This is a genomic window from Pseudomonas sp. PLB05 (genome assembly GCF_021106615.1).
Classification (GTDB): domain Bacteria; phylum Pseudomonadota; class Gammaproteobacteria; order Pseudomonadales; family Pseudomonadaceae; genus Chryseomonas; species Chryseomonas benzopyrenica.
Genome location: NZ_JAJOHO010000004.1, coordinates 170,884 through 284,699, shown reverse-complemented (window position 1 = coordinate 284,699; position 113,816 = coordinate 170,884). Strand labels below are relative to the sequence as shown.

Annotated in this window: 101 protein-coding genes and 2 pseudogenes (2 of these 103 only partly in view); 48 read left to right on the top strand and 55 right to left on the bottom strand. The window is 66.8% G+C overall.

Annotated features, from left to right (window positions below; genetic code table 11):
• A protein-coding gene (gene secA, locus LRS53_RS19155) for a preprotein translocase subunit SecA (RefSeq protein WP_231356968.1) crosses the window boundary here: on the bottom strand, positions 1–1,536 show its 5' portion. The gene continues 1,206 nt to the left of window position 1, outside the view; only the first 1,536 of its 2,742 coding nucleotides appear in the window; the start codon lies at positions 1,534–1,536; the stop codon falls past the left edge of the window.
• Positions 1,537–1,770: 234 nt separating this feature from the next.
• Here secA and LRS53_RS19150 point away from each other — a divergent pair, with 234 nt between their 5' ends.
• Complete coding sequence (locus LRS53_RS19150; RefSeq protein ID WP_231356967.1) at positions 1,771–2,229, top strand: DciA family protein; 459 nt, start codon at positions 1,771–1,773, stop codon at positions 2,227–2,229.
• 3 nt (positions 2,230–2,232) lie between these two features.
• Here the strand turns inward: LRS53_RS19150 and yjiA are convergent, their stop codons facing one another.
• The 3 genes from yjiA to LRS53_RS19135 form a co-directional block, all read right to left on the bottom strand.
• On the bottom strand, positions 2,233–3,225 hold the full coding sequence (gene yjiA / locus LRS53_RS19145) for a GTPase (RefSeq protein ID WP_231356966.1): 993 nt from the start codon (positions 3,223–3,225) through the stop codon (positions 2,233–2,235).
• A gap of 200 nt (positions 3,226–3,425) precedes the next feature.
• On the bottom strand, positions 3,426–3,629 hold the full coding sequence (locus LRS53_RS19140) for a YbdD/YjiX family protein (protein ID WP_007162682.1): 204 nt from the start codon (positions 3,627–3,629) through the stop codon (positions 3,426–3,428).
• A gap of 12 nt (positions 3,630–3,641) precedes the next feature.
• Positions 3,642–5,699, bottom strand: coding sequence for a carbon starvation CstA family protein (locus tag LRS53_RS19135; RefSeq protein WP_026083612.1), 2,058 nt, complete (start codon positions 5,697–5,699; stop codon positions 3,642–3,644).
• Positions 5,700–5,864: 165 nt separating this feature from the next.
• Between LRS53_RS19135 and LRS53_RS19130 the strand changes: the two genes are divergently transcribed.
• From LRS53_RS19130 to LRS53_RS19120, 3 genes are all read left to right on the top strand, one after another.
• Complete coding sequence (locus LRS53_RS19130) at positions 5,865–7,238, top strand: cache domain-containing protein (protein ID WP_231356965.1); 1,374 nt, start codon at positions 5,865–5,867, stop codon at positions 7,236–7,238.
• Positions 7,235–7,873: a response regulator gene (locus tag LRS53_RS19125; protein ID WP_064307514.1), complete on the top strand. Its 639-nt coding sequence runs from the start codon at positions 7,235–7,237 to the stop codon at positions 7,871–7,873. The genes LRS53_RS19130 and LRS53_RS19125 overlap by 4 nt, the downstream gene beginning before the upstream one ends.
• 146 nt (positions 7,874–8,019) lie before the next feature.
• Positions 8,020–8,385, top strand: coding sequence for a PilZ domain-containing protein (locus LRS53_RS19120; protein ID WP_064307513.1), 366 nt, complete (start codon positions 8,020–8,022; stop codon positions 8,383–8,385).
• Between the two features lie 265 nt (positions 8,386–8,650).
• Here the strand turns inward: LRS53_RS19120 and LRS53_RS19115 are convergent, their stop codons facing one another.
• The 5 genes from LRS53_RS19115 to LRS53_RS19095 all read right to left on the bottom strand — a co-directional run bounded on the left by LRS53_RS19115 (position 8,651) and on the right by LRS53_RS19095 (position 11,889).
• Positions 8,651–9,361 (bottom strand): copper resistance protein B, encoded by a 711-nt coding sequence (locus LRS53_RS19115; RefSeq protein WP_017639096.1) that lies wholly within the window; start codon positions 9,359–9,361, stop codon positions 8,651–8,653.
• A gap of 86 nt (positions 9,362–9,447) precedes the next feature.
• Positions 9,448–10,809 (bottom strand): DNA repair protein RadA, encoded by a 1,362-nt coding sequence (gene radA / locus LRS53_RS19110; protein WP_017639095.1) that lies wholly within the window; start codon positions 10,807–10,809, stop codon positions 9,448–9,450.
• Positions 10,810–10,924: 115 nt separating this feature from the next.
• Entirely contained in the window at positions 10,925–11,194 is a 270-nt protein-coding gene (locus tag LRS53_RS19105; RefSeq protein WP_017639094.1) for a hypothetical protein, read from the bottom strand.
• Positions 11,195–11,344: 150 nt separating this feature from the next.
• Positions 11,345–11,554, bottom strand: a complete 210-nt coding sequence (locus LRS53_RS19100; protein ID WP_017639093.1) for a hypothetical protein — start codon at positions 11,552–11,554, stop codon at positions 11,345–11,347.
• Between the two features lie 95 nt (positions 11,555–11,649).
• The gene (locus tag LRS53_RS19095; RefSeq protein ID WP_007162691.1) at positions 11,650–11,889 is read right to left on the bottom strand and encodes a YdcH family protein; all 240 of its coding nucleotides are present in this window, start codon (positions 11,887–11,889) and stop codon (positions 11,650–11,652) included.
• A gap of 225 nt (positions 11,890–12,114) precedes the next feature.
• Here LRS53_RS19095 and mscL point away from each other — a divergent pair, with 225 nt between their 5' ends.
• Positions 12,115–12,564, top strand: a complete 450-nt coding sequence (gene mscL / locus LRS53_RS19090; RefSeq protein ID WP_017639092.1) for a large-conductance mechanosensitive channel protein MscL — start codon at positions 12,115–12,117, stop codon at positions 12,562–12,564.
• A 22-nt stretch (positions 12,565–12,586) separates the two neighbouring features.
• On the opposite strand, the gene LRS53_RS19085 is transcribed toward mscL, so the two are convergent.
• Entirely contained in the window at positions 12,587–14,140 is a 1,554-nt protein-coding gene (locus LRS53_RS19085; RefSeq protein WP_017639091.1) for a TerC family protein, read from the bottom strand.
• A 233-nt stretch (positions 14,141–14,373) separates the two neighbouring features.
• A complete protein-coding gene (locus tag LRS53_RS19080) occupies positions 14,374–15,150 on the bottom strand; it encodes a ferredoxin--NADP reductase (RefSeq protein ID WP_231356964.1) in 777 nt (258 codons plus the stop codon).
• A gap of 72 nt (positions 15,151–15,222) precedes the next feature.
• On the opposite strand from LRS53_RS19080, the gene LRS53_RS19075 reads away from it, so the two are divergent.
• The 3 genes from LRS53_RS19075 (at position 15,223) to LRS53_RS19065 (ending at position 18,791) form a co-directional block, all read left to right on the top strand.
• Entirely contained in the window at positions 15,223–16,353 is a 1,131-nt protein-coding gene (locus LRS53_RS19075; RefSeq protein WP_231356963.1) for a methyltransferase, read from the top strand.
• A gap of 28 nt (positions 16,354–16,381) precedes the next feature.
• On the top strand, positions 16,382–17,821 hold the full coding sequence (gene cls, locus LRS53_RS19070; RefSeq protein WP_231356962.1) for a cardiolipin synthase: 1,440 nt from the start codon (positions 16,382–16,384) through the stop codon (positions 17,819–17,821).
• 85 nt (positions 17,822–17,906) lie between these two features.
• Positions 17,907–18,791 carry a hypothetical protein gene (locus LRS53_RS19065; RefSeq protein ID WP_231356961.1) on the top strand — a complete coding sequence of 295 codons (885 nt, stop codon included), beginning with the start codon at positions 17,907–17,909 and terminating at the stop codon, positions 18,789–18,791.
• Here LRS53_RS19065 and glsB read toward each other — a convergent pair.
• From glsB to LRS53_RS19050, 3 genes are all read right to left on the bottom strand, one after another.
• Positions 18,788–19,702, bottom strand: coding sequence for a glutaminase B (gene glsB, locus LRS53_RS19060; RefSeq protein WP_218186729.1), 915 nt, complete (start codon positions 19,700–19,702; stop codon positions 18,788–18,790). The two genes, LRS53_RS19065 and glsB, sit on opposite strands and share 4 nt — an antisense overlap.
• Positions 19,703–19,778: 76 nt before the next feature.
• Positions 19,779–21,095, bottom strand: coding sequence for an ATP-binding protein (locus LRS53_RS19055; protein ID WP_231356959.1), 1,317 nt, complete (start codon positions 21,093–21,095; stop codon positions 19,779–19,781).
• On the bottom strand, positions 21,096–21,791 hold the full coding sequence (locus LRS53_RS19050) for a response regulator (protein WP_414205751.1): 696 nt from the start codon (positions 21,789–21,791) through the stop codon (positions 21,096–21,098).
• A gap of 150 nt (positions 21,792–21,941) precedes the next feature.
• Here LRS53_RS19050 and LRS53_RS19045 point away from each other — a divergent pair, with 150 nt between their 5' ends.
• Positions 21,942–23,093, top strand: a complete 1,152-nt coding sequence (locus LRS53_RS19045) for an efflux RND transporter periplasmic adaptor subunit (protein ID WP_231356958.1) — start codon at positions 21,942–21,944, stop codon at positions 23,091–23,093.
• Positions 23,093–26,203, top strand: coding sequence for a multidrug efflux RND transporter permease subunit (locus LRS53_RS19040; RefSeq protein ID WP_231356957.1), 3,111 nt, complete (start codon positions 23,093–23,095; stop codon positions 26,201–26,203). The genes LRS53_RS19045 and LRS53_RS19040 overlap by 1 nt, the downstream gene beginning before the upstream one ends.
• A gap of 126 nt (positions 26,204–26,329) precedes the next feature.
• Here the strand turns inward: LRS53_RS19040 and LRS53_RS19035 are convergent, their stop codons facing one another.
• Both LRS53_RS19035 and LRS53_RS19030 read right to left on the bottom strand, forming a co-directional pair.
• Entirely contained in the window at positions 26,330–26,800 is a 471-nt protein-coding gene (locus tag LRS53_RS19035) for a nuclear transport factor 2 family protein (RefSeq protein ID WP_231356956.1), read from the bottom strand.
• Between the two features lie 89 nt (positions 26,801–26,889).
• Entirely contained in the window at positions 26,890–27,654 is a 765-nt protein-coding gene (locus LRS53_RS19030) for a LuxR family transcriptional regulator (protein WP_068382936.1), read from the bottom strand.
• A gap of 154 nt (positions 27,655–27,808) precedes the next feature.
• Between LRS53_RS19030 and LRS53_RS19025 the strand changes: the two genes are divergently transcribed.
• Together LRS53_RS19025 and LRS53_RS19020 are read left to right on the top strand one after the other, a co-directional pair.
• Entirely contained in the window at positions 27,809–29,191 is a 1,383-nt protein-coding gene (locus LRS53_RS19025) for an APC family permease (protein ID WP_231356955.1), read from the top strand.
• 26 nt (positions 29,192–29,217) lie between these two features.
• Positions 29,218–30,150, top strand: a complete 933-nt coding sequence (locus tag LRS53_RS19020; RefSeq protein ID WP_231356954.1) for an acetamidase/formamidase family protein — start codon at positions 29,218–29,220, stop codon at positions 30,148–30,150.
• On the opposite strand, the gene LRS53_RS19015 is transcribed toward LRS53_RS19020, so the two are convergent.
• The gene (locus tag LRS53_RS19015) at positions 30,123–31,019 is read right to left on the bottom strand and encodes a DMT family transporter (protein ID WP_231356953.1); all 897 of its coding nucleotides are present in this window, start codon (positions 31,017–31,019) and stop codon (positions 30,123–30,125) included. The genes LRS53_RS19020 and LRS53_RS19015 overlap by 28 nt on opposite strands.
• Before the next feature lie 137 nt (positions 31,020–31,156).
• On the opposite strand from LRS53_RS19015, the gene LRS53_RS19010 reads away from it, so the two are divergent.
• Entirely contained in the window at positions 31,157–32,083 is a 927-nt protein-coding gene (locus tag LRS53_RS19010; RefSeq protein WP_231356952.1) for a LysR family transcriptional regulator, read from the top strand.
• 104 nt (positions 32,084–32,187) lie between these two features.
• Entirely contained in the window at positions 32,188–33,321 is a 1,134-nt protein-coding gene (locus tag LRS53_RS19005; RefSeq protein ID WP_231356951.1) for a Fic family protein, read from the top strand.
• Positions 33,322–33,399: 78 nt separating this feature from the next.
• Here LRS53_RS19005 and modC read toward each other — a convergent pair whose 3' ends face one another.
• The 4 genes from modC to ettA all read right to left on the bottom strand — a co-directional run bounded on the left by modC (position 33,400) and on the right by ettA (position 37,705).
• Complete coding sequence (gene modC, locus LRS53_RS19000) at positions 33,400–34,476, bottom strand: molybdenum ABC transporter ATP-binding protein (protein WP_231356950.1); 1,077 nt, start codon at positions 34,474–34,476, stop codon at positions 33,400–33,402.
• Positions 34,477–34,478: 2 nt separating this feature from the next.
• Positions 34,479–35,156 (bottom strand): molybdate ABC transporter permease subunit, encoded by a 678-nt coding sequence (gene modB, locus LRS53_RS18995; protein WP_093254087.1) that lies wholly within the window; start codon positions 35,154–35,156, stop codon positions 34,479–34,481.
• 4 nt (positions 35,157–35,160) lie between these two features.
• The gene (gene modA, locus LRS53_RS18990) at positions 35,161–35,916 is read right to left on the bottom strand and encodes a molybdate ABC transporter substrate-binding protein (RefSeq protein WP_231356949.1); all 756 of its coding nucleotides are present in this window, start codon (positions 35,914–35,916) and stop codon (positions 35,161–35,163) included.
• 124 nt (positions 35,917–36,040) lie between these two features.
• Positions 36,041–37,705, bottom strand: coding sequence for an energy-dependent translational throttle protein EttA (gene ettA, locus LRS53_RS18985; RefSeq protein ID WP_017639072.1), 1,665 nt, complete (start codon positions 37,703–37,705; stop codon positions 36,041–36,043).
• A gap of 211 nt (positions 37,706–37,916) precedes the next feature.
• Between ettA and LRS53_RS18980 the strand changes: the two genes are divergently transcribed.
• Positions 37,917–42,110, top strand: a complete 4,194-nt coding sequence (locus LRS53_RS18980) for an EAL domain-containing protein (RefSeq protein ID WP_231356948.1) — start codon at positions 37,917–37,919, stop codon at positions 42,108–42,110.
• A gap of 123 nt (positions 42,111–42,233) precedes the next feature.
• Complete coding sequence (gene glyA, locus LRS53_RS18975) at positions 42,234–43,487, top strand: serine hydroxymethyltransferase (protein WP_231356947.1); 1,254 nt, start codon at positions 42,234–42,236, stop codon at positions 43,485–43,487.
• A 212-nt stretch (positions 43,488–43,699) separates the two neighbouring features.
• Here the strand turns inward: glyA and trxB are convergent, their stop codons facing one another.
• Positions 43,700–44,674 carry a thioredoxin-disulfide reductase gene (trxB, locus tag LRS53_RS18970; protein ID WP_068382920.1) on the bottom strand — a complete coding sequence of 325 codons (975 nt, stop codon included), beginning with the start codon at positions 44,672–44,674 and terminating at the stop codon, positions 43,700–43,702.
• Between the two features lie 299 nt (positions 44,675–44,973).
• Between trxB and cysZ the strand changes: the two genes are divergently transcribed.
• The gene (gene cysZ, locus LRS53_RS18965) at positions 44,974–45,726 is read left to right on the top strand and encodes a sulfate transporter CysZ (protein ID WP_068382918.1); all 753 of its coding nucleotides are present in this window, start codon (positions 44,974–44,976) and stop codon (positions 45,724–45,726) included.
• Between the two features lie 360 nt (positions 45,727–46,086).
• On the opposite strand, the gene LRS53_RS18960 is transcribed toward cysZ, so the two are convergent.
• Complete coding sequence (locus LRS53_RS18960; protein WP_017639847.1) at positions 46,087–46,572, bottom strand: FKBP-type peptidyl-prolyl cis-trans isomerase; 486 nt, start codon at positions 46,570–46,572, stop codon at positions 46,087–46,089.
• Positions 46,573–46,797: 225 nt separating this feature from the next.
• Here LRS53_RS18960 and LRS53_RS18955 point away from each other — a divergent pair, with 225 nt between their 5' ends.
• Positions 46,798–47,526 carry a GNAT family N-acetyltransferase gene (locus LRS53_RS18955; RefSeq protein ID WP_160924067.1) on the top strand — a complete coding sequence of 243 codons (729 nt, stop codon included), beginning with the start codon at positions 46,798–46,800 and terminating at the stop codon, positions 47,524–47,526.
• On the top strand, positions 47,523–48,320 hold the full coding sequence (locus LRS53_RS18950) for a lysophospholipid acyltransferase family protein (protein ID WP_231356946.1): 798 nt from the start codon (positions 47,523–47,525) through the stop codon (positions 48,318–48,320). The genes LRS53_RS18955 and LRS53_RS18950 overlap by 4 nt, the downstream gene beginning before the upstream one ends.
• Here LRS53_RS18950 and LRS53_RS18945 read toward each other — a convergent pair.
• A complete protein-coding gene (locus LRS53_RS18945; protein ID WP_231356945.1) occupies positions 48,263–48,850 on the bottom strand; it encodes an acyl carrier protein phosphodiesterase in 588 nt (195 codons plus the stop codon). The two genes, LRS53_RS18950 and LRS53_RS18945, sit on opposite strands and share 58 nt — an antisense overlap.
• 94 nt (positions 48,851–48,944) lie before the next feature.
• Between LRS53_RS18945 and LRS53_RS18940 the strand changes: the two genes are divergently transcribed.
• Together LRS53_RS18940 and LRS53_RS18935 are read left to right on the top strand one after the other, a co-directional pair.
• A complete protein-coding gene (locus LRS53_RS18940) occupies positions 48,945–49,904 on the top strand; it encodes a 2-hydroxyacid dehydrogenase (RefSeq protein WP_231356944.1) in 960 nt (319 codons plus the stop codon).
• A 29-nt stretch (positions 49,905–49,933) separates the two neighbouring features.
• Positions 49,934–50,935, top strand: a complete 1,002-nt coding sequence (locus LRS53_RS18935; protein WP_231356943.1) for a class I SAM-dependent methyltransferase — start codon at positions 49,934–49,936, stop codon at positions 50,933–50,935.
• 130 nt (positions 50,936–51,065) lie between these two features.
• Here LRS53_RS18935 and LRS53_RS18930 read toward each other — a convergent pair whose 3' ends face one another.
• Positions 51,066–51,887: a M48 family metallopeptidase gene (locus LRS53_RS18930; RefSeq protein WP_231356942.1), complete on the bottom strand. Its 822-nt coding sequence runs from the start codon at positions 51,885–51,887 to the stop codon at positions 51,066–51,068.
• Between the two features lie 142 nt (positions 51,888–52,029).
• Here LRS53_RS18930 and LRS53_RS18925 point away from each other — a divergent pair, with 142 nt between their 5' ends.
• The 3 genes and pseudogenes from LRS53_RS18925 to LRS53_RS24030 form a co-directional block, all read left to right on the top strand.
• Positions 52,030–54,159 (top strand): methyl-accepting chemotaxis protein, encoded by a 2,130-nt coding sequence (locus LRS53_RS18925; protein WP_231356941.1) that lies wholly within the window; start codon positions 52,030–52,032, stop codon positions 54,157–54,159.
• 132 nt (positions 54,160–54,291) lie between these two features.
• A pseudogene (locus LRS53_RS24035) lies at positions 54,292–55,560 on the top strand (HAMP domain-containing protein); the annotation flags it as partial.
• 330 nt (positions 55,561–55,890) lie between these two features.
• Positions 55,891–56,418 (top strand): annotated as a pseudogene (locus LRS53_RS24030) (methyl-accepting chemotaxis protein); the annotation flags it as partial.
• 4 nt (positions 56,419–56,422) lie between these two features.
• Here LRS53_RS24030 and LRS53_RS18915 read toward each other — a convergent pair.
• Genes LRS53_RS18915 through LRS53_RS18905 form a run of 3 tightly spaced genes read right to left on the bottom strand, consistent with a single transcriptional unit; the run spans position 56,423 to position 57,492 of the window.
• Complete coding sequence (locus LRS53_RS18915; protein WP_068382902.1) at positions 56,423–57,040, bottom strand: SOS response-associated peptidase; 618 nt, start codon at positions 57,038–57,040, stop codon at positions 56,423–56,425.
• Between the two features lie 9 nt (positions 57,041–57,049).
• On the bottom strand, positions 57,050–57,310 hold the full coding sequence (locus tag LRS53_RS18910) for a putative signal transducing protein (RefSeq protein WP_017639857.1): 261 nt from the start codon (positions 57,308–57,310) through the stop codon (positions 57,050–57,052).
• Entirely contained in the window at positions 57,310–57,492 is a 183-nt protein-coding gene (locus LRS53_RS18905) for a CPXCG motif-containing cysteine-rich protein (RefSeq protein WP_017639858.1), read from the bottom strand. Before LRS53_RS18905 ends, LRS53_RS18910 begins: the two co-directional genes overlap by 1 nt.
• Positions 57,493–57,599: 107 nt before the next feature.
• Between LRS53_RS18905 and LRS53_RS18900 the strand changes: the two genes are divergently transcribed.
• The gene (locus LRS53_RS18900; protein WP_231356939.1) at positions 57,600–58,760 is read left to right on the top strand and encodes a 1-acyl-sn-glycerol-3-phosphate acyltransferase; all 1,161 of its coding nucleotides are present in this window, start codon (positions 57,600–57,602) and stop codon (positions 58,758–58,760) included.
• A gap of 60 nt (positions 58,761–58,820) precedes the next feature.
• Here the strand turns inward: LRS53_RS18900 and LRS53_RS18895 are convergent, their stop codons facing one another.
• The 7 genes from LRS53_RS18895 to LRS53_RS18865 form a co-directional block, all read right to left on the bottom strand.
• On the bottom strand, positions 58,821–59,408 hold the full coding sequence (locus LRS53_RS18895; RefSeq protein WP_231356938.1) for a YajG family lipoprotein: 588 nt from the start codon (positions 59,406–59,408) through the stop codon (positions 58,821–58,823).
• A 118-nt stretch (positions 59,409–59,526) separates the two neighbouring features.
• Complete coding sequence (gene adeC, locus LRS53_RS18890; protein WP_231356937.1) at positions 59,527–61,029, bottom strand: AdeC/AdeK/OprM family multidrug efflux complex outer membrane factor; 1,503 nt, start codon at positions 61,027–61,029, stop codon at positions 59,527–59,529.
• 1 nt (position 61,030) lies between these two features.
• Positions 61,031–64,168 (bottom strand): efflux RND transporter permease subunit, encoded by a 3,138-nt coding sequence (locus tag LRS53_RS18885; protein ID WP_231356936.1) that lies wholly within the window; start codon positions 64,166–64,168, stop codon positions 61,031–61,033.
• 12 nt (positions 64,169–64,180) lie between these two features.
• Entirely contained in the window at positions 64,181–65,374 is a 1,194-nt protein-coding gene (locus tag LRS53_RS18880) for an efflux RND transporter periplasmic adaptor subunit (RefSeq protein WP_160924077.1), read from the bottom strand.
• A gap of 345 nt (positions 65,375–65,719) precedes the next feature.
• Positions 65,720–66,298 (bottom strand): YceI family protein, encoded by a 579-nt coding sequence (locus tag LRS53_RS18875; RefSeq protein ID WP_017640964.1) that lies wholly within the window; start codon positions 66,296–66,298, stop codon positions 65,720–65,722.
• 35 nt (positions 66,299–66,333) lie between these two features.
• A complete protein-coding gene (locus tag LRS53_RS18870; RefSeq protein WP_064307485.1) occupies positions 66,334–66,888 on the bottom strand; it encodes a cytochrome b in 555 nt (184 codons plus the stop codon).
• Positions 66,889–67,061: 173 nt separating this feature from the next.
• Complete coding sequence (locus LRS53_RS18865; protein WP_231356935.1) at positions 67,062–68,639, bottom strand: flavin monoamine oxidase family protein; 1,578 nt, start codon at positions 68,637–68,639, stop codon at positions 67,062–67,064.
• Positions 68,640–68,812: 173 nt separating this feature from the next.
• Here LRS53_RS18865 and LRS53_RS18860 point away from each other — a divergent pair, with 173 nt between their 5' ends.
• The 3 genes from LRS53_RS18860 (at position 68,813) to LRS53_RS18850 (ending at position 71,680) form a co-directional block, all read left to right on the top strand.
• The gene (locus LRS53_RS18860) at positions 68,813–70,213 is read left to right on the top strand and encodes an adenosylmethionine--8-amino-7-oxononanoate transaminase (RefSeq protein ID WP_231356934.1); all 1,401 of its coding nucleotides are present in this window, start codon (positions 68,813–68,815) and stop codon (positions 70,211–70,213) included.
• Positions 70,214–70,226: 13 nt separating this feature from the next.
• Positions 70,227–70,955, top strand: coding sequence for a 16S rRNA (uracil(1498)-N(3))-methyltransferase (locus tag LRS53_RS18855; protein WP_017640968.1), 729 nt, complete (start codon positions 70,227–70,229; stop codon positions 70,953–70,955).
• Positions 70,956–71,020: 65 nt separating this feature from the next.
• Positions 71,021–71,680: an HAD-IA family hydrolase gene (locus tag LRS53_RS18850; protein WP_231356933.1), complete on the top strand. Its 660-nt coding sequence runs from the start codon at positions 71,021–71,023 to the stop codon at positions 71,678–71,680.
• Here LRS53_RS18850 and LRS53_RS18845 read toward each other — a convergent pair.
• The 8 genes from LRS53_RS18845 to pilG all read right to left on the bottom strand — a co-directional run bounded on the left by LRS53_RS18845 (position 71,677) and on the right by pilG (position 84,809).
• Positions 71,677–72,144, bottom strand: a complete 468-nt coding sequence (locus LRS53_RS18845) for a chemotaxis protein CheW (RefSeq protein ID WP_231356932.1) — start codon at positions 72,142–72,144, stop codon at positions 71,677–71,679. The two genes, LRS53_RS18850 and LRS53_RS18845, sit on opposite strands and share 4 nt — an antisense overlap.
• 11 nt (positions 72,145–72,155) lie before the next feature.
• On the bottom strand, positions 72,156–73,175 hold the full coding sequence (locus tag LRS53_RS18840) for a chemotaxis protein CheB (RefSeq protein ID WP_231356931.1): 1,020 nt from the start codon (positions 73,173–73,175) through the stop codon (positions 72,156–72,158).
• Complete coding sequence (locus LRS53_RS23665; RefSeq protein WP_269216786.1) at positions 73,168–80,295, bottom strand: Hpt domain-containing protein; 7,128 nt, start codon at positions 80,293–80,295, stop codon at positions 73,168–73,170. The genes LRS53_RS18840 and LRS53_RS23665 overlap by 8 nt, the downstream gene beginning before the upstream one ends.
• An 11-nt stretch (positions 80,296–80,306) precedes the next feature.
• Complete coding sequence (locus LRS53_RS18820; RefSeq protein ID WP_269216785.1) at positions 80,307–81,155, bottom strand: CheR family methyltransferase; 849 nt, start codon at positions 81,153–81,155, stop codon at positions 80,307–80,309.
• 62 nt (positions 81,156–81,217) lie between these two features.
• Positions 81,218–83,248: a methyl-accepting chemotaxis protein gene (locus LRS53_RS18815; protein ID WP_231356929.1), complete on the bottom strand. Its 2,031-nt coding sequence runs from the start codon at positions 83,246–83,248 to the stop codon at positions 81,218–81,220.
• 161 nt (positions 83,249–83,409) lie between these two features.
• The gene (locus LRS53_RS18810; RefSeq protein ID WP_231356928.1) at positions 83,410–83,946 is read right to left on the bottom strand and encodes a chemotaxis protein CheW; all 537 of its coding nucleotides are present in this window, start codon (positions 83,944–83,946) and stop codon (positions 83,410–83,412) included.
• 49 nt (positions 83,947–83,995) lie between these two features.
• Positions 83,996–84,361, bottom strand: a complete 366-nt coding sequence (pilH, locus tag LRS53_RS18805) for a twitching motility response regulator PilH (protein ID WP_007161680.1) — start codon at positions 84,359–84,361, stop codon at positions 83,996–83,998.
• Between the two features lie 40 nt (positions 84,362–84,401).
• Positions 84,402–84,809 carry a twitching motility response regulator PilG gene (pilG, locus tag LRS53_RS18800; RefSeq protein ID WP_007161679.1) on the bottom strand — a complete coding sequence of 136 codons (408 nt, stop codon included), beginning with the start codon at positions 84,807–84,809 and terminating at the stop codon, positions 84,402–84,404.
• A gap of 220 nt (positions 84,810–85,029) precedes the next feature.
• Here pilG and gshB point away from each other — a divergent pair, with 220 nt between their 5' ends.
• From gshB to LRS53_RS18765, 7 genes are all read left to right on the top strand, one after another.
• The gene (gshB, locus tag LRS53_RS18795) at positions 85,030–85,980 is read left to right on the top strand and encodes a glutathione synthase (RefSeq protein ID WP_231356927.1); all 951 of its coding nucleotides are present in this window, start codon (positions 85,030–85,032) and stop codon (positions 85,978–85,980) included.
• A gap of 103 nt (positions 85,981–86,083) precedes the next feature.
• Positions 86,084–86,962 (top strand): energy transducer TonB, encoded by an 879-nt coding sequence (locus LRS53_RS18790; RefSeq protein WP_231356926.1) that lies wholly within the window; start codon positions 86,084–86,086, stop codon positions 86,960–86,962.
• Positions 86,963–87,017: 55 nt separating this feature from the next.
• Entirely contained in the window at positions 87,018–87,587 is a 570-nt protein-coding gene (locus LRS53_RS18785; protein ID WP_231356925.1) for a YqgE/AlgH family protein, read from the top strand.
• A complete protein-coding gene (ruvX, locus tag LRS53_RS18780; protein WP_007161675.1) occupies positions 87,584–88,036 on the top strand; it encodes a Holliday junction resolvase RuvX in 453 nt (150 codons plus the stop codon). Before LRS53_RS18785 ends, ruvX begins: the two co-directional genes overlap by 4 nt.
• A gap of 2 nt (positions 88,037–88,038) precedes the next feature.
• The gene (pyrR, locus tag LRS53_RS18775; RefSeq protein WP_017640979.1) at positions 88,039–88,548 is read left to right on the top strand and encodes a bifunctional pyr operon transcriptional regulator/uracil phosphoribosyltransferase PyrR; all 510 of its coding nucleotides are present in this window, start codon (positions 88,039–88,041) and stop codon (positions 88,546–88,548) included.
• A 15-nt stretch (positions 88,549–88,563) separates the two neighbouring features.
• Complete coding sequence (locus tag LRS53_RS18770) at positions 88,564–89,562, top strand: aspartate carbamoyltransferase catalytic subunit (RefSeq protein WP_017640980.1); 999 nt, start codon at positions 88,564–88,566, stop codon at positions 89,560–89,562.
• Positions 89,559–90,836 (top strand): dihydroorotase, encoded by a 1,278-nt coding sequence (locus LRS53_RS18765; protein ID WP_184292040.1) that lies wholly within the window; start codon positions 89,559–89,561, stop codon positions 90,834–90,836. Before LRS53_RS18770 ends, LRS53_RS18765 begins: the two co-directional genes overlap by 4 nt.
• 62 nt (positions 90,837–90,898) lie before the next feature.
• Here LRS53_RS18765 and LRS53_RS18760 read toward each other — a convergent pair whose 3' ends face one another.
• The gene (locus LRS53_RS18760; protein WP_017640982.1) at positions 90,899–91,303 is read right to left on the bottom strand and encodes an NINE protein; all 405 of its coding nucleotides are present in this window, start codon (positions 91,301–91,303) and stop codon (positions 90,899–90,901) included.
• Between the two features lie 434 nt (positions 91,304–91,737).
• On the opposite strand from LRS53_RS18760, the gene LRS53_RS18755 reads away from it, so the two are divergent.
• The 3 genes from LRS53_RS18755 to LRS53_RS18745 all read left to right on the top strand — a co-directional run bounded on the left by LRS53_RS18755 (position 91,738) and on the right by LRS53_RS18745 (position 95,088).
• A complete protein-coding gene (locus tag LRS53_RS18755; RefSeq protein WP_017640983.1) occupies positions 91,738–92,295 on the top strand; it encodes a C40 family peptidase in 558 nt (185 codons plus the stop codon).
• 132 nt (positions 92,296–92,427) lie between these two features.
• Positions 92,428–93,639, top strand: a complete 1,212-nt coding sequence (locus LRS53_RS18750) for a putative DNA modification/repair radical SAM protein (RefSeq protein WP_231356924.1) — start codon at positions 92,428–92,430, stop codon at positions 93,637–93,639.
• The gene (locus LRS53_RS18745; protein WP_231356923.1) at positions 93,640–95,088 is read left to right on the top strand and encodes a UdgX family uracil-DNA binding protein; all 1,449 of its coding nucleotides are present in this window, start codon (positions 93,640–93,642) and stop codon (positions 95,086–95,088) included.
• Here the strand turns inward: LRS53_RS18745 and LRS53_RS18740 are convergent.
• A complete protein-coding gene (locus LRS53_RS18740; protein WP_017640986.1) occupies positions 95,085–96,227 on the bottom strand; it encodes a PilT/PilU family type 4a pilus ATPase in 1,143 nt (380 codons plus the stop codon). The two genes, LRS53_RS18745 and LRS53_RS18740, sit on opposite strands and share 4 nt — an antisense overlap.
• Positions 96,227–97,261, bottom strand: a complete 1,035-nt coding sequence (gene pilT / locus LRS53_RS18735; protein ID WP_007161666.1) for a type IV pilus twitching motility protein PilT — start codon at positions 97,259–97,261, stop codon at positions 96,227–96,229. The genes LRS53_RS18740 and pilT overlap by 1 nt, the downstream gene beginning before the upstream one ends.
• Positions 97,262–97,387: 126 nt before the next feature.
• On the opposite strand from pilT, the gene LRS53_RS18730 reads away from it, so the two are divergent.
• The 9 genes from LRS53_RS18730 (at position 97,388) to LRS53_RS18690 (ending at position 105,629) form a co-directional block, all read left to right on the top strand.
• Positions 97,388–98,083: a YggS family pyridoxal phosphate-dependent enzyme gene (locus tag LRS53_RS18730; protein ID WP_231356922.1), complete on the top strand. Its 696-nt coding sequence runs from the start codon at positions 97,388–97,390 to the stop codon at positions 98,081–98,083.
• A gap of 9 nt (positions 98,084–98,092) precedes the next feature.
• Entirely contained in the window at positions 98,093–98,911 is an 819-nt protein-coding gene (gene proC, locus LRS53_RS18725; RefSeq protein WP_231356921.1) for a pyrroline-5-carboxylate reductase, read from the top strand.
• Positions 98,912–98,920: 9 nt separating this feature from the next.
• On the top strand, positions 98,921–99,514 hold the full coding sequence (locus LRS53_RS18720; RefSeq protein WP_064309244.1) for a YggT family protein: 594 nt from the start codon (positions 98,921–98,923) through the stop codon (positions 99,512–99,514).
• Between the two features lie 117 nt (positions 99,515–99,631).
• Positions 99,632–101,590 (top strand): dynamin family protein, encoded by a 1,959-nt coding sequence (locus LRS53_RS18715; protein WP_231356920.1) that lies wholly within the window; start codon positions 99,632–99,634, stop codon positions 101,588–101,590.
• 107 nt (positions 101,591–101,697) lie between these two features.
• Positions 101,698–102,837, top strand: coding sequence for a homoserine O-succinyltransferase MetX (gene metX / locus LRS53_RS18710; protein WP_007161661.1), 1,140 nt, complete (start codon positions 101,698–101,700; stop codon positions 102,835–102,837).
• Positions 102,838–102,842: 5 nt separating this feature from the next.
• Positions 102,843–103,463 carry a methionine biosynthesis protein MetW gene (metW, locus tag LRS53_RS18705; RefSeq protein WP_017640992.1) on the top strand — a complete coding sequence of 207 codons (621 nt, stop codon included), beginning with the start codon at positions 102,843–102,845 and terminating at the stop codon, positions 103,461–103,463.
• Positions 103,464–103,546: 83 nt separating this feature from the next.
• Positions 103,547–104,140 carry an RdgB/HAM1 family non-canonical purine NTP pyrophosphatase gene (rdgB, locus tag LRS53_RS18700; protein ID WP_231356919.1) on the top strand — a complete coding sequence of 198 codons (594 nt, stop codon included), beginning with the start codon at positions 103,547–103,549 and terminating at the stop codon, positions 104,138–104,140.
• A complete protein-coding gene (hemW, locus tag LRS53_RS18695; RefSeq protein ID WP_231356918.1) occupies positions 104,137–105,288 on the top strand; it encodes a radical SAM family heme chaperone HemW in 1,152 nt (383 codons plus the stop codon). The genes rdgB and hemW overlap by 4 nt, the downstream gene beginning before the upstream one ends.
• Before the next feature lie 14 nt (positions 105,289–105,302).
• Entirely contained in the window at positions 105,303–105,629 is a 327-nt protein-coding gene (locus LRS53_RS18690) for a DUF3392 family protein (RefSeq protein ID WP_017640995.1), read from the top strand.
• Here LRS53_RS18690 and LRS53_RS18685 read toward each other — a convergent pair.
• From LRS53_RS18685 to LRS53_RS18665, 5 genes are all read right to left on the bottom strand, one after another.
• Positions 105,626–107,368, bottom strand: coding sequence for a putative bifunctional diguanylate cyclase/phosphodiesterase (locus tag LRS53_RS18685; protein WP_231356917.1), 1,743 nt, complete (start codon positions 107,366–107,368; stop codon positions 105,626–105,628). The genes LRS53_RS18690 and LRS53_RS18685 overlap by 4 nt on opposite strands.
• A 169-nt stretch (positions 107,369–107,537) precedes the next feature.
• Positions 107,538–108,248 (bottom strand): tRNA (guanosine(46)-N7)-methyltransferase TrmB, encoded by a 711-nt coding sequence (trmB, locus tag LRS53_RS18680; RefSeq protein ID WP_160924093.1) that lies wholly within the window; start codon positions 108,246–108,248, stop codon positions 107,538–107,540.
• Between the two features lie 67 nt (positions 108,249–108,315).
• Positions 108,316–109,098 carry a thiazole synthase gene (locus LRS53_RS18675; protein WP_017640998.1) on the bottom strand — a complete coding sequence of 261 codons (783 nt, stop codon included), beginning with the start codon at positions 109,096–109,098 and terminating at the stop codon, positions 108,316–108,318.
• 19 nt (positions 109,099–109,117) lie between these two features.
• The gene (gene thiS, locus LRS53_RS18670) at positions 109,118–109,318 is read right to left on the bottom strand and encodes a sulfur carrier protein ThiS (protein WP_007161653.1); all 201 of its coding nucleotides are present in this window, start codon (positions 109,316–109,318) and stop codon (positions 109,118–109,120) included.
• Between the two features lie 93 nt (positions 109,319–109,411).
• The gene (locus LRS53_RS18665; RefSeq protein WP_231356916.1) at positions 109,412–109,789 is read right to left on the bottom strand and encodes a DUF423 domain-containing protein; all 378 of its coding nucleotides are present in this window, start codon (positions 109,787–109,789) and stop codon (positions 109,412–109,414) included.
• Positions 109,790–109,856: 67 nt separating this feature from the next.
• On the opposite strand from LRS53_RS18665, the gene mtgA reads away from it, so the two are divergent.
• Complete coding sequence (gene mtgA, locus LRS53_RS18660) at positions 109,857–110,558, top strand: monofunctional biosynthetic peptidoglycan transglycosylase (protein ID WP_017641001.1); 702 nt, start codon at positions 109,857–109,859, stop codon at positions 110,556–110,558.
• A gap of 204 nt (positions 110,559–110,762) precedes the next feature.
• On the opposite strand, the gene rpoH is transcribed toward mtgA, so the two are convergent.
• From rpoH to ftsY, 4 genes are all read right to left on the bottom strand, one after another.
• Positions 110,763–111,617, bottom strand: a complete 855-nt coding sequence (gene rpoH / locus LRS53_RS18655; protein WP_007161649.1) for an RNA polymerase sigma factor RpoH — start codon at positions 111,615–111,617, stop codon at positions 110,763–110,765.
• A 161-nt stretch (positions 111,618–111,778) separates the two neighbouring features.
• Positions 111,779–112,789 (bottom strand): permease-like cell division protein FtsX, encoded by a 1,011-nt coding sequence (gene ftsX, locus LRS53_RS18650; RefSeq protein ID WP_231356915.1) that lies wholly within the window; start codon positions 112,787–112,789, stop codon positions 111,779–111,781.
• Positions 112,786–113,460 carry a cell division ATP-binding protein FtsE gene (gene ftsE, locus LRS53_RS18645; protein WP_007161647.1) on the bottom strand — a complete coding sequence of 225 codons (675 nt, stop codon included), beginning with the start codon at positions 113,458–113,460 and terminating at the stop codon, positions 112,786–112,788. The genes ftsX and ftsE overlap by 4 nt, the downstream gene beginning before the upstream one ends.
• Positions 113,457–113,816: the 3' portion of a signal recognition particle-docking protein FtsY gene (ftsY, locus tag LRS53_RS18640; protein WP_231356914.1), read on the bottom strand. The gene runs 1,092 nt beyond the window's last position; the window shows 360 of its 1,452 coding nt (coding positions 1,093–1,452); its start codon lies beyond the right edge, outside the window; the stop codon is at positions 113,457–113,459. Before ftsY ends, ftsE begins: the two co-directional genes overlap by 4 nt.

Genomic DNA, 113,816 nt, shown 5'->3' with positions numbered 1-113,816 from the left:
GTCGGTACCGCGACCGGCCATGTTGGTGGCGATGGTCACGGCGCCCGGACGACCGGCCTGGGCGATGATCTCAGCTTCCCGCTCGTGGTACTTGGCGTTGAGCACCTTGTGCTCGATGCCGGCCTGGGTCAGCAGCTGGTCGACGTACTCGGAGCTCTCGATGGAGGCGGTACCCACCAGCACCGGACGGCCTTCGGCCTGACACTGCTTCACGTCCTCGATGATCGCCTGGTACTTCTCGGCCTGGGTCAGGTAGACCAGGTCGTTGAAGTCCTTACGGGCGACCTCGCGGTGGGTCGGGATCACCAGCACGTCGAGGTTGTAGATCTGGCGGAACTCGAAGGCCTCGGTGTCGGCGGTACCAGTCATGCCACCGAGCTTGTTGTAGAGGCGGAAGTAGTTCTGGAAGGTGGTCGAGGCCAGGGTCTGGCTCTCGGGCTGGATCGGCAGTCCTTCCTTGGCCTCGATGGCCTGGTGCAGGCCTTCGGAAAGACGGCGACCCGGCATGGTCCGGCCGGTGTGCTCGTCGATCAGCAGTACCTGGTCCTGCTGGACGATGTACTCGACGTTGCGATGGAACAGGGTATGGGCGCGCAGGCCGGCGAACACGTGGGTCAGCAGGCCCAGGTTGTGCGCCGAATAGAGGCTCTCGCCCTCGGCCAGCAGGCCGACTTCGGTGAGCATCTCCTCGATGTACTGGTGACCCAGCTCGGTGATCTCCACCTGGCGGGTCTTTTCATCGATGGTGTAGTGGCCGACCTGGGTCGGATTGCCTTCCTCTTCCTCGATGTGCTGCTGCAGACGCGGGATCAGCAGGTTGATCTTCTGGTAGAGCTCGGAGCTGTCTTCGGCCTGGCCGGAGATGATCAGCGGGGTCCGGGCTTCGTCGATGAGGATGGAGTCCACTTCGTCAACCACCGCGAAGTTCAGCTCGCGCTGGTACTTCTCGGCCATGCTGAAGGCCATGTTGTCGCGCAGATAGTCGAAGCCGAATTCGTTGTTGGTGCCGTAGGTGATGTCCGAGGCGTAGGCGGCGCGTTTCTCTTCCGGCGGCTGGAACGGCAGGATGATGCCCACCGACAGGCCGAGGAACTCGTAAAGCGGACGCATCCAGTTGGCGTCACGGCGGGCCAGGTAGTCGTTCACCGTGACCACGTGGACGCCCTTGCCGGACAGCGCGTTGAGGTAGACCGGCAGAGTGCCCACCAGGGTCTTGCCCTCGCCGGTACGCATCTCGGCGATCTTGCCTTCGTGCAGCGCGGCGCCGCCGATCAGCTGAACGTCGAAGTGACGCATGCCCATGACGCGCTTGCCCGCCTCGCGGACCACCGCGAAGGCTTCCGGCATCAGGGCATCGAGGGACTCGCCCTTGGCCACACGCTGCTTGAATTCCTCGGTCTTGGCGCGCAGTTGCTCGTCGCTCAGGGAGGCAATCTGGGATTCCAACGCATTGGTGGCCACCACGACCTTGCCTAGGCGTTTGACATCTCGTTCGTTCTTGCTTCCAAAGAATTTCTTCAACAAAGGCGCAAACATATCGACTGGAATTCTTCCGCTGGAATGAGGGGAGCGAAACGGGCGGCAAGGCCTCTGCAGAGCCTGGCCAGACGCCTGGGCGCGGGGGTTGAAACCCGCGGTGTCCCGCAATGGTAATCGGGCATTCTACTCGGAAATGCCGATGAGGAAAGAACGACGGGCCCCTGGCCGCCAGGACGCCAGAGCGATCTGTTACCATCGGCGTCCTCTCTTCGCCCATCGCGAGTCCTGCGCATGGCCTTTCGTCCGCTCAACGCCGTCGCTCCCGCTGCCCTGCTGCGCCAGGCCAAACCGCTCAAGGCGCTGTTTCGCGAGGCCGAGCGACTGGGTCGGCTGCAACAACTGTTGGAAGAGCAGCTGCAACCCGCTGCCCGCCCCCATTGTCGGGTGGCCAGCTGGCGCGAGGGCACGCTGCTGCTAGTGGTCAACGACGCCCACTGGGCGACGCGGCTGCGCTATCAACAGCGCCGTCTGCTCCGGCTGCTGCAACAGGCGCCGGAGTTCGTTGGCCTGACGCGTCTGCAGTTCAAGATGCAGCCGAGTCCCGGCGTCGCCAGCCGCGCCCGGCCGGTGCGCCAGGTCAGCCAGGTGGGCGCCGACAGCCTGCGTGAAGTCGCGGCCGGGATCCGCGACCCCAAGCTCAAGGCCGCCCTGGAGCGGCTGGCCAGTCGCACCGGCCAGGTCGCGGACTAGGCCTCAGGCCTTGGCCACCGCCCGCTCGAAGGCGGCGCGGATGCGGTCTTCCGGCAGGTCCATGCCGATCAGCACCACACGACTTTCACGCTCTTCGCCTGGGAGCCAATCGCGCTCCCAGTCGGCGGCATAGATCTGCTGCACGCCCTGGAACAGCAGGCGGCGGTCCTCGCCGGCGATATTCAGCAGACCCTTGTAGCGCAGCAGGTCACAGCCGAGGGTATCGAGCAGCATCTCCATCACGCTGCTGATCTTGGCCTGGTCGAAGGGCCGGGACTCGCGGATGGCGATGGACTGGATGCGCTCGGTGAGGCTGACCGCTTCCGACACAGGCCGCAGCGGGCGGAACAGCGTCGGTGGCGCCAGGTCTTCGTCGTGCAGATTGAAGCCGCGGATGTCCAGCAACTCCGCCAGCTCGATGCGGCCGTGGTCGACATGGCGAATCGGCGCGCGACGATTGATGCGTTGCAGGCGATTCTCCAGCGCCTCGATGGTCGCCGGTTCGGCCAGGTCGAGCTTGGTCAGCAGCAGGCGATCGGCGAAACCGATCTGCGCCTGCAGCAGCGGATCGCTCAGCTGCTCGCTGGCGTGGACGGCGTCCACCAGGGTCAGCACTCCATCGAGCAGATAACGCTCGCGCAGGAGGTCGTCGGTAAAGAAGGTCTGGGCCACCGGACCGGGATCGGCCAGGCCCGTGCACTCCACCACCAGACGCTCGAAATCCAGCTCGCCGCTGTCCAGCCGCTCCAGCAGCACGGTCAGGGCATAGGCCAGGTCCTTGCTGCCGGTGCAGCAGACGCAGCCGTTGGCCACCTTCATCAGTTGCACGGCACCGGCGTCTTCGAGCAATTCGCCGTCGACGTCGAGGGCGCTGAATTCGTTTTCGATCACGGCGATCTTGAGACCGTGCTCGGCTTGCAGGATGTGCTTGAGCAGGGTGGTCTTGCCGGCGCCGAGAAAGCCGGTCAGGACGGTGACGGGGATGGGTTCACGCATGGAAAACTCCAGACAGAAAGAGGCCGGGCTTGGAGCCCGGCCTTAGAACCTGCTCACGATCTCGCGAGCTAGAGACAAACAAGGCGAAAATGGCTGAGGAAGCGGAGTTTACGAGTGGTAATGAGCATTCCGAAGGCATTTTCAACGCCGTTTGGCCGACGCGCAGCAGATCGTGAACAGGTTCTTAGGGTGATCCTGGGTCAGCAGCAGCGGATGGCGCCCGACTTGCCGCCACCGTAACGCGCCTCCTGGCGCTCACGGAAGAAGGCTTCGTAGCTCATCACCGGCTGGTCCGGGTGCTTGCCGCGCATGTGCTCGACATAGGTGTCGTAGTCGGGCATGCCCACCAGCATCTTGGCGGCCTGCCCGAGGTATTTGCCCATGCGACCCAGGTCATTGAACATGAAGATTCTCCTTTAGGCGCCCGCTACCGGCTGGAAGGGGGTCTCGCGATCGGTCCGCTCGGGCTTGGCCAGGGCGGCGCGACCGACCTTGATGGAAAAGAACAGGATGCTCATCACCACCACCAGGAACAGCACCGACAGGGTGGCGTTGGTGTAGGCGTTGAAGACGATGTGCTGCATCTGTTCCATGCTCTTGGCCGGAGCGATCACCTGCCCCTGGGCCATGGCGGTGCTGTACTTCTTGGCCAGGGCCAGGAAGCCGACCGCCGGATTCGAATCGAACAGCTTGATCAGGCTGGCGGTGGTGGTGCAGATCAGCAGCCAGACGGCCGGCACCAGGGTGACCCAGACATAGCGCTGGCGCTTCATCTTGATCAGCACCACCGAACCCAGCATCAGGGCGATACCGGCGAGCATCTGGTTGGAGATACCGAACAGCGGCCAGAGGGTGTTGATGCCGCCCAGCGGATCGACCACGCCCTGATACAGCAGCCAGCCCCAGAGGGCGACGCAACCGGCGGTGCCGATGACGTTGGCGGTCCAGGAGTCGGTCTTCTTCAGCGCCGGCACGAAGCTGCCCAGCAGGTCCTGCAGCATGAAGCGTCCGGCGCGGGTACCGGCGTCCACCGCGGTGAGGATGAACAGCGCCTCGAACAGGATGGCGAAGTGGTACCAGAAGGCCATGGTGTTCTCGCCCGGCAGCACGTTGTGCATGATCTGGGCGATGCCCACCGCCAGGGTGGGAGCACCACCGGCACGGGCCAGGATGGTGTGCTCACCGATCTCGGTGGCGGTGGCCTGCAGCATCTCGGGCGTCACCACGAAGCCCCAGGTGCTGATCTTGGCGGCCACCGACACCACGTCGGCGCCGACCACGGCGGCCGGGCTGTTCATGGCGAAGTAGACGCCCGGCTCGATCACCGAGGCGGCGACCATGGCCATGATGGCGACAAAGGACTCCATCAGCATGGCGCCGTAACCGATGTAGCGGGCATGGGTTTCCTTGGCGATCAGCTTGGGCGTGGTGCCCGAGCTGATCAGCGCATGGAAGCCGGACACCGCGCCACAGGCGATGGTAATGAACAGGAAGGGGAACAGGGTGCCCTTCCAGACCGGACCGGTGCCGTCGACGAACTGGGTCAGGGCCGGCATCTTGAGCATCGGCATGGTCACCAGGATGCCGATGGCCAGGGCGATGATGGTGCCGATCTTGAGGAAGGTGGACAGGTAGTCACGCGGAGCCAGCACCAGCCAGACCGGCAGCACGGCGGCGACGAAGCCGTAGCCGATCAGCATCCAGGTGATCTGTACGCCGGTGAAGGTGAAGGCCGGACCCCAGACCGGATCGGCGGCGACCAGGCCGCCCACCCAGATGGACGCCAGCAGCAGCACCACCCCGATCAGCGAGATCTCGCCGATGCGACCGGGGCGGATGTATCTCATGTAGACGCCCATGAACATGGCGATCGGCAGGGTGGCGATCACCGTGAACATGCCCCAGGGGCTCTCGGCCAGGGCCTTGACCACGATCAGCGCCAGCACTGCGAGGATGATGATCATGATCAGGAAGCAGCCGAACAGGGCGATGGTGCCAGGGATGCGTCCCATTTCCTCGCGCACCATGTCGCCCAGGGAGCGACCGTTGCGGCGGGTGGAGAGGAACAGGATCATGAAGTCCTGCACCGCGCCGGCGAAGACCACCCCGGCGATCAGCCAGAGGGTGCCGGGCAGATAGCCCATCTGGGCGGCGAGCACGGGACCGACCAGCGGACCGGCACCGGCGATGGCGGCGAAGTGGTGGCCGAAGAGGATGTGCTTGTTGGTGGGGACGTAGTCCAGGCCGTCGTTGTTGAGCACGGCGGGCGTGGCCCGTCTGGCGTCGAGGCCCATCACCTTGGTGGCGATGAACAGGCTGTAGTAGCGGTAGGCAACGAGGTAGATCGCCACGGCGGCGACCACAATCCAGAGGGCGTTGATCGCTTCGCCTCGACTCAGCGCCACGGTACCCAGCGCGAAGGCGCCCAGTACGGCAACGGCGAACCAGGCTAGATGGCTGGCCATTCGGGTCATGCTTGTTCTCCTGCCGCGCATCTGTGACCGCGGCGATACTTGTTATTGTGAGAGCCCACAGCGGAGCCATATTACTATCGGCGGCTCGACGCGACAGCGAAATTCGCAGAACTACCCAAGGCCCGCTACGTAGTTCTACGTAGTGGCCAGTCCGGACAGGTGCCGATGCAACTCAAATACAAGATGGTCGCCCTCGGCCTCCTGCCGCTCCTGCTGGCGGTGGCAGCGGTCTGCCTGGTGGTGTTGGAACAGAGCCAGCGCCTGGGCGAGCAGCAGGCGCGCCTGCTCGAACACAGCATCCTCGGCAGCAAGAAGACCGAGTTGCGCAACTATGTGGAGATGGGCGTCAGTGCCATCCAGCCCCTGTATGGCAGCGGCCGCGACGACGACGAAACCCGGGCCAGGGTACTGGCGCTGCTGGCCAGTCTGAATTTCGGCAGCGACGGCTACTTCTTCGTCTACGACCAGCATGGCCGCAATCTCATGCATCCACGCCAGCCCGAATTGGTCGGGCGCGACCTCTGGCAACTGACCGACGGCAACGGCCTGCTGGTGATCCAGGCGCTGCTCAAGAGCGCCCGCGAAGGCGACGGCTTCCAGCGCTATGGCTGGCAGAAGCCTTCCAGTGGGCAGATGGCGGAAAAGCTGGCCTACGTGACCCAGCTAGAACGTTGGGGTTGGGTGCTGGGCACCGGCCTCTATCTGGATGACGTGGACGCCGCCCTCGCCCAAGTGCGCCACGACGTGGCCGCCGGCATCCGCACGACCCTGTTGGCCAGCGCCGGGGTGGCCCTGGTGGCGGTGCTGCTGGTATTCGCCGGCGGACTGACGCTCAACGTCAGCGAACATCGCCTGGCCGATCGCAAGCTCAAGCAGCTGACCCAGAGGCTCATCACCTCCCAGGAAGAGGAACGCTCCCGACTGTCACGGGAATTGCACGACGGCATCAGCCAGTTGCTGGTGTCCATCAAATTCCAGTTCGAGCTGGCCAGCCGCGAGCTCGGCGCGAGCAAGCCCAGCGCCGGCGAGACCCTGCGCGAAGGCACCCAGCGCCTGGCGGCGGCCATCGGCGAGATCCGTCGCATCTCCCACGACCTGCACCCTTCGCTGCTGGATACCCTCGGCCTGCCTGCCGCCCTGGGCCAGCTGGTGGAGGAGTTCCGCCAGCGCAGCGGCCTGAACGTGGACTATCGGCAGACCCTCGACGACAGTCCCGCCGGCGGCGACATGGACGTCGCCCTGTTCCGTATCGTCCAGGAGGCCCTGACCAACATCGAACGCCATGCCGCGGCCCAGCGGGTGGTCATCGACCTGCAGCGGCGCGGGCGCTGGATCTACCTGACCGTGCACGATGATGGCCGCGGCTTCGATACCGGCCAGGTGGAGCGCCTCAGCGGCGGCATCGGCCTGCGTAACATCCGCGAGCGGGTGGAGCTGTTCGGCGGTCGTTGCGCCATCCAGTCCGGGCCCGGCGGCACGACCCTGGACGTGGTTCTGCTACGCTCGGACCTCCCGGCCGACGAGGAAAGCCCGACATGACGCCCATCCGCATCCTCCTGGTCGACGACCATGCCCTGGTCCGCGCCGGCGTGCGAGCGTTGCTGGGCACCATCGAGCGCTTCGCGGTGGTCGGCGAGGCCGGCAGCGGCGCGGAAGCCCTCGACCTGCTGGCGCGTCTCGATCCGGACATCCTGCTGGTGGACATCGGCCTCAAGGACATCAACGGCCTGGAGCTGACTGCCCTGATCGCCGAACGCGCACCCCGTGCCCGGGTGTTGATCCTGAGCATGTACGACAATCGCGAATACGTCAGTACCTCGCTGCGGGTGGGCGCAGCGGGCTATGTACTCAAGGATGCACCCTCGGAGGAAATCATCGCCGCGGTGGAAGCCCTGGCGGTCGGCGGACGCTTCTACAGCAGCGCCATCGCGGCCCGCCTGGGTGAAGGGGGGACCCACGAAGGGGAACTCACCCCCCGGGAACGCCAGGTGCTGTTGCTCATGGCCCAGGGCCTCAACAACAAGACCATGGCGCAGCAGCTGGGGCTCAGCGTGCGGACGGTGGAGACCCATCGCCTGAGCATCCGCCGCAAGCTGGACATCCAGAAGCCGGCCGATCTGGTCCGCCATGCGCGCGAGTACGGCTGGCGCCCCGAAGGTGCGTCCAACGTCTGACCAGCAGGCCGCTGCTCGCGCCCAGGCGACCAATGAGCCCTCTCCTTCTGGCCCCGCCGGTCGCCGCCGGCTACCCTTCCAGGAGTAGTCGATACGAGACGGCCCCGGTCGTCTACAGTGATCAGGAAAACTCAGGAAGACCTTCCATGAACGACACCAACGAGCGTCGCCGCTTTACCCGTTTCACCTTCGATGCCCCTGCGCAGTTGCACCAGGGTGAGCGCCAGTGGGCGGCGCCCGTGGACGACATCTCGCTCAAGGGCGTGCTGCTGGCCCGACCTGCCGATTGGTCGAATCAGTCACGCGCGGCCTATGAGTTGCGCATCCGGCTCAATGACGAGACCCAGGTGACCATGGGCGTGGAGCTGGTACGGGAAACCCCGGAGCAACTGGCCTTTGCCTGTCGCCAGATCGACCTGGATTCCATCAGCCACCTGCGCCGGCTGGTGGAACTGAACCTCGGCGACGAGACCCTGCTGGAGCGCGAGTTGGCAGCGTTGGGTACGCCCTGAGCGAGGTCTTGCCAAGGTGGGTCGAGCCATCGCGAAGTCTACGATGCGCGAATTCGACCCTGGCTGTTGGGCTTCGACGGTGGAGCCGTCTCAACCCAACCTACTGCATCGATAGCCTCGTAGGTTGGGTTGAGCGAAAGCGAAGCCCAACGGCGCGCGAGTTCAACCCTGGCTGTTGGGCTTCGACGGTGGAGCCGTCTCAACCCAACCTACGGCATTGGTAGCCTCGTAGGTTGGGTTGAGCGAAAGCGAAGCCCAACGGTGCTTAGAACTCCAGATGCAAGCCCACCACCAGCCGGGCGTCGTGGGTGTCTTCGCCCTCTTCGCGCGCCATGGCGGCGGTGTTGCCGTGGGTGGCGTTCCAGGACACCCCGACATAGGGCGCCACCTCCGGGGTCACCTGATATCTCAGGCGCAGCCCGGCTTCGCTTTCGGCGAAGCCGGCGCCCTGGCCGCGGGCCTCGTCGTTGCGACCGTAGAAATTGAGCTCGGTGTGGGGCTGCAGGATCAGCCGCTGGGTCAGGGCCCAGTCGTATTCGGCCTCCAGACGCAGGGCGGTCTGATTGTTCTCGCCAAGGAAAGCGGTGATCTCGATGTCGAGATCCTCGGGATCGTGCTCCTGGATCCCCAGGGCGGCCCAGGTCTGCGGCGAGCCGGGTTTGAAATCCTGGCGAATGCCGGCCACGCTGCCCCAGCCCTTGGCCAGCGCGTGCCCCCAGAGGGCCTGCACCTCGGCCTGCTCGGTGTGGCCATTGGTGCGTTCGCCCTGGCTGCGGAAATCCAGCCGATTGGCGCCACCGCCAAGGGCCCAGCCTTCCAGATCCCAGTTGAAGACACTGCCCTCGTCGGCGTGCTGCCATTCCAGCTGATCCACCTCCAGGCTGGCCGGGGCGGAACTGCTGGGATCGGCGGCCTGCACCAGGGTGCTGATAGCAAAGCTGGCAAAGAGTACGGAAAGCGGGAGCAGACGAGACATGGCGGGTATCCAGGGTCATGGAAGCGCCTGATAGACCACCCTGCCCCACCGAGAGTTTTAAAAAATATTACAAAGGCCGCGCCAGGCTATTCGAACAGTGCATCCAGTGCCTGCTCCAATCGAGTCACGGCCACCACCTGCAGACCGGGCGGCGGATCCTTGGGCGCGTTACCCTTGGGCACGATGGCGCGCTTGAAGCCGTGCTTGGCCGCTTCCTTGAGACGCTCCTGGCCACTGGGTACCGGACGGATTTCGCCGGACAGGCCGATCTCGCCGAACACCAGCAGATCGTGCGGCAGGGCGCGGTCCCTCAGGCTGGAGATCACCGCCGACATCAGCGCCAGGTCCACCGCCGTCTCCAGCACCTTGACCCCGCCGACCACGTTGATGAAGACGTCCTGGTCGTAGGTGGGGATGCTGCCGTGACGGTGCAGCACCGCCAGCAGCATGGCCAGGCGATTCTGGTCCAGGCCCACGGTGACCCGGCGCGGGTTGGCCAGGTGACTGGTGTCCACCAGCGCCTGCACCTCCACCAGCATGGGCCGCGAACCCTCCCAGGTCGCCATGACCACACTGCCGGCCACCGCCTCCTGGGCACGATTGAGAAAGATCGCCGAAGGGTTGGAAACCTCCTTGAGGCCTTTATCGGTCATGCCGAACACGCCCAGCTCGTTGACCGCGCCAAAGCGATTCTTCACCGCTCTGAGCATGCGCAGACGGCCGTCCGATTCGCCCTCGAAATAGAGCACGGTGTCGACCATGTGCTCCAGCACCCGTGGTCCGGCCAGGGCGCCTTCCTTGGTGACGTGGCCGACCAGAAAGATGGCGGTACCGGTCTGCTTGGCGAAACGTACCAGCAGGGCCGCGCTCTCGCGCACCTGGGCCACGCCACCTGGGGCGGATTGCAGTTGCTCGGTGAAGATGGTCTGGATGGAGTCGATCACCATGACCCGCGGCTTTTCCTGGCGGGCGGTGGCGACGATGGTCTCGATGCAGGTCTCGGTCATGACCTTGAGCTTGTCTTCCGGCAGACCCAGGCGCCGGGCGCGCATGGCCACCTGTTGCTGGGATTCCTCTCCGGTGACATAGAGCGCTGGCATGCGCGCGGCCAGATGACAGAGGGTCTGCAGCAGGATGGTGGACTTGCCGATGCCGGGATCACCGCCGATCAGCACCACGGAGCCATCCACCAGGCCGCCACCCAGCACCCGGTCGAGTTCGGTGGAATCGGTGGTGAAGCGCGGGGTTTCCTCGACGCTGACCTCGGCCAGGGTCTTGATGGTCGCCTGCGCCCCGGCCCAGCCAGCGCGCCCGGAGGGTACGGCGGAGGTCTCGACGACGGTTTCCACCAGGGTGTTCCAGGCACCGCACTCGCCGCACTGACCCGCCCACTTGGGAAAGGTGGCGCCGCATTCGGTGCAGCCGTAGAGACGCTTGGCCTTGGCCATGGCGGAATTCTCCAGTCGAGAAAGGAAGGTTCCCAGCATATCACGACTGGATGCATAGACAGTAAAAAGGCGCGATCCCGGGGGAGCGCGCCTCTCTCAAAAGCGGGCTTGAGCCTTAGTTACCCTCGCCACCCGGCTGACGCAGCATGGTCAGGGCCTGGTTGGCCTGGGCGATGCACTTCTTCTCATCGCCGGCCTTCTGGGCGGCCATGGCGTTCTTGCGGAAGTCGGCGATCTGCTGGGCCTGGGAGCTGCCCGGGCCGATCATGTTGGTCTTCATCTTGCTGGCGTCATCCAGTTTCTGCAGCTGCACCGCGCACAGATCCTTGGCGAACACGGGGGCGGTGGCGAACATCATCAGGGCGATCAGGGCGGTACGCTTCATGGGGACATCCTCATTGGGGAGGGCCAGGTAGGCCGGATAAACCTCGCTCACCCCACGAAACTCGTCTGGGGTAACCCATTGACCGTCAGGCATCGTTGGTCGTTCAGCGCGCCATCATCGGCGTTTACCCTCGGGCCAGCCGCTCTGGGACTAGTGCTTGAGCGTCGAAATCATCGCCGCATCGCCACGCATCCAGACCGGCAACGCCTGTTGCCAACGCTCCTGTTCGAGCAGTTGCAGGTCGGCCAAAAGTCGGCTGTATTCGGCGAATTCCTGTTGGACGCGACGGCGTTGCGCGTCCACGGCCGCTTCAGTGATCCACAGGTGCCACTGCTGGTACATCGCCACTTCGTCGGTCATCGGCTCCTCTCCTGGGAGGCCATGATGGCAACGCCGGCGGCCCTTGCCAATCGCACTAAGGTGGGGCTCGACCCTGCAGATCGAGCCCGATACGGCTAGGACGGGTATTTCAGCTGCTGAGCGATTTTGTCCTTGAGCAGGACACGCTCGCGGCGCAGGCGCCCCAGTTCCTCGTCGCCGCTGGACTCTTCCACTTCTTCCAGATCGAGGATCTGCTGATCGAGCTTCGCGTAGTCTTCCAACAGCTTGGCGAAGGCCGCATCGGTCTGGGGACGGCTGTCCAGCTGCTCGGCGTATTCGGGAAAGTCTTTGTGCAGGTCGTGTTTGGCAACCATCGGAGGCTCCTTGGGGTGAGAGATAGAGGTCGCGAGGGCCGCAGCTCTCGTCGTACAACGGTGGACCCGGTCCTTTCGACAAAGTGCGACAGCCACGACCAGCTGCCGATTCGCTGACGATTTGACGCTGGCGGGGAACCTAGAGACCGTCAGCAAGGTTCCAAACCCGAGCGAAGCGAGCACAATCGTCTATCGTCTCTTCGAAACCATCCAAAGGAGTGCAGCATGAGCATCATTGCCGAGTTCAAGAAATTCGCCATGAGAGGCAACGTGGTCGACCTGGCGGTCGGCATCATCCTGGGCGCGGCTTTCGGCAAGATCGTGTCGTCCTTTGTAGCCGACATCATCACACCGCCGCTGGGGTTGCTGCTGGGGGGCGTGGATTTCTCCCAGCTGGCCATCACCCTGAGGGCTGCCATAGGTGACCAACCGGCCGTGGTCATGTCCTACGGCAAGTTCCTGCAGACCATCTTCGACTTCGTGATCATCGCCTTCGCCATCTTCATGGCGATCAAGGTTCTCAACCGCCTGCGCCTGCACCAGGATGCCGCGCCCTCTGGCCCGACCAAGGACCAGGTGCTGCTGACCGAGATCCGCGACCTGCTGAAAGAGCAGAACAGCCAGGCGACCGCGGCCCCTGTCGTCAAACAGGAACCGCCGATCACCCCGCAGTAGAAACCTGCTGGATCCCGCCTCGCTAGGAGGCGGGTCGCTCCAGGCGGATCCAGCCGATCCGTCGATCCTTGACCGATTCCACCGTCAGCTGCCAGCCCTGGTATTCCAGGCGATCACCAGCCACCGGCAGGCGGCCCAGCAGGTCCACCACCAGACCGCCCAGGGTCTGGTAGTCATCGTTTTCCGTGATCTGGAAACCGGTGCGCTGGGCCAGGGGATGCAGATTCAGACCGCCGCTGGCGCGATAGCCGTTCTCCACCCTTTCCAGCTCCGGCAGGCTCTCCTCGCTGGCATCCGGCAGTTCGCCGGCAATGGCCTCGAGGATGTCGGTCAGGGTCAGCAAGCCTTCGAAGCCACCGAATTCGTTGACCACGAAGGCCACGTGGGTGGAGGCCGCGCGCAGTTGTTCCAAGGCGCCCAGCACCGTGGCCTGGGCCGGCAGGTGGATGGGGGTGCGCACCCGGGCGCGCAGGTCCGGCGACTGGCCCTGGAGGATGTCGGCGAACAGCTCCTTCTTGTGGACATAGCCCAGGGGTTCGTCGATGTTGCCATTGACCACCAACGGCAACCGCGAGTGAGCCGAGGCCAGCAGTTGCTCGTGCAGTCGTTCCGGCGGAGCGTCGGCATCGAGGATGTCGACGTCGGCGCGGGCGGTCATCACCGTACGCACCGGGCGTTCGCCCAATTGCAGCACGCCACTGATCATCAGGCGCTCACGGCGATCGAAGACCGGGCCTTCGCCCTTCTCGCCTTCCATCAGTTCGGCGATGTCCTCGTCCACCTCGTCTTCGCGCAAACGACCACCCAGCAGGCGCAACACGGCCTGGGAGGTCCGCGCACGCATGCCGAGCCGCTCGTGCATCTGCCGCTTGCGCTTCCAGCGCACCACCTGGTTGGCCAGCTCGATAAGGATCGAGAAGCCGATGGCGGCGTACAGATAGCCCTTGGGAATGTGGAAGCCCAGGCCTTCGGCGGTCAGGCTCAGACCGATCATCATCAGGAAGCCCAGACACAGCATGATCACCGTGGGGTGGGCGTTGACGAAGGCGGTCAGCGGCTTGCTCGCCACCAGCATCAGACCGATGGAGATGATCACGGCGATCATCATCACGCTCAGGTGCTCGACCATGCCCACGGCGGTGATGACGGCGTCCAGCGAGAACACGGCGTCGAGCACCACGATCTGCGCCACCACCGGCCAGAAGGCGGCGTAGGTCCGGCTGCCACCAGTCTTGTGGGTATGGCCCTCGATGCGTTCGTGCAGCTCGGTGGTGGCCTTGAACAGCAGGAAGATACCGCCGAACAGCATGATGAGGTCACGACCGGAGAAGGCCTTGCCGAAGACCTCGAACAGCGGTTCGGTGAGGGTCACCATCCAGGAGATGCTGGCCAGCAGGCCCAGACGCATGATCAACGCCAGCGACAGGCCGATGACCCGTGCCTTGTCACGCTGCGCCGGAGGCAGCTTGTCAGCGAGGATGGCGATGAAGACGAGGTTGTCGATGCCCAGGACGATTTCCAGGACGATCAGGGTCAGCAGCCCCAACCAGGCGGTAGGATCGGAGATCCATTCCATTAGCGGTATGCCTCCGCAAGAGAGGGCCGGACGGCCACGGAGGAAAGACAACGGGAGGGGGTGTTGGCCGCACCTGGCCAGGAGGCCGGGGGCGGCTCGGATCTGTCACTGCTCATCGGAACTCGAAAGGTAGCCTTGGAAATTCCGATCCTAGAGCAAGGCGGGGCCCAAGCTAAAGGCCCAACCTTTTCCAATTGTGAAGAAAACGTAAAGACGCCCGGACAACCTTCCGGTTACCAGTAGTTTTCCACCGCCACCTGGCCGGGTCGGCGACTCAGGGCGAGCTGCAGATCGCGGGTCTTGAGCAGCTGGCGGGTGTCGTCGACCATCTCGGGATTGCCGCAGATGAGGATCCGCGAGTGCTCGGGCGACAGCGTGACGCCGGCGGCGCGTTCCAGCTCGCCGTTCTCGATCAGGGTGGTGATGCGGCCACGCAGCGCACCGGGATGGTCTTCGCGGGTCACCACAGGCACATAGACCAGGCGGTCGGTAAGGCCTTCGAGGTGTTCCACCTGGCCGTAGCCGTTGATGACGTCCTGGTAGGCCAGGTCGCGGGCCTCGCGCACGCTGTAGACCAGCACGATGCGCTCGAAGCGCTCCCAGGTATCGGGCTCCTGCAGCATGGACAGGAAGGGTGCCAGGCCCGTGCCGGTGGCCAGCAGCCAGAGATCCCGACCGCCGCCGAAGCGCTCCAGGGTGAGATAGCCATAGGGCTGCTTTTCCACCAGCAGCTCGTCGCCCTCGCACAGGCGGCTCAGCTCGCTGGTGAAGGCGCCGCCAGGCACCACGATGGAAAAGAATTCGAGGAATTCATCGTGAGGTGCCGAGACCATGGAATAGGCGCGCCAGACGATGTCGCCATCGGCCTTGCGCACGCCCAGCCGGGCGAATTGGCCGGCGCGAAAGCGATAGCGCGGGTCGCGGGTGGTCCTCAGGCTGAAGAGGTTGTCGCTCCAGGGCCAGACGGCGGTGATCGTCTCGCGGGTGAACTTGTCTTCGGTGGCGGTCATACTGGCCTCTTTTTCCCGATTGCTTAGAGCCATTGTCCCGCACTGGGCCGCCGATAAACACCGACAGAAACCATGCCTTCTCTCGTCTCGCCCTTCGCCACCCTCGAACTCGACCGTCAGCCACCGCGCCGCGACGATCCCCTGCAGGCCTTCGACGCCGCCGACGAGTACCTCCTGCAGCAGGTCGCCGAGCACGGCCTGGCCCCCGCCACCCGGGTGCTGGTGCTCAACGACGCCTTTGGCGCCCTGGCCGTGAGCCTGGCCGGCCATGCCCAGGTGACCTCCAGTGGCGATTCGCACCTGGCGGCCCTGGCCCTGGCGGCGAATCTGGCACGCAATGGCCTCGCCGCCGATGCGGTCACCTTCGTCCCGGCCAGCAAGGCGACGGGTGGGCCCTTCGATCTGGTGCTGATACGGGTGCCCAAGACCCTGGCCCTGCTGGAAGAACAGCTGATCCGCCTGCACGGCCAGTTGGCTCCGGACGCTCAGGTGATCGCCGGCGGCATGCTCAAGCATCTGCCCCGCGCCGCTGGCGACCTGCTGGAGCGGCACATTGGCCCGGTACAGGCTTCCCTGGCGGTGAAGAAAGCCCGACTGCTATCTGCCACGCCCGCGTCGCGGCCGGCGGTGGCCTCGCCCTACCCGAGTCGTTATCGCCTGGATGCACCGCCGCTGACTCTGGTCAACCATGCCAATGTCTTCTGCCGCGAGGGTCTGGACATCGGTACCCGCGCCTTCCTGCCGCACCTGCCCCAGGGTCTGGGCCAGGCCCGGGTAGCCGATCTCGGTTGCGGCAACGGCGTGCTGGCCCTGGCCTGTGCCCTGGTCAATCCGGAGGCGCAATTCACCCTGGTGGACGAGTCCTACATGGCGGTGCAGTCGGCGCAAGAGAACTGGACCGCGGCCTTCGGCGATCGACCGGTGGCGATCCGCGCCGCCGACGGCCTGGCCGAGCAGCCGCCGCGGTCGCTGGACCTGATCCTCTGCAATCCACCCTTCCACCAGCAACAGGTGGTGGGCGACTTCCTCGCCTGGCGCATGTTCCAGCAGGCCCGTGCGGCCTTGAGCGAAAAGGGCGAACTCTGGCTGGTGGGCAATCGCCACCTGGGTTACCACGTCAAGCTCAGGCGCCTGTTCAAGCGCGTCGAACAGATCGCGGCCACGCCGAAATTCGTGATACTCAAGGCGGTCCAACCCCTCTGACATAAATCCGGAGAAGAGAGCCGCCCGCGTGCCATCCCTGCCCTTCGATCTCCACTACATCGCCCTGGTGCTCGAACTGATCGGCATCAGCGCGGCGATCCACGCCATCATCACGGTGCGTACCGCCCAGGGCGCCATGGCCTGGGCCATGGCGCTGGTGTTCATGCCCTTGCTCAGCCTGATTCCCTATCTGGTATTCGGCCGGCGCCGCTTCGACAGCTATGTGAAGGCACGGCGCCAGGCCGACGAGGAGATGGCGCGCCAGGCCGCCGAGCTGGACTGGCGGCCCTGGATCGCCGAGGCCATGGCCGCCCAGCAGTGCAGCGCGGCCAACCGCAAGCTCAAGGCCATGACCGCCCTCACCGGCACCCCCTGCGTCGCCAACAACCAGGTGCGGCTGCTGATCAACGGCGAGGAAACCTTCGCCGCCATCCTCACGGCCATCCGCGGGGCGCAGAAGGTGGTGCTGGTGCAGTTCTTCATCATCCACGACGACGCCCTAGGTCTGGCCTTGCAGAACACCCTGCTCGACCGCGCCCGCGCTGGAGTCCAGGTCTTTCTGCTGTACGACGCCATCGGCAGCCATGCCCTGCCGCGCGCCTATGTGGAAACGCTGCGCGAGGCCGGTTGCGAGGTGAAGGGCTTCAGCAACCGCCGCGGACTGATCAACCGATTCCAGGTCAACTTCCGCAACCACCGCAAGATCGTGATCGTGGATGGCGAGGTGGGCTTCACCGGCGGGCTCAACGTCGGCGACGAATACATGGGCCTCAAGCCGCCCCTGGCGCCCTGGCGCGATACCCATCTGGAACTGCGCGGCCCGGCCCTGGCCACCCTGCAGGAGACCTTTGCCCAGGACTGGTACTGGGTGACCCGGCGGCTGCCCACCCTGCTGCTGCCGGAACGCTACGAGGACGGTGGGGTGCTCTGTCAGGTGGTGCCCAGCGGCCCGGCGGACGACCAGGAGACCTGCTCGCTGTTCTTCGTCGAGGCTATCCATTCGGCGCGCCATCGGGTCTGGATCACCACGCCCTATTTCATTCCCGACGAAGCCGTCTCGGCGGCCCTGCGCCTGGCCGCCCTGCGCGGGGTCGACGTGCGCATCCTCCTGCCCTCGCGACCGGACCACAAGGTGGTCTATGCCGCCTCCTACCTCTATGCCTTCGAGGCGGTGCACGCCGGGGTGCGGGTGTTCCGCTACGGTCCGGGCTTCCTGCACCAGAAGGTGGTGCTGATCGACGAGGACGTGGCCGCGGTGGGCAGCGCCAACCTGGACAACCGCTCCTTCCGCCTTAACTTCGAGGTCATGGTGATGGTGATGGACGTCCCCTTCGCCTGGGAGGTGCGCAAGATGCTGGAGCAGGACTTCAGTCGCTCCCGCGAACTCACCCCCGAGGACAACGCCGCCCTGCGCCGCTGGCGGCGGGTGGCCATGCGCGTGGCGCGGGTGTTTTCGCCGGTGCTCTAAAACCCGGAACCCGCTCTGCGACGGCCCGGTCCGATGCCCCATGGCGCCTCACCCGGAGCGCCCCGCGCCCCCGGAGTCGCCCGCCATGCCATTCTTTTCGCCGCTGCGTTGCGTCTGCCTGCTGGCGGGCGGTCTGGCCCTGGAGGCCACCGCCGCGCCACGCAGCGTGCCGTCCATCGAGAGCGAAGACGCCGCCCTGGGTAGCGTGGAGGTCAGCGAAACGTCCGGGCGGTTCCATCCGCAACTGGGCGTGGACGTGCGCAACGGTGACTTTTCCCGTGGCAACTACGATGACGATGCGGCCAGCCTCGATCGCATCCCGCTGCACGTCCAGGCGGGTTTCGCCCTGGATCTGCATCAGGGGGTCGACGGCAGCGCCGATGCCTGGCTGGTGTTCAGCAGCAGCAATGGCTTGCACAGCCCGTCCAGCGATGAACGGGTCAGCCCGCGGCGCTGGTACGAGAGCAACAACCTGCTCGGGCTGGTGGTGTCGCCAGCCGAGGGCCTGAAGGTCGGCTTCGTCTACACGGTCAAGAGCAGCCCCAACGACGTCGCCGCCACCACGCAAGAGGCCAGCCTGACCCTGGCCTATCAGGCCGATACGGGCCTGGGCGCCTGGCGCCCGGGGCTGGCGGCGACCACCCGCACCCAGGGCGACAGCGGTCTCTATACCCAGGGCAGCCTGGAGCCGGGGTTGGATCTCACCCCAGGCGGTCTGCGCCTGAGTTTCCCCAGTGCCCTGGGGGTGGGCTGGAACGGCTTCTACGGACCGGATTCCGGCGACCGCCTCTATGCCCGCACCGGCCTGGCGCTGGAGCAACCGTTCCGCTGGGGCGACACCCGCTGGAGCGCTCGGGCCGAGGCCCTGGCGCTCTACCGCGACGGTGCCCTGCGCGAGTTGAGCGGTCCGGAGGGCGAGACCGACGGCGTGGTGCCCCAGGTGACCCTCAGCCTGTCCATGGCCTACTAGCCCAACGGCGCGACCCCAAGGCCCTCGACCAGACTTTCGAGGGCGCGCAGGCCGGCCACCGAGTTGCCATAGCTGTCCAGCCGCGGCGACCAGACACAGATGCTCATCTGCCCCGGAACGATGGCGACGATGCCGCCCCCGACCCCGCTCTTGCCCGGCAGGCCGACGCGCCAGGCGAAGTCGCCCGCGGCATCGTAGAGGCCGCAGGTCAGCAGCAAGGCATTGAGCTGACGCGTCTGCTGGGGGGTCACCACCGCCTGACCATCCTGGGGATTGACCCCACCGTTGGCCAGGAAGGCAAAGGCCCTGGCCACGTCGCTGCAGCTCATGGCCAGGGCGCAGCCATGGAAATAGACGTCGAGGACGTCGTTCACCTCGCTGTGGAGATTGCCGTAGGCCTTCATCAGATAGGCCAGGGCGGCGTTGCGCGCCTTATGGTCCATTTCCGAACGGGCTACCCGGTCGTCGAAGTTGATGGCCGGATTGCCCGCCAGGCGCCGCGCCTGTTCGCGCATCATCCAGTGGATGGACATGATGCGTGACACCAGCAGTTCGCAGACCAGCACGGCGCCGGCATTGATGAAGGGATTGCGCGGCACGCCCTTCTCTTCTTCCAGCTGGGCCATGGAATTGAAGGCATGACCGGACGGCTCGCGGCCGACGCGGGTCCAGATGTCCGGCTCGTCCAGGCGCTGCATGGCGATCACCAGGTTGAGCACCTTGGAAATCGACTGGATGGAAAACGCCGTATCGGCCGCACCTGCGCGCCAGACCTTACCGTTGATGTCACAGACGGCGATGCCGAACTGATCCGGCGCCACCTCGGCCAGGGCCGGGATGTAGTCGGCCACTTCACCTTCGCCGAAGTGGCGCGGCGCGGCGGCGGCGATACGGTCGAGCAACGGCTGCAGCTGATGGCGATCGAAGGGCTCTGGCATGGCGAATCCAAGGCGGGCGGGGGCGCCAAGTGTAGGGGCCCTGGCGGCCTCAGGCGAGCCCCGCGGGCGCCTGCAGGGGCAGGCGGATCTCGAACCGCGCACCGCCCCGCGTACCGGCGCTCAGGCCCAGGCGGCCAGCCTGGTTTTCCACCGCGCGACGGCTGATGGCCAGGCCCAGGCCGAAGCCGCCGGTGGCACGGTCACGGCTGCGATCCAGGCGGTAGAAGGGCTCGAAGACTCGCTCGCGCTCGGCCTCGGGGATGCCTTCGCCATCGTCTTCCACCGCGATCAGCAACGTCTCGCCGTCACAGCGGACCGTTACCCAGACCTCACGCTGGCAATAGCGCAGCGCATTGCCGACAAGATTCTGCAGGGCGCGGGCCGTGAGCCGCGGAGCCAGCTCGACCCGCATGGGCGCCTGCGCCATGTCCAGGTGCACCTCGACGCCGCGACGCTCCTGCTCCTCGGCGAAGTCGGCCAGCACGCTGTCGAGAAAGGCTTCGAGATCCAGGCCCAGGCGTTCGGGCGGCTGCTGACTGCTCTGCAGCCGGGCGAAGGACAGCAGTTCGTCGACCAGGGCATCCAGTTCGCGGACGTGGCGGACCAGTTGCTCCAGCTGCCGCTGGGTCTCGACGGGTAGCGGATCGGCCTGCAGCAGCGCCAGGCCGAATTCCAGGCGCGACAAGGGCGTGCGCAATTCGTGGGAGACGGCGTTGAGCAGGTCGCGCTGCTGGACGATCAGCGCCTCCAGCTCCTGAGCCATGTCATCGAAGGCCCGCGCCAGCTCGCCGACATCCGAGCGCGGCGAGATGGCCGTACGCTCGCCCAGATGGCCCTTGCCCAGTCGTGCCGCGGTGCGCCGCAGCCGTTCCAGGTCGCGCCAGTGCGGACGTAGCCAGACATAGAGACAGATCAGCAGGGCCGCGCCGATCAGGGCGTTCATCGCCCAGTAGGTCAGGGCGATGTCGGTGGGCGCCTCGGGGATGCCAATCCACAGCACCTGATCTGCCGGCAGCGGCACCAGGGCCGCACTGGGTTCGCCATAGTCACCCAGGCGTACCCGTCGCTGGCCGGCAGCGAGGTCTGCGCGCTCCTCCAGACTGAGGGCCTGATCGTCGCGCGGGACCAGGCGCAGGCTGATGGGCGCCAGCTCCGCGGCCAGTTCGTCCTGTAGCGCCGGCCAGCGCTCCGGCGGCGTGGTGGTGAAGGCGCGCTGAACCAGGCTGAGCGGACCGTGCAACTGCTCCAGGGTATAGCGGCTGTAACGCTCGTCGAACACCTTGAGCAGCGCCTCGGGTACCAGGTAGCTGGCGGCGCCGTAGGTCACCAGCAGGATGAGGTAGAGGCGGACGAGGATCTTGAGCATCTATTCCCACTCGGCGCGAGACAGCAGATAACCCTTGCCCCAAACGGTCTTGATCCGTCGCGCTTCGCCGGGATGCTCCTCGAAACGGCGGCGCAGCTTGGAGATGGCCACGTCCACCGAGCGGTCGACACCATTGAATTCGATGCCGCGCAGCTGCTGGATCAGCTGGTCGCGGCTGAGCACCTCGCCGGCATGGCGCATGAGGATCGCCAGTAGGTTGAATTCGGTGGACGACAGCTCCACCAGCTGGTCCCGCCACCAGACCTGGCGCTCACCCGGCAGCAGCCGCAACTGGCCGATGGTCAGGCGATCATCGGTGGCCACCTCGCCCAGCTGGCAGCGGCGCAGCAGGGTGCGGATGCGCGCCAGCAGCACCCGCGGCTCGCAGGGCTTGCTGACGTAGTCGTCAGCACCGATCTCCAGCCCTAGCACCTGGTCGTGGCTGTCGTCCAGGGCGGTGAGCATCAGGATCGGCAGGCCCGGCTGGGCGGCGCGCAGCTGGCGGCAGACCTGCAGGCCATCCAGCCCCGGCAGCATGACATCGAGCACCACCAGCTGCGGGCGCAGTCGCTGCACCGCGGCCAGGGCCTCGTCGCCGCGGCCGATCACGGTCACGGCATAGCCCTGGCGACCCAGATAGGTGGCGATGAGGTCGGCCAGGGCGGCGTCGTCTTCGACGATGAGCAAGGGGATCACGGCAGCTCTTCATGGCGGCAAAGCCCGAGCATAGCCGAGCGCAGCACCGGCGGGCGCAGGCCTTAACACTCTTTCACAAGAGACCTACAGACGTTTACAGGGCGGCTTGCGCGAGGCGCCTACCATGATGCTCTTCTGGAGGAAGCCCCGATGTTCCTGATCCGCCCTGCCCTTGGCAGCCTCGTGCTGCTCTGTCTGCTGCTCGCCGCCTGCGACCGTCCGGCCGAGGAAGCCGCCGCCCCGCCCGCGCCCAGGGTGCAGGTGGAGACCCTGCACCCCAAGCCCCTGGCCATCGCCAGTGAATTGAGTGGCCGCCTGGTGGCGCCACGGACCGCGGAAGTACGGGCACGGGTCGCCGGCATCGTGCTGCAGCGGGTGTTTCGCGAGGGCAGCGAGGTCAAGGCCGGCGAGGTGCTGTTCCGTATCGATCCGGCGCCGCTGCAAGCCGAGGTGGACAGTGCCACTGCGGCCCTGCGCAAGGCCGAGGCCAGCGCCTTCCAGGCGCGGCGCCTGGCCGAGCGTTATGCGGCACTGGTCGAGAGCGAGGCGATCAGTCGCCAGGAGCAGGACAACGCGCGTGGCGCCAGCCTGCAGGCGGAGGCCGAGGTAGCGGCCGCCCAGGCGGCGCTCAAGCGGGCGCGGCTGAATCTGGGCTATGCCACGGTCACCGCCCCCATCGCCGGGCGCATCGGCAAGGCGCTGGTCACCGAGGGCGCGCTGGTCGGCCAGGGCGATGCCACACCCCTGGCGATCATCCAGCAGCTGGACCCCATCCATGCCGACGTCACCCAGTCGACCCGCCAGCTCAAGGCGCTGCGCGATGCCCTGCGGGACGGCCGGCTGCAGCAGGTGGCGCCGGATCAGGCACGGGTAACGCTGCTGCAGGAGGATGGCAGCCCCTACCCCGAGAGCGGCCGCCTGCTGTTCGCCGATCTCACGGTGGACGCCAACACCGGGCAGATCACCTTGCGCAGCCAGTTTCCCAATCCACGGCGCGACCTCTTGCCGGGCAGCTTCGTGCGGGTACGCTTGGAGCAGGCGCGCCTCGATCAGGGTTTGAGCGTCGCCCAGCAGGCGGTGCAGCGCAGCGTCGATGGCGGGGCCCAGGTCTGGGTGGTGGATGCCGAAAACCAGGTCGCCCTGCGCGAGGTGCGCCTGGGCCCGGTGGTCGAAGGTCGCTGGGTAGTGGAGTCCGGCCTCGCCGCTGGTGAGCGCGTACTGCTCTCCGGTCTGCAACAGGCGCAACCGGGCCTGGTGGTGGAACCCCAGGAAGCCCAGGCCGCCACGGCGGAGGTGCGCTGATGGCCAACTTCTTCATCGACCGCCCGGTGTTCGCCTGGGTGGTAGCGCTGTTCATCCTGCTCGCCGGGCTGCTGGCCATCCCGCAGTTGCCGGTGGCCCAGTACCCCAATGTGGCGCCGCCACAGATCGAGCTGTACCTGACCTATCCGGGCGCCTCGCCGCAGACCCTGGACGAGAGCGTGGTCAGCCTCGTCGAACAGGAACTCAATGGCGTCAATCACCTGCTCTATTTCTCCTCCAGCAGCAGCCAGGGCAGCGCCACCCTGACCGTGACCTTCCAACCCGGTACCGATCCGGAACTGGCCAAGGTGGACATCCAGAATCGCCTCAAAGTGGTGGAGCCGCGCCTGCCGCGGGCGGTCACCCAGCAGGGCATCCAGATCGAGGAGACCTCGGCCGGCTACCTCATGTTCGTCACCCTCTCCGCCACCGACGAGCGCCTCGACACCACCGCCCTGAGCGACTACCTGGCGCGCAACGTGGTCAACGAACTGCGCCGCCTGGACGGCGTGGGCAAGGCCCAGCTGTTCGGTGCCGAGCACGCCCTGCGCGTCTGGCTCGATCCCAGTCGCCTGGTGGCGGTCGGCCTGACCCCGGCGGACGTGACCCGGGCCATCGCCGAGCAGAACGTCCAGGTGGCGGCCGGCAGTATTGGTGAGCTACCGGCCCCCGCTGGCCAGGAACTGACCGCGCCGGTGCTGATCAAGGGCCAGCTCAGCGACCCCACGGACTTCGCCGGCATCCTGCTGCGCGCCGGAGCCGACGGTTCCAGCGTGACCCTGGGCGACGTGGCCCGGATCGAAGTGGGCAGCCAGAGCTACAACTTCGGCACGCGGCTGGACGGCAAGCCTTCGGTGGCGGTGGGGGTGCAGCTGGCACCCACCGCCAACTCCCTGGCCACCGCCCAGGCCGTGCGCGCCAAGCTGGCCGAGCTGTCCCAGTATTTTCCACCCGGGATGAAATACGACATCCCCTACGACACGGCGCCCTTCGTCGAGATCTCCATCACCCAGGTCATCCATACCCTGCTGGAGGCCATGGCGCTGGTGTTCGCGGTGATGTACCTGTTCCTGCAGAACCTGCGCTACACCCTGATCCCGACCCTGGTGGTGCCGGTGGCGCTGCTGGGCACCTGCGCCGTGCTCCTGGCGCTGGGCTATTCGATCAATGTGCTGACCCTGTTCGGCATGGTGCTGGCCATCGGCATCCTGGTGGACGACGCCATCGTGGTGGTGGAGAACGTCGAGCGACTCATGGCCACGGAGGGCCTCGATCCACGTGCGGCCACCCGCAAGGCCATGGGCGAGATCTCCGGCGCCATCGTCGGCATCACCCTGGTGCTGACCGCGGTCTTCGTGCCCATGGCCTTCATGAGCGGCTCGGTCGGCGTCATCTATCGCCAATTCTCGGCGTCCATGGCGGTGGCCATCCTTTTCTCCGCCTTTCTCGCCCTGAGCCTGACCCCGGCGCTGTGCGCCACCCTGCTCAAGCCGATTGCCCAGGGTGCCCATGCCCGCAGCGGCTTCTTCGGCGCCTTCAATCGGGGCTTCGAGCGCCTGACCGGCGGTTTCGAGGGCTGGGTGGCCCGCGCCATCCGCCGCCTGCTGCCCAATCTCCTGCTGTTCGCCGTCCTGCTGGCGGCCCTGGTAGCGCTCTATGGCCGTCTGCCCGGCGCCTTCCTGCCCACCGAGGATCAGGGCTATCTGATCACCGACATCCAGCTGCCGCCCGGGGCCACCCAGGAGCGCACCCTCAAGGTGATCGAGCGCCTGGAGCGCCATTACGCCGAGGAGCCGGGGGTGGCCAACGATCTCGTCCTGCTCGGCTTCAGCTTTTCCGGCAGCGGCCAGAACGCCGCCCTGGCCTTCACCACCCTCCAGGACTGGTCCGCCCGCGGCCCGGCCGATTCCGCTGCGGCCATCGCCGAGCGCGCCAATGCCGCCCTGGCCGGCGAGAGCGAGGCCCAGGGCTTCGCCGTGCTGCCGCCGCCGGTGGAAGGCCTGGGCACCTCCAGCGGTTTCGAGGTGCGCCTGCAGGACAGGTCCAATCGCGGCCAGGCGGCGCTCAAGGCAGCGCGGGATGAATTGCAGGCCAAGCTGGTGGGCAACCCGATCATCGCCTACGTGCGGGAAACGGCCCTGGCCGACAGCGCCCAGGTGCAACTGGTGGTGGATCGCCGCCAGGCCGCCGCCCTGGGAGTGGGTTTCGCCGCCCTCGGCGAGACCCTGGGCACCGCTCTGGGCTCCAGCTACGTCAACGACTTTCCCAATCGCGGACGGATGCAGCAGGTGATCGTCCAGGCCGAACTGGACACCCGCAGCCAGGTGGACGACCTGCTGCGCCTGGAGGTGCGCAATGAGCGCGGGCGCATGGTACCCCTGTCCGCCTTCGTCAGCGCCGACTGGACCCAGGGTGCGGCGCAACTGTCGCGCTACAACGGCTATCCGGCCATCAGCCTGTCCGGCGAGCCGCTGCCCGGTCACACCACCGGCGAGGCCATGGCCGAACTGGAACGCCTGGCCGCGGAGCTGCCACGGGGCTTCGCCCTAGAGTGGACGGCGCTGTCATTGCAGGAACGCCTCTCCGCCGGCCAGGCACCGGTGCTGCTGGGGCTGTCGCTGCTGGTGGTGTTCCTCTGCCTCGCCGCCCTCTACGAGAGCTGGTCGATTCCCACCGCGGTGCTGCTGGTGGTGCCCCTGGGGGTGCTCGGCGCGGTGCTGGCGGTGACCCTGAGGGGCATGCCCAACGATGTCTTCTTCAAGGTCGGCCTGATCACGGTGATCGGCCTGACGGCGAAGAACGCCATCCTGCTCATCGAATTCGCCAAGAGCCTGCACGACGGCAGCATGGACCTGTACCAGGCCACCTGTCGTGCCGCCCGGCTGCGACTGCGCCCCATCGTCATGACTTCGCTGGCCTTCATCCTCGGCGTGGTCCCCCTGGCCCTGGCCACCGGTGCCAGCTCGGCGAGCCAGCAGGCGGTGGGCACCGGGGTGATCGGCGGCATGCTCAGCGCCACCCTGGCACTGGTCTTCGTGCCGGTGTTCTTCGTGCTGGTGCTGCGGGTGGTGGGGCGATTGCGGCGCAATCCGGAGCAGCGTCCTGACTAGATCCGGCCTGCTGTCGCGGATGGCCAGCCTGCGCGGTGGGTCATCCGTCGCGTTTTCCACCGAGACCTACAGCCGCACCCGGTGGACAAGGCTGCGACCCGGTCCAGGCTACGCCCTATCCAAGTCTTACAACCCCAGGTCGCTCAACCCTGGATGATCGTCCGGCCGCCGCCCCTGGGGCCAGTGAAACAGCCGTTCGGCCTCGCTGATCGGCAGGTCGTTGATGCTCGCGTGACGTTCGGCCATCAGGCCCTGGTCGTCGAAGTGCCAGTTCTCGTTGCCATAGGAGCGGTACCACTGGCCGTCTTCATCCCGCCATTCGTAGGCGAAGCGCACGGCGATGCGCGCGCTGTCATGGGCCCACAGCTCCTTGATCAGCCGGTACTCGTGCTCGCGCTGCCACTTGCGGGTGAGAAAGGCCTCGATGGCGGCGCGGCCCTGGAGGAAATCCGAGCGATTACGCCAGCGGCTGTCGGCGGTATAGGCCAGGGCCACCTTGGCCGGATCGCGGCTGTTCCAGCCGTCTTCGGCGGCGCGGACCTTTTGCTGGGCGGACTCCAGGGTAAAGGGAGGAACGGGGGGACGGGCAGCGCTCATGGGGACTCTCCTTGGCAGATGAGGCCCCAGTGTCAGGCCGCAGCGGGAGTGTCACAAGGTCGAACGGCCCACGAATCTGGCCAAGTCGCTCAGACTTCTACCAGGCGATAGTGCAATCCCCGCACCACCGCCTCGACCCGGTTGCGCGCGCCCAGTTTGCGGGCGGCGGAGTTGAGGTGCAGGTTGACCGTGGCGGTGGAGCGGTTGAGGGTCGCGGCGATGCGCTTGGCGGTCAGCCCCTTGGCGGAATACTGCAGGCATTCACGCTCGCGCGGTGTCAGGCGGATCTGGCCGCAGCGCCGCTCGGCAGGCGCGAGCAATTCGTCGGCGCGGGCCTGGAAGGCATGGGCGAGGACCAGAAAGGCGCCTAGACAGGCTTCGCCGGCGGCCTCGGCGTCCGGGGCATCGGCGTCGAGGATGCCGGTCAGGGTGGCGAAGGCACCGCCGGGCAGGTGCAGCGGTACCGTCACCCCGGTGGCGAGGCCGCTGTCACGCACATAGCAGGTGACCGGCCGATGACTGTCACCCAGGTACTCGCGCAGGGCGCTACGGGTTTCGCTGCGAAACGACCAGACGAAGGGTGCCGCGCGCCGGCTGGCGCACTGCTGCACCGGATCGATCTGGTAGTAGCCGCGCTCGCACCAGAAGGCCTGCATGTCCGCCGGGGCGTTGCGCACCTTGAACACCGAGGGCGTGATGAGCACCCCCTCGTGGCTCAGCGGCACCGGGGCGTAGTCATAGATCAGCGCCTTGCAGCCGAGGCGATCAGCGCTGGCCTGCACCGCATCCAGACAGGCGTCGAGCGTGGGCAATCCGACGAGGCGACGGCTGATGGTGAGCAGATCGGCATGCATCTTGGAGCTTCTCCCCTGGATCACGATGGGGAACGCGAAGCAAAGGTTCTGCCAGTCACGCCAGCGCTGCTGCAAACCTAGCACTTTTATGGATGGGGCCAGCGTCCACCCTGGCCTAGAGTCGAGCCTACCCCGCCCCTTCGAGGAAGCCCCCATGACTCAGCACGCTCCGTCCGGCGACAGCGCCGACCTCGCCCGCTTCGGCTACACCCAGGAACTCAAGCGCCAGCTCGGGCTGAAGGATCTGCTGATCTACGGTCTGGTGTTCATGGTGCCCATCGCCCCCTTTTCCATCTTTGGCGGGGTATTCGACGCCAGTCACGGCATGGTGCCCCTCACCTACCTCATCGGCTTCGTCGCCATGCTGTTCACCGCGGTCAGCTACCAGCAGATGTCGCGCGCCTTTCCGGTGGCCGGCTCGGTCTATGCCTACGTCGGCCGCGGCCTGCACCCGGCGCTGGGTTTCCTCGCCGGCTGGGCCATCCTGCTCGACTACCTGCTGGTGCCCACCCTGCTCTATGTGATCGGCGCCAACGCCATGGCCAACGTCATCCCAGCCATTCCCCAGCCGCTGTGGATCGTTTTCTTCGTCGGCCTCAACACCCTGGTCAACCTGCGTGGCATCGAGACCACCGCCCGCGCCAACCGGCTGTTCCTCTATGGCCAGCTGGCGGTGTTGCTGGTGTTCGTGGTGCTGGCGGCCCTGGCCATCAACCGCGGGGTCAACGGCGCCGAATGGACCTTGAAGCCGCTGTACAACCCCCAGGAATTCTCCCTGCCGCTGATCTTCAGCGCCCTGTCGGTGGCGGTGTTGTCCTTTCTCGGCTTCGACGCCATCTCCACCCTCTCCGAAGAGACCCGCGGCGGTAGCCGCGTGGTGGGTCGCGCCACCCTGCTGGCCCTGACCCTGGTGGCCATGCTGTTCATGGTGCAGACCTGGCTGGCCGCCCTGCTGCAACCCAACCTGATCCAGTACCCCGACGCCGATGCCTCGAACAACGCCTTCTACGAGATCGGCCGACTGATCGCCGGCCCCTGGCTGCAGGTGGTGATCGCCCTGGCGGTGGCCATCGGTGCCGCCATCGCCAATGCACTGGTGGCCCAGGCCGCCACCTCCCGGCTGCTGTTCGCCATGGCCCGCGACCGCCAGCTGCCGCAGTTCCTGCGCCAGATCCATCCCACCACCCGGGTGCCGCAGCGCGCCATCCTGCTGGTGGCGGCCCTGAGTCTGGTGCTAGGACTGTTCTTTGTCGGCCAGATCAACCTGCTCGCCTCCATGTGCAACTTCGGTGCGCTGACTGCCTTCCTGCTCCTGCATGTGGCAGTGGCCTGGCATCACCGCGGCGCCGGTCGCCCGCTGCTGTACGCCCTGGTCCCGCTGGTCGGCTTCATCGTCCTCGCCTATGTGCTGTTCAACGCCGACATCTACGCCAAGGTCGGCGGCAGCTGCTGGATGCTGCTGGGTCTGGCCGTGCTGGCCTTTCTCAAACTCAGCGGTCGGACCACGGAATTCAAGGCCAATGACGCCGTCCACTAGGCATTGCCCGCCCGCGGAGGCTTCCGATGATCAAGACCCTGCACAGCCAGCACTGCCATTGCGGCTGGGATCACAGCCTCGCCCCGGCGCTGGAGGTCGCGCCGGGCGAGACGGTGAGCTTTGCCTGCCGTGACGCGGCGGACGGCCACTTCCACGCCCACTCCAGCGCCGCCGACGTCGCCACCCTGCCCTTCGAGCGGGTCAATCCGGTCTGCGGTCCGCTGTGGATCGAGGGTGCCGAGCCCGGTGATGTACTCAGGGTGACGCTGGACAGCTTCACCCCCAGCGGCTTTGGCTGGACCGCCAACATACCCGGCTTCGGCCTGCTCGCCGACCAGTTTCCGGACCCGGTGCTGCAGCTCTGGCATTACGACCGCAGCGGGCAGACATCGGCCGCCTTCGGCGAGCTAGCGCGGGTCCCGCTCAAGCCTTTCGCCGGCACCCTGGGGGTGGCTCCTGCTGCGCCAGGTCTGCACTCGGTGGTGCCACCGCGGCGGGTGGGCGGCAACCTGGACATCCGCGACCTGGCCGCCGGCACCAGCCTCTACCTGCCGGTGGAGGTAGCCGGGGCGCTGTTTTCCATCGGCGATACCCATGCTGCCCAGGGCGATGGTGAGGTCTGCGGCACCGCCATCGAGACCGCCATGGCGGTTACCGCGACCTTCGAGCTGATCAAGCAGCAACCGCTGGCCATGCCGCGCTTCAGCACCCCGGGGCCGGTCACCCGCCACCTGGACGGCGCGGGTTACGAGGTCTTCACCGGCGTCGGGCCGGACCTGCTGGCTGCGGCGCGCATGGCCGTCAGCGGCGCCATCGACTGGCTTGGGCAGACCCGCAACCTGCCGGCGGAACAGGCCTATCTGCTCTGTTCGGTCTGTGGCGACCTGCGCATCAGCGAGATCGTCGACGTGCCCAACTGGGTGGTTGGCTTCTATTTCCCGCGGATCGTGTTCGAATAGTCTGGCGCCCGCCGTGGCAACGTCCCCCACAGCGAGGCGATGACGATCAGCAGGCCGCCCAGCCAGCCCCAAAGGCCCAGGCGTTCGTCCAGCCAGAAGCTGGCGAACAGCGCGCCGAACAGCGGCTCGGCGCCCATCAGCAGGGCGACGCGGGTGGCGCTGGTGCGGCCCAGGGCATAGTTCTGGGCGAGAAAGGCGCCCAGGGTGCAGAACAGCACCAGGTAGCCGGTGGCGAGCCAGAAGCCTGGCTGTATGGGCAGCGGCGCCAGACCCGGGCCCAGGGCGAACAGCAGCAGACAGGCCAGGCCCACCACGCCGGTCTGCACTGCGGTCAGCGCCAGGGCTGGCACCGGAGCACTGGCCTGCTGCAGACGCCGTCGCACCACACAGACGTTGACCGCTCGTAGCACGGCCGCCAGCAGGATCAGGCCGTCCCCCAGGTTGAAGCTCAGGGTCACCCCACGGGTCAGCAGCCCGGCGCCCGCCACCGCCAGCGCCGCGGCGCCCAGGGCACGGGCCTCGGGGCGCTGGCCGAGCAGCCACCATTCGGCGAAGGGGGTCAGGGCCACGCAGAGGCTGATGAGAAAGGCGGCGTTGCTGGCGCTGGTCAGGGCCACGCCATAGGTCTCGGCGAGAAAGATCGCCAATAGCAACAGACCGGTCGGTATTCCTGGTCGCCAGGCCCGTCGGCCCTTGCCCCTCAGGGTGGGCAGCAACAGCGCCGCGGTGAGGCAGAAACGCAGCGCCAGGTAGCCCAGCACCGGATAGAGCACCACGGCGTCCTTGACCACGGCATAGCTGGTCCCCCAGACCAAAGCAGTGGCGAGCAGCAGGCCTTCGGCGAGGCCGAAGGTGGGGCGTTGCGACATGACGGTTTCTCCTTGGACAGGCCGCCAGTGTGCCCGCCCTAGGTAGGCACCATAAGCCCGTTCGCGTGCATAGCTCTTGTTCCGCTGGGGAAGCAATGACAGTCTTCCCGGCCCCATTGCTTCCCATGGATTCCGGCATGGACCTTCTGCGCGCCCTTCCCCTGTTGCCCTGCATGGTCGCCTTCGCCAAGGTGGTGGAGACCGGCAGCTTCACCGCCGCCGCCCGGCTGCTGGACGCCACGCCCTCGGCGGTCAGTCGCCAGGTCGCACGGCTGGAACGGGAGTTGGGGGTACGCCTGTTGCAGCGCACCACCCGCCAGCTGCGCCTGAGCGAGGCCGGCCGCGAGGTGCTTGGCCACTGCCGCCAACTGCTAGCCGCCGCCGGCGCGGCACTGGACAGCGGCCTGCAGCACCGCGAAGAACCTCGCGGCCAGGTGCGGCTGGCGGTGCCCAAGGCGGTTGGCTACCGGCTGATAGCGCCGCTGCTGCCGGACTTCTTCCAGCGCTATCCTGAAGTGGATCTGCAACTGCGCCTGGACGACCGCCCGCTGGACCCCATCGCCGACGACCAGGATCTGCTGGTGCGCATCACCGAGCAGCCGCCTGCCGGCTTCGTCGCCCGACCGCTGCGGGAGATGGACTTCGTGCTCTGCGCCAGCCCGGCTTATCTAAAAGGGCGCGGCACGCCGCAGCAGCCCCAGGCACTGGCCGAACACGATTGCCTGTACCTGGGCGAAACTCCGGGCGACCAGCGCTGGCAACTGCGCCGCGGCGACCGGGTGGAAAGCGTGACGGTGCGCGGCCGCCTGGCCTGCAATCACAGCGGCGTGCGCCTGGAAGCCACCCTCGCCGACCTCGGCATCGCCTGCCTGCCGGCCTTTGCCGCCGAAGCCGGTCTGGCCGACGGCAGCCTGCTGCGGGTACTGCCCGACTGGCAATACCTCGGTCCCTACCAGGGCACCGCCTGGCTGCTCTATCCACCGGATCGCCAGCTGCCGGCAGCGGTCAGGGTGCTGGTGGATTTTCTGCTGGAGCGGTTATCCGGCGCTGGAGCAAGCCGATAACGGTCCTTTCCGATAGCTCTACTCAATCCGTTCATTTTGCTTTGCAATAGGGATCATCCCCTGGCGCAGCCAGGACTCCCAATCGCCATGAGGTTCCTCGCAGGATGCAAGTCGAACAATTCGTATCCGGCCATTGGCTGCAGCAGTATCAATACAAGAGCTTTTCCCCTGTTCCGATCAACTGCGAATGGCAATGGCTGGATCCCCAACTCAATACCCTTCTGGAGCGAGCCTCTCGCTCACTGGCGGAATTGAATGCACTTTCCCTGATGGTGCCAGACGTGGATCTCTTCATCCGCATGCACATTGCCAAGGAAGCCAATACCTCCAGTCGTATCGAAGGGACCCAAACGCAGATGGACGAAGCCATCATGCGTCGGGAACAAGTCGCACCCGAAAAGCGCGACGACTGGCAGGAGGTGCAGAACTACATCGAGGCCATCAACACGGCAGTATCCGACCTGGAGCATTTGCCGCTATCCATTCGCCTGCTCAAACAGACCCATGCAGTGTTGATGCAGGGCGTACGCGGCGCGCACAAGCTACCTGGTGAATTTCGCAGCTCGCAAAACTGGATTGGGGGCAGCAACCTGAACAACGCTGTCTTCGTGCCCCCTCACCCCGATCAGGTCGCTGAGCTGATGGGTGATCTGGAGAAGTTCTGGCACAACGAGCAGATCCTGGTACCCGATCTCATACGTATTGCACTGAGCCACTACCAGTTCGAGACCATCCACCCTTTCCTGGACGGCAACGGTCGAATCGGTCGTTTGCTGATCACGCTTTACCTGGTAGACAAAGGCTTGCTGCATAAGCCCGCGCTGTACCTGTCCGACTTCTTCGAACGCAATCGCGGCGCCTACTATGACGCCTTGACGGTGGTCCGCAGCTCCAACGACCTGCTCCATTGGCTACGTTTCTTTCTGACAGCCGTTGCCGAGACCGCCACCAGCAGCAAGAACACCTTCATGGAAATCATGGCGCTACGCCAGGGTGTCGAGCATCAAATCCTCGCCCTGGGTGGTCGTGCGGAAAATGCCAAGCGTCTACTGCTGTATCTGTACCAGCGCCCCATGCTCAGTGTGAACGAAGCAGCCGAGCATCTGGGCGTTACCCACCAGAGCGCTAATATTCTGATTCGTAAGCTCGAAGAGCTAGGCGTATTGGTCGAGACAACAGGTTATGGCCGCAATCGCCTGTTCCTCTTCGAGCGCTATTTCCGCCTGTTCATGCGCTGATGTCCTGCTCTTACATAGGAGTTCCCATATGTAAAAGAAGAGGTTTTTTCTTACATATGGGAACGCCTATGTAAGGCATCAAGCCAGGACTGCCACCGACTTGAGCTGCGCCCAGACCCGACTGCCCGGCTGCAGTGACAGGCGCTCCAGCGAATAGCGGGTGATCCGCGCCAGCAGCGCCGTGCCGCCCAGGTCCAGGCGCACCAGCACCTGGGCCGATGAGCGGGTCGGGGCGATCTCGGCGACGGTGGCCGGCAGCACATTGAGGATGCTGCTGTGCTGGCGTTCCAGGCTCAGGCTGACGTCTCGCGCCAGTACCTTGATGCGTAGCGCCTGCCCGGACGGCAGCGGCGCATGGGCCAGCAACACGCGCTGCTCGCCCGGCAGGCCCAGACTGAGCAGGCCGTAGTCCGGGTCATGGCCGAGCACCCGCCCTTCCAGCACCACCCCGGCGTCTTCGGCCAGGGCGATGGGCAGGTCGAGGCGCGCCAGCACCCCGCTGGTCGGCCCGCTGGCCAGCACCCGGCCCCGCTCCAGCAGCACCAGGTGATCGGCCAGCCGCGCCACCTCGTCGGGGGCGTGGCTGACATAGAGGATCGGCAGCGCCAGCTCTCGGGTCAGGCGTTCCAGGTAGGGCAGGATCTCGGCCTTGCGCTCGGCGTCCAGCGCCGCCAGGGGCTCGTCCATGAGCAGGAGGCGCGGACTGGTCAGCAACGCTCGGGCGATGCCGACCCGCTGGCGTTCGCCGCCAGACAGGCGCGCCGGCATGCGCGAAAGCAGTCCTTCGATGCCCAGCAGCTCGACGATCTGTTCCAGCGCCAGCCGCCGGTCGCCCGGTACCACCCGCCTCCAGCCGAATAGTAGGTTGCGACGCACGTCCAGGTGCTCGAACAGATTGGCATCCTGGAAGACATAACCCAGGGCACGCCGATGCGGCGGCAGGAACAGCCCGCGCTCGCTGTCCTGCCAGGTCTCGCCGGCCACCACCAGGCGCCCGCGGGCCGCGGGTTCGAGGCCGGCCACGCACCTCAGGCAGCTGGTCTTGCCCGAGCCCGAGGGGCCGAACAGTGCGGTGACACCGCTGCTGGGCAGGGCGAGGTCCACATCCAGCGTGAAGCCCGGGTGTGAGAGTTCGAATCTCGCCGTCAGACTCATACTCATGTCCAGGCCGACCGCCCACGGCGCCCATAGAGCAGCAGCAGGATCACGAATGAGAAGGCCAGCATGCCGCCGGCCAGCAGGTGCGCCTGGGGATATTCCATGGCTTCCACGTGATTGAAGATCTGGGTAGAGACCACCTGGGTGCGCCCGGGGATGTTGCCGCCGATCATCAGCACCACGCCGAATTCGCCCACGGTATGGGCGAAGCCGAGGATGGCGGCGGTGACGAAGCCCGGCCGCGCCAGCGGCAGCACCACATGGAAGAAGGTATCCAAGGGGCCGGCCCTGAGGGTAGCCGCCGCTTCCAGAGGACGTGGACCGATGGCCTCAAAGGCGTTCTGCAGCGGCTGCACCACGAAGGGCAGCGAATAGAACAGCGAACCCACCACCAGCCCGGCGAAGGTGAAGGGCAACCGACCCAGGCCCAGCGCTTCGGTCAACTGCCCCACCCAGCCTTCCGGCCCCATGGCCAGCAGCAGGTAGAAGCCGATCACCGTGGGCGGCAAGACCAGCGGCAGGGCCACCAGGGCGCCGACGGGCCCCTTGAGCCGGGAGCGGGTGCGCGTCAGCCACCAGGCGAGGGGCGTGCCCAGCACCAGCAGCAGCAGCGTGGTCACGCTGGCCAGTTCCAGGGTCAGGCGGATCGCCGCCCAGTCCGCCGCGCTCAGCGTCATGAAATCACTGCCGATAGCCGTAGGCCTTGAGCACCGCGGCCGCCTGGGGTCCCTTGAGATAGGCCAGTAGCGCCTTGGCCGCCGGCTGCTCCTGGCCCTTGTCCAGCAATACGGCGTCTTGGCGGATCGGCTCATAGAGCGCGACCGGCACGATCCAGGCCGAGCCTTCCTTGATCTTGCCATCCTGGTAGATCTGCGACAGAGCGACGAAGCCCAGCTCGGCATTGCCGGTGGCGACGAACTGGTAGGTCTGGGTGATGTTCTGGCCTTCCACCCGCTTGGCCGCCACCGCCTCGGTCAGGCCCAGCTTGGCCAGCACCTGGGTGGCGGCCAGGCCATAGGGCGCGGTCTTGGGATTGGCCACGGCCAGGTGGGTGAAGGCGTTCCGCTTGAGTACCGCGCCCTCGCCGTCCACATAGCCAGGCTTGGGCGACCAGAGCGCCAAGGTGCCGATGGCAAAGGTGAAGCGCGAGCCCTTGACCGCCGCGCCCTCGCTTTCCAGCTTGGCCGGAGTGGTGTCATCGGCAGAGAGAAAGACCGCGAAGGGCGCGCCGTTCCTGATCTGGGTATAGAGCTGGCCGGTGGCGCCGCTGGAAATCACCAGCTGATGACCGGTGTCCCGGGTGAACTGCTCGCCGATGGCCTTGAGCGGCGCGCTGAAATTGGCGGCCACGGCCACCTGGACCTCGTCGGCTAGGGCGGGGGTGGCCAGGGCCGCGGTGAGCAGCAGCAGCGACAGGCGGGAACGGCTAGACAGCATCGGGTTTTCTCCATCAGGGGTTGGGCGTGAGGCTGACAGCACTGAAAACAACGTTCAGGCCTCCCGCAGCAACGAGACAAAAGAAAACGCCGCTGGGTTTCCCCAGCGGCGTTTCGGCGGACGCTTACGCCAGCTTCTTGTACTTGACCCGCTTGGGCTGGGCCGCGGCCTCGCCCAGGCGCTTCTTGCGATCGGCTTCGTACTCGGTGTAGTTGCCTTCGAAGAACACCACGTTGGAGTCGTCCTCGTAGGAGAGGATGTGGGTGGCGATGCGGTCGAGGAACCAGCGGTCGTGGGAGATCACGATGGCCGCGCCGGGGAAGTCCAGCAGGGCGTCTTCCAGGGCCCGCAGGGTTTCCACGTCCAGGTCGTTGGAGGGTTCGTCCAGCAGCAGCACGTTGCCGCCCTGCTTGAGGGTCAGCGCCAGGTGCAGACGCCCGCGCTCACCGCCGGAGAGGTCCTTGACGAACTTCTGCTGGTCGGCGCCCTTGAAGTTGAAGCGACCCACGTAGCTGCGCGAGGGCACCTCGTAGTTGCCGATCTTGATCACGTCGGAGCCGTCGGAGACCTGCTCCCAGACGGTCTTGGTGTCGGACAGGTTCTCGCGGCTCTGGTCGACGCTGGCCAGTTGCACGGTGTCACCGATCTCGATGCTGCCCGCGTCCGGCTGCTCCTTGCCCATGATCATGCGGAACAGGGTCGACTTGCCAGCGCCGTTGCCGCCGATGACGCCGACGATGGCGCCCTTGGGCACCACGAAGCTCAGGTCGTCGATCAGCAGGCGATCGCCATAGCCCTTGCTGACGTTCTTGAATTCGATGACCTTGTCGCCCAGCCGCTGACCGGCAGGGATATAGATCTCGTTGGTCTCACTGCGCTTCTGGAATTCCTGGGACTGCATTTCCTCGAAGCGCTGCAGACGGGCCTTGGACTTGGACTGGCGGGCCTTGGCGCCGGAGCGCACCCATTCCAGTTCGGCCTTCATGGCCTTGGCGTGGGCGGCTTCCTGCTTGGCTTCCTGGGTCAGGCGCGCGGCCTTGGATTCCAGCCAGCCGGAGTAGTTGCCCTCGAAGGGGATGCCCTGGCCGCGGTCCAGTTCCAGGATCCAGCCGGCGACGTTGTCGAGGAAGTAGCGGTCGTGGGTGATGGCCACCACGGTGCCGGGGAAGTCGTGGAGGAAATGCTCCAGCCAGGCCACCGAGTCGGCGTCCAGGTGGTTGGTGGGTTCGTCCAGCAGCAGCATGTCGGGGGCCGACAGCAGCAGGCGGCACAGCGCCACGCGGCGCTTCTCGCCACCGGAGAGCACACCGACCTTGGCGTCCCAGGCCGGCAGGCGCAGGGCGTCGGCGGCGACTTCCAGCTGGCGCTCCAGGTTGTGGCCGTCGGCGGCCTGGAGGATGGCTTCCAGCTTGGCCTGCTCGGCGGCCAGGGCGTCGAAGTCGGCATCCGGCTCGGCGTAGGCGGCATAGACCTCGTCCAGGCGGGCCTGAGCCTGCTTGATCTGACCGACCGCTTCCTCGACCACCTCACGAACCGTCTGCTCGGGATCAAGTTTCGGTTCCTGCGGCAGATAACCCACATTGATACCGGGCATCGGCCGCGCTTCACCTTCGATCTCGGTATCGACGCCGGCCATGATGCGCAGCAGCGTCGACTTGCCCGCGCCGTTCAGACCGAGCACGCCGATCTTGGCGCCGGGAAAGAACGACAGGGAGATGTTCTTGAGGATTTCACGCTTGGGCGGCACGACCTTGCCGACCCGGTGCATGGTGTAGACGTATTGAGCCATGGGAGAACCTTGGGACCGGAATGAAAAACAGGGGACACAGTATGGCGTCAGCAGCGAACGCTGTCGAAACCCCGCGCGACGAAAGCGCCGGCGCTGATCACGCGGAAAAAACCGGCGGAGACACCGTCCGGTCCCTTATCATAGGCCATCCCTGCCCCGCGGAACCGGGCGCAGCCGAACGGCCATCGCCTCTGCAGGAACGCAGTCCGTCGTGAATAGCCCGCCCTCCTCGCTGCCGGAAGAGCCGCTCGCCCCCTCCTCGCGACGCCTGACCCGCGGTCTGCTGATCCTTTCGCTGCTGGCCATGCTGGCCCTGATGTTCTGGCAGGCCTTCGCCAGCGTGGCCGAGCGCGAGGCCCTGCGTCGCGAACAGCTGGAAGGCCTGACCCGGCAACTGGCCAACACCGTCGAATTCGGGCTGGCGCTCAAGGCCCAGGCCGTGCGCAGCACCCTGCGCTGGTCGCTGGATCCGACCCTGCCGCTGGCGCCCAATCTGCTGCTCAGCCTCAAGGACTTCTTTCCCGGCCTGCAACAGGTGCGCTGGCTGCCGGCCAATGCCAACCTGCGCGCCGCGCGCCTGGGTGATACGCCGGACGCCGCCTTCATCCAGCAACTGATCGCCCGCAGCGGTCAGGCCGACTTCCGCTACGGCTACAACGCCGAGGCCAGCGCCGCGCCCCTCTATGTGCTGCTGGCCGGCGATCCTCAACTGCAGGACGGCTGGTGGGTGCTGACCAGCGCGCCCCTGCTCGAATCCCTGTGGCGGCCGAGCCGGGTGCCATCGGGCCTCGACTGGCGCCTGGAGGATCGCACCCAGGGCACCCTGCTGTTCCGCGTCGGCGCGACCCCGGCGGCGAGCGGCATCGACGAGGTCCGCCAGGAGCTGGCCTACAGCAACTGGCAGGTGGTGGGTACCCACCCCAACGAAGACGTGGGCGCCACGTTGCTGGGCGCCTCCTTCGGCCGCCTGGCGCTGTTCAGCCTGTCCGGCCTGGTGGCCGCCATTCTGCTCTACCTGCTGCTGCGCGAAGACCAGGGCCTGCGTGCCCTCACCCTCGCCTCGCGGCGTGGCTTGCGCCTGGCGGGCACCGCCCTGAACGGCATCGAGGAAGCCGTTTGCATGACCCAGGCCGATGGCCGCCTGGTCCATGTCAACGCCACGGCCGGCCGTCTGCTGGGCATCGCCCCCGACGACGCCCAGCAGTATGTCCTCGCCAGTCTATTGCCCCCGTTGGTTGCCCTGACGCCCGCCGAGCGGGACAGTGGTGCCCTGATCAGCCTGACGGTGGAGGGGCAGCCACGCCGTTTCACGGTCAGTTGCCATGCCCTGGCGGATAGCCAGCCCAGCGCCCGGCTCCTGCGTGACCGTACCCAGACCCAGGACGGTTTCGTCTGGGTACTGCGCGACGTCACCGACCAGCAGCGCAACCTGGACACCATCCAGACCACCCGCCAGCGCTATGAGAACATCTTCAACGGGGTGCACACCGGCATCTGCGTGGTCGATCTGAGCGCCATCTGGCCCCGCATGCGCGACCTGGGGCTGGAGCGCCCCGAGCAACTGGCGGAGTTGTTCGCCCGCCAGCCCGATGTGCTGGATACCCTGGGTCGCCAGGTACGCATCACCGAGATCAACCAGCGCGCCCTGGAAATGCTCGGCATCGAGCACCTCGACCAGGCCTGGGCGCGGCTGGTAGGTGACTCCCACGTCCAGCTCGGTGGCAAGCGCTACCGCCTGCTGGCCGGCCTGCTCTCCGGCCAGCAGGTACTGGAACTCGAGACCTGCATCAGCACCGCCGAGGGCGAACGGCACCTCTGGCTGACCATGCACCTGCCAGCCGACCCCAGGCACCTCGACGCGACCCTGCTCAGCCTCAACGACATCACCCAGCGCAAGCTCGGCGAATTGCGCCTGCTCGAGCGCGACAGCTTCTGGTCGAATCTGATCAGCGCCATCCCCGACACCCTCTACACCTATGACGTGGCCAGCGGCGAACTGACCTACGAGAGTCGTTCACTGGCCCTCAAGCTCGGCTATCCGCCGGAGGCCTTCGCCAGCCTCGGTCGCGCGCGCCTGCACCCGGATGACCTCGAACTGCACGAGCGGGTGGTGAGCATGCGCCCGACGCTCTCCGACCAGCCCAGCAGCAGTCTCTTGCGCTGGCAGCACCGCAACGGCGGTTGGCGCTGGTTCGACGTGCGCGAGCAGCGCCTTGCCCGTGCGGCGAACGGCACCGCGGCGAGCGTGGTCGGGCTGGCCCTGGATGTCACCGATATGGTGCGGGCCAGCGAGCGCCTGCGCGAAAGCGAGAATCGCTACCGGCAGCTGGCGGAAAGCATCAGCGACGTCATCTTCACCACCGACGCCCAGCTGGTGCTCAACTACATCAGTCCCTCGGTGGAGGAATTGCTCGGCTATCCCGTCGGTGAGCTGCAACAGCGCACCCTGGCCGAACTGGTGGTGCACTCGCGCCAGTGGCAGGAGGTCCGGCGCACCCTGCAACGGCTGCTGCGCAGCCTCGACAATCCACGCGCCCTGGCCGAGTTGCGCCGCGAGCACTTCGCGCCCCTGGTGCTGGACTGCCTGCACGCCCAGGGGCATACCCTGCAGATCGAGCTGCGCCTCAAGCCGCTGTGGGACGACCACGAGCGCTTCGCCGGCCTACTCGGCATCTGCCGCGACATCTCCGCCCAGCGCCGCACGGACAAGGACATGCGCATGGCGGCCACGGTGTTCGACCACTCGGCCGGCGCCATCCTGGTCACCGATCCGGCGGGCTACATCGTGCGGGTCAACCGCACCTTCACCCGCATCACCGGCTTCAGCCCCGAAGAGGTGTTCGACCAGCAACCCATGATGCTCTGCGCCGACAAGCAGGAAGCCAACCAGCTGCAGCACGTGATGCAGCAGCTGCGCACCGAGGAGAGCTGGGAAGGCGAACTCTGGCAGCGCCGGCACGACAACGAGCCCTACCCCTCCTGGGTCGGCATCACCGCCATCCGCGACGACGACGGCGACCTGATGAGCTATGTCTGCTTCTTCGTCGACATCAGCGAGCGCAAGGCCAGCGAAAGACGCATCCACCGCCTGGCCTACTATGACGCCCTGACCCTGCTGCCCAACCGCACCCTGTTCCAGGATCGCCTGCACAACGCCCTGCAGCAGAGCCGCCACAACGGCAGCTGGGTGGTGCTGATGTTCCTCGACCTCGACCGCTTCAAGCCGATCAACGACAGCCTCGGCCACGCCGCCGGCGACCGCCTGCTCAAGGAGGTGGCCATGCGCCTGACCGCCTGCGTCGGCACCGAAGACAGCGTGGCGCGCATGGGGGGCGACGAATTCACCCTGCTGCTTTCCGGCCTGGAAACCCGCGAGGCCGCCCTGGCCCAGGCGATCCGCGTCGGCGAGCTGATCCTTACCCAGCTGGCCGAAGCCTTCATCCTCGAAGGCCGCGAATTCTTCGTCTCCGCCAGCATCGGTATCGCCCTGTCGCCCCAGGACGGTAGCGAGCTCAGCCAGCTGATGAAGAACGCCGACACGGCCATGTACCACGCCAAGGAGATGGGCAAGAACAACTTCCAGTTCTACCAGGCCGAGATGAACGCCCGCGCGCTGGAACGCCTGGAACTGGAAGCCGATCTGCGCCATGCCCTCCTGCAGGGGGAGTTCCGCCTGCACTACCAGCCGCAGTATCGCTGCGACACCCGCCGCCTGACCGGGGTCGAGGCCCTGCTGCGCTGGGAGCACCCGGTGCGCGGCCACGTCTCGCCGGCGGAATTCATCCCGGTGCTGGAGGAGATCGGCCTGGTGGTCCAGGTGGGCGACTGGGTGATCCGCGAGGCCTGCCGGCAGATGCGCGAATGGCACGCCGCCAAGGTGCGCATCCCCAAGGTCTCGGTGAACCTGTCCGCCCGCCAGTTCAGCGATGGCCAGCTCGGCCAGCGCATCGCCGCCATCCTCGCCGAGACCGGTCTGGCACCGGCCTGCCTGGAAGTGGAATTGACCGAGAGCATCCTGATGCGCGACGTCGGCGAAGCCCTGCAACTGCTCGGCGAACTCAAGGGCCTGGGGCTGTGCATCGCGGTGGACGACTTCGGTACCGGCTACTCGTCGCTCAACTACCTCAAGCAGTTCCCCATCGACATCCTCAAGATCGACCGCAGCTTCGTCGACGGCCTGCCCCACGGCGAGCAGGATGCCCAGATCGCCCGGGCCATCATCGCCATGGCCCACAGCCTCAACCTCTCGGTGATCGCCGAAGGGGTGGAAGAGCAGGAGCAGCTGGACTTCCTCTGCACCCATGGCTGCGACGAGGTCCAGGGTTTCCTCTTCGATCGCCCCTTGCCGCCGGACCTGCTGCGCCAGCGCCTGGAACGTCAGGGTCTGTTTCCCGTGCTGACATGAGACCGGTGGCGCCACCGCATGACTGGCGCTCATACCTCAGAGTTCCCGCGATGGGGTAGAATGTTGCCCCTCACGAGCCCGACCGGGCTCGCTCTTCGCCATGCCTCAGGGGACCCTGCCGCCATGTTCAGCCGTGAAACCACCCTCGCCCGCTTCGACGCCGACCTGTATGCCGCCATGCAGCAGGAAGCCCAGCGTCAGGAAGATCACATCGAGCTGATCGCTTCGGAAAACTACACCAGCCCGGCGGTCATGGAAGCCCAGGGTAGCGTGCTGACCAACAAGTACGCCGAAGGCTATCCCCACAAGCGCTACTATGGCGGTTGCGAATACGTCGACGTGGTCGAGCAACTGGCCATCGACCGCGCCAAGCAGCTGTTCGGCGCCGACTACGCCAACGTCCAGCCGCACTCCGGTTCCCAGGCCAACTCGGCCGTGTACCTGGCGCTGATCGAAGCCGGTGACACCATCCTCGGCATGAGCCTGGCTCACGGCGGCCACCTGACCCACGGCGCCACGGTGTCCTCGTCCGGCAAGCTGTACAACGCCGTCCAGTACGGCATCGACGAGCAAGGCCTGATCGACTACGCCGAGGTCGAGCGCCTGGCCCAGGAGCACCAGCCCAAGGTCATCGTCGCCGGTTACTCCGCCTACTCCCAGGTGCTGGATTTCGCCCGCTTCCGCGCCATCGCCGATGCCGTGGGTGCCTACCTGTTCGTCGACATGGCCCACTTCGCCGGCCTGGTCGCCGCCGGTGTCTACCCCAACCCGGTGCCCTTCGCCGACGTGGTCACCAGCACCACCCACAAGACCCTGCGCGGCCCGCGCGGCGGCCTGATCCTGGCCAAGGCCAACGAAGCCATCGAGAAGAAGCTCAACTCGGCGGTCTTCCCCGGCGCCCAGGGCGGTCCGCTGATGCACGTCATCGCCGGCAAGGCGGTGTGCTTCAAGGAAGCCCTGCAGCCCGAGTTCAAGACCTATCAGCAGCAGGTGATCAAGAACGCCCAGGCCATGGCCAGCGTGTTCATCGAGCGCGGCTTCGACGTGGTCTCCGGTGGCACCGACAACCACCTGTTCCTGCTCAGCCTGATCAAGCAGGAAATCACCGGCAAGGACGCGGACGCCGCCCTGGGTCGCGCCTTCATCACCGTGAACAAGAACTCGGTACCGAACGATCCGCGCTCGCCCTTCGTCACCTCCGGTCTGCGCATCGGCACCCCGGCCGTCACCACCCGTGGCTTCCAGGAAGCCGAGTGTCGCGAGCTGGCCGGCTGGATCTGCGACATCCTCGGCAACATGGGCGACGAGTCGGTGATCGATGCCGTGCGCGAGAAGGTCAAGGCCGTCTGCGCCCGCCTGCCGGTGTACGGCAAGTAAGAGGCACGTTTCCCCCTCTCCCCCCAGGGAGAGGGCCGGGGTGAGGGAAACCCCAAAAAACGAGCCCCGACCAATTGGCCGGGGCTCGTTGCATTTCCAGCAGGGTCGTCAAGGCAGCCAAGCCAGGTCTTGTCGCCGGCCGGAAGACCCCGGAAACGAAAAAACCCCGGCCAGTGCCGGGGTTTTTTCGTTGTCAGGCGGCAATCAGGCGCTTACAGGACCTGCAGATCGCCCAAGCCATCCAGGTAGCGCTCGGCGTCCAGAGCGGCCATGCAACCGGCACCGGCCGAGGTGATCGCCTGGCGGTAGGTGTGGTCGGCCACGTCACCGGCGGCGAACACGCCCGGGACGTTGGTGGCGGTGGCATTGGCCTCGCGACCGCCCTTCACCACCAGGTAGCCGTCGTGGCTGTCCAGCTGGCCTTCGAACAGCGCGGTGTTGGGCGTGTGGCCGATGGCGACGAACAGACCGGCCACCTGCAACTCCTCGGTGCTGCCGTCGTTGTTCTTCAAACGCACCCCAGTGACGCCCATGTTGTCACCCAGCACCTCGTCGACGCTGGCATTGAGCTTGAGCACCATCTTGCCTTCGGCGACCCGGGCGCGCAGCTTGTCCTGCAGGATCTTCTCGGCGCGGAAGGTCTCGCGGCGGTGGATCAGGGTCACCTTGCTGGCGATGTTGGCCAGATACAGAGCTTCCTCGACCGCGGTATTGCCGCCGCCGACCACCGCCACCTCACGGTTGCGATAGAAGAAACCGTCGCAGGTGGCACAGGCGGACACGCCCTTGCCCATGAAGGCTTCTTCGCTGGCCAGACCCAGGTAGCGGGCGCTGGCACCGGTGGCGATGATCAGGGCGTCGCAGGTGTAGGTGGCGCTGTCACCCTTGAGGGTATAGGGCTTGCCACCGAAGTCCACGGCGTTGATGTGATCGAAGACGATCTCGGTCTCGAAGCGCTCGGCGTGCTCGCGCATCCGCTCCATCAGTGCCGGACCGGTCAGGTCATGGGGATCGCCAGGCCAGTTGTCGACCTCGGTGGTGGTGGTCAGCTGGCCACCCATCTGCATGCCGGTGATCAGCAGCGGCTTGAGGTTGGCCCGGGCGGCATAGACCGCGGCCGTGTAACCGGCCGGACCGGAACCGAGGATGATAAGGCGCGAATGGCGCGTGGTGCTGGCTTCAGACATGACATTCTCCCTGCCGGGGTCTCCGGCAGACCTAAGAGTAAAGTGGCCCGCGCGCCGCTGGGGCGCACCGGCCGGTGTGCGTGCGGAGCCGTTCCGCGAGCGCCCATCGCTCCTGGCGAGGGCGCGACCGGTGTCGACGGGCGGACACCGGGTCCAAGGATGGGCTCAGCCTAACGGGCATGGCCCTTCCATAGAAGCGAGCATTCTAAATCCAGACCATAGGGTGCGCCTATGTCGACCGCTTCGCCAATGGCGCCCTGAGGTAAGCTGTGCCTTCCCGCCACCTGTCAGGAATGTTCATGGCTGTCGCTCCCCTGTCCGGCTCCGCCTACTTCGCCGAAGGCCTGCGCCTGGTGACCCGCCCCGGCATGCGCCGCTTCGTGGTCATCCCGCTCACCATCAACCTGCTGCTCTACGCCGCCATCCTCACCTTCGCCGTGCGCGGCTTCGAGGGCTGGCTGGAGCAACTGATGCCAAGCCTGCCGGCCTGGGCGGGCTTCGTCGAATGGCTGCTCTGGCCGCTGTTCGTGCTCCTGCTGTTGGCGATCATCTTCTTCACCTTCACGCTGCTGGCCAACCTGGTGGCGGCGCCCTTCAACGGCTTTCTCGCGGAAAAGGTCGAGGTATTGGTGCGCGGGCAGGACGACTTCCCACCCTTCAATCTCACCGAGCTGGTCACCATGGTGCCGCGCACCCTGCAGCGTGAACTGCGCAAGCTGGGCTACTACCTGCCACGCGCCCTGGGCCTGCTGGTGCTGACCTTCATCCCCGGTCTCAACCTGATCGCCGCGCCGCTGTGGATCCTGTTCGGCGTCTGGATGATGGCGGTGCAGTACATCGACTTTCCCGCCGACAACCACAAGCTGGATTTCCGCAGCATGCTCGCCTGGCTGCGCACCCGCCGCCTGCGCTGCCTGGGCTTTGGTGGCGTGACCTACCTAGCGCTGCTGGTGCCCGGCCTGAACGCCCTGTTCATGCCGGCCGCCGTGGCCGGGGCGACGCTGTTCTGGGTACGTGAGGAAGGCAACAAGGCGCTGGTGGTGCGCTCCTGAGCCCTGCTTGCCGGACGTCCCAACACACCCTATCCCGACAGCGACTCCCGATTGTTGGGCTTCGGCGATAAAGCCGCCTCAACCCAACCTACGGCTATCTTCCGCGTAGGTTGGGTTGAGCGCAGCGAAGCCCAACAACTCCGGACCATCACGCCGGATACCATGGTTTCCAGCTGTTGGGCTTCGGCGATAAGGCCGCCTCAACCCAACCTACGGCGCGCTCCGCCCACACCGCCAAACTGGCCCCCTCTCCCCCTGGGAGAGGGTTGGGGTGAGGGCGCTCCCCGCACGGACTCCACAAACGACGACGCCCGCGCCGGCAAGGCCGGACACGGGCGTCGTGGAAAGCTGTCGCCAGGCTTAGTGCTGGTGACCGCCTTCGCCATGGATATGACCATGGGCGATTTCTTCGTCGCTGGCGGCACGCACGTTGACCACCTTCACATCGAAGTTCAGGCGCTGGCCGGCCAGGGGATGGTTGCCGTCGACGGTGACCTGGTCGCCGTCGATGTCACGCACGGTGACGATCTGCATGGCGCCGTCCGGGCCGGACGCGTGGAACTGCATGCCCACTTCCAGCTCGTCCACGCCTTCGAACATTTCCTTGCCCAGGGTGGCAACCAGTTCGGGCGTGTATTCGCCATAGGCGTCTTCCGGCTCGATGGCCACTTTCAGCTCGTCACCGGCCTGCTTGCCGGACAGAGCACGCTCCAGACCCGGAATGATGTTGCCTGCGCCTTGCAGGTACACCAGCGGAGCACCACCAGCGGAGCTGTCGATGACTTCGCCGGCGTCGTTGGTCAGGGTGTAGTCGATGGATACTGCCGTGTTCGCCGCGATCTGCATGGCCAGAACCTTCATGCTGGGAAAAATTTAGGATGACGCATCAGTCTACGCGTCCAACTTAGCAATTGCGAATGCGTTCGGTCAGTCCCCTGGCGCCCGGAGGCATCTGGAGGGCGCCCCTGCAACGGTGCGCGACCGCCCGTCACGCAATCGCCACGGCCGCTTCACGGGGCTGTCATCCCGGCTACCTAGGGTTTGCTGCATACCCACTGCCGGAGCCCTGCCATGCCGATTCCAGTGTCCGCACCGCCCGCGCTGCGCGCCGAACGCCTGTCGACTGCTGCAGATATCCGCGCCGCCCAGCGCCTGCGAGCCGCGGTCTTCGGCAGTACCTACGGCGTGCATTTCGCCGATAACCTCGACCAGGACCCCTACGACGCTCACTGCTTGCACCTGGGCGTGCGCGACCTGCGCAGCGGCGAGCTGATAGCCACCACCCGGCTGCTCGACGGCCGTCGGCGCGAGCGGCTGGGCAGTCTCTACAGCGAGAGCGAATTCCAGCTGGAGGGTCTGGACACGCTGCAGGGCCCGCTGCTGGAAATCGGCCGCACCTGCGTGGCGCCCGGGCATCGCACCGGCGCGGCCATCGCCCTGTTGTGGGCGGAACTGGCCGAGATCATGGCCTGCGGCGACTACCGCTACCTCATGGGCTGCGCCAGCGTGCCCATGGCCGACGGCGGCCTGCAGGCGGCCGCCCTGCTGCGCCAGGCGGCGCGGGACGAACGCATCCCAGCGATCCGCGCCACGCCGCGGCGGCCGCTGCCCTTCGTCGCCGTGCCGGACAACCTGGTGGTACAGCTGCCACCCCTGCTCAAGGCCTATCTGCGCCTGGGCGCCCAGGTCTGCGGCGCGCCCTGCTGGGATCCGGAATTCGGCGTGGCCGACGTCTTCATCCTGCTCAAGCGCGAAGACCTCTGCCCGCGCTATGCCCGCCACTTCAAGGCCGCGGTATGAGGCGACTGCGCCGCGCCCGGCGACTGCTGCCGGTCCTGGCCGCGCTGCTGCTCGGAGCACTGTTCGCCCTGACGGTGACGTTGGCGGTGGCGCTGAGTCGCCGGCCCTGCCTGATGCTGCGGCAACGGCTGACGCGGCGCTTCTTCCAGGTGCTGGCCCGGGCGCTGCGGTTGCGGCTGGAGGTCAGCGGCGAGGTGCCGCGCGGCACCCACCTCTGGCTGGCCAATCACGTGTCCTGGCTGGATATCGTCGCCCTTGGCAGCTTGCGGCCGCTGGGCTTCCTGTCCAAGGCGGAGGTGGCGGAGTGGCCCTTCGCCGGCTGGCTGACGCGCCAGGCCGGCACCCTGTTCATCCGCCGCGGGGCCGAGCGCGGCGATGCCCTGGGCGAGGCCCTGACCACGCGCCTGACCCAGGGCCTGTCACTGGCGCTCTTTCCCGAGGGCACCACCACCGACGGCAGCGGGCTGCGCACCTTTCACGGCCGGCTGCTGAGTCCGGCCATCGCGACCGATACCCCGCTGCAACCCGTAGCGCTGAGCTACTGGCGGCAGGGCGAGCGCGACCGGGCCGCGGCCTTCATCGGTGACGACGACCTGGTGAGCCATCTGCTGCGCCTGCTGGACAACGGCGGCACCACCCTGAGGATCGAACTGCTGCCGCCCATCCTGCCCCAGGGCCGGCCGCGCCAGGTGCTGGCGGGTGAATGCCAGGCGGCCATCGCCGCCCGCCTCGGGATTCAGCTGGAACCGCGCGCAGCCCGTTCGGCGGCGGCAAAGGCCTGCAGCTGCGGATAGAAGTCACGGAAATCCTCGACCAGGCCGTCATAGGCGGCGTCCAGTTCGGCGAAGGCACCGGTCAGCAGTTCCGGACGCGACAGCCGTCGCGCCATGCCCTCCACCACCCGTTCCAGCACGGCGAAGTCCGTGTAGCTGCCCAGCCAGTCCTGGCGCGCCATCAAGGGTGCGATGCGGGCCAGCCGCGGCGGCAGTTCCGGTTCGTCCAGCAGGGTCTGGTAGCAATCCGCGACGAAGCCCGGCAGTGGCTGCTCGGCGTAGTCGTGCCAGAGGCGTGCCAGGCAGTGATCGAAGAAGACATCCACCAGCAGCCCGGCCACTCGCCGCCGCGCTGCGGGCAGCCGCGTCTTGGCCCGGATCACCAGGGGGTGGTCGTCGGTATAGACGTCGATGCGCCGATGCAGACGGATGCCGGCGGCGATCCCGGTCGGCCAGGCGTCCGCCGAGCCCTTGACGAAATCGCCATAGAGGCTGCCAAGACGGTCTTCGCGGCTGGGGCCGCCCAGGTGCAGATGAGCGAGATAATTCATCCCTCCAGCATACTCCAGCCACAACCGGGCGGTTTTCCTGGACGACCCGCGGCTGCTAGGCTCGGGCCTCCTTCCATTCTCCGCTGGAGTCGTCATGCCCGCTCGCGCCGTGTTCCTCGACTATGCCTCTCTCGACCTGGGCGATCTGGACCCGGCGCCCTTGCGCGCGGTGTTCGACGAACTGGAGCTGCATCCGGCGAGCGCGCCGGACGAGGTCGCCGCGCGCCTGGCCGGCGCCCAGGTCGCCATCGTCAACAAGGTGGTGCTGGACGCCCAGACCCTGGCCGCCTGCCCGGGATTGAAACTGGTGCTGGTCAGCGCCACCGGTACCAACAACATCGACCTGGACGCCGCCCGCGCCCAGGGCGTGCGGGTCTGCAACTGCCAGGGCTATGGGACCGCCTCGGTCGCCCAGCACACCCTGACCCTGCTGCTGGCCCTGGCCACGCGGCTACCGGATTACCAGGCGGATATCCGCGCCGGGCGCTGGCAGACCGCCAGCCAGTTCTGTCTGCTCGATCACCCCATCGTCGAGCTGGAGGGCAAGACCCTTGGCCTGCTCGGCCTGGGCGAATTGGGCAGCGCGGTCAGGCGGCTGGCCGAAGCCTTCGGCATGCAGACCCTGGTGGGTCAGTTGCCCAGCCGTCCGGCGCGCCCAGGCAGCCTGCCGCTGGCCGAGCTGCTGCCCCAGGTGGATGCCCTGACCCTGCACTGTCCGCTCACCGACCTGACCCGCGGCATGCTGGGCGCCGCCGAGCTGGCGGCGATGAAGCCCACGGCCTTCCTGGTCAACACCGCACGCGGCGGCATCGTCGACGAACAGGCCCTGGCCGATTGCCTGAGACGCGGCCACCTGGCCGGCGCCGCCACCGATGTGCTCAGCGTGGAACCCCCGCGCGACGGCAATCCGCTGCTGGCCGGCGACATTCCGCGACTAATTGTCACCCCGCACAACGCCTGGGGCAGTCGCGAGGCGCGCCAGCGGATCATCGGCCAGCTCGCCGCCAATGCCGAAGGCCATTTCGCCGGCACACCGCAGCGAGTGGTCTGCTAAAGTTCGCGCTTTTTTCGCCAGGTAGCCCCATGGATCCGCGCAGCGAAGTCCTCCTCCGCCACCCCGAGCGCTTCGGCGGCCCCCTGCTGCTGGCAGGGCTACCGGCTGACGACCTGCTCGGCGCCCTGCCCGCGGCCAGTGGCTGGAGTTGGCACGCCGGCGAGGCCGAGCAACTGGCCCGGCGCTATCCGGGCCGCTCTCTTCTAGGCATCGAACCGCCACCGGGCGACTTCGCCGGCGCCGTGCTGTTCCTGCCCAAGTCCCGCGAGGCCACCGACTTCCTGCTCACCGCCCTGACTCGCTGCCTGCCGGCCGAGGGCAGCCTCTATCTGGTCGGTGAAAAGAAGGCCGGCATCGAACGCGCCGCGCGCCAGCTGGGTGCCTTCGGCAAGGCCAGCAAGCTCGACAGCGCCCGCCATTGCCAACTGTGGGTGGTGCAGGGACCGTACACCTCAGCCGATCCGCGCCCCGACGCCTGGCTGCAACGCCAGCGGCTGGAGCGGGCTGGGGTGAACCTGGACATTCTCAGTCTGCCGGGCGTCTTCAGCCATGGCCGGCTGGACGTGGGCACGGCGCTGCTGCTGGACCATTTCGACGGCCTGCCCGAGGGCGCGGTGCTGGACTTCGGTTGCGGCGCCGGCGTGGTCGGTGCCGCCCTGGCTCGCCGCTATCCCGCCAGTACCCTGCATCTGCTGGACGTGGACGCCTTCGCCGTGGCCAGCAGCCGTCAGACCCTGGCGGCCAACGGTCTCGCCGGAACGGTGATCGCCGGCGACGGCATCGCCGCGGCGCCCACGGGCCTGGCCGCCATCGTCAGCAATCCGCCCTTCCACAGCGGTGTGAAGACCGACTATCGCACCACCGAAACCCTGCTGGCCGAGGCGGTGCGTCATCTAAAGCCCGGCGGCGAATTGCGCCTGGTGGCCAACAGCTTCCTGCGCTATCCGCCACTGATCGAGGCCGCCTTCGGCAATTGCCGTACCCTGGCGGAACGCGACGGCTTCAAGGTCTACAGCGCCCGGCGACGGTAGCGACACCGGGCCCTGTAGGGTTTCGCTGCGCTCAGCCCAACCTACGGCTATACCTCGGCGCCAGAGCCGCCCCCCTCTCCCCCTGAGAGAGGGTTGGGGTGAGGGAAACCTCCTCTCCCAATCCAAAACCTCAACCCTTATTCGCCGCCTCATACAACGGCATCACCTTGGGAATCGCCGCCTGCAGCGCCTTGGTGCGGTTGGCGTCGGAGGGGTGGGTGCTGAGGAATTCCGCCGGCTGCTTGCCCTGGCTGGCCTGGGCCATCTTCTGCCAGAGGGTGATGGCGGCATTGGGGTTGTAGCCGGCGCGGGCCGAGAGCTCCAGGCCGATGAGGTCGGCTTCGTTCTCGTTGCCGCGGCTGAACGGCAGGGTCAGCGCCACCTGGGACACCTGGTCGGCCAGTTGCATGCCGCCCTGGCCAACGCCCAGCAGGGCCCCGCCGAGGTTCTCGCCCATCTGGATGGCATAGGCCCGCGACATCTGCTCGCGGCTGTGCTCGCGCAGGGCGTGGGCGATCTCGTGGCCCATCACCGCCGCCAGCTCGTCGTCGGTCAGCTTGAGCTGATCGATGAGGCCGCTGTAGACGAAGATCTTGCCGCCCGGGCCGCAATTGGCGTTCAGCTCGTCGCTCTGCACCAGGTTGACCTGCCAGTCCCAGTTCACCGCGTCCGGGCGGAAGGCCGCGGTCTGCGGGATCAGGCGCTTGGCGATGGCGGCGACGCGCTTGCCGTCGGCGCTGTCATTGGCCAGCTTGCCGGCGGACTTGGCTTCGCTGACCGTCTTGGCATAGGACTGGGCGTACATCTGGTTGACCTGCTGCTCGGACAGCATGCTGAACATGTACTGCTTGCGCTGCACCCCGACCGCGCCACCCGAGGTGGTGTTGACGGTCTGGCAGGCGACCAGTAGCAGGCTCAAGGACAGGCCCGCGAGGGGAAGAACACGGCGCATGGGAATCTCCAGGTATCGAGGCGAATACAGCATAGTAGAGGGGCGTCGCGCCCGGCAACGTTCGTGCGCAGGCGACCGGAGGCCTCAATGGATCGTCAGCGCCGCCGATAGCCACGGCATTGAATGCCCTCCGGAGTCCCCGATGAGTTCCAGATCCATCCGCACCTCCATCACCCTGCTGGCCGGCGCCTGCATCCTGGTGGTGGTGATCGCCCTGATCGCCTACACCCTGTTTGCTGCTCAGCGCACCCGCACCTTGGTCGACAGCCATACCGAAACCCTGGCCGCCGCTGCCGCCGAAGCCCGGCTGACGGCCGAGGCCGAAGCCGTGGGCAACCAGCTGCAACGCCAGCTGGACGTCCCCCTGCAACTGGCCAATCAACTGGCGCAACTCAATGTGGCCATGGGTAGCCCAGGCGAGCAGCAGGTCGACCTGGATCGCCAGGGCCTGACTCGCCTACTGGGCCAGACCCTCAAGCGCCAGCCCGGCCTGCTCAGCCTCTATACCGTCTGGGAACCCAATGCCATCGACGGCCAGGACGAGCGCCATCGCGGCGACGCCGCCGCCGGCTACGACGAGCAAGGCCGCTTCACCCCCTGGTGGCACAAGACCCTCGACGGCGACGTCACGGTGGAGCCGATTGGCGAGACCGTGGAAAGCCAGACCCGCCTGCCCTCGGGCGTACGCGAAGGCGAGTACTACCTCTGCCCACGGGAAACTCGCACCACCTGCGTGCTCGACCCCATGCCTGACACGGTCAACGAGCAGCAGGTGCTGATCGCTTCCTTCAATGTGCCCATCCTGGTCGGTGGCGCCTTCAAGGGCGTGGTCGGCGCCGACGTGCCGCTGGACTTCATCCAGCGCCAGCTGGTCAAGGCCAATGGCCGCCTCTATGGCGGCGTGGGGCGCATGGCCCTGGTCGCCGGGCGGGGCACCCTGGTCGCCTACACCGCCGACGCCAGCCAACTGGGCAAGCCGGCCGAACCGGTGCTGGGCGCGACGCTGGCCGGCCTCAAGGACCTCGGCGAAGGCGTCACCCGCCGTTTCGACGCCAAAAGCGAGCGCTACCAGGTCTATCTGCCGCTGCGCTTCACTGGCGACGACCGCCAGGTCTGGACGCTGATCGTCGAATTGCCCCGCGAAGCCGTGCTGGCCGATCTCTATAGCCTCAAGGACACCCTGGGCAGCCAACGCCACCAGGATGTGGTCGGCATGCTGCTGGTGGGCCTGGCGGTCGCCGGTGCCGGCCTGCTGGTGCTCTGGCTGATCAGCCTGCGCATCGCCCGGCCGCTGCGGCAGATGGTCGCCATGCTCGACGCCATCGGCCAGGGCGACGGCGACCTGACCCAGCGCCTCGCCACCGAGCGCCGCGACGAGGTCGGCGCCATGGCCGGCGGCTTCAACCGCTTCCTGGCCTCGCTGCAGGGCCTCATCGGCCAGTTGATCCGCTCGGTGGGCGAGGTGGCCACGGCGGCCGAGCACACCTCCCATATCGCCCAGCGCACCCGCGATGGCGTGGAGCGCCAGCTGCAGGAGATCGACCAGCTGGCCACCGCCATGCAGGAGATGACCGCCACCGCCCAGGACGTGGCCGGTAATGCCGGTCGCGCGGCACGCGCCGCCACCGAGGCGGACGGCGCGGTCAACGAAGGTCAGCGCCTGGTGCAGCAGAACGTCGCCAGCAGCGCCGCCCTCGCCGAGGAGATCGAGCGTGCGGTGGAGCAGGTGCGCCGGGTCGCCGAGGACAGCGAGAACATCGGCTCCATCCTCACCACCATCAATGGCATCGCCGAGCAGACCAACCTGCTGGCGCTCAACGCCGCCATCGAGGCGGCCCGCGCCGGCGAACAGGGCCGTGGCTTCGCCGTGGTGGCCGACGAGGTGCGCAACCTGGCGCAAAAGACCCAGGTCGCCACCGGCGAGATCCAGAGCATGATTCAGCGCCTGCAGCAGGGCACCCGCGAGGCGGTGACGGTGATGCAGGCCAGCGGCGCCCAGACCAGCACCCAGGTCGCCCAGACCGAGGCCACCCGGCGCGCTCTGGACACCATCCTGGCGGCGGTGAGCGAAATCACCAGCATGAATCTGCAGATCGCCAGCGCCGCCGAGGAGCAGAGCGCGGTGGCCGAGGACATCAATCGCAACGTGGTCAATATCGGCCAGAGCGCCCAGGCGGTCCACGGCGAAGCCGACAGCGCCTCGCGTGCCGGCCAGCAGCTGCGCGAGCTGGCCGAGCAGCAACGCCAGCTGGCGGGACGTTTCCGCGTCTAGCAAGGCTATTTGCGTGCCCCCGCCGCTCCCCTTGGGAGGGGGTTCGTCGGCAGCAATGCGCCGCTAAAAACCTAAAGGTAGCGCGGTGCACTGCCGATAACCTCGCGCCACCCAAGCACTGGAGTGTTGTCGATGTCTTTCCGCTCAGTCCGTACGACCATCACGCTGCTTTCGGGGAGCTGCATCCTGGCCGTGGTCATGGCGCTCGTCGGTTATGTGCTCTTTGCCGGCATGCGCACCCAAAGCCTGGTCGATACCCATACCGTCCAGCTTGCCGAGCGTGCTGCCCAGGCCCGGTTGGATGCCCAGGCCCAGGCGATTGCCGGCAGCTTGATGCAGAAGCTGGATCTGCCGCTCACGGTCGCCCGCGGTATCGCTCAACTCAATGCCCAGGCCGACAGCAGCGCCGAACGGCCCCTGCGGATCGACCGTGAAGGCCTCAACAACCTGCTCCAGCAGACCCTGCTCGACAATCCCGAACTGCTCGATGTCTATGCGGGCTGGGAGCCCAATGCCTTCGACGGCGCGGATGCCCAGTACGCCGGACGCAGCGAAGCCGGCTACGACGCCACGGGTCGCTTCATGCCCTGGTGGTATCGCACACCCGAGGGCGGCCTGAAGGTGGAACCCCTGGGGCCGACCATGGAAAGCCAGACGGTGCTGCCCACCGGGGTCCGCGAGGGTGAGTACTACCTTTGCCCGCGGCAGAGCCTCAAGCCCTGCATCGTCGATCCGGCACCCTACGAGATGAATGGACAGAAGATCCTGATGTCCTCCTTCAACGTGCCCATTCTGGTCAAGGGTGCCTTCAAGGGCGTGGTCGGCGCCGACCTGTCCCTGGCCTTTATCCAGGAGCAGCTCAAGCAGGCCAACGCTAATCTCTACGAGGGCGCGGGCAGCATGGCGCTGGTTGCCAACCGCGGCACCCTGGTGGCCTATACCCGGAATCCCAAGGCGCTCGGTCAGCCGGCCGCGCAGATACTCGGGGACGCGGCCCAGGGCCTGGCGCAACTCGGCGATGGGGTGACCCGCCGTTTCGATAGCCAACACGACCTCTATCAGGTGTATCTACCGCTGCGCCTGGGCAACAATGCCACCACCTGGACGTTGATCCTGCAGCTGCCCCGCGCGGCGGTGCTCAGCGATCTGCATCTCCTGCAACAGGCCCTCGGCGAGCAACGCCGTACTGATATGGCCGGCATGCTGCTGGTGGGCCTGCTGGTGGCTGGCGGCGGCCTGCTGCTGCTCTGGCTGGTCAGCCTGCGCATCGCCCGCCCGCTGCGGCAGATGGTGGCCATGCTCGACGACATCGCCAAGGGCGATGGGGACCTGACCCAGCGGCTGACGGTCAATCGCCGCGACGAACTCGGTGCCATCGCCAGCGGTTTCAATGCCTTCCTCGGTTCGCTGCAGCACCTCATCGGTCAGCTGGTACATTCGGTCAGCGACGTGAACACGGCCGCCACCCAGACCTCCAACATCGCCCAGCGTACCCGCGATGGCGTGCAGCGCCAGCTGCAGGAGATCGACCAAGTGGCCACCGCCATGCAGGAGATGACCGCCACCGCCCAGGATGTCGCCAGCAATGCCGGACGCGCCGCCCAGGCGGCCACCCAGGCCGATAGCGCCGTGAGCGAAGGCCAGCGTGTGGTGCGGCAGAATGTCAGCGACTGCGCCACCCTCGCCGCGGAAATCGAGCGCGCCGTGACCCAGGTACGCCTGGTGGCCGATGACAGCGAGAACATCGGTTCCATCCTCACCACCATCAACGGCATCGCCGAGCAGACCAATCTGCTGGCGCTCAACGCGGCCATCGAGGCGGCCCGGGCCGGCGAGCAGGGCCGTGGCTTCGCCGTGGTGGCCGATGAAGTGCGCACCCTGGCGCAAAAGACCCAGGTCGCCACCGGCGAGATCCAGAGCATGATCCAGCGCCTGCAGAGCGGCACCCGGGAGACCGTGGCGCTGATGCAGAACAGCCATGCCCAGACCAGCAATCAGGTGGAACAGACCCAGGCGGCCAGCCGGGCCCTGGAGGTCATCCTCACCGCCGTGGGCGAGATCACCGAAATGAATCTGCAGATCGCCAGCGCCGCCGAGGAGCAGAGCGCGGTGGCCGAGGACATCAATCGCAACGTAGTCAACATCGGCCAGGCGGCCAATGGCGTACACGACCAGGCTGATCAGGCCACCCGCGCCGGTAGCCACCTGAGCGAACTGGCCGAACGGCAGCGCCAGTTGGCGGCGCGCTTCAAGGTCTAGCGGGTCACAAGGGCGTCAAACACTCCGGCCCGTCCACCTCGGGCCGGTTGACGATGTTGGCCAAGACCCGCTCGCGCAGCGGCATGCCGCCCGCGGCCAACAACTCCTGCAGGGCTTCGGGCGTGCTGTCCGGATCCTGCCAGAGGGCACGACCCGCTGCATCGAGCAGGATCGGTCGGCGCAGCGGACCGGCCGCCTGGGTGACCATGGCCACCGACAGCCAGAGCTGATCCCCGGCCGGGTAGGCCTCCCAGAGCGCGGCGAACCAGGCCAGGGGTTCGCCATTGAGCATCCAGTAGGGCCGCTTGCGGTGGCCACCGCGCCATTCGTAGAAGCCGTTGGCCGGCAGCAGACAGCGCCGCAGGCGAAAGGGCTCGCGAAACATCGGCTGGGTGGCCAGGCTTTCGGCGCGGGCATGGGTGGGGGTGCGGGACAGATCGGTGAGCCAGGGCGGCGTCAGCCCCCAGCGACCGCTGTCGACCCGCTCGCCCTCGGCGGTCCGCCGCTGCAGCAGCACCTGCTGGTGGGGCGAGATGTTCCAGCGCGGGGGATGCTTGTCGGGAAAACCCGGCAAGCCGGCGAATTCAGCGGGCCAGCGGAACAGGGCGTAGCGTCCGGACATGAAAACCTTTCAACAAATGAGGATGCCCTGCTCGGGAGAAGGATCCTCTCCCGGCAGGGGCGTGGCGGCATTGTACGCGGCGATCAGCGCCTGCGCGCGCTGCGCCTCTTCGTCCTCGACCAGCAGGCCGAGCAGGCCCACCGCCGGCAGATCGCCGATGCCGCCGAGCAGATGGCGCCCGGCGAGAAAGCCGCTGATGCCCTCGCTGGCCAGCACCGCCAGGAGCAATTCGCCTTCGTGCAGCGAACCCGGCTCATAGATGCGGCGCATCAGTCGTCCTCCCGCCGAACCTCGAGATTCCAGTCCTCGCCATCGGTGTGCAGGCCGAAGCGGATCGGTCGGCAGCAGACTTCACAGTCCTCGTAGTAGTCCTGGTCACCGCCGCTGAGGTCGAGCACCACCTCGCCCGGTTCGCCGCAATAAGGGCAATCGTATTCCTGGCTTTCCAGCATCTGCCTGCACTCCTTGACCGCCAACCTGCCGCCCATCCGGCCCCTGACGCTTGCATCTGGCGCCACGCCCACTACTATGGCCGCCGGAATTTCTACAAGAGAACACCATGGGCGAGTTCGAAGCCATTCGACCCTATAACGACGCGGAAGTCCCCGGGGTTCTGGCCCGCCTGATCGACGACGACCACTTCATCGGCATCCTTGCCGGCTACCGGTTCCCGCGCCTGTCCAAGGGACTCGGCTGGGTAGTGCGCCCCCTGCTGCGCACCCGCCTGCGCCAGGAACTGAGTGGTATCCAGAGCGTCGCGGCGCTGCAGGACAAGCTCGAACCCTATGTGGATCGCGCCATCGAGAAGGCCTCGGACGGCGTCACCTACTCGGGCATCGACCAGCTGCGCAGCGGCCGCGCCTATCTGTTCCTGGCCAACCACCGCGACATCGTGATGGACCCGGCCTTCGTCAACTATGCCGTCTACCACGCCGGTCTGCCAACGCCGCGCATCGCCATCGGCGACAACCTGCTGCAGAAGCCCTTCGTCAGCGACCTGATGCGGCTGAACAAGAGCTTCATCGTGCACCGCTCCATCAGCGGTCGCCGCGAAAAGCTGGCGGCGTACCAGAACCTGTCCGCCTACATCAATCACTCGATCCGCCAGGACGGCCAGTCCATCTGGATCGCCCAGGCCGAGGGCCGGGCCAAGGACGGCGACGACCGCACCGATTCGGCCATCCTCAAGATGTTCCACATGAGCTGCAAGGACGAGCCCTTCGCCGAGCTGGTCAAGGCGCTCAACATCGTGCCGGTGTCCATCAGCTACGAATTCGATCCCTGCGACCAGGCCAAGGCCCGCGAACTGCACATCCGCGCCACCACCGGCAGCTATACCAAGGCGCCGGGCGAGGACGACGTCAGCATCGCCCTGGGCATCACCGGCTACAAGGGCCGAGTGCACGTGGCCTTTGGCGAGCCGGTGAGCGGCGAATTCGAGGACGCCAAGGCGCTGGCCCAGGAAATGGACCGGCAGATCCTCGGCAACTACCGGCTGTTTCCGGCCAGCTACCTGGCCTATGCCGCCTGGGACGGTCGCGATGCGGACCTGAGCGTGCCCGCGGTGGACGCCCTGTTTCCCGCCGAGGAAATCGCCGTCGCCCGCGGCGAATGGGAAAGGCGCCTGGCCGAGTGCCCGGCGGAGTACCGGGCACAACTGGTGCGCCAGTACGCCCAGCCAGTGCTGAACAAGTACCGCGTGCTGGCCGGCCTGGAATAGTCGCCAGCCACCCACGAAAAAGCCCGGTCGGTGCCGGGCTTTTTTGTGGGCGTCAGGTTTTCAGCGACCGCTGAGCACCTGCACCACGGTCGGATCCTTGAACACCCGGGTCAGGGCATCGCTCAGCACATCGCTGACCAGCTTGGTGTTGGCCTCGGCGTTGGGCGCCATGCCAAAGCGCTGGTTGAGACTGGCGCCATAGCGACCCTTGTAGCCGCGCTGGCTGTTGCGCACCTCGACCTGGAAGGCCGCGGCGACGTCGGACGCGGTGACGTACAGCTCCTTGGGCGACTGGTAGTTCAGCTCGGCCAGGGTCAGAGTCAACTGGGGCGCACCGGGACCGGCATTGGGCGACGGGGTGAAGCCCATCTGGCGTACGGCCTTCTCGGCTTCGGTCTGCAGCTTGGGAATCACGTCCTGGGTCTGCACCACCACCACGCTGGTGTCGGGATAGAGACCGCCGCGGGTGCCCAGGGTGAAGGAGGAACGGCCGTCGACCACCCGGACCGAGACCGGCTGGCCCTGGCCGACCGGCGCGATGGGCGCGGTGATCTGGGGTTGCGGACTCAATTGCTGAGGGCTGCTGGCGCAGCCGGCCAGGGTCAGACCAGTGGCGGCGAGCAGGCCGAGCAACAGGCGATAGCGCATGCAGAGACTCCGAAGAAAGGGACAGGGGGCAGTATACCCAGCCCCCCAGCGGCGTCGATAGACCGGCCTTCCGAACAAGGAAACGCCGGCACGGGGCCGGCGTCGTTCAGACCAGACGTTACGGCTTGGCCGCCAGCGGCGGCCGGGTCTGGCTGCGTTCCAGCCAGCCGCCACCGAGGGCCTTGTACAGGGTGACCTCGCTGTTGAGCTGGTTGAGCCGGTCGGTGATCAGCTGCTGCTGGGCGCTGTACAGCGAGCGCTGGGCGTCGAGTACCGTGAGGTAGTTGTCGATGCCCTGGCGATAGCGCAGGTTGGCCAGGTCGTAGTACTCCTGGCTGGCCTGCACCAGGTCCTGCTGGGCCTGCAGCTGGTCGTCGTAGGTGCCCTTTGCCGCCAGGGCATCGGCCACCTCGCGGAAGGCGGTCTGGATCGACTTCTCGTAGGTGGCGACGTTGATGTCCTTCTGGATCTTGGCCGCATCCAGGCTGGCCTTGAGGCTGCCGGCCGTGAAGATCGGGATGTTGATGCTCGGCGAGAAGGTCCAGTAGCCGGAACCGGCGTCGAACAGGCCGTTCAGGTCCCGGCTGGCCGTACCGCCCTGGGCGGTCAGGCTGATGCGCGGGAAGAAGGCCGCCCGGGCCGCACCGATGTTGGCGTTGGCGGCGCGCAGCTGCAACTCGGACTGGAGGATGTCCGGACGCTTCTGCAGGAGATCCGACGGCAGATTGGCCGGCAGGTCGGCGAGCAGATCGGTACCGTCCAACCCCTTGCTCTGCGGCAGCTCCGCCGGGATCGAGGTACCCAGCAGCAGGGCCAGGGCATTGCGATCCTGGGCCACCTGGCGGGTGTACTGCGCCAGATTCGCCCGCGCCCCTTCCAGGGCGGTGCGCGACTGGCGCAGGTCCAGGCCGCTGGCCACGCCGTTCTCCACGGTCTGGCGGGTCAGGTCGTAGGAGCGCTGGTAGGCGGCGAGGGTCTCGCGAGTCAGTTGCAGCATGCGCTGGTCGGTGAGCCAGGCGTAGTAGGCGTTGGCTACTTCCGAGACCAGCGAGATCTGGGTGCTGCGGCGTCCTTCGCTGGTGGCGAAGTAGTTGAGCAGCGCCTGCTCGCTGAGGCTGCGCAGGCGCCCGAACAGGTCCAACTCATAGGAGGTGAAACCCAGGGTCACGCTGTACTGGCTGCTGATGCTGCCACCGCCGCCACCCCCCGCGCCATCGGCGCCGTTGCCGGCGAGCAGTTCGCGGATGGCGGAGACCTGGCTCAGATCCTCGGGTGACCGGGTACGGGTCCCGGTGCCGCTGACGCCGATGTCGGGAAACAGCTCGGCGCGCTGCACGCGGTATTGCGCCTGGTAGAGGCGCACGTTCAGCGCGGCCTGACGCAGGTCGCGGTTGTTGTCCAGCGACAGCTGGATCAGCTGCTGCAGGGCCGGGTCGCGATAGAAATCGCGCCAGCCGATGTCGGCTGCCTGCTGGTCACGATTGACCGTCAGGGCATCGTAGGCCTGGCCATGGGGCCAGGCGTTCTCCACCGGCGCATTGGGTTGCTGGTAATCGGGGATCAGGCTGCAGCCGGAGACGGCCAGCATGCCCACGACCACCGCCAAGACAGACTTCTTCATATCAGTGTCCTTCCTTGCCATGGGCTTCCTGGTCCTTGGTGGCCTTGTCCTTGAACAGGCTGCTGACCACCACGTAGAACATGGGAATCCAGAAGATCGCCAGTACCGTGGCGGTGAGCATGCCGCCGATCACGCCGGTACCCACGGCGTGCTGGCTGCCGGAGCTGGCACCCGAGGAGATCGCCAGGGGTACCACGCCCAGGATGAAGGCCATGGAGGTCATGATGATGGGCCGCAGGCGCATACGCGAGGCTTCCACCGCCGCGTCGACGATGTTCTTGCCGCCTTCGTGCAGCTCCTTGGCGAATTCCACGATCAGGATGGCGTTCTTCGCCGCGAGGCCGATGGTGGTCAACAGACCCACCTGGAAGAAGACGTCGTTGGCCAAGCCGCGGAAATAGGTGGCCAGCAAGGCCCCCACCACCCCCAGCGGCACCACCAGGATGACCGCGATCGGGATCGACCAGCTCTCGTACAACGCCGCCAGACAGAGGAACACCACCAGCAGCGACAGCGCATAGAGCGCCGGCGCCTGGGAGCCCGACAGCCGCTCCTCGTAGGACAGCCCGGTCCAGGCGATGCCCACGCCCTGTGGCAGGTCCTTGGCCATGCGCTCGATCTCGGCCATGGCGTCACCGGTGCTGTAGCCAGGCGCCGCGGAACCGAGGATCTCCAGCGAGGAGATGCCGTTGTAACGCTCCAGCTTGGGCGAGCCGTAGATCCACTCGCCGCGGGCGAAGGCCGATACCGGCACCATCTCGCCCGAGCCGTTGCGCACGTACCACTTGTTGAAGTCCTCGGGATTCATCCGCGCGCTGGCTTCGCCCTGCAGGTACACCTTCTTCACCCGACCGCGGTCGATGAAGTCGTTGACGTAGCTGGAGGCCCAGCCGATGGACAGCGTCTGGTTCACATCGCTCTGCGACAGGCCAAGCGCCCGTACCTTCTCGTCATCGACGATGAGCTTGAATTGCGGCTCGTCGTTGAGGCCGTTGGGACGGGTCTGCATCAGCTTGGAATTCTGCGCGGCCATGCCGAGCAGCTGGTTACGGGCGGCCATGAGCGCCTCGTGGCCGATGCCGCCCTGGTCCTGCAGATAGAAGTCGAAGCCGGTGGCGTTACCCAGCTCCAGGACCGCCGGCGGGACGATGGCGTAGACGATGGCGTCCTTGATGCCCGACAGGTAGCCCATGGCCCGACCGGCCACGGCACTGGCGCCGTCCTTGGCATCAGGGCGCTCTTCCCAGGGCTTGAGCTGGATGAAGGCCAGACCCGAACTCTGGCCGCGACCGGCGAAGTTGAAGCCGTTGACGGTGAACATCGAGCTGACCGCGCTTGCGTCGTTGGTCATCATCATCTCGCGCATGGTGTCGAGCACCTTCTGCGTCCGCTCGGCACTGGAACCCGGCGGCGTGGTGACCTGGGCGAAGATCACGCCCTGGTCCTCTTCCGGCAGGAAGGACGACTGGATGCGGGTGAAGAGGAACACCATGACGCCAACGATCAGCACATAGAGCAGCAGGAAGGGCACCTTGTGGCGGATCACCGCGGCCACGCTGCGCTCGTAGCGGTGCTGACCGTTCTCGAAGGTGCGGTTGAACCAGCCGAAGAAGCCGCGCTTCTCGTGATGACCCTGCTTGACCGGCTTGAGCATGGTGGCGCACAGCGCCGGGGTCAGGATCAGCGCCACCAGCACCGACAGCACCATGGAGGAGACGATGGTGATGGAGAACTGGCGATAGATCACCCCGGTGGAGCCGCCAAAGAAGGCCATGGGCACGAACACTGCCGACAGCACCAGGGCGATACCTACCAGGGCGCCCTGGATCTGGCCCATGGACTTGCGCGTCGCCTCCTTGGGCGAAAGGCCCTCCTCGGCCATTACCCGCTCGACGTTTTCCACCACCACGATTGCATCGTCCACCAGCAAGCCGATGGCCAACACCATGCCGAACATGGTGAGGATATTGATGGTGAAACCGGCGGCCAACAGCACTGCGAAGGTGCCCAACAGGACCACGGGCACGGCGATGGTGGGAATCAGGGTGGCCCGGAAGTTCTGCAGGAACAGGAACATCACCAGGAACACCAGCAGGATCGCCTCGCCCAGGGTCTTGACCACCTCGTGGATCGAGGCGGTCACCACCGGGGTGGTGTCATAGGGATAGACCACTTCCATGCCCGGAGGCATGAAGGGCTTGAGCCGTTCGATGGTGGCGCGGACCGCCTTGGCGGTATCCAGGGCATTGGCGCCGGTGGCCAGACGCAGGGCCATGCCGGAGGCCGGCTTGCCATTGAACTGGGCATCGATGGAGTAGTTTTCGCCGCCCAGCTCGACCCGCGCCACGTCGCGCAGGCGCACCTGGGCGCCGCTCTGGTCCACCTTGAGGAAGATCTTGCCGAATTCCTCGACGCTGGTCAGGCGGGTCTTGCCGATGATGGTGGCGTTGAGCTGCTGTCCCGGCACCGCCGGCAGGCCGCCGAGCTGACCGGAGGCGATCTGCACGTTCTGGCTCTGGATGGCAGCGCTGACGTCGACCGGGGTCAGCTGATACTTCACCAGCTTCTGCGGATCCAGCCAGATGCGCATGGCGTACTGGGCGCCGAACACCTGGAAGTCGCCAACCCCCGTGGTCCGCGCGATGGGGTCGCGCATGTTGGAGACGATGTAGTTGGACAGGTCTTCCTTGGTCAGGGAGCCGTCCATGGACACCAGGCCCACCACCATCATGAAATTGCGCTGGTACTTGGCGACGCGCATGCCCTGCTGCTGAACTTCCTGCGGCAGCAGCGGCGTCGCCAGCTGCAGCTTGTTCTGCACCTGGACCTGGGCGATGTCGGGGTTGGTACCCTGGTTGAAGGTCACGATGATGGTCATGCTGCCGTCGGAGTTGGACTCCGAGGAGATGTACCTGAGGTTGTCGATCCCGTTCATCTGCTGTTCGATGACCTGGACCACGGTGTCCTGCACCGTCTGCGCCGAGGCGCCCGGGTAGCTCACCTGGATCGAGACCGCCGGTGCGGCGATGTTCGGGTACTGGTTGATCGGTAGATTGAGGATCGACAGGATGCCGGCGAGCATGATCACCAGGGCGATCACCCAGGCGAAGATGGGCCGGTCGATGAAGAACTTGGACATCGGGCGCTCCCCTTACTGACCCTGACCCGCCGGCTTCTGCTCGGCGGAGGCGATGTTGCTCGCCGGCTTGGTGGTGACGGTGGCACCCGGCTTGATCTTTTGCAGACCTTCGGTGATGACCTTGTCACCGGCCTTGAGGCCATCGGTGACCAGCCAATCGGAGCCCACGGTGCGCTCGGTCTTGAGGATCCGCTGCTCGACCTTGCCTTCGCCGTTGACCACCATGGCGGTGGGCTGGCCCTTGAGGTCGCGGGTCACGCCCTGTTGCGGCACCAGCAGGGCATTCTGGCGAACGCCGGACTGCAGCTGGGCCCTCACGAACATGCCGGGCAGCAGCAGTTTGTCGGGGTTGGGGAATTCGGCACGGATAGTCACTGAGCCGGTGCCCTGGTCCACCGACACCTCGGCGAACTTGAGCTTGCCGGAACGGCTGTAGGCGCTGCCGTCTTCCAGCATCAGCTTGACCTCGGCGGCGTTCTCGCCCTGCACGCGCTGCAGCTGACCGCTGTCCAGTTCGCGGCGCAGGCGCAGCAGATCGGTGGCGGACTGGGTCACGTCGACATAGATGGGGTCCAGCTGGGTGATGCTGGTCAGGGCGGTGGTCTGGTCGGCGGTGACCAGGGCGCCTTCGGTCATCATCGAACGCCCGATACGGCCAGAGATGGGCGCGGCGACCTTGGTGTAGGCCAGATTGATCTCGGCGTTGCGCAGGGCGGCCCTGGCCGATTCCACCTGGGCTTCGTTCTGCCGCTGCATGGACAGGGCATCGTCGGCTTCCTGCTTGCTGATCGCCTGCTCCTTGACCAGGGCGCCATAGCGCTGGGCCTTGAGCCGGTTGGAGGCCAGGGTCGCCTGGGCCTGGGCCAGGGAGGCCTTGGCCGAATTGACGTTGGCTTCGTAGGTGCGCGGATCGATCTGATAGAGCTGGGTGCCGGCCTTCACGTCGGCGCCTTCGGTGAAGTAGCGCTTGAGCAGGATGCCGCTCACCTGCGGCCGCACCTCGGCGATGCGGAAGGCCGCGGTGCGCCCGGGCAATTCGTCGGTCAGGGTCACGGTGCGCGGTTCCATCGTCACCACCCCGACTTCCGCGGGCTTCTGCTGCTGTTGCTGCTGGTCCTTGTTGTCCTGCTTGCCGCAGGCGCCCAGGGCCAGGGCTACGGCCAGCAGGGCGGGGGCGAAAAAGGCATGCGCCGGCTTGATCTGCATATCAAAAGTCCTTGAAAGCTGGGAAATGAGCATGCGCAGCGCGCCTTTTGGATCCGCACCGGCTCGAGCATAGAAATTATTATCAGACAAATATACTTACGTTCACGACTGTTTGTAAATAACCCAAGTGTCATGCTCGGGTATTTCGCCGGATGCTTCGACGCTTCATGAACACGGCGATGGCGACAAAGCCAGGCGGTGCGACCGACCTGGGTAGCAGACCATGAGGCCGGAGGCGAGTTCTGCCAGGGGATCGCGCTGCCGCCCGCCTCGTCACCAAAAACGACCGCCCACAAAAATGCCGGACGAATCCGGCATTTTTGGTTACAACCTGGGGGCGTCCCGTTACTGGCGCACGCCTTCGAAGGACAGCATGAATTCCACTTCCTGGGATTTCGGACCGAGGTCCTTCTGGATGTTGAAATCCTTGAGCTTGAGGGTGGTGGTGCCCTCGAAGCCGGCGCGGTAGCCGCCCCACGGATCCTTGCCCTCGCCCATGAAGTGGGCCTTGATGGTGACCGGCTTGGTCACGCCGTTCAGGGTCAGGTTGCCGGTGACATCGGCAGTGCCGTCGCCGGTGGGGGTGACCTTGGTGGATTCGAAGCTGGCCTGGGGATGGGCGGCGACGTTGAGGAAGTCGGCGCTGCGCAGGTGCTTGTCGCGCTCGGCGTGGTTGGTGTCGACGCTGTCGGTGTTGATGGTCACCTTGACCTTGTCGGCGGACGGATCCTTGGCATCGAAGCTGAAGGTGCCATCGAAGTCCTTGAAGGTGCCGTACAGCCAGCTGTAGCCCAGGTGCTGGATGCGGAATTGGATGAAGGCGTGCTGGCCCTGCTTGTCGATCTTGTAATCGGCGGCCATGGCCTGGCCAGCGCCCAGCAGAGCGGTACCCAGGGCCAGGGCGGCAACGGTTTTCTTCAGCATTGGATGGAGCTCCATGTGGTGGTGGGAAGCGAACATCAGGAAGGAGTGTGGACCCGGCCGAGCATCCGGACCAGGGTGCCGTCGCGGTCGACGAAATGGTGCTTGAGCGCGGCCACCACGTGCAGACCGGCCAGGACGATCAGCGTCCAGGCGAACCAGAGGTGGATCTTGCCGGCGGTATCGGCCTGATCCGGCAGGCCGCTCAGGGTCGCCGGGACCTTGAACCAGCCGAAGACATCGATGGCCACGCCATCGGCGGTGGAGATCAGGTAGCCGGCCACCATGACGCTGAGCATCAGCCCATAGAGCAGGAAGTGCCCGGCACCCGCGGCGCGACGTACCAGCGGGCTGCCCTCCACCGGCGGCGGCGGACTGACCAGGCGCCAGAGCAGGCGCAGCACCAGGGCGATCAGCAAGAGGATGCCGGCGCTCTTATGCAATTCGGGGGCGGTGTGGTACCAGGTGTCGTAGTAGTCCAGGGTGCGCATCCACAGGCCGGAGGCGAACATGGCGACGATCGCCAGGGCCATGACCCAATGCAGAACCAGACTTACCAGACCGTAGCGAAGGCCGTCGTTGCGCCAGTGCATCGCTTTTCTCTCCTGAAAAAGCTTTGCCTAAGCCTAGCCGCAAACGTATCGATGGAAAGCGGAAAAAGTGTCGAATCAATATCGAAGGAATCGATGGATCGGACGACGCGCGAGCGCCCCGTCCGCTCCGGCCCAGAGGCTGCGCAGGGGCAGCGTCCGGGTTCGGGTCACGCTCAGAACGACCAGTGGAACAGCTTCCAGAAGAAGCCGTGCTCGCCACTGTCCTTGGCCGGCGCGGCCTCGGTGGCCTTGGGCGCAGCAGCCGGCTGGGCGGTGGTCTTGGCACTGGCCGCGACCGGCACCACGGCCTTGCCGGCCTTGAGGTCGCGGACCTGGCCGGCGGCGCGCTGACCGCTGGCGAGGGCGCCTTCCAGGGTACCCGGGTGCAGCGGATCGGTGTGCTCGCCAGCGAAGATCACCCGGCCGGTGGGCTTTTCCCACAACCGCCAGTAGCGGGTGATCTGGCCCGGACCATAGGCCAGGTAGGCGCCGCCCAGGCCCGGATCGCGGCTGTAGCGGCGGACTTCGTAGCCGGAGAAGGCGCCGCGCGCCTTGGGATAGAAGGCATGGAAGCGGATCAGCACCTGGTCGACCATCTGCTTGTCGCCAAAGGCCTGCACCAGGCGCGCGCTGTCACCGGCCAGGTTGACCAGCACATTGGCGCCGCCCTTCACGTCCGGCTCCACCCACAGCATGCCCAGGCCCTGGTCGCTGTAGATCTCGCCGCTCATGCGCGACTTGCTGTCCCACACCGGGGTCTTGAACTTGAGCAGGATCTGGTCACGCCAGCCATAGGTGGTGCCCTTGATGGCGGCCTGCTGGGTGGCGTCCAGCGCCGGGGTCATCTGCACCTGGCCGAGGGCGCGCAGCGGCACTGCCATCACCACGTAGTCGGCCTTGTAGCCAGTGGCACCGGCCTTGACCACGACGCCGTCCTTGTCCTGGACGATGCTCGCTACCTTGCTGTCGGTCTTGATCGTCTTGATCTGCTTGACGAAGGCCTGGGCCAGCACCTCGCTACCGCCAGGCAGGCGCGACGCGCGCAGGTCCTTGTCCTCGACGCCGCGATAGACGCGGGTCTGCTGGGCCAGATAGAGCAGCGACAGCCGCGAGGGCTCGTCGTAGCGGACGCGGATGCGCTGGTTGATCAGCTGACGGGCTACCGGCGGCAGATTCTGCTTGTCCAGCCAGGTGGCAGCGTTGATCTGGTCGAGGGCGTGCAGGGTCGGGGTGGCGGTCGGCTGCAGCGGATCGCTGATGGCGGCGGCCAGGTCGTCCAGGGACTTGTCGACGCGCTTCAAGGCATCGGCCACGGCCGGCATCTTCTGCGCCAGGTCGTCCTGGGAATAGTACTGACCCTCGATCAGATAGCCCGGGGTGCGCACGAAGGACGGCGCGTCCACGGTCTTGAGCTTGAAGGTGTCCAGATAATGATTGAGCACCGGCTGGGCCTTGGTGTCGCCGATCCACTCGCTGGAGGCGAGGCCGGAGCGACCGCCGACGCGCGCGCCGGCTTCCAGCAGGGTCACGTTCCAGCCGGCTTGCTGCAGTTCATAAGCCGAGGCCAGGCCGGCCATGCCGGCGCCGACCACGATCACCGAGGGACCACTGGGCGCGACGGGCGCCGCGGCGGCCTTTTCCGGCGCCTTGTGCGCCTCTTTATGGGCCTTCTCGGCGGCGCCTGTGCTCAGGCTGGTAGCGAATACGCCGGCTGCCAAGCAGACGGTAAAACCTGTCCAACGCGACGACATCTTTTCTAGACTCCTGGGACCGGGAAACGGCGGTGGCGCAGCATACGCCAGCGGCCCCGGAGCAACCAGACGGCGCCATGACCGGCAATCGGCCCGCGCCTTGCTCCCGTCGCGCGCCCTGGCTTAGGCTTGCGCCCCCTTTTTATCGCCGGGCCCGCCGCCAGGAGACGCCAATGACCAATCACGACTGGATGCGCCGTGACCTGGAGGTGCTCTGGCACCCCTGCACCCAGATGAAGGATCACGAGCAGCTGCCGGTGATCCCGATCCGCCGCGGCGAAGGCGTCTGGCTGGAGGACTTCGACGGCAACCGCTACCTGGATGCCGTCAGCTCCTGGTGGGTCAACGTCTTCGGCCACGCCAATCCGCGCATCAACGACCGCATCAAGGCCCAGGTCGACCAGCTGGAGCACGTCATCCTCGCCGGCTTCAGCCACCAGCCGGTGATCGAGTTGTCCGAGCGCCTGGTCGCCCTGACCCCGGCCGGCCTCGACCGGGTGTTCTATGCCGACAACGGCTCCTCGTGCATCGAGGTGGCGCTGAAGATGAGCTATCACTACTGGCGCAACGTGGGCCAGCCGGAAAAGCGTCGCTTCGTCACCCTGACCAACAGCTACCACGGCGAGACGGTGGCAGCCATGTCGGTGGGTGACGTGGCGCTGTTCACCGAGACCTACCAGGGCCTGTTGCTCGACACCCTCAAGGTGCCGAGCCCGGACTGCTACCTGCGCCCCGAGGGCATGGACTGGGAAGCGCATTCGCGGCAGATGTTCGCGCACATGGAGCGCACCCTGGCCGAGCACCACGCCAGCGTCGCCGCGGTCATCGTCGAGCCGCTGATCCAGGGCGCCACCGGCATGCGCATGTACCACCCAGTCTATCTGCGCCTCTTGCGCGAGGCCTGCGACCGCTATGGCGTGCACCTGATCCATGACGAGATCGCCGTGGGCTTCGGCCGCACCGGTACGATGTTCGCCTGCGAACAGGCTGGCATCCGTCCGGACTTCCTCTGCCTGTCCAAGGCCCTCACCGGCGGCTACCTGCCGCTGGCCGCCTGCCTGACCACCGACGCCGTCTACCAGGCCTTCTACGACGACTACCACACCCTGCGCGCCTTCCTGCACTCGCACAGCTACACCGGCAATCCGCTGGCCTGCGCCGCCGCCCTGGCGACCCTAGACATCTTCGAACAGGACGACGTCATCGAAGCCAACAGGCCGCTGGCGCGGCGCATGGCCGAGGCCACGGCCCATCTGGTCGATCATCCCCACGTTGGCGAAGTGCGCCAGACCGGCATGGCCCTGGCCATCGAGATGACCGCCGACAAGGCCCGCCGCACGCCCTACCCCTGGCAGGAAAGACGCGGCCTTGCGGTCTATCAGCACGCCCTCTCCCGCGGCGCCCTGTTACGGCCGCTGGGCAACGTGGTCTACTTCCTGCCGCCCTATGTCATCACCCCCGAGCAGATCGATTTTCTCGCCGAGGTAGCGACCCAGGGCATCGACCTCGCCACCCGTACCTCGGTCAGTGTCGCCCTGAGCGACCTGCACCCCAACCACCGCGATCCCGGCTGATCTGGAGTCCGCCATGCGTCTCACCCGCTGCCACCTCGACCTGCCCCTGGCCCTCGGCCGCCTCGACCTCCCCGAGGCCCAGGCTCACTACCTGGGCCGCGTGCTGCGCCTGGCACCAGGGGATGCCGTGCAGCTGTTCGACGGCAGCGGCCGGGAGTACCTCGGCCAGGTCGCCGCGGTGGGCAAGAAAACCCTCAGCGTCGACCTGACCGAGGAACTGCCCGGCCAGCCCGATTCGCCGCTGCGGATCCACCTCGGCCAGGGCCTGTCCCGCGGCGAGCGCATGGACTGGGCGATCCAGAAGGCCACCGAACTGGGGGTGGCCGAGATCACCCCGCTGGTCAGCGAACGCTGCGAGGTGCGCCTCAAGGACGAACGCGCCGACAAGCGTCTGCAGCACTGGCGTCAGGTCGCCATCAGCGCCTGCGAGCAGTGCGGGCGATCCACGGTGCCGCTGATCCATCCGCCACAGTTGCTGGCCGACTGGCAGACCGGGCTGGATGCCGACCTCAAGCTGGTCTTGCACCCGGTGGCCGAGCCGCTGGAAAGCCATGCCCGCCCTACCCGTCTGGCGCTGCTGATCGGTCCCGAAGGCGGCCTCAGCGAGGCCGAAGTCACGGCCGCCCGCGCCGTCGGTTTCCAGCCGGCCCGCCTTGGGCCGCGGGTGCTGCGTACCGAGACCGCCCCGGTGGTGGCCCTGAGCGTGGCCCAGCAACTTTGGGGTGATTTCCAGACCCCATGATCTGACCTGGGCCGCTGCCCCGCGGTGGCCCGCCTCTTTCCCCACGGATAGTTTTGGAGCCCTGGATGACCCTGCCCTCTCGCCCCTACGCCGCCTTCCTGTTCGACATGGACGGTACCCTGCTCACCAGCGTGGCCTCCGCCGAACGCGCCTGGAGCACCTGGGCCCTCGGCCATGGCCTCGACCCGGCGGACGTCCTGGCGGTGATGCACGGCGTGCGCGCGGTGGAGACGGTCAAGCGCTTCGCGCCCGCCGGCGCCGATATCGAAGCCGAGACCCGCGCCATCACCGAACTGGAGATCGCCGATGTCGCGGACATCCAGGAAATCCCCGGGGCCGCGGCCTTTCTCGCCAGCCTGCCGGCCGGCAGCTGGGCCCTGGTCACCTCGGCGTCACGCCGCCTGGCCGAAGTCCGCCTGGCCGCCGCGGGCATGGCTCTGCCGCCGGTGATGATCTGCGCCGAGGACGTCACCCAGGGCAAACCCGCGCCGGACTGCTTCCTGGCCGGGGCGCGCAAGCTGGGCGTGGAGATCGGTGATTGCCTGGTGTTCGAGGATGCCCATGCCGGCTTTGCCGCGGCCAAGGCGGCCGGCGCCGATGCCGTGGCCATCACCGCCACCCATCGCCAGCCGTTGGACCTGGGGTTGCCGACCCTGGCCGACTATCGCGGCGTCGGCATCAGCCGTGAAGAAAACGGCGCGATGCGCGTGACCCGACAGGATTAGAACACACCCGCGGCGGCGAGGCGCTCTTCCACCCCGATCAGATCGGGGATGCGCGCCGTGCCGCCTTCGTAGGCCACCGCGCCCAGCTCCAGGGCGGCCAGGGGTACCTTGGCCGCGGCCAGCTCCGGGGTGATGCGCAGCGAACGCGGAATGCTGCGGATCAGCAGGGCCAGGAACCGGACCCGCTCACGCCCACCCAGGGCATTGAGAATGGCCACTCGCGCATGGCGATCGCCGTCGAATTGCGCGGCATGGCCGCTGGAGAGCGCCTCGAAGCTGATCAGCGGCAGGCGCAGATCGCGCCAGGCGACCTGTCCCAGACACCAGTCGGGCTGCACCGGCAGCGGCCGGATCTCGCGGCAGGGCACCAGTTCGGCCACCGCCGCATTGGGCAGCAGCAGGGTGCGATCGGCCAGGGTCAGCAGCAGACCGGTCAGGTGTTCGGCGGGAGCGGCGGTCGACATCGGAGATTCCTTTAGCTTCGCTGCTCGGCCAGGCGCGCCACCAGGGCTTCGGCCAGGCCGCGGGGATCGGCGGTAAGGGTCGCGAGACCCGATTCGCGCAGGCTTTCCGGCATGCTCGGGGCGATGCAGGTGCTCGCCGACTGGGTCCAGAGCGTGCCACCGCGGCGCCGCACATAGGGCGCCGAGGCGGTACCATCGTTGCCCATGCCACTGAAGACGATGACCCCGCAACGGGTGCCGAAGTGCTGCGCCAGGTTGAGCATCATCTGGCTGATCGACGGCGTATAGGGCTCGGGCCAGGCGCGCTCGACGATGTCCAGGGCGCTGTTGGCACGGAAGGTGAGCTCCTGCTGGGTGGGTACCACCACCACCTCGCCGCAGCGCACCGGCTCACCCGGGCGCACGCCCTGGATGTGCCACTGGCTGTGGCGGCCCACCGCGCGCAGCAGGCTGGCGGCAAAGCCGTCGCCGATGTGCTGGGCATAGAGGAAGCCGACCGGCAGACCGCCCGGCAGGGCATCGAGGAAGGCCTTCACCGCCGCCGGACCGCCCAGGGACGCGGCCAGCAACCAGACCTCGGGGGCCGGATCGCCGGCTGGCAGCGGCAGATTGGCCAGGGGTTCGGGCAGGGTCAGGCGCGGGGGGCGCGGCTGGTCCTGCAGCAGGGTCTCCAGCGCCGGGCCGACCGCCGCCACCGGATCGCCGATCAGCCGCTTGAGCTTGCCGATCAGGCGCTTCTCCCACTGGGTGAAGGGATCGGTGAAGCGCTCAGGCGCCTGGCCTTCGCCGAACAGGATGGGCACCTCGGCCCCTTCCAGCAGCGCGTCGACCAGCGACGACTCTTCCGTCTGGCTCAAATCGATCAGCCACAGGTCGGTCGCGACCGTGGGCCAGGCCGCTTCGTCGAAACGCTCCGGATCGCTGTTGAGGACGACCTGATAGCCATTGTCGGCCAGCACCTGCTGCAGCACGTGGCGCTGCAGCGGACTGTCGGCCAGGATGGCGACGCGGGCATTGTGCATCTCAGTCATGATCCCTGACCAACCGATGGATGTGGGCCAGGAGTTCGCTCTCCTGGTAGGGCTTGCCCAGGTACTCGTTCACGCCCAGGCTCAGCGCCCGCTCGCGGTGTTTTTCCCCGGTACGGGAGGTGATCATCACGATCGGCAGGTCCTTGAGGCGTGCGTCGTGGCGCACCAGGGTCGCCACCTCGAAGCCGTCCATGCGCGGCATCTCGATGTCCAGCAGCAGGATGTCCGGTTGCCGCTCCTGCAACTGGGCGATGGCGTCCACCCCGTCCTTGGCGGTAAAGACCTCCATGCCATGGCGTTCCAGCAGGCGACTAGTGACCTTGCGCACCGTGACCGAGTCGTCCACCACCATGACCAGCGCCGGCCGGGTGACTTCGGCCACCGTGGCCGAGCCCTGCGCCAGCCGTGCCAACTCGTCGCGGGTACCGCGCTGACTGCGGATCATGGCCAGGAGGTCGAGAATCACCACCACGCGCCCGTCCCCCAGCAGGGTGGCACCGGACAGACCCGGTACCCCGGCGAATTGCGGACCGAGGCTCTTCACCACGATCTCCCGCGAACCGGCCACCGCATCCACCTGCACGGCCACCGCGTATTCGGCGGAGCGCACCAGCACCACCGGCAGCGGCAAGCTCTGGCCGCTCAGCTTGGGCTGCTGGCCGTTGCCGAGCAGGTGGCCCAGGTAGCGCAGATCATAGTGCTGGCCGCCGTATTCGAAGGTACTGGCGCCCGGGCGGTAATAGCGTTCGAGGTCGGCGGCGGTCACCCGCACGATGCCCTCGATGGTGTTGAGCGGCACGGCATAGAGATCGTCGCCGGCATGCACCATGAGCGCGCGGTTCACCGACACGGTGAAGGGCAGGCGGATGGTGAAGCGCGTCCCCTCGCCCGCCACGCTGTGGATGTCCATGTTGCCGCCGAGCTGTTTCACCTCCTGGTGCACCACGTCCATGCCCACGCCACGTCCGGAAATCTGGGTGACGGTTGGCGCCGTGGAAAAGCCGGATTCGAGGATGAATTGCAGCAGTTCCTGATCGGTGAGCTGCGCGTCTTCCGCCATCAGGCCGCGCTCGATGGCCTTGCGGCGCACCGCGGCCAGATCGATGCCACGACCGTCGTCGGCCAGGGTCAGGATGATGTCGCCGCCCTCGCGGCGCAGATCCAGGCTGATCACGCCCTCGGCCGGCTTGCCGGCGCGCTGGCGCCCGGCGGCGTCCTCGACCCCGTGGTCGATGGCGTTGCGTAGCATGTGTTCCAGCGGCGGAATGATCCGCTCCAGCACCGTGCGGTCCAGCTCGCCCTCGGCGTTGCCGACCTGCAGCTCGACCGGCTTGTCCAGTTCGGCGCTGACCTGACGTACCACCCGGTGCAGCCGCGGCACCATGCGCTCGAAAGGCACCATGCGGGTCTGCATGAGGCTTTCCTGCAACTCGGTGTTGACCCGTGCCTGTTGCAGCAGCAGGGTCTCGGCATCGCGATTGCGCTGGCCCAGGGTGTTCTTCAGATCCAGGAGGTCGGAAGCCGATTCGAACAGCGCCCGGGACAGCTGCTGCAGCTGGGAATAGCGATCCAGCTCCAGCGGATCGAAGTCCTCGTAGCCGGCGCGATCCACGTCTTCGTGGTGACGACTGATGATCTGCGCCTGGGTCTCGGTATCCAGCCGGCGTAGCTGATCGCGGACCCGCTCGATGGTGGCTTCCATCTCGCCGAGGGTGGTGCCGATGTCGCTGACCTGCTGTTCGACGCGACCGCGGAAGATCGAGGTTTCGCCAGCCAGGTTGACCAGCTGTTCCAGCAACGCGGCCGGCACCCGCACCAATTCCTGGGAGGAGCGCCGCTGCGCCGCCTGCTGGCGGACCTGCTGCAGGCGCTGCACGAAGGGCAGCGGCGCAATGGGCGCCGCGGGCGTCTCGGCCGCCACCATGAGCGGCGCCACGGCAACGCCTGCCACCGGCAATTCGGTCGGTGCGTGTTGCGCACCGGCTGCGCCGTCCACGCCTGGAGAGTCTGCAACGTCCGCATCCACGTCCGCCGCGGCCAGCGGCAGGTCGGCTTCGAAGGACTGCTGCTCAAGGTCGGCGGGCACGTCCGACGCCTGGGGCGCGACCGTCTGGGGCGTAGCAGGCAACGACAACTGGGCCACGGCCAGTTGCAGCCCGTCGACTCCCTGGGTCGCCAGGTCGCGAACGCGGTCGCCTGGGCCCAGCCCTACGGCCTGCGAACGCAACTCGACCAGTTGCTGTTCCAGTCCATGGGCTTGCTCGCCCAGGCCATGAAGGCCAGCCAGGCGAGCGCCGCCCTTGAGGGTATGCAGACAGCGCAGCAGCTCGTCCACTGCCACCTCGGGCGCGGCCGGCCAGCCGGCCAGGGCCTCGTCCATGCTGACCAGCAGGTCCTGGGCCTCCTCGATGAAGATTTCGAGGATTTCCGCATCGGTGTCTGCGTCAAAGACCGGCGTGGCGGCGGCCACCGCGGTGGCGGTCACGCTCGCTGCCAGCGGCGCTCCGCGATAATCGCGCAGGGCCTCGATGAGCTCAGCGGCGGGGGCGGGGGCCTGCCCCTGGGCCAGGGCTTCGAGTTGTTCGTGCAGGCGGTCATGGCAACGCTGCAGCAGGCCGCCTAGTTCTGCGCCGGGCTTGATCCGTCCCCGCGCCAGGCCTTCGTAGAAGGCCTCCAGGGCATGGGCCAGATCGCCGATGGCATCCACCTCGGCCAGGCGTGCACCGCCCTTGAGGGTATGCAGGTCACGCAGCAGGGATTCCAGCGCGAGACTGTTGTGCGGCTCGGCTTCCCAGGCGCGCAGCGAGGTCGCCATGCTGTCGAGCAGGTCGCGACTCTCTTCGATGTAGATGGCCAGCAGCTCAGCGTCAGGACCTTCGTCCGCCTCCGGCACAGCGGCCATGGGCAGCGGTTCCGGGTGCTGGGACTCGGTCTCGGGCGCACTGTCCGCTACCGGGTCATCGATGTCACTGGCGGCATCCACCTGGCCTGGAGCTGGCTCGGATTCACCTGCGGCCAGGTCATCGAGGTGACCGGTACGGATGCGCTGCAGGCGTTCGACCTGATCGGCATGCTCGCTGACCGGCGTACCCGCCGCCAGCTCGTCCAACTGCGCCGCCAGGCAGCCATGGGCGTCTTGCAGAGGCTGGGCCAGTTCGCCACCACCGGCGAGGCGGCCGTCGAGCAGGCCTTCGTAGATGGCGTCCAGCTCCGTGGCCAGGCGCGCCACTGGCACCACCCCGGCGAGATGGGCACCGCCCTTGAGGGTATGCAGATCGCGCTGCAAGGTGCCGAGGTGGAAGCTCTGCTGGGGCTCCACCAGCCAACGTTTCAGAGCCCGGTCGGCGCTGTCCAGCAGATCCTGGGCCTCTTCGAGGAAGATCAGCTGCATCTCCGGATCGACGGTGGCGGTAGCCTCCGACTCGACCGCCGCGGCGTCCGGCGACTCGGTGTCCGCGACCCGCGGCAGCGGCTCCTCCGCCGCTTCCAGCAGCTCGCGGTCAAGCTCGGCTTCGGCTTCGGCTTCGGCTTCGGCTTCGGCTTCGGCTTCGGCTTCGGCTTCGGCTTCGGCTTCGGCTTCGGCTTCGGCGGGCAGTTCGACGTCGAGCGCCAGCTCGGGTGCCACCGGCGTGGCCGTTGCCGGATCGAAGAGGTCTTCGGGTTCGGGCTCGGCCAGCAGGGTGGTGGCCGCCATGGGCAGCCCGGCGAGAATGCCCGCCAGCAGGGCGCGCAGACCCTGGATTCGCTCCTCGTTGGGGGTGGCCCGCATGCCACCCGCCAATTGATTGAGCATGCTGATCAGGGCTTCCTGGGCCTCCTCCGCCTCGCGGAAAAAGGCCTCATCGGCCGGCAGCGAACCGCTCGCCGCGGCGGCATAGACCACCTGCAGCGCCTCGGCCAGTTGCTCGACGTCGGCCAGGCCAACCCGGGCCGCCCCGTCGGCAAAGGTGTTCAGTCGTTCGGCCAGCAGATCCGGGCAGACCGCCAGGTCACCATCGGTGCGCCAGGCATTCAGACGTTCGTCGGCTTCCAGCAGCAGCTCCATCGCCGGCATCAGGAAATCGGTCAGGCGCAGGACGTCACGCTGCTCCGGCAGCGGTGCTGCGGGGATCGGCAGCTGCGGATTCAGCTCTTCCAGCAGTGCCTCGCAGTGCTCGATCACGGCCGCCGCACCCGTCAGCGGGGTCGCCAGCGACCCCTCATCGAGCGTAGCCAGCCGCTGCTCCAGCAACTCGGCCCCCTGAGCCAGCAGGGCGCACTCGGGTTCGGCGAAGGCGACATGGGCGAGCTTGTATTCCTTGGCCAGCCGCTCCAGCGCCGACGCCAGCTCGGCCATTGGCGAACTGCCCGCCATATGGGCACTGCCCTTGAGGGTGTGCAGGGCGCGCAGGAGATTGTCGGAGACCGGCTGGACGCTACCGGCGTCGGCCTGTTCGAGGAAGCGACGCACGGTTTCCAGGTGCGCCTGGGCCTCGGTACGGAAGATGTCCAGCAGCTGGGTATCGGCTTCGCCAGCGGCGAGTGCCGCTGCCGCGGGCTCGACGCTCTCCACCTCAGGCAGCGCCGCCGCCACGGAGGGAACTGCGTCGCTCGCCGAAGCCCGCTCGGGCAGGGCTTCGTTGCGCGCCAGTGCATGGGCGGCATGGGCCAGCCAGTCGACGTCATCGCGCTGCCGTTGGCGATCCTCGGCGTATTCCTCGACCAGCTCCGGCAGCAGGGCACAGGTCTGCTCGACCACCGTCTGCAGGGCGGGACTGTGAGCGACGCTGAGATCCAGCCGGCGATTGAACAGATTCTCCAGGGCCCAGGCCAGCTCGCCGATGACCAGCGCCTGGACCATGCGACCACTGCCCTTGAGGGTATGGAAATTGCGCCGCAATTCGCTCAGCGCGGTACGCTGCTCGGGGTCTGCCTGCCAGGTCGGCAACCAGCGTTCCAGTTCCACCTGGACCTCGCCGGCCTCCTCGATAAAGACCTCGCGCAGCTCGTCCTCGACCGGTTCGGCACCGGCCGCCGGTGGCAGCAGCGCCTGCGGCACTTGCGCCGCCGGGGGATTGATGGGATTGACCGGCGCGGCCAGCACCTCGGCGACCGCATCGGCATCGGCGGTCGCCGGCGGCAGGCTGTCCAGCTCGATACCGGCAGGCAGCTCCTCGGCAGGCTCGGCCTCGCCATGCGCCGCGTCAGCCACCACATCGGCCGCTGCCTGCGCGTCCGCTTGATGATCGGCGGTCAAAGGCTCAGGTTCGGACTGGAAGTCGGCGTGGGATTCTGCTTCAGCGTCCGCAGGGTCCTCGATCGGCAGGGCGGTGAGTTCCAGCATCTCTTCGAGCACCGGCTCCGCTTCCGGCGCCGGCTCTTCCGGTCGATCCAGAGGCAGCGTCTCGACCGCGCTGGAGACCAGGGGCGCCTCCGCCTCCGCACCTTCGCCGACCGCCTTGGGCGGATAGCCGAGGGCGATGAGACTCTCGTCGGCGATGTCGAGAATCATGTCGTGGGGCGTGGACGGATCTTCCGCCAGGCGCTCCAGGTAATACTCGACGCTGGTGATGGCGTCGGCCAGGGTATCCAGGCTCTGCCAGTCCGGCACCGCCTGCTTGCCCAGCAGTTGCTGGCAGATGTAGTCGTTGGCCGCCTGCACCTGGGCCGCGGCCCGCTCCAGCGGGATCATCGCCAGGCCGCCACGCACCTGGGTCAGCAGCGGGGGCACCGGCTCCAGGTGGACATGGTTCCACTGGGAGGCGATGAACTCGATGATGGCGTCCTTGGATTGCTCCAGGCCATTGCGCGCCTCGCGCACCACCACCCGGTGCAACTGATCGATGTCGGTGGTGGGCAGGCGGCTCTCTTCGGCATCGCCGACCTCGTTGCCGCTGACCATGCCGGCCAGGGTGGCTTCGACATAGAGCAGCGCCCCGGCGATGTCCATCAGGGCGGCGTCACTGGCCTCGTGCACGCCAGCGGCCAGGTCGGCGACGGCTTCGTGCTGTTCCAGCACCACCTTGCGCGGCTGACCGAAGCCCAGCACCGCCAGGGTATCGGCGATCTGCTTGAGCGGTGCCAACAGGCCCCGCAGGCTGGCGGGTTGCTGGCGATCGCTGCGCACGAACAGGTCCAGGCTGTCCTTGATCTGCACCAGCTCTTCGCAGAGCGCAGTCACCACCGAACGCATGGCCTCGCGATCCGGACCGACGATGCGCGAGCGCTCGAACCCCACCAGCTCGGCATCCGGCAGGGCTTCGTCGAGACGGTAGTGGGCCTTGAGCGCGGCGATGCGCGGACTCTGCACCGGCGCCTTGGCCAGATAGAACAGCAGATTCTTCAGCAGATCGGCCGGCGCCGGCTGGTTGAGGGTGGTCACGCCATCGCTGATGAGCCGCTTGAGTTCACGATCCAGTTGGCGCAGCAGACCGCGGATCGAGCTGCTGTTGTCCAGCTCGCCGGCCTGCAGCAACTCGGTCAGTCCCGCCGCCACCGGCCAGAGGGCGCCAAAGGGCGAACCGGCGCAGAGCTGGTCCAGGCGCTCGAAGACCCGCAGCAGGTAATCCAGGTGCAACTGGACATCGCGGTCGCGGAACAGCCCGACCTGGGCACCTTGCAGCGCCTGGCGCAGCTTGCGCAGCCGTGGCAGCCAGTCCGGCGCGGCGCGGTCGGCCAGTTCGGCATCGCTCAGCGACAGCGGCGTGGCGGACAGATCCGGCGAGAACAGGCTGGTTTCCGAGAGCAGCTTTTCACCACGCGCCGAGCGCAGGTCGTTGAGCAGCGGCAGGATGGCCAGTGGCAGATCACGGCGGGCCTCGAGGACCCGATCCAGATAGGGCGGCACCTGCAGGATGGCCTGCATCAGCACCTCCAGCGCCTCGTCCGAGCTGTTCACCCGCTCTTCGTGGAGGGCCTGCAGCAGCAGTTCCATCTCCTCGGCGAGCAGCGCGGCGCCATAGAACTCCACCATCTGCAGGGTGCCGTAGACCTGGTGCACATAGGTCCGACAGAAACCCAGGCGGCTACGGTCGTGCGGGTTGTCGACGAACGCCTCGAGCGCCTTGCGGGCCTGCTGCAAGGTTTCGGCGATCTCTCCCTTGACCCACTCGAGGGCTACGTAGTCGTGTCGATCGATCATCTCGGCTCCTGTCATGCCGGGTGGTCTGGCTGGCGGGTGAACGCCAGGACTTCGGGATGATCGACGGGTACCAGTTGCGGGTGGCTCCAATTGCTCACCTCACCGACACCCAGGACCAAGAGCCCACCCGGTGCAAGCCGCTGGACCAGCTGATTGAGCAGGTCTCGACGCAGCCAGCGGCGGAAATAAATCAGCAAGTTCTGACAAAAAATGACATTGAGCCCCTGCAAGGGCGCCTGGCCCAGCTCCAGCACATTGAGCCGGGCAAAGCACAGTCGCTCCGCCAAGCCGGCGACGACCTCGAAACTGCCGTCCGCCTGGGCACGGAAATAGCGCTCGCGCAGGCTGGCCGACACGCCGGCCAGCCGCTGCAGGCTGTAGCTACCCTGCCGCGCCTGGCGCAGGGCTTCGCTGCTGATGTCGGTGCCGGTCAGGGCGAACGTCAGGGGTCGCGCCTGCCGTGCCAGGACTTCGGCGGTACTGATGGCCATCGAAAACGCTTCCTCTCCACTGGCGCACCCCAGACTCCACAGGGTCAGCCCCTGGCCCTCGGTGGTCCGGGCGAATTCACTCACATAGGCTTCCAGCAGCGCGAAGGAAGGGGGATGGCGAAAGAAGCGGGTGGCCTGGATGGTCAGCCGATCGAGCAGTCGGACCCATTCGATGCGCCCGCTGATACCCGCGCAGACGACCTGGTAGTAGCTGTCGTAGTCCGCGATCGCCAGTTCGCGCATGCGCGCGGCCAACTGGATCTGCAGAAAGCTGCGCTGGCGATCGTCCAACACCATGCCGGCGCGGGTTTCCAGCAGCTGTCGCCAACGCTCGAAGTCCGCATCCGGCAGCTCGGGAGCACGGCGCAACGCCCAACTCGACTCCCCCACCCCGTCTCCCCCCTCGCCACACCACGATGTGGCCGCTGCATTCAGCCCAGCGGCTGCTCGTTCGGCAGATTGAAGCCCGACACCGAACGCCGCATCTCGCTGGCCAGCTTGGCCAGCTCGCCGATGCTGCGCGCGGTGGCGGTGGTACCGGCCGAGGTCTGCGAGGTGATCTCCTGAATCACGTTCATGGTGCTGGAGATGTGGCTAGCGGACGAGGACTGCTGGCGCGCGGCGTTGGAGATGTTCTGGATCAGTCCGGCCAGGCTCTGGGAAACCTTCTCGATCTCTTCCAGCGCCACACCGGCGTCCTGGGCCAGGGCGGCCCCGCGCACCACTTCCGAGGTGGTCTGTTCCATGGAGATGACCGCCTCGTTGGTGTCGGTCTGGATCGCCTTGACCAGGGCCTCGATCTGCTTGGTGGCGCCGGAAGAGCGTTCGGCGAGGCGCTGGACCTCGTCGGCGACCACGGCGAAGCCGCGACCGGCGTCACCGGCCATGGAGGCCTGGATGGCGGCGTTCAGGGCCAGAATGTTGGTCTGGTCGGCGATGTCGTTGATCAGGCCGACGATGTCACCGATCTCCTGGGACGATTCGCCCAGGCGCTTGATTCGCTTGGCGGTGTCCTGGATCTGCTCGCGGATGCTGTCCATGCCGATGATGGTGTTGTGCACCACCTGGTTGCCCTTGTTGGCGATGGCCACGGAGCGCTCCGCCACCGCGGTGGACTCCGAGGCGTTGGTGGATACCTGGTCGATGGACACGGCCATCTCGTTGATCGCCGCGGAGGCCCCGGCGATTTCCTGGGCCTGGTGCTCCGAGGCCTCGGCCAGCACCGTCGCGGTGTCCTGGGATTCCTGGGCGGCGGCGGCCACCTGCACGGCGGTCTGGTTGATGGTCTCCACCAGTTCGCGCAGCTGGTCGATGGAGTAGTTGATGGAGTCGGCGATGGCGCCGGTGAAGTCCTCGGTCACCGTGGCCTGCACGGTCAGGTCACCATCGGCCAGGTCGGCGATCTCGTCCAGCAGACGCAGAATGGCGGTCTGGTTGCGCTGGTTCTTCTCGTCGGTCTCGGCTAGGCGGCGGCGGGTATCGCGCACCAGGATGTAGCCGATGCACAGGATGGCGCCGAGGGCGATGAACACCAGCAGATAGCTGCCCACGGTGTTGATCTTGCGGCTCTGGGCCAGCGAAGCGTAACCGGCGCTCAGCTCCGAGGCGGAACCGAGCAGTGCCTGGGAGCCCTGGTAGATCAGGCCCACGGCGGAGCGGATCTGCAGCAGTTCGGGCGAGGTGGCGAGAATCTCGTCGACGTTGCCGGAGACGAATTCGAACAGCTTGTTGGCTTCGTTGAGTCGGCCGACCGCCTCGGGGTCGGTGATCTTGGCGATGCCCATGGAGGCATTACCTTCGCGCATGGCCTTGAGTACCCGGCCGAACAGGCTGGCGTCGCGGCCAAAGCTGTCGGCAGCCTGGACGGCGGCTTCGTCGCCGGTAAGGATCTTGTTGATGGAACCGAGGATCCGCTCGGCCAGCAGTGCCTGACGCTGGGCCACCACCACCTGGCCGGCGGGCGCGCCGCGCTCGATCAGGATGTCGACGATCTCTTCGTTTTCGACCTGCAACTGGGGAATGGTGTCGGCCAGGGCGCCGGACAGCTGGTGCAGGGACAGCACGGTCTGCTCGCTGCCGAGCATGGTGTCGACCTGCTTGCGCTGGGTCTCCCATTGGGATTGCAGGGTATCCAGACGCGGGCCGAGGATCGCCGGCGAGGGCGGCAGACCGGTCTGCGGATCGCCGCTGCGCAGGATGGTCAGGCGCCGCTCGAACTCGGCGCGCGCCTGGCGCAGGTCCCTGAAGGCCTCGGCCTTGCCGGTGGCGGCCTCACTGGCACTCTTGGCCAGCTGCTGCGAGAGAATCCGCAGCTCGGTGGCCTGACCCTGATACTGGTTGTCGTAGTTGGTCTGGGTGCCCAGGTACGCGAAGTTGGCGAACAGCAGCACGATCGCGACGATCAGCACCACGAACATGCCCGCGACCCACGCGTTGATTTTCCCGGTATTGAGTTTGTTCATCAGCGGCCCCCGCCTGGACCTTGGTTCCTTTAGTTCTATCCTTGTCGGACGCCGGATCGGTTCGCTTGAAACCGATGCTCGTCGCCCTACCCCCACCCGTCGGCGACGGCTCCTGCCATCCCGACCCCGATCCGCCTCGCAGCGCCCGGACGCCTGGCGACCTAGGCCGCGACGTCCATGAATTCGGGATGCTCGACCAAGGCGCGTGGGCTGCAGACCAGCCAGAGCACGTCGCGTTGGAAGACACCTTCCAGAAAGAAGTGCAGGCCCGACGGCACGTTGTCGGCGTGCTCGTGATAGGCCTCGATGTCGAAATGCTGCATACCCAAGACTTCGTCAACCGCCAATCCGACGAAGAGGTCGCCATGGTCGACGATCAGGATGCGCCGCTGTTTGCGCAGGGCCTGGATCTTTACGCCGAGGAATTGCCCCAGGTCGGCGATCGGCAGCAGGCGACCGCGTACGTTGGCCACGCCCTTGAGCCAGGGTTTGACGCCGGGCAGCGCGGTGAAGCGCGGCTCCGGCAGGATCTCGCTGACCTCGCCCATGGGAATCACGAAGCGCAATTCACCGAGACGAAAGCCGATACCGCTCCAGCTGCGCTGGTTTTCCTGTTGCGCCGGCAGACCGGCCGCCCGCTCGCGGCAGCGCAGATCGATCAGGCGCAAGAGTTCATAGGGCGTGGTAGCGTCGCTCATAGGATTCCCTGCCCTGTAGGGCGCTGCCGCGAGAAACGGACGTCGGACGTTAGCCTTGCAGGACACCCGCCAGGGTGCGCAGTAGGGTGTCTTCGTCGATGGGCTTGGTGAGGTAGTCCTTGGCGCCCTGGCGCTTGCCCCAGACCTTGTCGGTTTCCTGGTCCTTGGTGGTGACGATGACCACCGGAATGTGGCTGGTCTCGGCATCCTTGGTCAGCTGCCGGGTGGCCTGGAAGCCGTTGAGGCCGGGCATAACGATGTCCATCAGGACCGCATCCGGCTTCTCCTGACGGGCCAGGGCGACGCCATCGGCACCGTTCTCGGCCTTGAGCACCTGATGCCCATGCTTTTCCAGCATGGCGGTGAGCTTGTACATCTCGGTGGGAGAGTCGTCGACGATCAGAATTCGAGCCATGAAAATTTCCTACTAGATAGAATCGCCCGCCTCAGGACACTCAGGACGCTTGTTCGAGCGGAGTGAAACTGGGGACGTGGGTCTTGATCGCACCGATCAGCTCTTCTTTGCTGAAGGGTTTGGTGAGGTACTGGTCAGAGCCGACGATGCGGCCCTTGGCCTTGTCGAAGAGGCCATCACGCGAAGACAGCATGATGACGGGCGTCGCGCGGAAGGCGCTGTTGTTCTTGATCAGCGCGCAGGTCTGATAGCCATCCAGTCGCGGCATCATGATGTCCACGAAGATTATGTGGGGATGACTATCGGCGATCTTAGCGAGCGCATCGAATCCATCGATGGCGGTGATGACCTCGCAGCCAACTTTCTTGAGCAGGGTCTCGGCGGTCCGACGAATCGTCTTCGAGTCGTCGATCACCATGACCTTCAGCCCTTCCGAATACTGTTCCATGTTCAAGCTACCAGCTCATCGTCGATGAAACGTGAATGATGTCGATCCGGGCACTTTGGCGGCGCCTCTTTGTAGCACACAATACCGTGACGTACCACGCAGATCCCCTGGTGGCGGACCACCGGCCCGCCCACCACGACGATCGCGCAAGCATTGGCACTGAAGGGGATCGAAGGGCTATTCTGACGCCTTGCCCACGTAGAACCGAGGTCTAGCGTCAATGAGTATCCGCCTGGGGATCGTCATGGATCCCATCGAACGCATCTCCTATAAGAAGGATAGCTCCATGGCCATGCTGTGGGCGGCCAAGGCGCGCGGCTGGACCCTGCACTATTTCGAGATGCAGGACCTGTACCAGGTCGATGGCGAGGCCCGCGGCCGTGGCCGGCAGCTGGACGTGTTCCAGGATCCGGAGCGCTGGTTCGCCTTTGGCGAAGACGTCGACCTGCCCCTGCGCGAGCTGGACGTGATCCTGATGCGCAAGGACCCGCCCTTCGACAACGAATTCGTCTATGCCACCTACCTGCTGGAGCAGGCCGAGCGTGGCGGCACCCTGGTGGTCAACCGCCCGGCCAGCCTGCGCGACTGCAACGAGAAGTTCTTCGCCACCCTGTTTCCCGAGCTGGCGCCGCCGACCCTGGTCAGTCGTCGCGCCGACATCATCCGCGAATTCGCCCGCAGCCACGGTGACGTCATCCTCAAGCCGCTGGACGGCATGGGCGGCAGCTCGGTGTTCCGCCATCGGGAAGGCGATCCCAACCTCTCGGTGATCCTGGAGACCCTCACCGCCCACGGTACCCAGCAGATCATCGCCCAGCGCTACCTGCCGGGCATCAAGGATGGCGACAAGCGCATCCTGATGATCGACGGCGAACCCGTGGACTACTGCCTGGCGCGCATTCCGGCCCAGGGCGAGACCCGTGGCAACCTGGCCGCCGGTGGCCGCGGCGTCGCCCAGCCGCTGTCGGCGCGGGATCGCGAGATCGCCGCGACGGTGGGCCCGGAATTGCGCAAGCGCGGCCTGCTCTTCGTCGGCCTGGACGTGATCGGCGAGCACCTCACCGAGATCAATGTCACCAGCCCGACCTGCATCCGCGAGATCGATGCGGCCTACGACACCCGCATCGCCGAGCGCCTCATTGATTTGATCGCGCAGAAGCGCGCGCGCTGAGGCGAGGGTCCATGCTGCCCCCAGCGGCATGGACAAGCGCGGACACAATCCGCAGACTGGCGCCAGCCCTGCCGCGCGTCCTCTGCCCTTGCCGACCCAGTCAATGCCCAGCACCGCCTCCTCCACCGCCGCCCAGGTCCGTCCCGCCGACCGCCTGGGCTTCACGCTGCTCATCGCGACCCTGCTGCACGTCGTGCTGATCCTCGGCGTCGGTTTCTCGCTGCCCGAGCCCAGCCAGATCAGTCGCACCCTGGAGGTGACGCTGGCCAGCTTCAAGAGCGACGAGGCGCCCAAGCAGGCTGATTTCCTCGCCCAGGAAAACCAGCAGGGCAGTGGCACCCTGGACAAGGCGGCAGCGCCGAGCACCCCGGTGCAGGCGCCGTTCCACGACAGCGAGATCCGCCAGGCCGCGCCTCCGGCTCGCCCGCCGGCGGCGGATCGCGCCCAGGCGCCCAAGGCGGCGGTGACCACCCGCGCCCCGCGGCCGACCAAGGCCGAGCCCAGTCGCGAGACGCCCGAACGGGAACAGCGTGACGCTCCGAGCCCCGAATCAGACAGCCAAGCCGCCGAACTCGCCAGCCTGGAAGCCCAGCTCGCCGAGGAGCGCCAGCAATACGCCAAGCGGCCAAAGATCTGGCGGATCAACGCCGCCTCGACGCAAAAGGACAAGGGCGCCCGCTACAAGGAAGAATGGCGGCGCAAGATCGAGCGCATCGGCAATCTCAACTACCCCGAGCAGGCCAAGCGTGACCGCCTCTATGGCAGCCTGCGCCTGCTGGTGGCCATCAACAAGGACGGCTCGCTCTACGAGGTCCAGGTGCTGGAATCCTCGGGCCGCCCGGTGCTGGACCAGGCGGCGCTGCGCATCGTCCGGTTGGCGGCGCCCTTCGCTCCCTTCAGCGGCGATCTGGCCGACATCGACCGGCTGGAGATCATCCGCACCTGGCGCTTCGAGCGTGGCGACCGCCTGTCCAGTCAATAGCCCTGGACGCCGTTGGACTTGAAGCCGGACCGCGCAACCGGGAAACTTGCCGGTCATGAAGCCGACCTCCAGCACCACCCTACAGCACCAGCTCCTGATCGCCATGCCACAGATGGACGATCCCCATTTCGCCGAGACGGTGATCTACCTCGTTGACCACGGCCCGGATGGCGCCATGGGCCTGGTGATCAACCGACCCAATGGCCTGCATCTGGACGACTTGCTCGAACAGCTGCGGCCCGAGGTCCCGGCCACCCTGGAAGACACCCAGGTCGTGCTCTATGCCGGCGGCCCGGTGCAGACCGATCGTGGCTTCGTCCTGCATGACGCCGGCCCGGTGTTCCAGAACACCCTGGAACTGGACGAACTCAGCCTCACCACCTCGCCGGACGTGCTGTTCGCCCTCTCCGACGGCACCGGCCCGAGCCGCCACCTGATCACCCTGGGCTACAGCGGCTGGGGTCCCGGCCAGCTGGAAGAGGAATTGGCGGCCAATCTCTGGCTCACCACCCCGGCCACCAGCGCCCTGCTGTTCGAGACGCCCAGCGAGCAGCGCCTCGGCGCGGCAGCCGCCCTGCTGGGGGTCGACCTGCGCCTGCTCTCGCGCCAGGCGGGCCACGCATGAGCGCACCCAGCGGCCTCTACCTGGGCTTCGACTACGGCACCCGGCAGATCGGCGTCGCGGTCGGCCAGGCCGTGACCGGTCAGGCCCGCGAACTGCTCACCCTCAAGGCGCAGAACGGCGTTCCCGACTGGCAGCAGATCCAGCGCCTGCTGGACGAGTGGCGCCCCACCGCCCTGGTGGTCGGCCTGCCACTGAACATGGACGGCACCCCCAGCGAGATGAGCGAGCGCGCCGAACGCTTCGCCCGCCGCCTGCAGGGTCGCTACGGCTTGCCCGTGCATACCCATGACGAACGCCTCACCACCTATGCCGCCAAGGGCGAGCGCCTGCAGGGCGGTCAGCGCGACGGCTATCGCGAGCGCCCGGTGGACGCCCTTGCCGCCGCCCTCCTCTTGGAAGGCTGGCTGACCCAACAACTGGAACGGGCCGCGCGCCCGCAATCGGAGTAGCCATGCACCTGCCCTCTCCCGCCGAGCTCCTGCCGCGGCTGGCCGCCGACCTGCGCCTATCGTTGGATCGCCGCGGCATCACCGATCCCGGCTTCGTCGGCATCCATACCGGTGGCCTGTGGGTCGCCGAGGCCCTGTTGGCCGAACTCGGCCTGGATACCCCGCTGGGCAGTCTGGACGTCTCCTTCTATCGCGACGACTTCACCCAGAAGGGCCTGCACCCTCAGGTACGGCCCTCGGCGCTGCCGTTCGAGATCGACGGGCGCCACCTGGTGCTGGTGGACGACGTGCTCATGAGCGGCCGTACCGTCCGCGCGGCGCTCAACGAACTCTTCGACTATGGTCGTCCCGCCAGTGTGACCCTGGTCTGCCTGCTGGACGTCAATGCCCGCGAATTGCCGATCCAGCCCGACGTGGTGGGCGCCACCCTGAGCCTGGCCCCCACCCAGCGCGTCAAGCTGACCGGCCCCACGCCGCTCGCCCTCGAATACCGCGACGCTCCCGCCGCCTGACCTGGATCCGCTGCCATGACCGACGCTACGCGCTCGCTGCAACTCAACGCCCAGGGCCAATTGCGCCACTTCCTGTCGCTCGACGACCTGCCCGCCGAACTCCTCACCGAATTGCTCGATACCGCCGACTCCTTTTTGGAAGTCGGCGCCCGGGCGGTGAAGAAGGTGCCGCTGCTGCGCGGCAAGACCGTGTGCAACGTCTTCTTCGAGAATTCGACCCGCACCCGCACCACCTTCGAACTGGCGGCCAAGCGGCTGTCGGCGGACGTCATCACCCTCAACGTCTCCACCTCTTCCACCAGCAAGGGCGAGACGCTGTTCGACACCCTGCGCAACCTGGAGGCCATGGCCGCCGACATGTTCGTGGTGCGCCACGCCGATTCCGGCGCCGCCCACTTCATCGCCGAGCACGTCTGCCCCGATGTGGCCATCATCAACGGCGGCGACGGCCGCCATGCCCACCCCACCCAGGGCATGCTCGACATGCTGACCATCCGCCGCCACAAGGGCGACTTCGCCAACCTCTCGGTGGCCATCGTCGGCGACATCCTGCATTCGCGGGTCGCCCGCTCCGACATGCTGGCGCTGCGTACCCTGGGCTGCCGCGACATCCGCGTGGTCGCGCCGCGCACCCTGCTGCCGGTCGGCCTCGAAGAACTCTATGGCGTGCGCACCTTTACCGACCTGGCCGAGGGCCTGGACGGCGTGGACGTGGTGATCATGCTGCGCCTGCAACGCGAGCGCATGCAGGGTGGCCTCTTGCCCAGCGAAGGCGAGTACTACCGGCTGTTCGGCCTGACCCGCCAGCGCCTGGCCCGCGCCAAGCCCGACGCCATCGTCATGCACCCGGGACCGATCAACCGCGGCGTGGAGATCGAATCGGCGGTCGCCGACGGCGAGCAGTCGGTCATCCTCAACCAGGTCACCTACGGCATCGCGGTCCGCATGGCGGTGCTGTCGATGACCATGAGCGGGCAGACCGCCCAGCGTCAGCTACAGGAGAATGCGCAGTGAGCCTGAGCATCCGCAATGCCCGGGTGATCGACCCGGCCACCGGCCTCGACCAGGTCAGCGACGTCCATGTCGACCAGGGTCGCATCCTGGCCCTGGGCGAAGCGCCCCAGGGCTTCCAGGCCGACGAGCAGCTGGACGCCAGCGGCCTGATCCTGGCGCCTGGTCTGGTCGACCTGGATGTCGCCCTGTGCGAACCGGGCCTGACCCGCAAGGGCAATGTCGACAGCGAGACCCGCGCCGCCGCGGCCGGGGGCGTCACCAGCCTGTGCTGCCCGCCCACCACCCGCCCGGTGCTGGACACCACTGCGGTGGCCGAACTCATCCTCGACCGGGCGCGCACCGCCGATCACGCCCGCGTCCATCCCATCGGCGCCCTGACCAAGGGCCTAGGCGGCGAGCAGCTGGCCGAACTGATGGCCTTGCGCGACGCCGGTTGCGTGGCTTTCACCAACGGCCTGCAGCCCTTCGAGAATCTGCGGGTGCAGCGGCGAGCGCTGGAATATGCCGCCACCTTCGACCTTACCGTGGTCTTTACCGCTCTGGACGCCGACCTAGCCCATGGCGGCCTCGCCCATGAAGGCCCCACCGCCAGCTTCCTGGGTCTCACCGGCATCCCGGAGACCGCGGAGACCATCGCCCTGTCTCGCGACCTGTTGCTGGTGGAACAGAGCGGCGTGCGTGCCCATTTCGGCCAGCTGACCAGCGCTCGCGCGGTGGAGATGATCGCCGCCGCCCAGGCCCGCGGCCTGCCGGTGACCGCCGATGTGGCGCTCTACCAGCTGCTGCTCACCGACGAGGCCTTGCAGGGCTTTTCCAGTCTCTATCACGTCAAGCCGCCGCTGCGCACCGCGCGGGACCGCGACGCCCTGAGAGCCGGAGTGCGTGATGGGGTGATCGGCGCCATCTCCAGCCATCACCAGCCCCACGAGGCGGACGCCAAGCTGGCGCCCTTCGCCGCCACCGAGCCGGGCATCAGCAGTGTCGAATTGCTGCTGCCGCTGGCCCTGACCCTGGTGGAAGACGGCCTGCTGGATCTGCCGACCCTGCTGGCACGCCTGACCAGCGGTCCGGCCCAGGCGCTGCGCCTCGCGGCGGGCCGCCTGGCCAAGGGCCTGCCGGCGGACCTGGTGCTGTTCGCCCAGCAGCCGACCGCCCAGGCCGCCACGCCCTGGCTGTCGCGTGGCCGCAACTGCCCCTTCCAAGGCCTCACCCTGCCCGGCCGCATCGAACGCACCCTGGTAGGGGGACGCGCGACCTACCAGCGCGGCGCCTGAATAGAGGCGCCTGAATAGAAAAGGGGCTCCGCGGAGCCCCTTTTCTCTGTCTCTTAGCTGGATTAGCGCACCAGCCGCCGGCGATTCTCTTCGGAGATCTGCGAGTTGAGCGTCCAGAAGTCGTAGAGCACGCCCAGCAGGAAGAAACCCGCGGTAAAGAAATAGAGGATGGCGGTGATCCACTTGCCCAGATAGAGGCGATGGACGCCAAAGATGCCGAGAAAGGTCAGCAGGATCCAGCCCAGACTGTAGTTGATCGAACCGGACTGGAAACGCAGATCCGCCTCGCGATCCATGGCCGGGATCAGGAACAGATCGATCAGCCAACCGATGCCCAGCAGACCCAGGGTGCAGAACCAGAGGGTGCCGGTGACCGGTTTGCCATAGTAGAAGCGATGAGCGCCGAGAAAACCGAAGATCCACAGCAGATAGCCCATGACCTTGCTGTGGGTGTCCTGATACTGCATGCCTACGACCTCGCGACTGAAGGAAAAGACCCACCTTACCGACACCCTTACATTCACCGTGACTTTATGTCGAAAACTGGATGAATGCCCAGGGAGTCTCACTGGTTGGCGCTCTAGGGACCCCACTTTCCGCTAAAAATTACATAATTTCTTGATGAGAGGTGCACAAAATATCCACAGGGTTGGTATAGAATCCCTCGCTTCGATCTTCAGACACCCCTACGACAATGCGTTTATTTCTTCTGACATGGCTCTCCGCCTGTCTTGTGCTGCCCGCGGCAGTACAAGCGAAAGAGAACTCTGCAGCGCGCACTGCCGCTCCGGTCCACAAGGTCGCAGCCCGGCATGTCACCGCCGCTTCAGCTCCCAAGACCGCCGCCCGGCACGCCTCCGCTGCTCCCGCGCCTAAGGCCGCCGCTCGCCGCGTCGCGAAGGTGGACCCTACCCAGGCAGCCTCTGCCGCCCGCGCCAAGCACGCCGCCCGCGCTACCAGCGCCCTGCACCGTAAGCAGGCCACCGCCCAGGCTGCCACCCGCAACGTCGGCGCCCAGGTCGCGACCCGCGCCATGGACCTGGTTGGTACCCCTTATCGCTACGGCGGGACCAATCCGCAGAACGGCCTGGATTGCAGCGGCCTGGTGAACTACGTCTATCGCGACGTACACAACGTCAAGCTGCCGCGTACCTCCCGCGAGCTGTCCCAGCTCAAGGGCCCCAAGGTCGCTCGTGGCGATCTCAAGGCCGGTGACCTGGTGTTCTTCAAGACCGGTCAGCGCAGCGGCATCGATCACGTCGCCATCTATCTGGGCAACGACCGTTTCGTCCATGCCCCGCGTAGCGGCGAAAGCGTTCGCGTCGATCACCTGAGCAAGCCCTACTGGACCAAGAGGTTCGCCTCGGCCAAGCGCGTGCTGCAACAGCCCACTACCCTGGCGGCGGAAACCACGTCCGTCGCGGACAAGCCGCGTACCAAGCGTACCCGCAAGTCCTGATCCCTCCCCCTCGCTTCGCCGGGCACTACCGCCCGGCGGAGTGTCGCTCCACTCGGCGCCGCCCGGCGCAAAGCCATTGAACGACGCTCCGCTTCCTGGATACTGTATGCAATCACAGTCCAGGAGATCTCGATGGAGCTCGCCGACAAGCTGATCATTCTCGCCGATGCCGCCAAGTACGACGTATCCTGCGCCAGCAGCGGTGCGCCCAAACGCAGCTCGAAGGGCAAGGACGGCCTGGGCTCGACCGATGGCATGGGCATCTGCCACAGCTTCACCCCGGATGGGCGCTGCGTGGCTCTGCTCAAGGTGCTGCTGACCAATTTCTGCCAGTACGACTGCCAGTACTGCGTCAATCGCCGCAGCAGCAATGTGCCGCGGGCGCGCTTCACGCCCGAGGAAGTGGTGCAGCTGACCCTCGACTTCTACCGGCGCAACGTCATCAGCGGGCTGTTTCTCAGCTCCGGCATCATCCGCTCCTCCAACTACACCATGGAGCAGATGACCCGGGTGGCCCAGCTGCTGCGCGAACAGCACCAGTTCCGCGGCTATATCCACCTCAAGACCATTCCCGACGCCGATCCCGAGATCATCGCCCAGGCCGGTCTTTATGCCGATCGCCTGTCGGTGAACATCGAACTGCCCACCGAGAGCAGCCTGATCAAGCTGGCGCCGGAAAAGAACGGCAGCAGCATCCGCAAGACCATGGGCAACATTCGCCTGGGGCTGGAGGAAGCCGAGGCCGAAGCCAAGGCGCCGCGTTTCGCGCCAGCTGGCCAGAGCACCCAGATGATCGTGGGCGCCGATGCCACCGACGACCGCACCATCCTCGATACCGCCCAGACCCTGTATGGCGCCTATCGCCTCAAGCGCGTCTACTATTCGGCCCTCAGCCCCATCCCGGAAAGCCCGGGTACGGTGCCGCTGCAACCGCCGCCGCTGCTGCGCGAGCACCGGCTGTACCAGGCCGACTTCCTCATGCGCGGCTACGGCTTCCAGGCGGAAGAGCTGCCCACCGAAGATGGCCAGTTGCCGCTGGACGTAGATCCCAAGCTGGCCTGGGCGCTGCACAATCGCGCCATTTTTCCGCTGGATCTCAACCGCGCCGACCAGGCACTCATCGCCCGGGTGCCCGGCATCGGTGTGCTCTCGGCCAAGCGGCTGGTGGAGCTCAGGCGCGAGCGGCGCATCCGCTACGCCGACCTGATCCGCCTGAAATGCAGCGTCGAGAAGGCACGGCCCTTCATCATCACCCAGGACTACCGACCGCAGCCGCGCCTGGCGGAATCCCTCGACCTGCGCCGGCAACTCGCCGAACCGCCCGCCCAGCTCGCCCTGCTCTAGATGCAGAGAGTCGACTTCGACGGCACCTTCGCTGGCTGGCGCAAGGAGGCGCGCCGGTTGCTCCAGGCGGGTATCGCCCCGGCCCAGGTGAGCTGGCAGGAAAGTCGCGGCCTGGGCGATCTGTTCGACGAACCGGCCGAGGCCACGGCGCCGCCGCCCAGCGGCGCCATACGTATCCCGCCGCAACTGGCCGAAGCCCTGACCTATGCCGCCTGCTTTCGCAGCGACGATCGCTGGGCGCTGCTCTACCAGGTGCTCTGGCGGGTCGCCCGAGGCGAACGTGCGGCGATGTTGGCCGGTGACGAGGACGGCAGCGAATTGCAGCGTCGGGTCAAGGCGATCCGCCGCGAGATCCACCATGTGCATGCCTTCCTGCGCTTTCGGCCGCGTGCGGAGAGCGCCGGTCCGCCGGCCTGGGTGGCCTGGCACCAGCCGGCCCATGACGTCCTGGCCCTGGCGGCGCCGCATTTCTGCGACCGTATGGGCAACAGCAGCTGGCTGATCGCGACCCCGGAGGCCGCCGCGCTCTGGGATGGCCAGGCGCTGCAACTGGTGGAGCCCTGCCCCGCCGAGCTGCAGCAACTGGCGCGGCAGACGCCGGAAGACGATGACCGCAACGCCGGCGACGAACTCTGGCGCGCCTACTACCGCAGCACCTTCAATCCGGCGCGGGCCAATCCGCGCACCTTGCGCGGCAACATGCCGGCGCGCTTCTGGAAGGATCTACCGGAAGGGCCGCTGATCCCGACGCTGCTCAGCGAGGCACGGGCCGGCGCCCAGCGCCTGGCCCAGGCCGAAGCCGTGGGCCGCCAGGGCGGTCGCGAGGTGCTGATCGCCGCCGAGCGCGCCCAGCCGGAACGCCCGCTGCCCACCACCCTCGACGAGTGCCGCCGCTGCGAGTTGTGGGAAAAGGCTACCCAGCCGGTGGCCGGCGAAGGCCCGCGCACCGCCCGCATTCTGCTCTTGGGCGAGCAGCCCGGCGATCAGGAAGACCTGGCGGGTCGCCCCTTCATCGGACCGGCCGGGCAGGTGCTGATGGCGGCGCTGGCCAAGGCGGGCCTCGCGCGCAGCGAGGTGTTCCTGACCAATGCGGTCAAGCACTTCAAATGGATTCCCCAGGGCAGGCGACGCAAGCACGTCACCCCGGGACCGGAGATCGCGCCCTGCCGCTACTGGCTAGAGCAGGAACTGCGCGACATCCGGCCGACCGTGGTGGTGGCCCTGGGCTCGACCGCCCTGGAAGCCTTGCTCAAGCGCAAGCCACGGGGCCTGGCGCAATTCATGGGCCGACCACTGCGGCTGGACGAGCGCTGGATCATTGCCACCTATCACCCCTCCTACATCCTGCGCACCCCGGACGCCGAGCAGCAGGAGCAGGCACGCCAGGCGCTGGTCGCCGCTCTGCGCGAGGCCAGGACCCTGGCCGCCGAGAACGAAGACGAAGGCTAGCGGAAGCGCTTGGGCGGATCGTCGCCCATGTCCACCGAGAGGTTACGGGTGAGCTGATTGAGGTGATCGGCGTCCGTTTCCGACCCTAGCTTGATCATCAGCCGCAGGTCGTTGGCGGAATCGGCGTGGGCCAGGGCCGCTTCGTAGCTGATCTCGCCGTCGCGATAGAGACCATAGAGCGACTGGTCGAAGGTCTGCATGCCCAGTTCACCGGACTTCTTCATCAGCGCCTTGAGTTCGTGCACCTCTCCCTTGCGGATCAGGTCGGCGGCCAGCGGGGTGTTGAGCAGCACCTCGATCACGGCACGACGGCCCTGGCCATCGGTAGTGGGCACCAGTTGCTGGGCGACGATGCCCTTGAGATTGAGCGACAGGTCCATCCAGGTCTGGCTGTGCCGATCGGCCGGGAAGAAATGGATGATGCGATCCAGCGCCTGGTTGGCGTTGTTGGCGTGCAGGGTGGCCAGGCACAGGTGACCGGTCTCGGCAAAGGCCAGGGCATGTTCCATGGTGTCCCGGCTGCGGATCTCGCCGATCATGATGACGTCCGGCGCCTGGCGCAGGGTGTTCTTCAGGGCCACCTCGAAGGATTCGGTGTCGATGCCCACCTCGCGCTGGGTGACGATGCACCCCTGGTGCTGGTGGATGTATTCGATGGGGTCCTCGATGGAAATGATGTGTCCCGCCGAGTTCCTGTTGCGATGGCCGATCATGGCCGCCAGCGAGGTGGACTTGCCGGTGCCGGTGGCGCCGACGAAGATCACCAGCCCGCGCTTGGTCATGGCCAGCTTCTTGATGATCTCCGGCAGGCGCAGCTGCTCGACCGTGGGAATGTTGACCTCGATGCGGCGCAGCACCATGCCCACCAGGTTGCGCTGGTAGAAGGCGCTGACCCGGAAGCGACCGATGCCGCGGGCGCTGATGGCGAAGTTGCACTCGCGCTTCTGCTGGAATTCCTGCCGCTGCTCGTCGTTCATCACCCCCAGCACGATGGCTCGGCACTGATCCGGCGTGAGCGAATCCTTGGTGACCGGCGTCATGCGCCCGTTGATCTTCATCGAAGGGGGCACGCCGGTGGTGATGAAGAGGTCGGACGCCCCCTTGTCCACCATCAGCTGCAGGAACCTGTCGAAATCCATCAGAAGTTCTCCGGCGTCTTGGCCTTCTCGCGGGCCGCGTCGCGGCTGATCAGCCCCTTGGCCAGCAGCGCCTTGAGGCACATGTCCAGGGTCTGCATGCCCAGGCCGCCACCGGTCTGGATCGAGGAATACATCTGCGCCACCTTGTCCTCGCGGATCAGGTTACGGATGGCCGGGGTACCGATCATGATCTCGTGGGCCGCCACCCGGCCGCCGCCGACCTTCTTGAGCAGGGTCTGGGAGACCACCGCCTGCAGGGATTCGGACAGCATGGAACGCACCATGGACTTCTCTTCCGCCGGAAAGACGTCCACCACCCGGTCGATGGTCTTGGCCGCCGAGGTGGTGTGCAGGGTGCCGAACACCAGGTGCCCGGTCTCGGCCGCGGTCAGCGCCAGGCGGATGGTCTCCAGGTCGCGCAGCTCGCCGACCAGGATGATGTCCGGGTCCTCGCGCAGCGCCGAGCGCAGGGCTTCTGAAAAGCCCAGGGTGTCGCGGTGCACCTCACGCTGGTTGACCAGGCACTTCTTGGACTCGTGGACGAATTCGATGGGATCCTCGATGGTGAGAATGTGGTGGTACTTGGTGTTGTTGAGGTAGTCGAGCATGGCCGCGAGGGTGGTGGACTTGCCCGAACCGGTCGGCCCGGTCACCAGCACCAGGCCGCGCGGGACGTCGGTGATCTTCTTGAACACCTCGCCCATGCCCAGCTCTTCCATGCTCAGCACCTTGGACGGAATGGTCCGGAACACCGCGCCGGCGCCGCGATTCTGGTTGAAGGCGTTGACCCGGAAGCGCGCCACGCCCGGCACCTCGAAGGAGAAGTCGGTCTCCAGGAATTCCTCGAAGTCCTTGCGCTGCTTGTCGTTCATGATGTCGTAGATCAGCGCGTGCACCTGCTTGTGCTCGAAGGCCGGCAGGTTGATGCGGCGCACGTCGCCGTCGACGCGGATCATCGGCGGCAGGCCGGCGGACAGGTGCAGGTCGGAGGCGCCTTGCCGCGCGGAAAAGGCCAGCAATTCGGTGATATCCATGGGACTCCCAGATGTCGAGCAAGCAGGTAGAATGCCGCGCAGCACTGGCGGTCTGACCTGGTCACCGCCACTCACTCATCCGGTACGCCGAGGCCTGCCGGATGCGCCGACGCAAGCAGGGGCTGAATGTCCACGATAGCCGAGAATAGCGCAACCGTACTCGAACGCATCGCCGCCGCCAGCCGGACGGCAGGCCGCGATCCCGCGACTGTCGGCCTCCTGGCGGTGAGCAAGACCAAGCCCGCCGCCGCCTTGCGCGAGGCCGCCGCCGCCGGCCTGCGCGACTTTGGCGAGAACTACCTGCAGGAGGCGCTGGACAAGCAGCCGGCGCTGGCCGACCTGCCACTGGTGTGGCATTTCATCGGTCCCATCCAGTCCAACAAGACCCGCGCCATCGCCAGCCATTTCGACTGGGTGCACTCGGTGGACCGCCTGAAGATCGCCCAGCGCCTGGCCGAACAGCGCCCGCCCGAGCGCGGGCCGCTGAACATCTGCCTGCAGGTCAACGTCAGTGGCGAAGCCAGCAAGTCCGGCTGCCACCCCGATGATCTGCCAGCCTTGGCCGCGGCGGTAGGCCAGTTGCCCAACCTGCGCCTGCGTGGCCTGATGGCCATTCCTGAACCCACCGACGACCCGGCCAGCCAGCGCGCCGCCTTTGCCCGGCTGCGAAAGCTCAGCGAAACGCTGAACCTGAACCTGGACACCCTGTCCATGGGCATGAGCCAGGATCTGGAAGCCGCCATCGCCGAGGGCGCCACCTGGGTCCGCGTCGGTACCGCTCTCTTCGGCGCCCGCGACTACGGCGTCGCCTCTTCAATCTAGGAAGTCTCGATGAACGACACCCGCATCGCCTTCATCGGCGCCGGCAACATGGCCGGCGCCATCATCGGCGGTCTGCTCGCCCAGGGCGTGCCGGCCCGGCAGCTCAGCGCCAGCAATCGCAACCCGGCCAAGCGCGAGGCGCTGGCCCGGGAGCACGGTATCCGCGTCGATGCCAGCAACAGCGCCGTGCTCGCCGACGCCGACGTGGTGGTCCTGGGGGTGAAGCCCCAGGTGATGGGTGAGGTCTGCCAGGAGCTGGCGCCCCATCTGCGCCCGGACCAGCTGATCGTCTCGGTCGCCGCCGGCATCACCTGCGCCAGCCTGACACGCTGGCTGGGCCAGCGCGCGCTGGTGCGCTGCATGCCCAACGTGCCTTCGCAGCTGCGCCTGGGTGCCAGCGGCCTGTTCGCCAACGACCAGGTCACCGCCGAACAGCGCGCCCGCGCCCAGGAGATCCTCGCCGCGGTGGGCCTGGCCCTCTGGGTCGAGGAAGAACAGCAGCTGGACGCGGTCACCGCCGTCTCCGGCAGTGGCCCGGCTTATTTCTTCCTGCTGATGGAAGCCATGACCCAGGCCGGCACCAAGCTCGGCCTGCCGGCCGTGGTGGCCGAACAGCTGACCCTGCACACCGCCCGCGGCGCCGCCGCCATGGCCTGTCAGGGCGACCGCAGCCCCGAACAATTGCGTCGTTCGGTGATGTCCCCCAAGGGCACCACCGAACGCGCCATCGAAACCTTCCAAGCCGGGGCCTTCGCGGACCTGGTGGAAGAAGCCCTCACCGCCGCGGCCGACCGGGCTGCGGAACTGGCCCAGTTGCCGGATCGATAAGGAGTATCCATGTCCGCTTTCGCGCAAGCCCTCGTCTACGTCATCCAGACCCTCGGCAGTCTCTATCTGCTGATCATCCTGCTACGCTTCATCCTGCAGCTGGTGCGGGCCGACTTCTACAATCCGCTGTCGCAATTCACCGTGCGCGCCACCCAGCCGCTGCTCAAACCGGTGCGACGCATCATTCCCGGCTTCGGCGGCGTCGATCTGGCGGCCCTGGTGCTGGCGATCCTGGTCCAGCTGGCGCTGATGATGGTCGTGGTGGTGCTGCTCGGCGCCAGCATCGGCGGCCTGTTCCCCGCCCTGCTGATCTGGGCCCTGCTGGGCGTGGCTTCGCTGTTCCTCAAGGTGTTCTTCTTCGCCCTGATCGTCAGCGTCATCCTCTCCTGGGTCGCGCCCCAGACCCACAACCCCGCCGCCGAGCTGGTCAATCAGATCTGCGAGCCGCTGCTGGCCCCCTTCCGCCGCATCCTGCCGAATCTGGGTGGCTTGGATCTGTCGCCGATCTTCGCCTTCATCGTGATCAATCTGCTGGATCGCTTCGTCATCGGCCAGCTGGCCGCCGCCACCGGCATGCCGCAGATTCTCGCCCCCTTCCTCTGACCCACCACTCGCGCACCCGCCACGACCGCCTGCCGCGTCGTGGCGGAGGCGGCATTGACGTCCTCTGGACGCTGGGGCACCGTCCAGCCTTTGCTGTCCAGGTCAAGGAAGTCCCCTATGGAACGCCTGTTCCGCCACGTCGATGCCTATGCCACGTGGAAAGCCGAACTCGACACCCAATTGGGCCGCTACCGCGACTGGTTGCAGCGTAATCGTCTGGCCTCCCCGGCACTGGACGCCGCCCTGGCCAGCTGCCAGAGCGAATTGCAGGCCGACGGCATCACCCTGGCCTTCGCCGGCGAGTTCTCCCGCGGCAAGACCGAGCTGATCAACGCCCTCTTCTTCGCCGACTACGGCCAGCGCATGCTGCCGTCCCAGGCCGGGCGCACCACCATGTGCCCCACCGAGATCTTCCATGACGCCGGGGCCGACGGTCCCTATCTGCAGCTGCTGCCCATCGACAGCCGCCTGGACGAACGCAGCCTGGCCGCCTGGCGCAAGACGCCCGAGGCCTGGCAGCGCTTCGCCCTGGACGACCGCCACCCGGACGCCATGGCCGCCCTGCTGGCCAAGGTCACCGAGACCCGCGAGGTGGAAACCGCCGCCGCCGTGCAACTGGGCTTCGATCCCGAGCAGTTGGAACAGCTCGACAGCGCCGGTCTGGTCAGCATCCCGGCCTGGCGCCACGCGCTGATCAGCATCGACCACCCGCTGCTGCGCCAGGGCCTGCGCATCCTCGACACCCCCGGCCTCAACGCCCTGGGCGCCGAACCCGAACTGACCCTGTCGCTGCTGCCCCACGCCCAGGCCGTACTCTTTCTCATCGGTGCCGACACCGGCGTGACCGCTTCGGACCTGGCGCTCTGGGAACAGTGCGTCAAGCCCTCCCTGGGCGATGCCCCGGAGCGGCTGTTCGCGGTGATGAACAAGATCGACAGCCTCTGGGACGACCTCGGCGGCGTCGCCCATGTCGCCCAGTCGCTGGAAAACGTCCGCCAAGCCAGCGCCCGGCAACTGGCGCTGCCGGCCGAGCACATCCTGCCGCTGTCGGCCAAGCAGGCGCTGCTGGGCAAGGTCCGCGGCGATCTGGAACTGCTCGCGCGCAGCCAGCTGGACAGCCTCGAACAGCTGCTCGCCGAACGCATCGTCGGCGCCCGCGAGCGTCTGTTGCAGCAGCGCATCGTGCAGCAGGCCAGTGGTCTGCTGGGCGCCAGCCGTACCCTCATCGAGCAGCGCCTGGAAGCCATTCGCGCCCAGTACGCGCAACTGGCCGACGAGGAATTGCCCGGTGCCGGCCTGGAATTGCAGACCGCTCGCACGCGCCAGGAATACGACCTCTACCACCGTCGCCTGCTGGATCTACGCACCACCCAGAACATGCTGGCCGGGCAACGCAAGCTGCTGACCGACCTGGTCGCGTCGGAGCGCCTGGACGCCCATCTGGAAACCGCCCGCCGGGAATTCCGCAGCAGCCTGACCACCGTCGGCATCAACCAGTCCATCGCCCGCTTCTTTCGCGTGGTCGAGCATGACCTACTGGCCCTGGACAACGAGGCGGACCGGGCCAACAAGGTGCTCGGCGCGGTCTACCAGCGGCACAATGTCGAGAATCCGCTGCATCCCCTGGAAGCGCCGCGACTGCGCATCCGCCCCTATGTCCGCGAGCTGCGCCAGCTGCAACTCAAGACCGAGGAGGTGCAGCGTCAGGTCAAGACCCTGCTCACCGAGCAGAGCGCCCTGGCCCGCCGCTTCTTCGCCACCGTGGCCCAGGAGGTCCAGGCGCTGCAGGAAGGCGCCCATGCCCAGGTGCTGCGCTGGAACGACGGCGCCCTGACCCCGCTGGTGCAGCACACCCGCGAGCAGAAGCAGCTGCTGGAAACCAGCATGCTGGCGCTCAAGCAGCTCACCCAGCAGAACCTCAACAGCCAGGAGCAGGTGCGCCGGCTGCAGGTGCACGAGGACGTCCTGCACGGGCAGCTCAGCGAGGTCAGCGACATGCTCAAGCAGATCAGCCGGCCGGCGCCCTCCCAGCGCCACGACAACGTGGTCACCCTGCCGCTGGCGCGGGTCGGCTAGCGCCATCCGCTACCGTGGCGCGGTCCTTGGCCGCCGCGCCACGCCTGCCCTTGCCGCTCCCGGCGGTGCTCTTTAGACTGGCGAGCCCCGCCCCGGACGAGCCGTCAATGCCCAGCGTCATTCCCGAAGATTCCGTCGGCCTGGTCACCCCCGAGCTGCTGCACTTCAACGAGCCCCTGGCCCTGGCCTGTGGTCGCACCCTGCCGGCCTATGACCTGATGGTCGAGACCTATGGCGAACTCAACGCCAGTCGCAGCAACGCCGTGCTGATCTGCCACGCGCTCTCCGGCCATCACCACGCGGCCGGCTATCACAGCCTGGACGACCGCAAGCCCGGCTGGTGGGACAGCTGCATCGGCCCCGGCAAGCCCATCGACACTCGCAAGTTCTTCGTGGTCGCCCTCAACAACCTGGGCGGCTGCAACGGCTCCACCGGTCCCAGCAGTCCCAATCCCGACACCGGTCGGGCCTATGGCGCGGACTTCCCGGTGCTGACCGTGGAAGACTGGGTCAACAGCCAGGCACGCCTGGCCGATCGCCTGGGCATCGCGCAGTGGGCGGCGGTGATCGGCGGCAGCCTGGGCGGCATGCAGGCGCTGCAATGGACCATCAGCTATCCCGAGCGCATCCGCCACTGCCTGGCCATCGCCTCGGCGCCCAAGCTGTCGGCGGAAAACATCGCCTTCAACGAGGTAGCGCGCCAGGCCATCCTCTCGGATCCGGATTTCCACGCCGGCCACTTCCAGGAAAAGGGTGTGATCCCCAAGCGCGGCCTGATGCTGGCGCGCATGGTCGGCCACATCACCTACCTGTCCGACGAGGCCATGGGCGAAAAATTCGGTCGCGAACTCAAGACCGACCAGCTCAACTACGACTTCCACAGCGTCGAATTCCAGGTGGAAAGCTACCTGCGCTACCAGGGCGAGGAATTCTCCGGCCGTTTCGACGCCAACACCTACCTGCTGATGACCAAGGCGCTGGACTACTTCGATCCGGCCCATGCCCATGGCGGCGACCTGGCCAAGACCCTGGCCGGGGTGCAGGCGCGCTTCCTGATCGTCTCCTTCACCACCGACTGGCGCTTCTCGCCGGCGCGTTCCAAGGAGATCGTCAACGCCCTGATGGCCGCGCGCAAGGACGTCAGCTACCTGGAGGTCGACGCGCCCCAGGGCCATGACGCCTTCCTCATTCCCATCCCGCGCTATCTGCAGGCCTTCTCCCACTACATGACCCGCATCGAGGTATAGCTGCCGTGCGCGCCGATCTGGACATCATTCAGGAATGGATCCCCGCCGGCAGCCGGGTCCTCGACCTCGGTTGCGGCACCGGCGAACTGCTCGCCTGGCTGCGCGATCACAAGCAGGTCACCGGCTACGGCCTGGAGATCGACCCGGACAAGATCGCCGAATGCCTACTCAAGGACGTCAACGTCATCGAGCAGGATCTCGACGGCGGCCTGGCCAACTTCGCCAGCGACAGCTTCGACGTGGTGGTCATGACCCAGTCGCTGCAGGCCATGCAGTACCCGGACCGCATTCTCCAGGAGATGCTCAGGGTCGGTCGCCAGTGCATCATCACCTTTCCCAACTTCGGTCACTGGCGCTGCCGGCTGTACCTGGGCGGCAAGGGGCGGATGCCGGTCTCGGACTTCCTGCCCTACACCTGGTACAACACGCCGAACATCCACTTCTGCACCTTCGAGGACTTCGAGCGCCTCTGCCGCGAACAGCGCGCCCAGGTACTGGATCGTCTTGCCGTGGATCGCCTGCACCGCCACGGCTGGGCCAGCAAGTTGTGGCCCAACCTGCTCGGCGAGATCGGCATCTATCGGGTCAGCGCGCCGCATCTGCACGACCTGCGCGTCGCCATATGACGTAAGGCCTGGGCGGCGCGGCCAGCCCGGGCCTGGCTTCGCGTACAATACGCCGCCCTTCCCAATGCGACACGGTGCCCCTCATGTCCGACCTAACCGAACTGGTGCTCGCCAGCCACAACGCCGGCAAGCTCAAGGAACTCCAGGCCATGCTCGGCGACCGGGTGCGGGTGCGCTCGGTGGGCGAATTCAGCCAGGTGGAACCCGAGGAAACCGGGCTGTCCTTTGTCGAGAACGCCATCCTCAAGGCGCGCAACGCAGCGCGGCTGTCCGGTCTGCCGGCCCTGGCAGATGATTCGGGCCTGGCGGTGGACACCCTCGGCGGTGCCCCCGGCATCTATTCCGCGCGCTACGCCGATGGTCAGGGCGATGCCGCCAACAACGCCAAGCTGCTCGACACCCTGCGTGACGTGCCAGACGCCGAGCGCACCGCCCAGTTCGTCTGCGTGCTCGCCCTGGTACGCCACGCCGACGATCCGCTGCCGATCCTCTGCGAAGGCCTCTGGCCCGGGCGCATCCTGCATGCCGCTCAGGGCGAGCATGGCTTCGGCTACGATCCGCTGTTCCAGCCCGACGGCGAAGCGGTCTCCGCGGCCGAATTGGCGCCGGCGGAAAAGAACCAGCGCAGCCATCGCGCCCGCGCCATGGCCCAGCTCAAGCAACGGCTCCAGCTGTGACCGACACCTTCGCCTTGCCGCCACTGGCGCTCTACGTCCATATCCCCTGGTGCGTGCGCAAGTGCCCCTATTGCGACTTCAACTCCCATGCCGCTGGCCCGACGCTACCGGAAACGGAGTACGTCGACGCCCTGCTGGCGGATCTGGACCAGGACCTGATCCACGTCCATGGCCGGCCGCTGACCTCGATCTTCTTCGGGGGTGGCACACCCAGTCTGTTTTCCGCTCAGGCTTTGGGTCGCCTGCTGGACGGCGTGGCCCGGCGGCTGAGCTTCGCGCCGGATATCGAGATCACCCTGGAAGCCAATCCCGGCACCTTCGAGCAGGCCAAGTTCGTCGCCTATCGCGGCCTGGGCATCAATCGGCTGTCGATCGGCATCCAGAGCTTCCAGGATGCCAAGCTCAAGGCTCTGGGGCGCATCCACGGCCGCGAGGAAGCCATCCGCGCCGCCGACCGGGCGCGCGCCGCCGGCTTCGACAATTTCAACTTGGACCTGATGCACGGCCTGCCCGAGCAGAGCGTCGCCGATGCCCTCGGCGACCTCGAACAGGCCATCGCCCTGGCGCCCACCCACCTGTCCTGGTACCAGCTGACCATGGAGCCCAACACGGTGTTCTGGAGCCAGCCGCCGGAGCTGCCCGAAGACGACACCCTCTGGGACATCCAGGAAGCCGGACAGGCGCGCCTGGCGGCCGCCGGCTACCAGCAGTACGAGACCTCTGCCTATGCCCAGCCCGGGCGCCAGGCGCGGCACAATCTCAACTACTGGGGCTTCGGCGACTTCCTGGGCATCGGCGCTGGCGCCCATGCCAAGCTGAGCGCCCCGGACGGTACCCTGCTGCGTACCTGGAAGACTCGCCTGCCCAAGGACTACCTGGATCCGGCCAAGGCCTTCCAAGCCGGCGCGAAAGCTCTGGCGCCGGCCGACCTGCCCTTCGATTTCATGATGAACGCCCTGCGCCTGGTGGACGGGGTACCCGCCGCCTGGTATCCGCAGCGCACCGGCCAGTCGCTGGACAGTCTGGCACCTGCGCTGACCGCGGCGCGCCAGGCCGGCCTGCTGGCCGAGGATGCACAGCGCCTGCGCCCCACCGCTCGCGGCCAGCTGTTCCTGAACGACCTCTTGCAATCCTTTCTGCCTGACTGACGAGGAGCTCTGCCTTGGACTTCGTGCTCGACCATATCGCCGACCTCTCCCGCTGGAGCCGCAGCCACCTGGACGAGGTGGCCCTGGCGGTCACCGCCACCCTGCTGGTGCTGTTCGGCAGCCAGGTCAATGGCTTCATCCAGGCGCGCCTGGGCAGCCTGCCGACCGCCATCCGCGTCCCGGCCTTCGCCCTGGCGTGCCTGGCGATCTACGGCGCCGCCATGACCTTCCTGACCCCCTGGGTGGTCAAGGGTCTGGCGCAGTTCAACAACTATGCCCTGGCCCCGGTGCTGCTGATCGGAGTCTGCCTGCTGGGCGTGCTGGCCGAGCGGCGCGGCTAGGGCTGGCCCCGCTGGCAGACGCGGATACTGTCCAGCAGGCACTCCAGTGATTGCGGACGCCCCAGCAGGAAGCCCTGGAAGGTGTCCACGCCCAGGTCCTTGAGCAACTCGAACTGGGCCTGGGTTTCCACCCCCTCGGCGACGATCTGCATGTCCAGCGCGCGGCACAGGCTGACGATGCCGGCCAGCAGTTGTCGGGATCTGTCATCGGCGTCCACCGCCAGCAGAAAGCTGCGGTCGATCTTGATGGTGTCGAAGGGCAAGCGGTGCAGATAGCCCAGCGACGAATAGCCGGTGCCGAAGTCATCCATCGCCACCCGAAAGCCCTGCTCGCGCAAGGCGGCCAGGCGCCGCTCAGGCGTGCCCTTCTGCAGGAAGACCGACTCGGTCACCTCCAGCTCCAGTGCCCTGGGCGCGATACCGAATTCGGCGCAGGCCGCCGCCAGGACCTCGGCCAGTTCATCATCGGCCACCTGCAGCGGCGAGATGTTGACCGCCACCGGGATCTGCAGGCCGGCGTCCTGCAGGGCCCGGGCGCAACCGGCCGCGCGGCGGATGGCCAGGCGCCCGAGGGCCGAGGCCATGCCGTTCTGCTCGGCCAGGGCGACGAAGACATTGGGCGGCACGGCCCCAACGCCCGGGCAATTCCAGCGCGCCAGCAACTCGGCGCTGATCATGCGCTGACGGGCATCGAACTTGGGCTGCAGCACGAAGGTGATGAGTTCCGCCTCGATGGCGCCATGCAGATGAGCCAACAGGGTCACCTTGCTGCGCGCCTCGCTGGTCAACTGCGGATCGTAGCAGCGCACCCGGCTCTTGCCGGCCGCCTTGGCTGCGTACATGGCGGCATCGGCATTGCGCAGCAGGGTTTCCACATCCAGCCCTTCTTCGGGGGCCAGACTCAGGCCGATGCTGGCCGATACGCGGATATCGTGGCCGGCGATGCACTGCTGCCGACCCACCGCCTGCACCAGTTGCTCGGCCACCTGGCGGGCCTGCTCGCGATCGCTCACGTCCAGCAGGGCGACGAATTCATCGCCCCCCCAGCGTGCCAGCACCTCGTCGGCCCCCAGCACCTGCCGCAACTCCCGCACCAGGGCGCAGAGCAGCTCGTCACCGGCGGCATGGCCCAGGGAGTCGTTGACCTCCTTGAAGCCATCGACATCGATGAACAGTACCGCGAGGTTGCCGGTCTCCTCCAGGTTCTGCAGGCGCGTCTCGAAATCCTGGTAGAAGGAGGTCCGGTTGGGTAGCTGGGTCAGGGCATCGCTCAGGGCCATGCGCTCCAGGGCCTGCTCGGCGCGCTTGCGCTCGGTGATGTCCCTCAGGCTGGCGACCACATAGCCTTCGCGATCCGCCTCGCCGGCAAAGCGACTCAGGCTGATCTCCACCGGCGTGACGCGTTTGGCGGAGACGTGGAACTGGGCTTCGCACAGGGCATAGCCGTCGCGCTCGAACGTGCGGATGGCCGTCTCGGGCAACTTGATGTAGTGGGACAGGTACTGACCGCTGACACTGCGCTCCGCACTGAGCATCAGGGCGCGCAGGGCGTCATTGGCTTCGATGATCTGACCGCTCTCGGTCAGCACGGCCATGGCGTCGCGACAGAGGGCGAAGGCCGAGGCGATGAGGTGCAGCGAGCGTTCGGTACGCTGCCGGGCGCTGCGTTCGACTTCGAGCCAGCGCCGTACGGCGTGCAACTCGGCCGCTGGCGAGTCGGGGCGTACCAGGTCCGTCATCGGATCCGCTCTGCACGAAGGGCGGCGCGGAGCCGGTTGGCATTCTTGAGGAAGGCTGACATCCAGGTGTCCCTGTGAATTCGAATGCAACCGCCATCACAGCAGGGCAATTGGCCATCATGCCAATTGTCCTTCGGCAGCTCAAGCTCGATTCGTCAGAGATACACGGTCAGCTCTGGCGTTCGAACTTGAGGTCCCAGACGCCATGCCCCAGGCGTTCGCCACGGCGTTCGAACTTGGTGATGGGTCTTTCCTCGGGACGCGGTACATAGCCCGAGGCGTCGCCGAGGTTATGGTAACCGGGGGCGGCGTTCATGATCTCGAGCATGTGTTCGGCATAGGCCTGCCAATCGGTGGCCATGTGCAGCACCCCGCCGACCCTGAGCTTCTGCCGAACCAGCTCGGCGAAGGCCGGCTGGACGATCCGCCGCTTGTGGTGGCGGCTCTTGTGCCAGGGATCGGGAAAGAACAGCAGCACCCGGTCCAGGCTGGCGTCGGCCACGCACTGGCGCAGCACCTCCAGGGCATCGCAGCTGTAGACCCGCAGATTGGTCAGCCCCTGGGTCATGGCGCCATTGAGCAACGCGCCCACGCCCGGACGATGCACCTCGACGCCGATGAAATCCTGCTCCGGCGCGGCGGCAGCCATTTCCAGGGTGGAATGGCCCATGCCGAAGCCGATCTCGAAGGTACGCGGCGCCTGGCGCCCGAATACCTGGTCGAAATCCTGGGGGCCGTCGGTCAGCTCCAGACCGAAACGCGGCCACCCCTGGTCGAGACCGCGTTGCTGGCCTTCGGTCATGCGGCCGGCGCGCATCACGAAGCTCTTGATGGTGCGCCGGGGGCGGTCGGGGGTCTGGTCGTCTTGATGATCGGTCATGGCGTTATCGATAGTGGGAAAAAGAGACGCCCGGCACAGGCCGGGCGCGTGATGGAGGGCGCCAGGTCTAGTTGACCAGGCCGTCCAACGGCGAGGAGGCCGTGGCATAGAGCTTGCGCGGCATGCGCCCGGCCAGATAAGCCAGGCGACCGGCGACGATGGCGTGCTTCATGGCTTCGGCCATCAGCACCGGCTCGCGGGCATGGGCGATGGCGCTGTTCATCAGCACCGCTTCGCAACCCAGCTCCATAGCGATGGTGGCGTCGGAGGCGGTACCCACCCCGGCATCCACCAGCACCGGCACCTTGGCCTCTTCGAGGATGATGCGCAGGTTGTAGGGATTGCAGATGCCCAGGCCCGAGCCGATCAGACCGGCCAGCGGCATGACGGCGATGCAGCCGATGGCTTCCAGCTGGCGCGCGACGATGGGGTCGTCGCTGGTATAGACCATGACGTCGAAGCCGTCGGCGACCAGGGTCTCGGCGGCCTTGAGCGTCTCGATGACGTTGGGGAACAGGGTCTTCTGGTCGGCCAGGACTTCCAGCTTGACCAGGTTGTGACCGTCGAGCAGCTCGCGCGCCAGGCGGCAGGTGCGCACCGCTTCCACCGCGTCATAGCAGCCGGCGGTGTTGGGCAGGATGGTGTAGCGCTCGGGCGAGATCACGTCGAGCAGATTGGGCTCGCCGGGAGTCTGGCCGATGTTGGTACGACGCACCGCCACAGTGACGATCTCGGCGCCGGAGGCCTCGATGGCCAGGCGGGTCTCTTCGAGATCGCGGTACTTGCCGGTGCCGACCAGCAGACGCGATTCATAGGTGCGCCCGGCCAGGGTAAAGGGAGTGTCTTTCATCTGGATTCCTCTTGCGCGGCTAGCCGCCGCCGATGGCGTGGACCACTTCCAGCCGGTCGCCATCCGCCAGGGCGGTGGTGGCGTGCTGGCTGCGCGGCACGATGTCGAGGTTACGTTCCACCGCCACTCGCCGTCCGGTCAGGTCGAGACGCACGAGCAGGTCGGCGACGGTGGCGCCGTCCGGCAATTCAAGGGATTCGCCGTTCAACAGGATCTGCATGGCAAAGGCATCGTCACGGGGTGAGCCGGCATTCTACGCCGGTCGGGCGTGCATTGCAGCGGCGCCGGGCCGGGAACGACGGCCAGTGCTCGGTCAGAGGCTGCCGAGGCGCCAGGCGAGGATGGCCAGGCAGGCCCAGCCGGCGAGAAAGCACAGACCGCCGAAGGGGGTGATGATGCCCAGCCGCGAGATGCCGGTCAGCGTCAGCAGATAGAGGCTGCCGGAAAACAGCAGGATGCCGGCGATGAAGAAGCCACCAGCCCAGGCCACCAGGCGCCCCTGAAAGTGCAGCGACAGGAGCGTGACGCCGAGCAGCGCCAGGGCGTGGATGAGCTGATAGAGCACGCCGGTCTGGAATACGGCCAGGTAGTCGGCGGTCAGCCGGCCCTTGAGTCCATGGGCGGCGAAGGCGCCGAGTCCGACACCGGTGAAGCCGGCCAGGGCGGCGAACAGCAGGAAGAGACGCAACATGGTTTTACCGGGCGATGGAAGAGAAGCGCTGGTTATAATGGCCCGCTAACCGCCAAAGACCAAGCCGATGCTGCTCACCCTCCTCCGCCGTCTCCTGCGTATCGCCCTCTGGTTCGCCGTCCTCAGCGCCGCCCTGGTGCTGATCCTGCGCTGGGTGCCGCCGCCGGGCAGCATGCTGATGGTGGAGCGCAAGGTCGAGTCCTGGATCGACGGCAAACCCATCGACCTGCAGCGCGACTGGCGACCCTGGAAGGAGCTGCCGGACGATCTCAAGATGGCGGTGATCGCCGGCGAGGACCAGCACTTCGCCGAACACTGGGGCTTCGACATGACGGCGATCCGCCAGGCCTTCAGCCACAACGAAGCCGGCGGCTCCCTGCGCGGCGCCAGCACCATCAGCCAGCAGACCGCCAAGAATCTCTTTCTCTGGAGCGGCCGCAGCTACCTGCGCAAGGCCTTCGAGGCCTGGTTCACCGTGCTGCTGGAAACCTTCTGGTCCAAGCAGCGCATCCTCGAGGTCTATCTCAACAGCGTGGAATGGGACGACGGCGTGTTCGGCGCCGAGGCCGCGGCTCGTCACCATTTCGGCATAGGTGCTCCCTACCTGTCCGACCGCCAGGCCAGCCTGCTGGCCGCCGTGCTGCCCAATCCCCGCGAATGGAGCCCGAGCCGCCCGAGCGCCTATGTCGCCGAACGCGCCGCCTGGATCCGCCAGCAGGAGCGCCAGCTGGGCGGTAGCGACTACCTGCGGCGGATGACCGGGCAGTAGCAAGGTGATTTGGCACGCGGTTTTCAGCCTACAGACGCTCTATCGCGGCCATGGGCCGCTCCTACGGACTGCCCGGTACTTGTAGGAGCGGCCCATGGCGCGATGGCCAGAGCCCGATCCAAGCCAGCCTACTGGCTGGGCGATAAGATTTGCAGACATAAAAAAACCGCACCCCGAGGTGCGGTTTTTCAATCAACGAGCGGATCAGGCGGCGATATTGCCCTTGAGCTTGTTCATCGCGTTCTTTTCCAGCTGACGGATACGCTCCGCCGAGACGTTGTACTTGGCCGCCAGCTCGTGCAGGGTCGCCTTTTCCTCGGCCAGCCAGCGCTGGTAGAGGATGTCACGGCTGCGGTCGTCCAGGCGTTCCAGGGCCTCGTGCAGATTGGCCGTGGAGCTGTCGGTCCAGTCGGCTTCCTCTAGCTGACGCGCCGGATCGTAACGGCTGTCTTCCAGGTACTGAGCCGGCGACTGATAGGCCGCATCGTCATCGGCATCGCTGGCCGGGTCGAAGGCCATGTCATGACCGGTCAGACGGCTTTCCATCTCGCGCACTTCCCGGGGCTCGACGCCCAGGGTTTCGGCCACGCGATGGACCTCGTCGTTGTTCAGCCAGGCCAGCCGCTTCTTCTGGCTGCGCAGGTTGAAGAACAGCTTGCGCTGCGCCTTGGTGGTGGCCACCTTGACGATGCGCCAATTGCGCAGGATGAATTCGTGGATTTCGGCCTTGATCCAATGCACGGCAAAGGACACCAGGCGTACACCCATTTCGGGATTGAAGCGTTTCACGGCCTTCATCAAGCCGACATTGCCTTCCTGAATAAGGTCGGCCTGGGCCAGTCCATAGCCAGAATAGCTCTTGGCGATATGCACCACGAAACGCAGATGCGCGAGCACCAACTGGCGGGCGGCCTCGACGTCTTCCTTGTAGAAGAGGCGCTCGGCCAGTTCACGCTCCCGCTCCGGAGTGAGCAGCGGAATGCTGTTCACCGAATGCACATAGGCTTCCAGGCTGGCGCCGGGAACCAATGTAGGAACAGGTTGCAACGAAGTGGTCATGCGAATCCTCCGATTCACTAAGCACTGGACAGTCTAACACTGATTTTTTGGACAGCGCCAGACTAGCCGAAGTTCCCTTAACCCCAGCTGAAGACCGCCCTGAAAAGCCTGTGTCATCAAGGGTTTAGACCATTTCCGGAGATGTCGGAAACGGTCGTTCGTCAGCGTGGAGCGAGCTCGCGCAGATGGCGGGCGACGGCCAGCCAGGCGCCGATGTAGCCGAGCAGCACGGCGCCGATCAACAACTGTAGCCCGTCCTCGACGGCAACGCTGCCCAGGGCGAAATCGCTGCCATAGAGGCCGGCCAGGTCGAGCACCGCGGCGTTGAGCCAGTTGAGGCCAAACACCAGCAGCGCCCAGGCAGCAATGCCGGCGCCCAGGCCGAACAGCGCGCCCATGTAGAGGAAGGGCCGGCGCACGTAGCCGTCGGTGCCACCCACCAGCTTGACCACCTCGATCTCGGTGCGGCGATTCTCGATGGCCAGGCGGATGGTGTTGCCGATCACCAGCAGCAGGGCGATCACCAGCACCACGGTCAGGCCGAAGACGAAGCGCTCGCCGAGCTTGAGGATGGCGGTGAGGCGCTCGACCCACTGCATGTCCAACTGCACCTGCTGCACGCCGTTCATCTCGGCCAGCTGGCTGCGCAGCATGTCGAGACGACTCTTGTCGATTTCCTTGGGCGTCACGGCGATGACGCCGGGCAACGGATTCTGCGGCAATTCGCGCAGCGCCTCGCCGAGACCGGCGTCCTGCTGCAATTCCTTCAGGGCATCGTCCGGGCTGATCCAGCGCGCCTCGGCGACATCGGGCAGGACCTTGATCTGACTCATCAGCACCTCGGCCTGGTCCTGGCCGGTGCGTAGGTCGAGGAACACCGAGATCTGTGCCGCGCGCTGCCAGGAGCCGCCCAGGCGCTCGACGTTCTTCAGCAGCAAGGACACCCCCATGGGCAGCGCCAGGGCGATACCCATCACCAGGCAGGTGAGAAAGGTGCCTATGGGCTGCTGCACCATGCGCCTGAGGCTGTCCCTCAGGCCGGTGCGGTGGGCTTCGAGGTAGGCGTGCAGCGGGCTGCGCCAGTCGCTCTTGGGTTTCTTCGGGGCCTGGCGCTGCGGACGCTGGGGCTTGCCGCCCTGTTCCTGGCCACGGGGCAGTTCGGTGGCGCTCATGGCTGGCTCTCCTCTTCGTCGCCGATCAGGCGGCCGCGCTGCAGGGTCAGCATGCGATGGTGCAGCCGGGCGATGAGGGCATGGTCGTGGCTGGCGATCAGCACCGTGGTGCCGAGGCTGTTGATGTCTTCGAAGACGCCCATGATCTCCGAAGCCAGGCGCGGATCGAGGTTGCCGGTGGGTTCGTCGGCGAGCAGCAGGGCCGGCCGGTGCACCACGGCGCGGGCGATGCCGACCCGCTGCTGCTGGCCGGTGGAGAGTTCGGCCGGATAGTCGTCGAGCTTGTCCTTGAGGCTGACCCGCTCCAGGGCCGCGGCCACACGCTTGGCGATCTCGGGCTTGGACAGGCCGAGGATCTGCAGCGGCAGGGCGACGTTGTCGAACACGGTGCGGTCATAGAGCAGCTGGTGGTTCTGGAAGACCACGCCGATCTGCCGGCGCAGGAAGGGAATCTGCGCATTGGTGATGCGTGAGATGTCCTGGCCGGCCAGGGTCAGCTTGCCGCCGGTGGGCCTTTCCATGGCCAGGATCAACCGCATCAGGGTGCTCTTGCCGGCGCCGGAATGACCGGTGACGAAGAGAATCTCGCCGCGTTCGGCACGGAAGCTCAGTTCCTGCAGGCCGACGTGACCGTTGGGATAGCGCTTGGAGACGCGGTCGAACTGGATCATGAGACGCCCCGCTCCGCGAACAGGGCCTGGACGAAGGGCCGCGCCTCGAAGGGCCGCAGGTCGTCGATGCCTTCGCCGACGCCGACATAGCGGATCGGCAGGGCGCTCTGCTTGGCCAGGGCGAAGATCACCCCACCCTTGGCGGTGCCGTCGAGCTTGGTCAACGCCAGGCCGGTCAGGGGCACCGCATTGTGGAACTGCTTGGCCTGGTTGAGGGCGTTCTGGCCGGTGCCGGCATCCAGCACCAGCAGGGTCTCGTGGGGCGCCGCCTCGTCCAGCTTGCCGATCACCCGGCGTACCTTGCGCAGCTCCTCCATGAGATTGTCCTTGGTGTGCAGCCGGCCGGCGGTATCGGC

Bases quoted from the DNA above. Each gene is read 5' to 3' on its own strand.
- LRS53_RS19150 (WP_231356967.1), top strand. From the start codon at position 1,771: ATGGCCTTTCGTCCGCTCAACGCCGTCGCTCCCGCTGCCCTGCTGCGC.
- yjiA (WP_231356966.1), bottom strand. From the start codon at position 3,225: ATGCGTGAACCCATCCCCGTCACCGTCCTGACCGGCTTTCTCGGCGCC.
- LRS53_RS19140 (WP_007162682.1), bottom strand. From the start codon at position 3,629: ATGTTCAATGACCTGGGTCGCATGGGCAAATACCTCGGGCAGGCCGCC.
- LRS53_RS19135 (WP_026083612.1), bottom strand. From the start codon at position 5,699: ATGACCCGAATGGCCAGCCATCTAGCCTGGTTCGCCGTTGCCGTACTG.
- LRS53_RS19130 (WP_231356965.1), top strand. From the start codon at position 5,865: ATGCAACTCAAATACAAGATGGTCGCCCTCGGCCTCCTGCCGCTCCTG.
- LRS53_RS19125 (WP_064307514.1), top strand. From the start codon at position 7,235: ATGACGCCCATCCGCATCCTCCTGGTCGACGACCATGCCCTGGTCCGC.
- LRS53_RS19120 (WP_064307513.1), top strand. From the start codon at position 8,020: ATGAACGACACCAACGAGCGTCGCCGCTTTACCCGTTTCACCTTCGAT.
- LRS53_RS19115 (WP_017639096.1), bottom strand. From the start codon at position 9,361: ATGTCTCGTCTGCTCCCGCTTTCCGTACTCTTTGCCAGCTTTGCTATC.
- radA (WP_017639095.1), bottom strand. From the start codon at position 10,809: ATGGCCAAGGCCAAGCGTCTCTACGGCTGCACCGAATGCGGCGCCACC.
- LRS53_RS19105 (WP_017639094.1), bottom strand. From the start codon at position 11,194: ATGAAGCGTACCGCCCTGATCGCCCTGATGATGTTCGCCACCGCCCCC.
- LRS53_RS19100 (WP_017639093.1), bottom strand. From the start codon at position 11,554: ATGACCGACGAAGTGGCGATGTACCAGCAGTGGCACCTGTGGATCACT.
- LRS53_RS19095 (WP_007162691.1), bottom strand. From the start codon at position 11,889: ATGGTTGCCAAACACGACCTGCACAAAGACTTTCCCGAATACGCCGAG.
- mscL (WP_017639092.1), top strand. From the start codon at position 12,115: ATGAGCATCATTGCCGAGTTCAAGAAATTCGCCATGAGAGGCAACGTG.
- LRS53_RS19085 (WP_017639091.1), bottom strand. From the start codon at position 14,140: ATGGAATGGATCTCCGATCCTACCGCCTGGTTGGGGCTGCTGACCCTG.
- LRS53_RS19080 (WP_231356964.1), bottom strand. From the start codon at position 15,150: ATGACCGCCACCGAAGACAAGTTCACCCGCGAGACGATCACCGCCGTC.
- LRS53_RS19075 (WP_231356963.1), top strand. From the start codon at position 15,223: ATGCCTTCTCTCGTCTCGCCCTTCGCCACCCTCGAACTCGACCGTCAG.
- LRS53_RS19065 (WP_231356961.1), top strand. From the start codon at position 17,907: ATGCCATTCTTTTCGCCGCTGCGTTGCGTCTGCCTGCTGGCGGGCGGT.
- LRS53_RS19055 (WP_231356959.1), bottom strand. From the start codon at position 21,095: ATGCTCAAGATCCTCGTCCGCCTCTACCTCATCCTGCTGGTGACCTAC.
- LRS53_RS19045 (WP_231356958.1), top strand. From the start codon at position 21,942: ATGTTCCTGATCCGCCCTGCCCTTGGCAGCCTCGTGCTGCTCTGTCTG.
- LRS53_RS19040 (WP_231356957.1), top strand. From the start codon at position 23,093: ATGGCCAACTTCTTCATCGACCGCCCGGTGTTCGCCTGGGTGGTAGCG.
- LRS53_RS19035 (WP_231356956.1), bottom strand. From the start codon at position 26,800: ATGAGCGCTGCCCGTCCCCCCGTTCCTCCCTTTACCCTGGAGTCCGCC.
- LRS53_RS19030 (WP_068382936.1), bottom strand. From the start codon at position 27,654: ATGCATGCCGATCTGCTCACCATCAGCCGTCGCCTCGTCGGATTGCCC.
- LRS53_RS19025 (WP_231356955.1), top strand. From the start codon at position 27,809: ATGACTCAGCACGCTCCGTCCGGCGACAGCGCCGACCTCGCCCGCTTC.
- LRS53_RS19020 (WP_231356954.1), top strand. From the start codon at position 29,218: ATGATCAAGACCCTGCACAGCCAGCACTGCCATTGCGGCTGGGATCAC.
- LRS53_RS19015 (WP_231356953.1), bottom strand. From the start codon at position 31,019: ATGTCGCAACGCCCCACCTTCGGCCTCGCCGAAGGCCTGCTGCTCGCC.
- LRS53_RS19010 (WP_231356952.1), top strand. From the start codon at position 31,157: ATGGACCTTCTGCGCGCCCTTCCCCTGTTGCCCTGCATGGTCGCCTTC.
- LRS53_RS19005 (WP_231356951.1), top strand. From the start codon at position 32,188: ATGCAAGTCGAACAATTCGTATCCGGCCATTGGCTGCAGCAGTATCAA.
- modC (WP_231356950.1), bottom strand. From the start codon at position 34,476: ATGAGTCTGACGGCGAGATTCGAACTCTCACACCCGGGCTTCACGCTG.
- modB (WP_093254087.1), bottom strand. From the start codon at position 35,156: ATGACGCTGAGCGCGGCGGACTGGGCGGCGATCCGCCTGACCCTGGAA.
- modA (WP_231356949.1), bottom strand. From the start codon at position 35,916: ATGCTGTCTAGCCGTTCCCGCCTGTCGCTGCTGCTGCTCACCGCGGCC.
- ettA (WP_017639072.1), bottom strand. From the start codon at position 37,705: ATGGCTCAATACGTCTACACCATGCACCGGGTCGGCAAGGTCGTGCCG.
- glyA (WP_231356947.1), top strand. From the start codon at position 42,234: ATGTTCAGCCGTGAAACCACCCTCGCCCGCTTCGACGCCGACCTGTAT.
- trxB (WP_068382920.1), bottom strand. From the start codon at position 44,674: ATGTCTGAAGCCAGCACCACGCGCCATTCGCGCCTTATCATCCTCGGT.
- cysZ (WP_068382918.1), top strand. From the start codon at position 44,974: ATGGCTGTCGCTCCCCTGTCCGGCTCCGCCTACTTCGCCGAAGGCCTG.
- LRS53_RS18960 (WP_017639847.1), bottom strand. From the start codon at position 46,572: ATGCAGATCGCGGCGAACACGGCAGTATCCATCGACTACACCCTGACC.
- LRS53_RS18955 (WP_160924067.1), top strand. From the start codon at position 46,798: ATGCCGATTCCAGTGTCCGCACCGCCCGCGCTGCGCGCCGAACGCCTG.
- LRS53_RS18950 (WP_231356946.1), top strand. From the start codon at position 47,523: ATGAGGCGACTGCGCCGCGCCCGGCGACTGCTGCCGGTCCTGGCCGCG.
- LRS53_RS18945 (WP_231356945.1), bottom strand. From the start codon at position 48,850: ATGAATTATCTCGCTCATCTGCACCTGGGCGGCCCCAGCCGCGAAGAC.
- LRS53_RS18940 (WP_231356944.1), top strand. From the start codon at position 48,945: ATGCCCGCTCGCGCCGTGTTCCTCGACTATGCCTCTCTCGACCTGGGC.
- LRS53_RS18935 (WP_231356943.1), top strand. From the start codon at position 49,934: ATGGATCCGCGCAGCGAAGTCCTCCTCCGCCACCCCGAGCGCTTCGGC.
- LRS53_RS18930 (WP_231356942.1), bottom strand. From the start codon at position 51,887: ATGCGCCGTGTTCTTCCCCTCGCGGGCCTGTCCTTGAGCCTGCTACTG.
- LRS53_RS18925 (WP_231356941.1), top strand. From the start codon at position 52,030: ATGAGTTCCAGATCCATCCGCACCTCCATCACCCTGCTGGCCGGCGCC.
- LRS53_RS18915 (WP_068382902.1), bottom strand. From the start codon at position 57,040: ATGTCCGGACGCTACGCCCTGTTCCGCTGGCCCGCTGAATTCGCCGGC.
- LRS53_RS18910 (WP_017639857.1), bottom strand. From the start codon at position 57,310: ATGCGCCGCATCTATGAGCCGGGTTCGCTGCACGAAGGCGAATTGCTC.
- LRS53_RS18905 (WP_017639858.1), bottom strand. From the start codon at position 57,492: ATGCTGGAAAGCCAGGAATACGATTGCCCTTATTGCGGCGAACCGGGC.
- LRS53_RS18900 (WP_231356939.1), top strand. From the start codon at position 57,600: ATGGGCGAGTTCGAAGCCATTCGACCCTATAACGACGCGGAAGTCCCC.
- LRS53_RS18895 (WP_231356938.1), bottom strand. From the start codon at position 59,408: ATGCGCTATCGCCTGTTGCTCGGCCTGCTCGCCGCCACTGGTCTGACC.
- adeC (WP_231356937.1), bottom strand. From the start codon at position 61,029: ATGAAGAAGTCTGTCTTGGCGGTGGTCGTGGGCATGCTGGCCGTCTCC.
- LRS53_RS18885 (WP_231356936.1), bottom strand. From the start codon at position 64,168: ATGTCCAAGTTCTTCATCGACCGGCCCATCTTCGCCTGGGTGATCGCC.
- LRS53_RS18880 (WP_160924077.1), bottom strand. From the start codon at position 65,374: ATGCAGATCAAGCCGGCGCATGCCTTTTTCGCCCCCGCCCTGCTGGCC.
- LRS53_RS18875 (WP_017640964.1), bottom strand. From the start codon at position 66,298: ATGCTGAAGAAAACCGTTGCCGCCCTGGCCCTGGGTACCGCTCTGCTG.
- LRS53_RS18870 (WP_064307485.1), bottom strand. From the start codon at position 66,888: ATGCACTGGCGCAACGACGGCCTTCGCTACGGTCTGGTAAGTCTGGTT.
- LRS53_RS18865 (WP_231356935.1), bottom strand. From the start codon at position 68,639: ATGTCGTCGCGTTGGACAGGTTTTACCGTCTGCTTGGCAGCCGGCGTA.
- LRS53_RS18860 (WP_231356934.1), top strand. From the start codon at position 68,813: ATGACCAATCACGACTGGATGCGCCGTGACCTGGAGGTGCTCTGGCAC.
- LRS53_RS18855 (WP_017640968.1), top strand. From the start codon at position 70,227: ATGCGTCTCACCCGCTGCCACCTCGACCTGCCCCTGGCCCTCGGCCGC.
- LRS53_RS18850 (WP_231356933.1), top strand. From the start codon at position 71,021: ATGACCCTGCCCTCTCGCCCCTACGCCGCCTTCCTGTTCGACATGGAC.
- LRS53_RS18845 (WP_231356932.1), bottom strand. From the start codon at position 72,144: ATGTCGACCGCCGCTCCCGCCGAACACCTGACCGGTCTGCTGCTGACC.
- LRS53_RS18840 (WP_231356931.1), bottom strand. From the start codon at position 73,175: ATGACTGAGATGCACAATGCCCGCGTCGCCATCCTGGCCGACAGTCCG.
- LRS53_RS23665 (WP_269216786.1), bottom strand. From the start codon at position 80,295: ATGATCGATCGACACGACTACGTAGCCCTCGAGTGGGTCAAGGGAGAG.
- LRS53_RS18815 (WP_231356929.1), bottom strand. From the start codon at position 83,248: ATGAACAAACTCAATACCGGGAAAATCAACGCGTGGGTCGCGGGCATG.
- LRS53_RS18810 (WP_231356928.1), bottom strand. From the start codon at position 83,946: ATGAGCGACGCTACCACGCCCTATGAACTCTTGCGCCTGATCGATCTG.
- pilH (WP_007161680.1), bottom strand. From the start codon at position 84,361: ATGGCTCGAATTCTGATCGTCGACGACTCTCCCACCGAGATGTACAAG.
- pilG (WP_007161679.1), bottom strand. From the start codon at position 84,809: ATGGAACAGTATTCGGAAGGGCTGAAGGTCATGGTGATCGACGACTCG.
- gshB (WP_231356927.1), top strand. From the start codon at position 85,030: ATGAGTATCCGCCTGGGGATCGTCATGGATCCCATCGAACGCATCTCC.
- LRS53_RS18790 (WP_231356926.1), top strand. From the start codon at position 86,084: ATGCCCAGCACCGCCTCCTCCACCGCCGCCCAGGTCCGTCCCGCCGAC.
- LRS53_RS18785 (WP_231356925.1), top strand. From the start codon at position 87,018: ATGAAGCCGACCTCCAGCACCACCCTACAGCACCAGCTCCTGATCGCC.
- ruvX (WP_007161675.1), top strand. From the start codon at position 87,584: ATGAGCGCACCCAGCGGCCTCTACCTGGGCTTCGACTACGGCACCCGG.
- pyrR (WP_017640979.1), top strand. From the start codon at position 88,039: ATGCACCTGCCCTCTCCCGCCGAGCTCCTGCCGCGGCTGGCCGCCGAC.
- LRS53_RS18770 (WP_017640980.1), top strand. From the start codon at position 88,564: ATGACCGACGCTACGCGCTCGCTGCAACTCAACGCCCAGGGCCAATTG.
- LRS53_RS18760 (WP_017640982.1), bottom strand. From the start codon at position 91,303: ATGCAGTATCAGGACACCCACAGCAAGGTCATGGGCTATCTGCTGTGG.
- LRS53_RS18750 (WP_231356924.1), top strand. From the start codon at position 92,428: ATGGAGCTCGCCGACAAGCTGATCATTCTCGCCGATGCCGCCAAGTAC.
- LRS53_RS18745 (WP_231356923.1), top strand. From the start codon at position 93,640: ATGCAGAGAGTCGACTTCGACGGCACCTTCGCTGGCTGGCGCAAGGAG.
- LRS53_RS18740 (WP_017640986.1), bottom strand. From the start codon at position 96,227: ATGGATTTCGACAGGTTCCTGCAGCTGATGGTGGACAAGGGGGCGTCC.
- pilT (WP_007161666.1), bottom strand. From the start codon at position 97,261: ATGGATATCACCGAATTGCTGGCCTTTTCCGCGCGGCAAGGCGCCTCC.
- LRS53_RS18730 (WP_231356922.1), top strand. From the start codon at position 97,388: ATGTCCACGATAGCCGAGAATAGCGCAACCGTACTCGAACGCATCGCC.
- proC (WP_231356921.1), top strand. From the start codon at position 98,093: ATGAACGACACCCGCATCGCCTTCATCGGCGCCGGCAACATGGCCGGC.
- LRS53_RS18720 (WP_064309244.1), top strand. From the start codon at position 98,921: ATGTCCGCTTTCGCGCAAGCCCTCGTCTACGTCATCCAGACCCTCGGC.
- LRS53_RS18715 (WP_231356920.1), top strand. From the start codon at position 99,632: ATGGAACGCCTGTTCCGCCACGTCGATGCCTATGCCACGTGGAAAGCC.
- metX (WP_007161661.1), top strand. From the start codon at position 101,698: ATGCCCAGCGTCATTCCCGAAGATTCCGTCGGCCTGGTCACCCCCGAG.
- rdgB (WP_231356919.1), top strand. From the start codon at position 103,547: ATGTCCGACCTAACCGAACTGGTGCTCGCCAGCCACAACGCCGGCAAG.
- LRS53_RS18685 (WP_231356917.1), bottom strand. From the start codon at position 107,368: ATGACGGACCTGGTACGCCCCGACTCGCCAGCGGCCGAGTTGCACGCC.
- trmB (WP_160924093.1), bottom strand. From the start codon at position 108,248: ATGACCGATCATCAAGACGACCAGACCCCCGACCGCCCCCGGCGCACC.
- LRS53_RS18675 (WP_017640998.1), bottom strand. From the start codon at position 109,098: ATGAAAGACACTCCCTTTACCCTGGCCGGGCGCACCTATGAATCGCGT.
- thiS (WP_007161653.1), bottom strand. From the start codon at position 109,318: ATGCAGATCCTGTTGAACGGCGAATCCCTTGAATTGCCGGACGGCGCC.
- LRS53_RS18665 (WP_231356916.1), bottom strand. From the start codon at position 109,789: ATGTTGCGTCTCTTCCTGCTGTTCGCCGCCCTGGCCGGCTTCACCGGT.
- mtgA (WP_017641001.1), top strand. From the start codon at position 109,857: ATGCTGCTCACCCTCCTCCGCCGTCTCCTGCGTATCGCCCTCTGGTTC.
- rpoH (WP_007161649.1), bottom strand. From the start codon at position 111,617: ATGACCACTTCGTTGCAACCTGTTCCTACATTGGTTCCCGGCGCCAGC.
- ftsX (WP_231356915.1), bottom strand. From the start codon at position 112,789: ATGAGCGCCACCGAACTGCCCCGTGGCCAGGAACAGGGCGGCAAGCCC.
- ftsE (WP_007161647.1), bottom strand. From the start codon at position 113,460: ATGATCCAGTTCGACCGCGTCTCCAAGCGCTATCCCAACGGTCACGTC.